The organism is Cytobacillus depressus, from assembly GCF_008923245.1.
Taxonomy (GTDB): Bacteria; Bacillota; Bacilli; order Bacillales; family Cytobacillaceae; genus Cytobacillus; species Cytobacillus depressus.
In genome coordinates this window covers 460,527-575,869 of record NZ_WBOS01000001.1, presented here as the reverse complement: position 1 = coordinate 575,869, position 115,343 = coordinate 460,527, and the positions used below count along the sequence as shown (strand labels likewise).

General features: G+C 38.7%; 113 protein-coding genes, 1 other RNA gene, 1 pseudogene, 1 riboswitch and 1 other annotated feature (2 of these 117 cut by a window edge). Of the genes and pseudogenes, 88 read left to right on the top strand and 27 right to left on the bottom strand.

Annotated features, from left to right (window positions below; translation table 11 throughout):
* From F7731_RS02830 to F7731_RS02820, 3 genes are all read left to right on the top strand, one after another.
* Positions 1 to 1,633, top strand: partial view of an LTA synthase family protein gene (locus tag F7731_RS02830; RefSeq protein WP_151533253.1) — the 3' portion only. It extends 266 nt beyond the left edge of the window; 1,633 of the gene's 1,899 nt are visible here — the last part of the coding sequence; its start codon lies beyond the left edge, outside the window; it ends in the stop codon at positions 1,631 to 1,633.
* A gap of 154 nt (positions 1,634 to 1,787) precedes the next feature.
* The gene (locus tag F7731_RS02825) at positions 1,788 to 2,975 is read left to right on the top strand and encodes a M14 family zinc carboxypeptidase (protein WP_151533252.1); all 1,188 of its coding nucleotides are present in this window, start codon (positions 1,788 to 1,790) and stop codon (positions 2,973 to 2,975) included.
* Between the two features lie 198 nt (positions 2,976 to 3,173).
* Complete coding sequence (locus tag F7731_RS02820) at positions 3,174 to 4,238, top strand: YqgU-like beta propeller domain-containing protein (protein WP_151533251.1); 1,065 nt, start codon at positions 3,174 to 3,176, stop codon at positions 4,236 to 4,238.
* 175 nt (positions 4,239 to 4,413) lie between these two features.
* On the opposite strand, the gene F7731_RS02815 is transcribed toward F7731_RS02820, so the two are convergent.
* Entirely contained in the window at positions 4,414 to 4,587 is a 174-nt protein-coding gene (locus F7731_RS02815; protein ID WP_151533250.1) for a DUF2759 domain-containing protein, read from the bottom strand.
* A 106-nt stretch (positions 4,588 to 4,693) separates the two neighbouring features.
* Entirely contained in the window at positions 4,694 to 5,185 is a 492-nt protein-coding gene (locus F7731_RS02810) for a hypothetical protein (RefSeq protein WP_151533249.1), read from the bottom strand.
* Positions 5,186 to 5,305: 120 nt separating this feature from the next.
* On the opposite strand from F7731_RS02810, the gene F7731_RS02805 reads away from it, so the two are divergent.
* A complete protein-coding gene (locus tag F7731_RS02805) occupies positions 5,306 to 5,941 on the top strand; it encodes an MBL fold metallo-hydrolase (RefSeq protein ID WP_151533248.1) in 636 nt (211 codons plus the stop codon).
* A gap of 174 nt (positions 5,942 to 6,115) precedes the next feature.
* Positions 6,116 to 7,177, top strand: a complete 1,062-nt coding sequence (locus F7731_RS02800) for a class I SAM-dependent methyltransferase (protein WP_151533247.1) — start codon at positions 6,116 to 6,118, stop codon at positions 7,175 to 7,177.
* A gap of 65 nt (positions 7,178 to 7,242) precedes the next feature.
* Here F7731_RS02800 and F7731_RS02795 read toward each other — a convergent pair whose 3' ends face one another.
* The gene (locus F7731_RS02795; protein WP_151533246.1) at positions 7,243 to 7,488 is read right to left on the bottom strand and encodes a DUF2626 domain-containing protein; all 246 of its coding nucleotides are present in this window, start codon (positions 7,486 to 7,488) and stop codon (positions 7,243 to 7,245) included.
* A 387-nt stretch (positions 7,489 to 7,875) separates the two neighbouring features.
* On the bottom strand, positions 7,876 to 8,577 hold the full coding sequence (locus tag F7731_RS02790; RefSeq protein WP_151533245.1) for a helix-turn-helix transcriptional regulator: 702 nt from the start codon (positions 8,575 to 8,577) through the stop codon (positions 7,876 to 7,878).
* A 281-nt stretch (positions 8,578 to 8,858) separates the two neighbouring features.
* Here F7731_RS02790 and comGA point away from each other — a divergent pair, with 281 nt between their 5' ends.
* The 8 genes from comGA to F7731_RS02750 all read left to right on the top strand — a co-directional run bounded on the left by comGA (position 8,859) and on the right by F7731_RS02750 (position 13,173).
* A complete protein-coding gene (comGA, locus tag F7731_RS02785; RefSeq protein ID WP_151533244.1) occupies positions 8,859 to 9,929 on the top strand; it encodes a competence type IV pilus ATPase ComGA in 1,071 nt (356 codons plus the stop codon).
* Positions 9,916 to 10,947 (top strand): competence type IV pilus assembly protein ComGB, encoded by a 1,032-nt coding sequence (gene comGB / locus F7731_RS02780; protein WP_151533243.1) that lies wholly within the window; start codon positions 9,916 to 9,918, stop codon positions 10,945 to 10,947. The genes comGA and comGB overlap by 14 nt, the downstream gene beginning before the upstream one ends.
* Before the next feature lies 1 nt (position 10,948).
* The gene (gene comGC, locus F7731_RS02775; RefSeq protein ID WP_151533242.1) at positions 10,949 to 11,281 is read left to right on the top strand and encodes a competence type IV pilus major pilin ComGC; all 333 of its coding nucleotides are present in this window, start codon (positions 10,949 to 10,951) and stop codon (positions 11,279 to 11,281) included.
* Positions 11,278 to 11,718: a competence type IV pilus minor pilin ComGD gene (comGD, locus tag F7731_RS02770; RefSeq protein WP_151533241.1), complete on the top strand. Its 441-nt coding sequence runs from the start codon at positions 11,278 to 11,280 to the stop codon at positions 11,716 to 11,718. Before comGC ends, comGD begins: the two co-directional genes overlap by 4 nt.
* Entirely contained in the window at positions 11,702 to 12,040 is a 339-nt protein-coding gene (locus F7731_RS02765) for a type II secretion system protein (RefSeq protein WP_151533240.1), read from the top strand. Before comGD ends, F7731_RS02765 begins: the two co-directional genes overlap by 17 nt.
* A complete protein-coding gene (gene comGF / locus F7731_RS02760; RefSeq protein ID WP_246197119.1) occupies positions 12,006 to 12,470 on the top strand; it encodes a competence type IV pilus minor pilin ComGF in 465 nt (154 codons plus the stop codon). The genes F7731_RS02765 and comGF overlap by 35 nt, the downstream gene beginning before the upstream one ends.
* Positions 12,471 to 12,480: 10 nt before the next feature.
* Positions 12,481 to 12,840: a competence type IV pilus minor pilin ComGG gene (comGG, locus tag F7731_RS02755; protein ID WP_170289629.1), complete on the top strand. Its 360-nt coding sequence runs from the start codon at positions 12,481 to 12,483 to the stop codon at positions 12,838 to 12,840.
* 123 nt (positions 12,841 to 12,963) lie between these two features.
* Positions 12,964 to 13,173, top strand: a complete 210-nt coding sequence (locus F7731_RS02750; protein ID WP_151533238.1) for a YqzE family protein — start codon at positions 12,964 to 12,966, stop codon at positions 13,171 to 13,173.
* 14 nt (positions 13,174 to 13,187) lie between these two features.
* Here F7731_RS02750 and F7731_RS02745 read toward each other — a convergent pair whose 3' ends face one another.
* Together F7731_RS02745 and F7731_RS02740 are read right to left on the bottom strand one after the other, a co-directional pair.
* Positions 13,188 to 13,982, bottom strand: coding sequence for a YqhG family protein (locus F7731_RS02745; RefSeq protein WP_151533237.1), 795 nt, complete (start codon positions 13,980 to 13,982; stop codon positions 13,188 to 13,190).
* Entirely contained in the window at positions 13,960 to 15,648 is a 1,689-nt protein-coding gene (locus tag F7731_RS02740) for a DEAD/DEAH box helicase (RefSeq protein ID WP_151533236.1), read from the bottom strand. The genes F7731_RS02745 and F7731_RS02740 overlap by 23 nt, the downstream gene beginning before the upstream one ends.
* Before the next feature lie 377 nt (positions 15,649 to 16,025).
* Positions 16,026 to 16,118: riboswitch (glycine riboswitch) on the top strand.
* A 315-nt stretch (positions 16,119 to 16,433) separates the two neighbouring features.
* On the opposite strand from F7731_RS02740, the gene gcvT reads away from it, so the two are divergent.
* From gcvT to gcvPB, 3 genes are read left to right on the top strand one after another with little or no spacing between them, the layout of a single operon-like run.
* Positions 16,434 to 17,540 carry a glycine cleavage system aminomethyltransferase GcvT gene (gene gcvT / locus F7731_RS02735; protein WP_151533235.1) on the top strand — a complete coding sequence of 369 codons (1,107 nt, stop codon included), beginning with the start codon at positions 16,434 to 16,436 and terminating at the stop codon, positions 17,538 to 17,540.
* Between the two features lie 16 nt (positions 17,541 to 17,556).
* Complete coding sequence (gcvPA, locus tag F7731_RS02730) at positions 17,557 to 18,903, top strand: aminomethyl-transferring glycine dehydrogenase subunit GcvPA (RefSeq protein ID WP_151533712.1); 1,347 nt, start codon at positions 17,557 to 17,559, stop codon at positions 18,901 to 18,903.
* Positions 18,896 to 20,356 (top strand): aminomethyl-transferring glycine dehydrogenase subunit GcvPB, encoded by a 1,461-nt coding sequence (gene gcvPB, locus F7731_RS02725; protein WP_151533234.1) that lies wholly within the window; start codon positions 18,896 to 18,898, stop codon positions 20,354 to 20,356. Before gcvPA ends, gcvPB begins: the two co-directional genes overlap by 8 nt.
* A gap of 237 nt (positions 20,357 to 20,593) precedes the next feature.
* Here the strand turns inward: gcvPB and F7731_RS02720 are convergent, their stop codons facing one another.
* On the bottom strand, positions 20,594 to 20,974 hold the full coding sequence (locus tag F7731_RS02720; RefSeq protein WP_151533233.1) for a rhodanese-like domain-containing protein: 381 nt from the start codon (positions 20,972 to 20,974) through the stop codon (positions 20,594 to 20,596).
* Positions 20,975 to 21,151: 177 nt separating this feature from the next.
* Here F7731_RS02720 and F7731_RS02715 point away from each other — a divergent pair, with 177 nt between their 5' ends.
* Positions 21,152 to 21,988: a lipoate--protein ligase family protein gene (locus F7731_RS02715; RefSeq protein WP_151533232.1), complete on the top strand. Its 837-nt coding sequence runs from the start codon at positions 21,152 to 21,154 to the stop codon at positions 21,986 to 21,988.
* Between the two features lie 60 nt (positions 21,989 to 22,048).
* On the opposite strand, the gene F7731_RS02710 is transcribed toward F7731_RS02715, so the two are convergent.
* The 3 genes from F7731_RS02710 to proV are packed head-to-tail and all read right to left on the bottom strand — an operon-like array spanning position 22,049 to position 25,064.
* Entirely contained in the window at positions 22,049 to 22,954 is a 906-nt protein-coding gene (locus F7731_RS02710) for a glycine betaine ABC transporter substrate-binding protein (RefSeq protein ID WP_151533231.1), read from the bottom strand.
* Positions 22,954 to 23,802 carry an ABC transporter permease gene (locus F7731_RS02705; RefSeq protein ID WP_151533230.1) on the bottom strand — a complete coding sequence of 283 codons (849 nt, stop codon included), beginning with the start codon at positions 23,800 to 23,802 and terminating at the stop codon, positions 22,954 to 22,956. Before F7731_RS02705 ends, F7731_RS02710 begins: the two co-directional genes overlap by 1 nt.
* Positions 23,790 to 25,064, bottom strand: a complete 1,275-nt coding sequence (proV, locus tag F7731_RS02700) for a glycine betaine/L-proline ABC transporter ATP-binding protein ProV (RefSeq protein WP_151533229.1) — start codon at positions 25,062 to 25,064, stop codon at positions 23,790 to 23,792. The genes F7731_RS02705 and proV overlap by 13 nt, the downstream gene beginning before the upstream one ends.
* Positions 25,065 to 25,348: 284 nt before the next feature.
* On the opposite strand from proV, the gene F7731_RS02695 reads away from it, so the two are divergent.
* From F7731_RS02695 to F7731_RS02685, 3 genes are all read left to right on the top strand, one after another.
* Positions 25,349 to 25,891 (top strand): GbsR/MarR family transcriptional regulator, encoded by a 543-nt coding sequence (locus F7731_RS02695; protein WP_151533228.1) that lies wholly within the window; start codon positions 25,349 to 25,351, stop codon positions 25,889 to 25,891.
* Positions 25,892 to 26,249: 358 nt separating this feature from the next.
* A complete protein-coding gene (locus F7731_RS02690) occupies positions 26,250 to 28,805 on the top strand; it encodes a vitamin B12-dependent ribonucleotide reductase (protein WP_151533227.1) in 2,556 nt (851 codons plus the stop codon).
* A 155-nt stretch (positions 28,806 to 28,960) separates the two neighbouring features.
* On the top strand, positions 28,961 to 29,845 hold the full coding sequence (locus F7731_RS02685; RefSeq protein ID WP_151533226.1) for a patatin-like phospholipase family protein: 885 nt from the start codon (positions 28,961 to 28,963) through the stop codon (positions 29,843 to 29,845).
* A 27-nt stretch (positions 29,846 to 29,872) separates the two neighbouring features.
* Here the strand turns inward: F7731_RS02685 and F7731_RS02680 are convergent, their stop codons facing one another.
* Both F7731_RS02680 and F7731_RS02675 read right to left on the bottom strand, forming a co-directional pair.
* Positions 29,873 to 30,262, bottom strand: coding sequence for an SA1362 family protein (locus tag F7731_RS02680; RefSeq protein WP_246197118.1), 390 nt, complete (start codon positions 30,260 to 30,262; stop codon positions 29,873 to 29,875).
* A gap of 56 nt (positions 30,263 to 30,318) precedes the next feature.
* Complete coding sequence (locus F7731_RS02675) at positions 30,319 to 31,263, bottom strand: DUF1385 domain-containing protein (protein ID WP_151533224.1); 945 nt, start codon at positions 31,261 to 31,263, stop codon at positions 30,319 to 30,321.
* Positions 31,264 to 31,567: 304 nt separating this feature from the next.
* Between F7731_RS02675 and F7731_RS02670 the strand changes: the two genes are divergently transcribed.
* The 4 genes from F7731_RS02670 (at position 31,568) to ssrS (ending at position 34,163) form a co-directional block, all read left to right on the top strand.
* Positions 31,568 to 32,080 (top strand): YqhR family membrane protein, encoded by a 513-nt coding sequence (locus F7731_RS02670; RefSeq protein WP_151533223.1) that lies wholly within the window; start codon positions 31,568 to 31,570, stop codon positions 32,078 to 32,080.
* A 132-nt stretch (positions 32,081 to 32,212) separates the two neighbouring features.
* A complete protein-coding gene (locus F7731_RS02665) occupies positions 32,213 to 33,274 on the top strand; it encodes a M24 family metallopeptidase (protein ID WP_151533222.1) in 1,062 nt (353 codons plus the stop codon).
* Positions 33,275 to 33,310: 36 nt separating this feature from the next.
* The gene (efp, locus tag F7731_RS02660) at positions 33,311 to 33,868 is read left to right on the top strand and encodes an elongation factor P (protein ID WP_151533221.1); all 558 of its coding nucleotides are present in this window, start codon (positions 33,311 to 33,313) and stop codon (positions 33,866 to 33,868) included.
* Between the two features lie 113 nt (positions 33,869 to 33,981).
* A non-coding RNA gene (gene ssrS, locus F7731_RS02655) (6S RNA) lies at positions 33,982 to 34,163 on the top strand.
* Positions 34,164 to 34,215: 52 nt separating this feature from the next.
* Here ssrS and F7731_RS02650 read toward each other — a convergent pair.
* Entirely contained in the window at positions 34,216 to 34,884 is a 669-nt protein-coding gene (locus F7731_RS02650) for an SIMPL domain-containing protein (RefSeq protein ID WP_151533220.1), read from the bottom strand.
* A 69-nt stretch (positions 34,885 to 34,953) separates the two neighbouring features.
* Positions 34,954 to 36,351, bottom strand: coding sequence for an alkaline phosphatase (locus F7731_RS02645; protein WP_151533219.1), 1,398 nt, complete (start codon positions 36,349 to 36,351; stop codon positions 34,954 to 34,956).
* A 167-nt stretch (positions 36,352 to 36,518) separates the two neighbouring features.
* Here F7731_RS02645 and spoIIIAA point away from each other — a divergent pair, with 167 nt between their 5' ends.
* The 23 genes from spoIIIAA to F7731_RS02525 all read left to right on the top strand — a co-directional run bounded on the left by spoIIIAA (position 36,519) and on the right by F7731_RS02525 (position 57,851).
* Positions 36,519 to 37,445, top strand: a complete 927-nt coding sequence (spoIIIAA, locus tag F7731_RS02640; protein ID WP_151533218.1) for a stage III sporulation protein AA — start codon at positions 36,519 to 36,521, stop codon at positions 37,443 to 37,445.
* Complete coding sequence (gene spoIIIAB / locus F7731_RS02635) at positions 37,446 to 37,961, top strand: stage III sporulation protein SpoIIIAB (RefSeq protein WP_151533217.1); 516 nt, start codon at positions 37,446 to 37,448, stop codon at positions 37,959 to 37,961.
* 82 nt (positions 37,962 to 38,043) lie between these two features.
* Positions 38,044 to 38,250: a stage III sporulation protein AC gene (spoIIIAC, locus tag F7731_RS02630; protein WP_009794945.1), complete on the top strand. Its 207-nt coding sequence runs from the start codon at positions 38,044 to 38,046 to the stop codon at positions 38,248 to 38,250.
* Positions 38,251 to 38,258: 8 nt separating this feature from the next.
* Entirely contained in the window at positions 38,259 to 38,654 is a 396-nt protein-coding gene (gene spoIIIAD, locus F7731_RS02625) for a stage III sporulation protein AD (protein WP_151533216.1), read from the top strand.
* Between the two features lie 65 nt (positions 38,655 to 38,719).
* Positions 38,720 to 39,919 (top strand): stage III sporulation protein AE, encoded by a 1,200-nt coding sequence (gene spoIIIAE / locus F7731_RS02620; RefSeq protein ID WP_151533215.1) that lies wholly within the window; start codon positions 38,720 to 38,722, stop codon positions 39,917 to 39,919.
* Between the two features lie 12 nt (positions 39,920 to 39,931).
* Complete coding sequence (spoIIIAF, locus tag F7731_RS02615; protein WP_151533214.1) at positions 39,932 to 40,561, top strand: stage III sporulation protein AF; 630 nt, start codon at positions 39,932 to 39,934, stop codon at positions 40,559 to 40,561.
* Positions 40,554 to 41,222: a stage III sporulation protein AG gene (spoIIIAG, locus tag F7731_RS02610; RefSeq protein ID WP_151533213.1), complete on the top strand. Its 669-nt coding sequence runs from the start codon at positions 40,554 to 40,556 to the stop codon at positions 41,220 to 41,222. The genes spoIIIAF and spoIIIAG overlap by 8 nt, the downstream gene beginning before the upstream one ends.
* A 3-nt stretch (positions 41,223 to 41,225) precedes the next feature.
* Entirely contained in the window at positions 41,226 to 41,768 is a 543-nt protein-coding gene (locus F7731_RS02605) for a SpoIIIAH-like family protein (protein ID WP_151533212.1), read from the top strand.
* A 536-nt stretch (positions 41,769 to 42,304) separates the two neighbouring features.
* On the top strand, positions 42,305 to 42,805 hold the full coding sequence (gene accB / locus F7731_RS02600; RefSeq protein WP_151533211.1) for an acetyl-CoA carboxylase biotin carboxyl carrier protein: 501 nt from the start codon (positions 42,305 to 42,307) through the stop codon (positions 42,803 to 42,805).
* Between the two features lie 13 nt (positions 42,806 to 42,818).
* Positions 42,819 to 44,177 (top strand): acetyl-CoA carboxylase biotin carboxylase subunit, encoded by a 1,359-nt coding sequence (accC, locus tag F7731_RS02595; RefSeq protein ID WP_151533210.1) that lies wholly within the window; start codon positions 42,819 to 42,821, stop codon positions 44,175 to 44,177.
* Between the two features lie 36 nt (positions 44,178 to 44,213).
* Positions 44,214 to 44,597, top strand: coding sequence for an Asp23/Gls24 family envelope stress response protein (locus F7731_RS02590; RefSeq protein WP_151533711.1), 384 nt, complete (start codon positions 44,214 to 44,216; stop codon positions 44,595 to 44,597).
* 249 nt (positions 44,598 to 44,846) lie between these two features.
* Entirely contained in the window at positions 44,847 to 45,233 is a 387-nt protein-coding gene (gene nusB, locus F7731_RS02585; RefSeq protein WP_151533209.1) for a transcription antitermination factor NusB, read from the top strand.
* A 43-nt stretch (positions 45,234 to 45,276) separates the two neighbouring features.
* Positions 45,277 to 46,146 carry a bifunctional methylenetetrahydrofolate dehydrogenase/methenyltetrahydrofolate cyclohydrolase FolD gene (gene folD / locus F7731_RS02580; protein ID WP_151533208.1) on the top strand — a complete coding sequence of 290 codons (870 nt, stop codon included), beginning with the start codon at positions 45,277 to 45,279 and terminating at the stop codon, positions 46,144 to 46,146.
* A 417-nt stretch (positions 46,147 to 46,563) separates the two neighbouring features.
* The gene (xseA, locus tag F7731_RS02575; RefSeq protein ID WP_151533207.1) at positions 46,564 to 47,904 is read left to right on the top strand and encodes an exodeoxyribonuclease VII large subunit; all 1,341 of its coding nucleotides are present in this window, start codon (positions 46,564 to 46,566) and stop codon (positions 47,902 to 47,904) included.
* A gap of 5 nt (positions 47,905 to 47,909) precedes the next feature.
* Positions 47,910 to 48,143 (top strand): exodeoxyribonuclease VII small subunit, encoded by a 234-nt coding sequence (gene xseB, locus F7731_RS02570; RefSeq protein ID WP_151533206.1) that lies wholly within the window; start codon positions 47,910 to 47,912, stop codon positions 48,141 to 48,143.
* Positions 48,144 to 48,145: 2 nt separating this feature from the next.
* Complete coding sequence (locus F7731_RS02565) at positions 48,146 to 49,039, top strand: polyprenyl synthetase family protein (protein WP_246197117.1); 894 nt, start codon at positions 48,146 to 48,148, stop codon at positions 49,037 to 49,039.
* 146 nt (positions 49,040 to 49,185) lie between these two features.
* Entirely contained in the window at positions 49,186 to 51,078 is a 1,893-nt protein-coding gene (dxs, locus tag F7731_RS02560) for a 1-deoxy-D-xylulose-5-phosphate synthase (RefSeq protein WP_151533205.1), read from the top strand.
* A gap of 3 nt (positions 51,079 to 51,081) precedes the next feature.
* Complete coding sequence (locus F7731_RS02555) at positions 51,082 to 51,921, top strand: TlyA family RNA methyltransferase (RefSeq protein WP_151533204.1); 840 nt, start codon at positions 51,082 to 51,084, stop codon at positions 51,919 to 51,921.
* A 165-nt stretch (positions 51,922 to 52,086) separates the two neighbouring features.
* Positions 52,087 to 52,536 carry a transcriptional regulator AhrC/ArgR gene (ahrC, locus tag F7731_RS02550; protein WP_151533203.1) on the top strand — a complete coding sequence of 150 codons (450 nt, stop codon included), beginning with the start codon at positions 52,087 to 52,089 and terminating at the stop codon, positions 52,534 to 52,536.
* Positions 52,537 to 52,765: 229 nt separating this feature from the next.
* Positions 52,766 to 54,457: a DNA repair protein RecN gene (recN, locus tag F7731_RS02540; protein WP_151533201.1), complete on the top strand. Its 1,692-nt coding sequence runs from the start codon at positions 52,766 to 52,768 to the stop codon at positions 54,455 to 54,457.
* A gap of 148 nt (positions 54,458 to 54,605) precedes the next feature.
* Complete coding sequence (gene spoIVB / locus F7731_RS02535; protein ID WP_151533200.1) at positions 54,606 to 55,892, top strand: SpoIVB peptidase; 1,287 nt, start codon at positions 54,606 to 54,608, stop codon at positions 55,890 to 55,892.
* A 326-nt stretch (positions 55,893 to 56,218) separates the two neighbouring features.
* On the top strand, positions 56,219 to 57,010 hold the full coding sequence (spo0A, locus tag F7731_RS02530) for a sporulation transcription factor Spo0A (RefSeq protein ID WP_151533199.1): 792 nt from the start codon (positions 56,219 to 56,221) through the stop codon (positions 57,008 to 57,010).
* A 109-nt stretch (positions 57,011 to 57,119) separates the two neighbouring features.
* Positions 57,120 to 57,851: a glycerophosphodiester phosphodiesterase gene (locus F7731_RS02525; RefSeq protein ID WP_151533198.1), complete on the top strand. Its 732-nt coding sequence runs from the start codon at positions 57,120 to 57,122 to the stop codon at positions 57,849 to 57,851.
* A 21-nt stretch (positions 57,852 to 57,872) separates the two neighbouring features.
* Here the strand turns inward: F7731_RS02525 and F7731_RS02520 are convergent, their stop codons facing one another.
* Positions 57,873 to 58,127 carry a DUF2627 domain-containing protein gene (locus F7731_RS02520; RefSeq protein WP_151533197.1) on the bottom strand — a complete coding sequence of 85 codons (255 nt, stop codon included), beginning with the start codon at positions 58,125 to 58,127 and terminating at the stop codon, positions 57,873 to 57,875.
* A 224-nt stretch (positions 58,128 to 58,351) separates the two neighbouring features.
* Between F7731_RS02520 and F7731_RS02515 the strand changes: the two genes are divergently transcribed.
* From F7731_RS02515 to F7731_RS02435, 17 genes are all read left to right on the top strand, one after another.
* Positions 58,352 to 60,418, top strand: coding sequence for a sigma 54-interacting transcriptional regulator (locus F7731_RS02515; RefSeq protein ID WP_151533196.1), 2,067 nt, complete (start codon positions 58,352 to 58,354; stop codon positions 60,416 to 60,418).
* A 186-nt stretch (positions 60,419 to 60,604) separates the two neighbouring features.
* Positions 60,605 to 61,504: a phosphate butyryltransferase gene (yqiS, locus tag F7731_RS02510; protein ID WP_151533195.1), complete on the top strand. Its 900-nt coding sequence runs from the start codon at positions 60,605 to 60,607 to the stop codon at positions 61,502 to 61,504.
* Between the two features lie 61 nt (positions 61,505 to 61,565).
* A complete protein-coding gene (gene bcd, locus F7731_RS02505) occupies positions 61,566 to 62,663 on the top strand; it encodes a branched-chain amino acid dehydrogenase (protein ID WP_151533194.1) in 1,098 nt (365 codons plus the stop codon).
* A gap of 109 nt (positions 62,664 to 62,772) precedes the next feature.
* Positions 62,773 to 63,879, top strand: a complete 1,107-nt coding sequence (gene buk / locus F7731_RS02500; protein ID WP_151533193.1) for a butyrate kinase — start codon at positions 62,773 to 62,775, stop codon at positions 63,877 to 63,879.
* Between the two features lie 338 nt (positions 63,880 to 64,217).
* Entirely contained in the window at positions 64,218 to 65,639 is a 1,422-nt protein-coding gene (gene lpdA / locus F7731_RS02495) for a dihydrolipoyl dehydrogenase (RefSeq protein ID WP_151533192.1), read from the top strand.
* A gap of 219 nt (positions 65,640 to 65,858) precedes the next feature.
* The gene (locus F7731_RS02490; RefSeq protein ID WP_151533191.1) at positions 65,859 to 66,851 is read left to right on the top strand and encodes a thiamine pyrophosphate-dependent dehydrogenase E1 component subunit alpha; all 993 of its coding nucleotides are present in this window, start codon (positions 65,859 to 65,861) and stop codon (positions 66,849 to 66,851) included.
* 16 nt (positions 66,852 to 66,867) lie between these two features.
* Complete coding sequence (locus F7731_RS02485) at positions 66,868 to 67,851, top strand: alpha-ketoacid dehydrogenase subunit beta (protein WP_151533190.1); 984 nt, start codon at positions 66,868 to 66,870, stop codon at positions 67,849 to 67,851.
* Positions 67,852 to 67,993: 142 nt separating this feature from the next.
* Complete coding sequence (locus tag F7731_RS02480) at positions 67,994 to 69,304, top strand: dihydrolipoamide acetyltransferase family protein (RefSeq protein WP_151533189.1); 1,311 nt, start codon at positions 67,994 to 67,996, stop codon at positions 69,302 to 69,304.
* Between the two features lie 189 nt (positions 69,305 to 69,493).
* Positions 69,494 to 71,326, top strand: coding sequence for a methylmalonyl-CoA mutase subunit beta (locus F7731_RS02475; protein WP_151533188.1), 1,833 nt, complete (start codon positions 69,494 to 69,496; stop codon positions 71,324 to 71,326).
* Positions 71,319 to 73,514 (top strand): methylmalonyl-CoA mutase, encoded by a 2,196-nt coding sequence (gene scpA, locus F7731_RS02470; RefSeq protein ID WP_151533187.1) that lies wholly within the window; start codon positions 71,319 to 71,321, stop codon positions 73,512 to 73,514. Before F7731_RS02475 ends, scpA begins: the two co-directional genes overlap by 8 nt.
* A complete protein-coding gene (gene meaB / locus F7731_RS02465) occupies positions 73,507 to 74,631 on the top strand; it encodes a methylmalonyl Co-A mutase-associated GTPase MeaB (RefSeq protein WP_151533186.1) in 1,125 nt (374 codons plus the stop codon). Before scpA ends, meaB begins: the two co-directional genes overlap by 8 nt.
* A gap of 74 nt (positions 74,632 to 74,705) precedes the next feature.
* A complete protein-coding gene (locus tag F7731_RS02460; RefSeq protein ID WP_151533185.1) occupies positions 74,706 to 75,143 on the top strand; it encodes a BrxA/BrxB family bacilliredoxin in 438 nt (145 codons plus the stop codon).
* Positions 75,144 to 75,606: 463 nt separating this feature from the next.
* Positions 75,607 to 76,395, top strand: coding sequence for a transporter substrate-binding domain-containing protein (locus F7731_RS02455; RefSeq protein WP_151533184.1), 789 nt, complete (start codon positions 75,607 to 75,609; stop codon positions 76,393 to 76,395).
* 226 nt (positions 76,396 to 76,621) lie between these two features.
* Positions 76,622 to 77,281 carry an amino acid ABC transporter permease gene (locus F7731_RS02450; protein WP_151533183.1) on the top strand — a complete coding sequence of 220 codons (660 nt, stop codon included), beginning with the start codon at positions 76,622 to 76,624 and terminating at the stop codon, positions 77,279 to 77,281.
* Positions 77,274 to 77,996, top strand: coding sequence for an amino acid ABC transporter ATP-binding protein (locus F7731_RS02445; RefSeq protein ID WP_151533182.1), 723 nt, complete (start codon positions 77,274 to 77,276; stop codon positions 77,994 to 77,996). The genes F7731_RS02450 and F7731_RS02445 overlap by 8 nt, the downstream gene beginning before the upstream one ends.
* Positions 77,997 to 78,132: 136 nt before the next feature.
* The gene (locus tag F7731_RS02440; protein WP_151533181.1) at positions 78,133 to 79,128 is read left to right on the top strand and encodes an aromatic acid exporter family protein; all 996 of its coding nucleotides are present in this window, start codon (positions 78,133 to 78,135) and stop codon (positions 79,126 to 79,128) included.
* A gap of 209 nt (positions 79,129 to 79,337) precedes the next feature.
* Positions 79,338 to 79,850, top strand: a complete 513-nt coding sequence (locus F7731_RS02435; RefSeq protein ID WP_151533180.1) for a L,D-transpeptidase — start codon at positions 79,338 to 79,340, stop codon at positions 79,848 to 79,850.
* Between the two features lie 55 nt (positions 79,851 to 79,905).
* Here the strand turns inward: F7731_RS02435 and prli42 are convergent, their stop codons facing one another.
* Positions 79,906 to 80,001: a stressosome-associated protein Prli42 gene (gene prli42, locus F7731_RS02430; RefSeq protein ID WP_212031138.1), complete on the bottom strand. Its 96-nt coding sequence runs from the start codon at positions 79,999 to 80,001 to the stop codon at positions 79,906 to 79,908.
* A gap of 162 nt (positions 80,002 to 80,163) precedes the next feature.
* Here prli42 and mce point away from each other — a divergent pair, with 162 nt between their 5' ends.
* The 3 genes from mce to F7731_RS02415 all read left to right on the top strand — a co-directional run bounded on the left by mce (position 80,164) and on the right by F7731_RS02415 (position 83,330).
* Entirely contained in the window at positions 80,164 to 80,568 is a 405-nt protein-coding gene (gene mce, locus F7731_RS02425; RefSeq protein ID WP_151533178.1) for a methylmalonyl-CoA epimerase, read from the top strand.
* Between the two features lie 10 nt (positions 80,569 to 80,578).
* On the top strand, positions 80,579 to 82,129 hold the full coding sequence (locus F7731_RS02420; protein ID WP_151533177.1) for an acyl-CoA carboxylase subunit beta: 1,551 nt from the start codon (positions 80,579 to 80,581) through the stop codon (positions 82,127 to 82,129).
* Positions 82,130 to 82,208: 79 nt separating this feature from the next.
* A complete protein-coding gene (locus F7731_RS02415; protein ID WP_151533176.1) occupies positions 82,209 to 83,330 on the top strand; it encodes a tripeptidase T in 1,122 nt (373 codons plus the stop codon).
* A 77-nt stretch (positions 83,331 to 83,407) separates the two neighbouring features.
* Here the strand turns inward: F7731_RS02415 and F7731_RS02410 are convergent, their stop codons facing one another.
* On the bottom strand, positions 83,408 to 84,631 hold the full coding sequence (locus F7731_RS02410; RefSeq protein ID WP_151533175.1) for an MFS transporter: 1,224 nt from the start codon (positions 84,629 to 84,631) through the stop codon (positions 83,408 to 83,410).
* 211 nt (positions 84,632 to 84,842) lie between these two features.
* Between F7731_RS02410 and F7731_RS02405 the strand changes: the two genes are divergently transcribed.
* The 5 genes from F7731_RS02405 to F7731_RS02385 all read left to right on the top strand — a co-directional run bounded on the left by F7731_RS02405 (position 84,843) and on the right by F7731_RS02385 (position 90,317).
* The gene (locus F7731_RS02405; protein WP_151533174.1) at positions 84,843 to 85,274 is read left to right on the top strand and encodes a MarR family transcriptional regulator; all 432 of its coding nucleotides are present in this window, start codon (positions 84,843 to 84,845) and stop codon (positions 85,272 to 85,274) included.
* A gap of 218 nt (positions 85,275 to 85,492) precedes the next feature.
* Positions 85,493 to 85,966 carry a chemotaxis protein CheW gene (locus F7731_RS02400; protein WP_151533173.1) on the top strand — a complete coding sequence of 158 codons (474 nt, stop codon included), beginning with the start codon at positions 85,493 to 85,495 and terminating at the stop codon, positions 85,964 to 85,966.
* A 231-nt stretch (positions 85,967 to 86,197) separates the two neighbouring features.
* Positions 86,198 to 87,496 carry a DNA polymerase IV gene (locus F7731_RS02395; RefSeq protein ID WP_151533172.1) on the top strand — a complete coding sequence of 433 codons (1,299 nt, stop codon included), beginning with the start codon at positions 86,198 to 86,200 and terminating at the stop codon, positions 87,494 to 87,496.
* 142 nt (positions 87,497 to 87,638) lie between these two features.
* Positions 87,639 to 88,565, top strand: coding sequence for a ribonuclease Z (gene rnz / locus F7731_RS02390; protein WP_151533171.1), 927 nt, complete (start codon positions 87,639 to 87,641; stop codon positions 88,563 to 88,565).
* A gap of 64 nt (positions 88,566 to 88,629) precedes the next feature.
* Positions 88,630 to 88,843, top strand: a binding site (T-box leader).
* 130 nt (positions 88,844 to 88,973) lie between these two features.
* Positions 88,974 to 90,317 carry a sodium-dependent transporter gene (locus tag F7731_RS02385; protein WP_151533170.1) on the top strand — a complete coding sequence of 448 codons (1,344 nt, stop codon included), beginning with the start codon at positions 88,974 to 88,976 and terminating at the stop codon, positions 90,315 to 90,317.
* Between the two features lie 68 nt (positions 90,318 to 90,385).
* On the opposite strand, the gene namA is transcribed toward F7731_RS02385, so the two are convergent.
* Together namA and proC are read right to left on the bottom strand one after the other, a co-directional pair.
* The gene (gene namA, locus F7731_RS02380) at positions 90,386 to 91,405 is read right to left on the bottom strand and encodes an NADPH dehydrogenase NamA (RefSeq protein WP_151533169.1); all 1,020 of its coding nucleotides are present in this window, start codon (positions 91,403 to 91,405) and stop codon (positions 90,386 to 90,388) included.
* A 146-nt stretch (positions 91,406 to 91,551) separates the two neighbouring features.
* Complete coding sequence (gene proC / locus F7731_RS02375; protein ID WP_151533168.1) at positions 91,552 to 92,382, bottom strand: pyrroline-5-carboxylate reductase; 831 nt, start codon at positions 92,380 to 92,382, stop codon at positions 91,552 to 91,554.
* 544 nt (positions 92,383 to 92,926) lie between these two features.
* Between proC and F7731_RS02370 the strand changes: the two genes are divergently transcribed.
* The 3 genes from F7731_RS02370 to F7731_RS02360 all read left to right on the top strand — a co-directional run bounded on the left by F7731_RS02370 (position 92,927) and on the right by F7731_RS02360 (position 98,550).
* Positions 92,927 to 94,528 (top strand): amidohydrolase, encoded by a 1,602-nt coding sequence (locus F7731_RS02370; protein ID WP_425481973.1) that lies wholly within the window; start codon positions 92,927 to 92,929, stop codon positions 94,526 to 94,528.
* Positions 94,529 to 94,781: 253 nt separating this feature from the next.
* Positions 94,782 to 97,592, top strand: coding sequence for a DUF6359 domain-containing protein (locus F7731_RS02365; protein WP_151533166.1), 2,811 nt, complete (start codon positions 94,782 to 94,784; stop codon positions 97,590 to 97,592).
* Positions 97,593 to 97,749: 157 nt separating this feature from the next.
* A complete protein-coding gene (locus F7731_RS02360; RefSeq protein WP_151533165.1) occupies positions 97,750 to 98,550 on the top strand; it encodes an ABC transporter ATP-binding protein in 801 nt (266 codons plus the stop codon).
* Between the two features lie 83 nt (positions 98,551 to 98,633).
* Here the strand turns inward: F7731_RS02360 and cuyB are convergent, their stop codons facing one another.
* The 3 genes from cuyB to cuyA all read right to left on the bottom strand — a co-directional run bounded on the left by cuyB (position 98,634) and on the right by cuyA (position 101,784).
* Positions 98,634 to 99,368, bottom strand: a complete 735-nt coding sequence (cuyB, locus tag F7731_RS02355; protein WP_151533164.1) for a cysteate racemase — start codon at positions 99,366 to 99,368, stop codon at positions 98,634 to 98,636.
* A 78-nt stretch (positions 99,369 to 99,446) separates the two neighbouring features.
* Positions 99,447 to 100,694, bottom strand: coding sequence for a dicarboxylate/amino acid:cation symporter (locus tag F7731_RS02350; RefSeq protein WP_151533163.1), 1,248 nt, complete (start codon positions 100,692 to 100,694; stop codon positions 99,447 to 99,449).
* Between the two features lie 82 nt (positions 100,695 to 100,776).
* Positions 100,777 to 101,784 carry a D-cysteate sulfo-lyase gene (gene cuyA, locus F7731_RS02345; protein WP_151533162.1) on the bottom strand — a complete coding sequence of 336 codons (1,008 nt, stop codon included), beginning with the start codon at positions 101,782 to 101,784 and terminating at the stop codon, positions 100,777 to 100,779.
* Between the two features lie 130 nt (positions 101,785 to 101,914).
* On the opposite strand from cuyA, the gene F7731_RS02340 reads away from it, so the two are divergent.
* From F7731_RS02340 to F7731_RS02310, 7 genes are all read left to right on the top strand, one after another.
* Positions 101,915 to 102,802, top strand: coding sequence for a LysR family transcriptional regulator (locus tag F7731_RS02340; protein WP_151533161.1), 888 nt, complete (start codon positions 101,915 to 101,917; stop codon positions 102,800 to 102,802).
* A gap of 74 nt (positions 102,803 to 102,876) precedes the next feature.
* A complete protein-coding gene (locus F7731_RS02335) occupies positions 102,877 to 103,251 on the top strand; it encodes a RidA family protein (protein WP_151533160.1) in 375 nt (124 codons plus the stop codon).
* Between the two features lie 59 nt (positions 103,252 to 103,310).
* Positions 103,311 to 104,414: a threonine synthase gene (locus F7731_RS02330; protein ID WP_343032849.1), complete on the top strand. Its 1,104-nt coding sequence runs from the start codon at positions 103,311 to 103,313 to the stop codon at positions 104,412 to 104,414.
* Between the two features lie 94 nt (positions 104,415 to 104,508).
* Positions 104,509 to 105,615 (top strand): D-TA family PLP-dependent enzyme, encoded by a 1,107-nt coding sequence (locus F7731_RS02325; protein WP_151533158.1) that lies wholly within the window; start codon positions 104,509 to 104,511, stop codon positions 105,613 to 105,615.
* Between the two features lie 195 nt (positions 105,616 to 105,810).
* Positions 105,811 to 106,488 (top strand): SOS response-associated peptidase, encoded by a 678-nt coding sequence (locus tag F7731_RS02320; protein ID WP_151533157.1) that lies wholly within the window; start codon positions 105,811 to 105,813, stop codon positions 106,486 to 106,488.
* Positions 106,489 to 106,647: 159 nt separating this feature from the next.
* On the top strand, positions 106,648 to 107,607 hold the full coding sequence (locus F7731_RS02315; protein ID WP_151533156.1) for an MBL fold metallo-hydrolase: 960 nt from the start codon (positions 106,648 to 106,650) through the stop codon (positions 107,605 to 107,607).
* Positions 107,608 to 107,652: 45 nt separating this feature from the next.
* The gene (locus F7731_RS02310; protein ID WP_151533155.1) at positions 107,653 to 108,447 is read left to right on the top strand and encodes an SDR family NAD(P)-dependent oxidoreductase; all 795 of its coding nucleotides are present in this window, start codon (positions 107,653 to 107,655) and stop codon (positions 108,445 to 108,447) included.
* Between the two features lie 231 nt (positions 108,448 to 108,678).
* Here the strand turns inward: F7731_RS02310 and F7731_RS02305 are convergent, their stop codons facing one another.
* Together F7731_RS02305 and F7731_RS02300 are read right to left on the bottom strand one after the other, a co-directional pair.
* Positions 108,679 to 108,876 carry a YqzH family protein gene (locus tag F7731_RS02305; RefSeq protein WP_151533154.1) on the bottom strand — a complete coding sequence of 66 codons (198 nt, stop codon included), beginning with the start codon at positions 108,874 to 108,876 and terminating at the stop codon, positions 108,679 to 108,681.
* 286 nt (positions 108,877 to 109,162) lie between these two features.
* Positions 109,163 to 109,351 (bottom strand): annotated as a pseudogene (locus tag F7731_RS02300) (maltose acetyltransferase domain-containing protein); the annotation flags it as partial.
* A gap of 469 nt (positions 109,352 to 109,820) precedes the next feature.
* Here F7731_RS02300 and F7731_RS02295 point away from each other — a divergent pair.
* From F7731_RS02295 to F7731_RS26320, 3 genes are all read left to right on the top strand, one after another.
* Positions 109,821 to 111,080, top strand: coding sequence for a Y-family DNA polymerase (locus tag F7731_RS02295; protein ID WP_151533709.1), 1,260 nt, complete (start codon positions 109,821 to 109,823; stop codon positions 111,078 to 111,080).
* Between the two features lie 16 nt (positions 111,081 to 111,096).
* Complete coding sequence (locus F7731_RS02290) at positions 111,097 to 111,429, top strand: YolD-like family protein (protein WP_151533153.1); 333 nt, start codon at positions 111,097 to 111,099, stop codon at positions 111,427 to 111,429.
* Positions 111,430 to 111,498: 69 nt separating this feature from the next.
* A complete protein-coding gene (locus tag F7731_RS26320; protein WP_170289628.1) occupies positions 111,499 to 111,666 on the top strand; it encodes a hypothetical protein in 168 nt (55 codons plus the stop codon).
* A gap of 121 nt (positions 111,667 to 111,787) precedes the next feature.
* Here F7731_RS26320 and F7731_RS02285 read toward each other — a convergent pair whose 3' ends face one another.
* Positions 111,788 to 112,267: a hypothetical protein gene (locus F7731_RS02285; RefSeq protein ID WP_151533152.1), complete on the bottom strand. Its 480-nt coding sequence runs from the start codon at positions 112,265 to 112,267 to the stop codon at positions 111,788 to 111,790.
* Between the two features lie 42 nt (positions 112,268 to 112,309).
* The gene (locus tag F7731_RS02280) at positions 112,310 to 113,491 is read right to left on the bottom strand and encodes an MDR family MFS transporter (RefSeq protein WP_170289627.1); all 1,182 of its coding nucleotides are present in this window, start codon (positions 113,489 to 113,491) and stop codon (positions 112,310 to 112,312) included.
* A gap of 119 nt (positions 113,492 to 113,610) precedes the next feature.
* Here F7731_RS02280 and F7731_RS02275 point away from each other — a divergent pair, with 119 nt between their 5' ends.
* Positions 113,611 to 114,468, top strand: a complete 858-nt coding sequence (locus F7731_RS02275; RefSeq protein ID WP_170289626.1) for a LysR family transcriptional regulator — start codon at positions 113,611 to 113,613, stop codon at positions 114,466 to 114,468.
* Positions 114,469 to 114,547: 79 nt separating this feature from the next.
* Positions 114,548 to 114,709, top strand: a complete 162-nt coding sequence (locus tag F7731_RS26315; protein ID WP_170289625.1) for a hypothetical protein — start codon at positions 114,548 to 114,550, stop codon at positions 114,707 to 114,709.
* 19 nt (positions 114,710 to 114,728) lie between these two features.
* On the opposite strand, the gene F7731_RS02270 is transcribed toward F7731_RS26315, so the two are convergent.
* Positions 114,729 to 114,941, bottom strand: a complete 213-nt coding sequence (locus F7731_RS02270) for a CDGSH iron-sulfur domain-containing protein (protein WP_151533149.1) — start codon at positions 114,939 to 114,941, stop codon at positions 114,729 to 114,731.
* A gap of 130 nt (positions 114,942 to 115,071) precedes the next feature.
* On the opposite strand from F7731_RS02270, the gene F7731_RS02265 reads away from it, so the two are divergent.
* Positions 115,072 to 115,343, top strand: the 5' portion of a protein-coding gene (locus F7731_RS02265; RefSeq protein WP_151533148.1) for an iron-sulfur cluster biosynthesis family protein. 58 nt of this gene lie beyond the right edge of the window; only the first 272 of its 330 coding nucleotides appear in the window; it begins with the start codon at positions 115,072 to 115,074; its stop codon lies beyond the right edge, outside the window.

Here is a 115,343-nt window from a genome sequence, read left to right as displayed (position 1 = left end):
CCGATTCTTTAATGATTTCTTAACCATTCCTGTCCTATTCCAAACAAGTAATATGAGTGATTTAGGAAGCAGTGTAAATGAGTTATTAAATTTCAAAGATATTTTTTATTTTGCCGATGTCATTATTTTAGCATTAATTATCATCATTAAGCCGAGGTTTGTTTCAAACAGAAAGCTTACAAAAGTCGATCGGAGAGCATTTTTCCTAATTGCAACGGCGATCGCATTCTTTAATCTCGGATTATCTGAGACGGAGCGTCCTCAGCTTTTGACGCGCACATTTGACCGTGAAATGCTTGTCAAAAATATCGGAACATATAATTATCATATTTACGATATGTTCCTACAATCAAAATCATCAGCTCAAAGAGCATTAGCTGATGGGAGTGAGCTCGCGGATATTCACAACTATATTTATGCTAACTATAAAAAACCAAATGATGACCTATTTGGAATTGCTAAAAATAAAAATGTAATTTTAATTTCCATGGAATCAACTCAAAGCTTCGTTATTAATCGAACAGTGAATGGTCAGGAAATAACGCCGTTTTTAAATGAATTTATTAAAGATAGCTATTACTTTGAGAATTTCTATCATCAGACGGCGCAAGGCAAAACCTCAGACTCAGAGTTTATCGTTGAAAACTCACTGTATCCTTTAAGCCGCGGTGCTGTTTTCTTTACGCATTCAGGAAATGAGTATACGGCTACGCCAGATATTTTGAGAAATAACGGTTATTTTACTGCATCCTTACATGCAAATAATAAGAGCTTTTGGAACAGGGATATCATGTATCAGTCATTAGGCTATGATCGTTTCTATTCCTTGCCGGATTATGATGTAAATGAAGAAAACTCAGTTGGCTGGGGCATGAAAGACATTGATTTCTTTGAACAGTCCATACAGCATTTAAAGGAAATGCCAAAGCCGTTTTATGCAAAGTTTATTACGTTAACAAATCATTTTCCATTTGAACTTGGTGAAGAAGATCGCTTTATTGAACCATATACATCTAATAATAAAACAGTGAATAATTACTTCCCTACCGTCCGTTATACTGATGAAGCTTTAAAGATATTCATCGAGCATTTAAAGGAAGAAGGTTTATACGATGATTCCATAATTGTCCTTTATGGAGATCACTATGGGATTTCGGAAAACCATAATAAAGCAATGGGTGAGTTTCTGGGAGAAGAAGTTACTCCATTCGTAAGCACGCAATTGCAGCGTGTACCGTTAATTATTCATATTCCAGGACATAAAGGAAAAACGATGTCTACCGTATCTGGTCAAATCGATTTAAAACCAACGATCCTTCACCTATTAGGAATTAATACGAAAAATAATATTGATTTTGGCTCTGATTTATTTTCCGAACAGAATATGGAGTTTACCGTATTACGTGACGGAAGCTTTATCACGAAAGATTATATTTATACCCGTGAAACATGCTTTGATAAACAAACAGGTGAGCCAACTGATATTAGTGCATGTGAACCATATATTGAAAAAGCAAAAAATGAGCTTGAATACTCAGATAAAATTATTTATGGTGATTTACTCCGATTTTATGAAGATGAAGAGCAGAGAGGACCATTCTTTGAAAACGAAGCACAATTAAATACACAATAAAGTGAACTCGCCGTTTGGCGAGTTTTCTTTATCTTATCTGAATTTGATTTTAGAGAATAAATTTGTCTATGTTCAGCTCCAAGAACCCTAGTTTGTGCGGCATTTTTCCCTGAGGACATTCATAAAAATGAATGAGTAAGGGAGGAAGATAAAAATGAAAGTAAAGACGCGTTCTGGGGATACGTTATGGCACTATAGCGGTCTTTTTATGGTCCCTATAAACTTAATCATTGACTCGAATCCGACAATAAATCCAAACTCCTTACAAATTGGGCAGGAAATACAGATTCCTGGATTTATTGCTAAAGCCTACAATTTGAAAAAAGGGGATACATTATGGAAACTAAGTGAAGCAAGACATTTATCAGTTGATGCACTTCTTCTCCTTAATCAGCATATAAATTCAAATCAGCTGACAGTCGGGCAGACAATTTTAATCCCATCAAGGGTGATTACTCCTGTCGTAAATGGGAAGAGGAAGTATACTTATGAGGCGTTAACGGATGATGTTAAAAGCTTACAGATAATCTTTCCTTTCATAAAGGTGAACACAATAGGCAACACTGTACTTGGAAAGCCAATTCAAGAAATTCGATTAGGTAAAGGAACAAAAAAGGTACACTTCAATGCCTCCTTCCATGCAAATGAATGGATTACCTCTGGAATACTTATGTCCTTATTGAATTACTTCTTGTTATCATTAACAAATGTAAAACCGATACGAAGGCTCCAAACAATGCCTCTATACCAGTCAGTCGATATTTCCATCGTACCAATGGTAAATCCAGACGGTGTAAATTTAGTGTTGAGTGGGCCACCTGAGAACATTAGAGAACAAGTGATTCGAATTAATCGTGGAAGCACAGACTTTAGCGGCTGGAAAGCAAACATAAGCGGGGTTGATTTAAATGATCAATTTCCGGCTAAATGGGAAGATGAAAAAGAAAGATCGCCTGAAAAATCTCCAGCCCGAAGAGATTATCCTGGCGAGGCACCATTAACAGAGCCAGAGGCGATCGCGATGGCTGATCTTACGAGAAAAAGAAATTTTAATCGTGTGCTTGCCTTCCATACACAAGGAGAGGAATTTTATTGGGGTTTCGAAGGTTTGGAACCGCCGCAATCAAGCGCACTGGCAAAAGAGTTTTCAAGAGTAAGTGGTTATAAATCTGTTCAATATATTGAAAGCTACGCAGGGTATAAAGATTGGTTTATTCAAGATTTTCGTCGGCCGGGCTTTACGATTGAAATGGGCAAAGGGATAAATCCATTGCCATTAACTCAGTTTGATGAGATATTTGAAGAGGTTCTTGGTATTTACCTGGCAGCTTTATACATGTAAAATGAGTTTGATTATAAAAGCCGTTTTTCGGCTTTTCTTTTATTTGCAGTTTCTAGTTTTAATATGAATCATTATCCGATATTCTACGTACAAATCTTAAAGAGTGTAAAAGGGGGGCGGGATTTGTTGTGTAAAAATAATAATCATTTATTGCTTTTTTTAGTTTTTTTTCTCCCTTTTATCATAGCTGGTTGTCAGATGAAAAAGGAAGCCGGGGTACAGCCCATCATAAAGTATAATAAAGCCATTCAAAAAGCGGGTATCCCTCCATCTTTTACAACAAATAATGTCCAAGCCCCTATTCCTATTCAAAAAGGACCATTTAATTCAGTGAATGGCTGGCTTAATAACGAGACGATTATTTATATGGAAAATGTAGAATTAGGATCAAATGTTTATACTTATAATTTATTTTCAGGTGAGAGCCGTTTAATTTTTGAAAGTGAGTTTCCAATTTCCTCTGTTTTGCCAAGTCCCTCTCGCAGTCAATTATTAATTCAATCCTCTCCAAACTCATATGAAGGTATGATTTCAATTTTAGACGCTAACGGCCATGAGATCTTGACTAAACGGATTAGTGCATCTGAGTTTGCTTATGAGTGGAATCCTTACAATGAAGGCAAAATATTGATTTCTGCCTTTACAGAGAATTGGGACTATACGATGTACCTATTAAATTTGGAGGGGAATAAACTTGAGATTATTGAAAATAAGGAGCCATTTGCCTTCTGGTTAAATGAAGAAGAAATTACTTATTTAAATTGGAATGAAAAAGACCTTTCTCTTTTTGCTCCACTTGTTAAAAAATCAATAAAGAAGCAAAATGAAAAACAAATACTTCACGACGTTTATTACATAAAAGCAATCAAAAATGTATTGATGACGATTACAGTGAATTCTGAGAGATCAAATGAAGCTGTATACACATTTTTCTCAAATCAATTGGAAAAGCTATCTTCCATGTCAGTCCCTCACTTAACACGTTATTCAGATTGGCTTGTTCCCTATTTAGATTTTGATGAACATAATCAATTCATTACTTTTCAGCCGCTTTTCAGTACGGCTGCCGATGCTTACAATTACGAGTTCCAGTTGCTTTCCTATAATATCATTAGTGGAGAGAGCAAAGTCTTGATGGATCATCTAAAAAATGAGCCGTTAAGCTGTTCTCCAAACGGCAAGAATTGTTTGTATGGCTATTTTTTTGAAAAACTAATTAATTTAGAAACTCAAAAAATCATTCCGCTCGTTCAAGACTTTTGAAAAAAGAAAAAGACTTGCCCCCTAAAGAGGACAGTCTTTTTTTTTTTTACGTTCAGCTCCAGCGCCTACCCCCTCGAGGTCACAAGTCAATCCTATCAGAAAGGTACAAATCAACCTTTCCGGTAGGCTCGTCTTGTGCTTGTCGGGGGTGATCAAGGCGCTTGTGCATTTGTTCTTAGTGTACCGCTGGATAACCGCTATTAATTAATGTTAGAAGAGCAAATCCGCCGAAAACAACGAATGAACCGGCAGCAAAAATGAATCCAAGGATATTCTTGTTTTTAAGCGAACTTAGTGCACCAACTGCTGCTAATACAGCAACTAATGCAAAAATAATAACTAGTCCCATAATAAAAAGCCCCCTTTATTTCATCATCAGCAGGCAAATGCCTAAAAATAAGTAAAAACTTTCCGGTAAAACAAATATGTAACTATTTTTACATTCGTCTTATATTCTATAGTTTTTTACTCTGTTTGTCGAGTTCAAAAAATGACACTTCTATGTCATAAGCATTGGCAATTCCTTTTACTAAATCCTTTAAATGCCGTTCAATAAAATAAATAGGTTTGTTTTCTAAATAGCTTTCATAAATTAGATGCTCATGAAGCTGTAGATTGGCCATTTCGATTGAAATTTTATCTCCCCCTTTTATTGAAAAGGAACATACAAGATCATGAAGGAGATAAGTACAATGTTCTGTTACGAATCCGAAATCAGCAAAAGTTTCTCCCTTTATCCCGTCTTTTGCAAGAATAAGTTCAAACTGACTTTCAAGCAATCCAGCCTCTTCTAATAAAATTTCAAGTTGTGAGGCAGCTTCTTTTGTTTCGAAAATAAAAATGCCTTCATAGGAATCAAAAATATTTGTTTCACTAAAAATAAGCGCTTTAAACTCAGGTACCTCTTCAATAATAGTATTGGCTTCAACCGCATAATAGATTCTCATTTTAATCTCCTCTTTAAAAAAGTAGTAGCTTTATTAAAATTAAGATTGTTTTCTTTAATTGCTTCATAAAGATAGTGTAAAATAAGAGCTAATATACATTTTTAATTGGAGGTGTTTGCGATGGAATGGTATCAGCTCCCACTAGGTCCATTACAAACGAATTGCTACATATTGTCAAAGGAAAATGGCAAATGCCTTATTTTTGACCCAGGTGAAGAGAGTGAGAAGCTAAGCAATATTATTCAGCAAAAAAGTTTACAGCCGGTTGCTATCATTCTTACTCATGCGCATTTTGACCATATCGGTGCAGTAGATGATATAAGAGAAGAATATGAAATTCCCGTTTATATTCATGAAAAAGAGGCTGATTGGCTTATTGATCCAGCATTAAACGGCTCGGGGCGATATGAAATGATTGAAAATATTAGCGGAAAGCCTGCTGACTTTTTTATCCGAAATGAGCAAGAAATGACGATAGGGGAATTTACTTTTCAAATTTACGAGACACCAGGCCATTCACCTGGAAGTATCTCCATTTACTTTAAGGAAGGGGATTTAGTTGTCGCTGGGGATGCGCTGTTCAATGGAAGCATTGGCCGGACAGATTTGCCAGGAGGGAATCATGATTTGCTATTAAATAGCATTCATCAAAAGTTATTAACCCTGCCTGAAGAAACCACCGTTCTGTCTGGACATGGTCCAGCGACGACAATCGGGCAGGAAATGGATTCTAACCCATTTTTAAATGGGTTTTAATGAGGATCAACGGAATTTGGCAACTGTTAGATAGAAAAGCCCTTCTCGATTAGGAGAAGGGCTTTTCTAGGGGATGTTCTATTCATAATGGGAGGGGATAAGTTTTAGCTACTAAAAATACAATATAATAAAGTATTCACTGTGTCAATGATGTTAACAAAAAAAGGAGCTTTTATGATAAATTTATTAAAGGAATTTATAATGGGCCATCCATTAAAAAGGATCACTTATGCAGAGTATATGGAACTGGTGTTATACCATCCTCAATATGGCTATTATATGAGGGAAAAGGATAAGGTTGGTCGTAAAGGGGATTTTATCACATCAAGCAATATCGGGGATATTTACGGAAAAGCGCTTGCCAAATGGTATTTTAAAGAGAAGAATGAACGAAAGCTTCCTCCAGCTATTTGTGAAATTGGCGGTGGAACAGGTCGTTTCGCAAAAGCGTTTATTGATGAATGGAATAGGATTGGGGAAGAGCCTATTCAGTATGTCTTACTTGAGACAAGCCCTTATCATCGAAAGCTGCAGCAGGAAGAGCTAAAGAGTTATGATTTTGTTAAACAAATTGATGATCTAGAGGAAATTTTTCCGTTTGAAGGCTTGATTTTTTCCAACGAATTGTTTGATGCCTTTCCCGTTCACATTATTGAAAACCATGATGGCCAATTCATGGAGGTCATGATTACCATTCAAAATGATCAGCTTGCTGAGACAATTGTCCCATTAAATAATCGCCAAATTTCAACCTACTTAGCGGAAAGTGGATTGAAATTAAAAAATAAACAAAGAATTGAAATTCCGCTGTCAATGGGAGATATGCTTTATCGAATGTCAAAGGCTCTTTCAAGGGGGCTAGTCCTCACGGTTGATTATGGATATACGAATGAGGAGTGGACGGAATTAGGACGGAGCAAAGGTAGTTTAAGGGGCTATTACAAGCATCAGCAAATGAATAATGTTCTTCTTCACCCAGGAGAAATGGATTTAACAAGTCATGTTCATTTTGATTCCCTTATCCGTATCGGAAAGGAAAACGGGCTAAACTTTGAAAGCAACTGGAGACAGGATGAATTTTTACTGACGACAGGAATTCTAGAGGATTTACAGGACCATTACGATCCGGATCCATTCTCTGAAGTGAGTAAAAGAAACAGAGCAATCCGAAGCCTCATTATGCCTTCAGGTATGAGCGCATCCTTCCATGTTTTTTTACAAAAGAAGGGATGTTAATAAAATAAAAAACGATGGGGCCCCAAGGGATTCCATCGCTTTTTCAAATAAAGGGTATGTATTGCTTAATGACCACTTACACCTGGTGTCATCATAAATGTTGACCAGTAAGTGAAGCCAATAAAGAATACTGTTAAATATGCGCCAAAAACATACATATACATGCGTTCTGAAAGCTTTAAGTAACTTAAAAGCAGGAAAAATCCTGTTTGGCCGAAGAAGATTAAAGATGCTGTATACATGTCACCAACATAGAACATAACAGCAAAAATCCCCGTCCAGAAACCTAACACTCTGTACATGCGTTCCATATGTTTCCCTCCTCCTTTTACCCTTAAGAGATAATAAAATCGAAAAATGTGATTTGCTTTTGTAGATAAATTCACCTACGTTCAGCTTCAACGCCTACCCCCGACGTACAGGACGTACTAGTGTCGACAATGCGACAGGACGTCGCGTTTTTGTCGACCTCGAGGTCACAAGTCAATCCTCCCAGAAAGGTAAAAAACACCTTTCCGTGAGGCTTGTCTTGTGCTTGTCGGGGGTGAACGAGGCGCTTCCGCATTTGGTTTTACAAGTACAATCAGTTCATATTATAGTTATTCCCAGCTTAAAAGTAAACTACTCTTTATGAATATTGTTAAGACATGAGTCTTTCCTGGCGATTGTTATGCTACCTTGATCATATTAGTCATGCTCTAATCAGAAAGAATAGCACGGTAGGAGCATGATTCACAGCCATTTAGTATATTTGATTTTTCTATGAGCCGGGCGGAATCAAATAATGCCTCAAACATCCCTTTTATATATTCGGCGTGCATTTGGCAGACTGACTCTGAAAAACTCTCCGCAACCTCTTTAAATGGGCAATTGAAAATTTGAAAGTAAACTTTTGAGCTATCCTCATTCACTTCAAATTCAGGATGGAAACCTGACATAATAGCCGCATTCTTAATTATTTTCATTTTTTGATCGAATGAAAGGGGCTCATTGAAATGCGGAGAGCGATTTGTTTCCTGTTCAATTAATTCTTGACCAAATCTTTTCCCGATATCATAAAGTGCTTGCTTAGCTGGCTCTCCAAGTGAAAGGAGTGTTTGCATCGCAATTTTGGCTAGCAGCTGGTAGTCTCGATAAGGGAAATGGAGCTGAATCACCTCATCGGATAAGCTATAAAGCCTGCTTGGCCTCCCGCCTTTTCCCGTTTTTTGCGTATCTGACGCTAGCATTTTAACATCTTCTAGTTTTGAAAGATGGAGCCTTGCGACATTTGGATGAATATTAAATTGTTCGGCAACTTCTTGAACAGTAACTTCTTTATGCTTATTTGTAATGTATTGATAAATATAATAACGAGTTGGATCAGATAAAACATTAGTTATCTTTAAAGTTTGTTCCACGTAAATTCACCTCAGAACGATATTGATTCCATTATAATACAGTTAAAATGGGTAAACACTGTATTCACGATAAGTTTATAAAATGTTCACAAATATCATAAGAGGTTATCATACGTTGTCTGGAGTCAAACCAATCCATTTGAATAGTGTTCAGTTTTATTTAGTGAATTTTTTAATTTTTCACTCAAAGGGATTGTCAAAATGAAAAGGAATATATATAATGAGGTCGAATATAGTCTTTACGGACTATTTATAAAATATAAAGGGTGGTGTTAGTTCAATTGAACATGATTGAAAAACTAGCAGAAAAAATTATTAAAGATGCAGTGCGAAACCAAGCCTCAGACATTCATATTGTCCCTCGCAGAAAAGACACACTCATTCAATTGCGCCTCGCTAATAAACTTGTCCCTAGGCTTTATCTCCCAAAAGAAGAATGTGACCGTTTAATTTCTCATTTTAAATTCACTGCCTCAATGGACATTGGCGAAAAACGGCGACCGCAAAGTGGTGCCTACTCCTATTATATTGATGGACAATTAATTGGACTGCGATTTTCCACACTCCCATCCAGTCATAACGAAAGCCTTGTTATTCGAATCCTTCCCCAGCAGGAGCAAATTCCTTTTTTCCAAATTTCCTTATTTCCAGCCATGACTCGAAAAATGCTCGCCTTATTAAAGCATGCTCACGGATTAATCATATTTACCGGGCCGACTGGATCAGGGAAAACCACAACACTATACTCACTGTTAAATGAAACCTCCCATATGTTTAACCGCAATGTAATTACGCTAGAAGACCCGATTGAAAAACAAAATGATCTCGTTTTACAAGTTCAAGTAAATGAAAAAGCTGGGGTTTCTTATGCTGCTGGGCTAAAGGCGATATTAAGGCATGATCCAGATATTATTATGGTTGGGGAAATAAGGGATGCAGAAACAGCGAAAATTGCTGTACGAGCAGCTTTAACCGGGCATTTAGTGCTTTCGACGATGCATACAAGGGATGCAAAGGGGGCGATCTATCGATTAAATGAATTTGGCGTCAATTGGGTTGAAATTGAACAAACGCTTGTTGCAATTACTGCACAGAGGCTTGTTGAGCTTGAATGTCCGTTTTGCCAAGGAGAATGTTCGCCTTTTTGCTATAGTTATGGGCGATGGAAAAGAGCAAGTGTGTTTGAATTACTAGCTGGACGAGCATTAAACGCAGCAATGATGGAAGCGAAGGGGGAGATAACAGATGTAAATTATATGACGTTAAAAGAGGTTATAAAAAAGGGGATCGCACTTGGCTATATAAAAGAATCTGAATATGATCGGTGGGTGTTCGATTATGCGAAGGCATAAATGGAGCCTTCAAGAACAAAGCCATTTCTTAAAAAGGACAGGTGAACTTCTTTCAAGAGGATATTCTTTATCAGAAGCGATTGAATCTCTCCTGTTTCAGCTTCCCCGTGCAAAGAAAATAGAGGTCAGTGAATGCTTAGCTGATTTGAGAGAAGGATTTCCCTTTTTCCAAGTGCTATCAAAGCTGAACTTTAATAAATACTTAATTGGTTATGTATATTTTGCAGAGCAGCATGGGGGGCTTGCCCGTGCATGTCAAGAAGGTAGCGAGATGATGCTAAAGAGAGACAAAGATTTTGAGAAACTCAAAAAGCTCCTTGTTTATCCGACATTATTAATAATTATCACGATTGTTTTATTTGTGTTTGTTGATTTAATTATACTTCCAAGATTCTCATCTTTATTTACAACAATGAATTTGCAGCCAAACTTCTTTATGAACGTTGTTTCTCTTTTTGGTCATGCACTTCCTTATCTGTTTGGAATTTTTTTCATCTTCCTCTTAGCATTCCTCAGTTATTACCGATTAAAATTCCGAGAAAAATCCCAAATCAAGCAGAAGATGCTCCTTTCTTCCCTCCCTATTATTGGTCCGTTTTTAAAATTATTTTACTCACATTATCTCTCAATCCAAATGAGCTATTTGCTTTCAGGAGGATTATCTATTCATGAGGCTTTAAGTATGTTTGAAAAAAATGATAAACAGCCGCTTTATAAGGAACTAGGGGCAGAAATTAAGGATTGCCTACGAAAGGGGGAGAGGCTTGAAGAAATCTTATTAACTTATTCATTTTTAGAAATTGAGCTTCCGCATATTATTAGACATGGCCAGAAAAATGGAAAGCTAGATCAAGAATTATTTTTCTTTAGTAAGCATTGTCTTAACCAAATTGAAGAGCGCTCAGAAAAATGGTTGAAAACCGTTCAGCCATTATTGTATTCAGTTATTGGCTTTATGATTGTTTCGATGTATTTAGCTGTATTATTACCGATGTTTCAATTATTGGAGGGATTTTAACATGAAAATATTTAAGAATAACAATGGTTTCACCTTAATAGAAATGATGATTGTTTTGTTAGTCATTTCTGTCTTATTAATTATTACGATTCCCAATATCACAAAGCATAACTCTAAAATAAACAGCAAAGGGTGTGAGGCTTTTGTAAAAATGGTACAAGCCCAAGTTCAGGCATATGAGATTGAAAAGAAAGAACCCCCAGCAGATATTCAGGCACTAGTTAAAGAAGGATATTTGACAGAAGGAGAAACATCATGTCCCAATGGGGATCTCGTGAGGATTTCAGCAGAAGGGGAAGTTACATCTGCTAAAAAGGAAACTAAATCAGAGTGAATTTCAAGCAAGGAGGCTTCACATTAATTGAATCTCTTTTTGTCTTAAGTGTTTTCCTCATCATTGCCTCCATATCTGCCTTTTTATTAAAGCCTCAGTTCCATTCATTAGAAAAACAGCAATTTATTTCACAATTAAAAGCCGATTTTTTATATGCGCAGCAATATGCCCTGTCGCATCATGTTGAGGTAGTCGTTCATATTCTCCCAGGAGAGAAGCGGTACGTTATTCATGAAGAGCAGTCCGAGAATTTTTTTGTTGAAAGACAGATTCCTGATCGGATAACAGTAAGAGGGGAGACCATGACGCTGTTCTTTCTTTTTAAGGCCGACGGGAATATTAGCCAGTTTGGCTCTTTTGCCATTTATGCTGGGAAGGAAAGATATCGCTTTACCTTTTTAATTGGAAAGGGAAGATTTTATGTGGAAAAAGAATAAAGGTTTTTTCTTGCCGGAAATGCTTTTAACATTAACAGCTTGGCTTCTTATTGCATCGATATTTTTTCCGCTCATTATGAATCTCGTCAATCATTCAATTCGATTACAGCAGGATTACGAAGGAACTAAAGTTTTATATGAGGCATTATTACAAGCAAAAAAGGAAGATCGTGCTCCTTTTTCCGAATTAATAGCCCTCAATCGGACTGTATATGAAATCTCACAAGAAGCATCTGGCAACAGAAATGGAGTGGAGGTTTGCGTTAAATATGTGGATGTGTTCAAAAATGATCAGCAAAAATGTGAAAAATATGAACAATAAGGGCTTTACTATGCTGGAAATGCTTTATGCCTTTTCAATTTTTCTGCTCATCATTTCCTTTTTTCCGTTAACTTTAAAATATTTCTTAGACAATGAACAATTTGAATTGAGAACGAAAAGGATGGAATGGCATGTCTTTGTCAATCAATTGAAAAAAGAGCTTCGATTATCTGAGGAATTGGATGTATACGACCAAAGAATTATTTTGAAGAAGCACGGCCAGAATATCATTTATGAGCGGTATGGCGCAAATTTGCGAAGAAGAGTTGATAGTAAAGGACATGAAATTGTCTTTCAGCAAGTCGATACATTTCAATTTTCACGTATTCCCGATGGGGTAAAATTAACATTGAGAGATTTATATAATCAGACGTACTCCATATCAATATACTCTTATATAAATTTGGAGAACGACTATGCTTCGCAATGAGAAAGGGTTCGTGTATCCTCTTACATTTTCAATTATAATACTTGCTGTTTCTTTGTTAATCATTCATATTGAACTTTATTTATCTGAAGTGCGTTTCTATAAAGAAACAGAGAAAAGCCTAAAACAAGAATATTATTTTTTGAGCTCAGTGAAAGAGATAGAAAGGATTTTTTTAGAGGAAGATACTAAGATTTCTTCAGGAGAATTAAAATTTTCTGATGGAAATGTTCATTATCGAACTTCGGAAATATCCAATAGTGTATATTTGATAACGTTTAGCTTAAGTTTAGAGGATCATCGTGAAATTACTGCGTATGGATATTTTGATTTGGAAGAAGGCAAAATGTTTAAGTGGGTAGAGCGAAATTAATATTTTTGAAAGGGACAAAACCAAGGTTATGATGCCCCCTCTTTTTTAACTATAGTTTAAATACAAGCCAAACGGAACATACTGTAATAAAAATGGCAATTAATGAAGGTCAGGGTGCGGCAAATGAAATCGAATGACTACGTTAAATACATTACGCAAACAGTTGTAAAATATATTGATCAGCCAAAAGATGAACGGAAGAGGCATAAGTTAGAGAAAAAGGATATGAAAGAACCATTTTTATACAGGTGGTTTGGCTTGATTCCATATGTTTTCTACTATAATGTCAAAAGGAAAAGAGACAATAAAACAGACAAGAAACCGCACATTTGAGCGGTTTCTTTCTGTTAAATGGCTTTGTCTGTTAAATAAAATAATCCGCCATTTATAATTGAAATCTTTACACGTGGCTCATATTGCTCTTTCAAGGCAGCTTTTTCGATTTCATAGCTTTCATCTTTTTCTTCTGCTTCCTCGTAAAAATGCTCCAATAAACTTAAATCCTTTTGCCAACGCTCTCTAGCTTTTTCTGCCCAACTATGATCCTCGCGTTCAATTTGCGCTTTTAAGTAATTCTCAACTCTCGTGATTCCGCTTTTTGGCATAATTAGCGGAGAAAGTGTAAATGAAAAGTCAGGAATTTTCGGCGTTAGCCGCAATTGTAGTAGTTTATCATGAAACTCTTCAATCATTTGCCCATTAATTAATTGCAGACCGATTGATTTAAACACATCCCTCTTGCGGTCACATTCATATGAAATACGGACATTCATCCCAAGCCATGGTCTTAAAGAAATTTGCTGACCATGGGGCTGATCGTGTTTTTCAAATAGCCGGATATAACCTGCAAGCCTTTTTGTCGATTGAAAAATTTGATGAAGACGTGGTGAACCAAAGTGAATATTTTCCCCTGTAACTTCTTCGGGGGATAGCTTTGGATTCGTAATAAATGTAAGCCGCATCGGATTTGGAATACCGCCAGTTTTCTCTAAATAATGCCAGTAAAATGGCCTATTCATTAGCTCCTTATCAAGTTCTATCGTTAATTGAACAGTCATATAGCCATGGCCATTTTCGACAATTTCGCAACCGTTCGCATGGAAATATTTTTCAAGAAAATTATGGATTTCCTGCTGCTGCATTTTGTTTGCCCTCCCGTATTTCCTCAGCAAATTGAATCATTGAAGTTAAGTTTTCCATTTTAATTCTCATTTCACCTTCGGAAGATGACTTACCAAAAATATCAATAAGATGGTCTTCTACATTCCCGAAATCAAGCTTAGTAAGAATTTCATCCAAATCGCCAATTACTTTTTCAAAAAGATTAATCTTCTCATACAAAAGTTTTAATATATGCTCCTCAACTGTATTTTTTGTCGCAAAGTTATAAATCATAACATCTTTTTCCTGTCCTAAACGATGGATACGTCCAATTCTTTGCTCAAGCCTCATCGGATTCCATGGCAAGTCAAAATTAATGATATGGTTGCAAAACTGCAGATTAATCCCTTCGCCTCCAGCTTCCGTAGCAATAAGGACTTGCGCATTTTTTTGGAAAAGCTCACGCATCCAATCTTTTTTCCCTCTTTTAAATCCGCCGCGAAATGGGACAGAAGTTATGCCGTGCTGTTTGAGGAACCATTGCAGATACATTTGTGTTGCTCGATACTCGGTGAAAATAATGACTTTATCATTTATTTGCTTAATCAATTCAATTGCTTTTTCCGCTTTTGAATTTTTTTGTACAGCTTCAACCTTCCTAGTTAAAAATTGAATTTGTTCCTGGAAGGCTACGGATGGATTTTCTTGCCTTTCTAGCATGTTTTTTAAAGTGAAAAAAACAGATTCGCGGCTACTGCAAGCTTCTCGCTGAAGTGTCATGACCGAAAATTGGCTAGAGTTTGTCCAATCACCGTCTTTTCGCAAGCTTGTGACTGCATCATAAAGTTCCCTTTCCTCTTTTGAAAAATCAATCACAATCGTTTCAACTTTTCGCTTCGTCCACTCAATTCCAGTGTCGGCCCGCCTGTTTCGAATCATCACTTTATTGACAAGTTCTTTCAAATGTTCATTATCATCTAAATTTCGTGCATCTTTATTATATTTTTGATAGAAAGCTGATTCATTCCCTAAATGGCCTGGCTTTAGTAAAGACACTAAATTGAAGATTTCACTAATCCGATTTTGAATAGGAGTGGCTGTTAAGAGTAAACAAAATTTCTTTTTTAAATTTTGGACAAACTCATAATTCTTCGTTTTATTGTTTTTTAGCTTATGAGCCTCATCAATAATAATAAGGTCATAGTCTTGCTTATAAATAATATCCCTATGTGGGTTGCGCTTAGCCGTATCTATGGACGAAACAACAACATCGCATTGCTCCCATACATAGCTTTTTCGCTGGGTTACCGCAGGGATGAAAAATTTCGTGTTAAGCTCAATTGCCCATTGAGTCACAAGAGAGGCAGGGACGAGGATCAATACTTTTTTCACCAATCCCCTAATCATATACTCTTTCAATATTAATCCTGCTTCAATAGTTTTCCCCAAACCAACCTCGTCAGCAAGAATCGCTTTTCCATTCATATTTTCTACAACTTGCTTGGCCACTTCAAGCTGGTGTGGCAAAGGTGTAAGGCCCGATAAATGCTTGGGAGCCTGTAATCCTTCAAATTCTGTAATAGTGGTATAGTTTTCCACATCAATGGCCAACTTATAAAGCTCCCAAATTCCCCATGGGCCATCTTGCTTAATTCTCGTTAAGAATCCTTCCTGCCATAAAGAATCAAATTCAATATTCACTGTCATAAAAACGACCCCTTTTAAACTGTCTAGCTTCAGCGCCTAGGGGCTCGCCGACGCCACGTCCTGTGGCAAAGTCGACACTAATACGTCCTGTACGGCGGAGGTCATAAGCCAGTCTACCAAGAAGGTCAAAGTACAACCTTCTCATCAGCCTGTCTTATGCTCTTGTCGCCCTTGACCGAGGCACTTACGCATTTCTTACTGAGAAAAATATTACCCATTGCTCAAATAGATTTCTAATGGTAGGATAATAATAGCTTTGAAAGTTTTGAAATTTGCCAAAAACACATTTATTGTTATTTTGACAATAACTTTTTATTTATCTACATTTATAGATTTGCGTTTAGTATGAACCAATTTTGAAAATTTTATAAATGCGGATGAAGATAAGGGGAGAGACTACTTTATGTAGCGCCGAAGGAGCAAGCAATTATGATTGTGAATCTCTCAGGCAAAAGAACCCTTATTGGACGTAGCTCTGGAGAGTGCTCTTTTTCATTGTCTAGCTGCAGCGCCTACCCCCTCGAGGTCACAAGCCAATCCTCCCATAAAGGTAAAGAACACCTTTCCGGGAGGATCGTCTTGTGCTTGTCGGGGGTACCAAGGCGCTTCCGCTTTTCATAGTAAGAGCCACCAAAGGGGAAAACCGTTAAACGGTAAACTTTCAGGTGCAAGGACAGGGATCTTCTCTTTTTATAGGGAGGGCTCTGTCTTTTTTTCGTGCAAAGGGTTTTGCATTTCAATGGCGAATTTCTAAACTTTTAAAAAGATAAAAGGGGGACAAGTGAATGTCACAGTTAAAACGTACACCATTATTCGATGTTTACAAAGACGATGGTGCGAAGACAATTGACTTTGGCGGCTGGGATCTGCCTGTTCAGTTCTCAAGCATTAAAGAGGAGCATGAGGCAGTTCGTACAAAAGCTGGGTTGTTTGACGTATCCCATATGGGTGAAATTGAAGTGAAGGGTCCAGATAGCCTTTCCTATCTTCAAAAAATGATGACAAATGACATCTCAAAACTAAAAACTTTAGGTGCCCAGTATACAGCCATGTGTTATGAAAATGGCGGAACTGTTGATGATTTACTTGTCTATAAATTTGCAGATGATCATTATTTACTAGTTGTAAATGCTTCTAATATTGAAAAAGACTATCAATGGCTCACTGACCATCTTGAAGGAGATGTGACGATTGAAAATCTATCTGACAAAACGGCACAGGTTGCTATTCAAGGTCCAATAGCAGAGTCTGTCCTGCAAAAGCTAGCAAAAGAGACTAGTTTAACAGACATTGGTTTCTTTAAATTTCAAGATCAAGTTGATTTAAACGGCAAAAAAGCGCTTGTTTCTAGAACAGGCTACACGGGAGAAGACGGCTTCGAGATTTATTGCGATGCAAATGATGTTGTCGCTATTTGGAAGGATATTTTAGAAGCTGGTAAAGAAGAAGGAGTTATTCCTTGTGGATTAGGCGCTCGTGATACATTGCGCTTTGAAGCAAACCTTGTTCTTTATGGGCAAGAAATTTCACCGGACATCTCACCACTTGAAGCAGGAATCGGTTTTGCAGTGAAAGTGAATAAAGAAGCTGATTTTAATGGAAAAGAAGTTTTAGCAAAACAAAAAGAAGAAGGTCTAGCTAGAAAAATAGCTGGAATTGAAATGATTGATCGTGGGATTCCACGCCATGGCTATCCAGTTTATATAGGCGAAGAGAAGATTGGGGAAGTAACAACTGGTACTCAGTCTCCAACCTTAAAGAAAAATATTGGCTTAGCTCTTCTAAAAACAGAGCATACAGCTGTTGGAACAGAAGTTGAAGTAGAGATTCGCGGAAAGCGCCTTAAAGCAGTTGTGGCAGCGACGCCTTTCTATAAAAAAGAGAAAAAATAGGAGAGGAGACATAATGATGAAACATCGCTATTTACCGATGACTGAGACAGACAAGAAAGAAATGCTCGCTACAATCGGTGTAAACTCAATTGACGAATTATTTAGTGATATTCCTGAAAACGTTAGATTTAAAGGTGAATATAAAATTAAGCCAGCAGCGACTGAAACAGCATTAATGAAAGAACTATTGTTAATGTCCCAAAAAAATGCTGATTTAAAGAGTAATACTTCTTTTATAGGTGCTGGGGTTTATGATCACTATATGCCTGTAATTGTAGATCATGTTTTATCCCGTTCTGAATTCTATACGGCTTATACACCGTACCAGCCAGAAATTTCTCAAGGAGAGCTGCAAGCAATCTTTGAATTCCAAACAATGATTTGTGAAATTACAGGTATGGATGTTGCGAACTCTTCTATGTATGATGGTGGAACTGCTCTTGCGGAAGCTGCAACATTAAGTGCTGCCCAAACTCGCCGTAAAAAAGTGTTAGTTTCAAGCGCAGTTCATCCTGAATCAAAAGAAGTAGTAAAAATGTATGCGAAAGGCCAATATATCGAGGTCGTTGAAGTACCGCATAAAGATGGCGTAACGGATATTGATGCATTAAAAGATATGATCAATGATGAGGTTGCTGCTGTAATTGTGCAATATCCAAACTTCTTTGGCCAACTCGAGCCAATGAAAGAGCTTGAAGAAATTATTCATGCACAAAAATCATTATTTGTCGTATCAAGCAATCCGCTTGCACTTGGTGCATTAACACCTCCCGGAAAATTCGGTGCAGATATTGTTGCAGGAGATGCACAACCTTTCGGAATTCCGACAGCATTTGGCGGCCCACACTGCGGATATTTTGCTGTGACGAATAAATTAATGAGAAAAGTGCCAGGACGTCTTGTTGGACAAACAGTTGATGAAGAAGGACGCCGCGGCTTTGTATTAACACTGCAAGCACGTGAACAACATATCCGTCGTGAAAAAGCGACTTCTAATATTTGTTCAAACCAAGCCTTAAATGCTCTTGCTGCATCAGTAGCAATGACAGCATTAGGTAAAAAAGGTGTTCAGGAAATGGCTCTAGCCAATATCCAAAAAGCTAACTATGCTAAGAAGGCATTTAAAGAGAATGGCTTTGAGGTTGTCTTCGAAGGTCCATCTTTCAATGAATTTGTCATTAAGTTAAATACACCTGTTAAAGAAGTGAATCAAAAGCTTCTTGAAAAAGGCATCATTGGTGGATACGATTTAGGCCGTGATTATTCTGACTTAGCGAATCATATGCTAGTGGCAGTTACAGAATTAAGAACGAAAGAAGAAATTGATACTTTTGTTAAAGAAATGGGGGAGTACCATGCATAAGGATGATCAAGCACTCATTTTTGAATTAAGCAACCCTGGCCGCATCGGTTATAGTCTCCCGGAAATGGATGTTCCGGAAGCTGATATTAATGAACTGATTCCAGAGGGCTTTCTAAGAGAAGAATTAGCAGAGCTTCCAGAAGTATCAGAGTTAGATATTATGCGCCATTATACGGCTCTTTCTACTCGTAACCATGGGGTGGATTCCGGCTTTTACCCTCTTGGTTCTTGTACAATGAAATACAATCCGAAAATCAATGAAAATGTGGCACGTTATGCTGGCTTTGCTCATTTGCATCCGCTTCAGGACGAGAGCTCTGTCCAAGGTGCTTTAGAGTTGATGTATGACCTTCAAGAGCATTTAATCGAAATTACGGGTATGGATCAAGTTACTCTTCAGCCTGCTGCAGGTGCTCATGGAGAATGGACTGCATTAATGATGGTCCGTGCTTTCCATGAAGCAAATGGTGACTTTAAACGTACGAAAGTAATTGTACCTGACTCTGCACATGGTACAAACCCTGCTTCTGCGACAGTTGCTGGTTTTGAAACAATTACTGTAAAGTCAGATGAAAATGGTTTAGTAGATTTAGAAGATCTAAGACGTGTTGTTGGGGAAGACACAGCTGCTCTAATGCTGACAAACCCTAACACTCTAGGATTATTTGAAGAAAATATTTTAGAAATGGCAGAAATTGTCCATGGCGCAGGCGGAAAGCTTTACTATGATGGAGCAAACTTAAATGCCGTTATGTCTAAAGCTCGTCCTGGGGATATGGGATTTGACTTAGTTCACTTGAATCTGCATAAAACATTCACTGGCCCGCACGGCGGGGGCGGTCCTGGTTCAGGTCCTGTTGGTGTAAAATCAGACTTGATTCCATATTTGCCAAAGCCAGTTTTAGTGAAGCAAGGCGATCAGTATGTTTTAGATTATGACCGTCCACAGTCCATTGGCCGTGTGAAGCCTTATTACGGAAACTTCGGAATCAATGTTCGTGCTTATACGTATATTCGTTCAATGGGTCCAGACGGATTAAAAGCAGTAACTGAATATGCAGTATTAAATGCGAACTATATGATGAGAAGACTGCAAAGTTCATATGATCTTCCATTTGATAAGCATTGCAAGCATGAGTTCGTATTAAGCGGAAAGCGTCAAAAGAAACTCGGCGTACGTACGCTTGATATTGCGAAGCGTCTACTAGACTTCGGGTATCATCCACCGACTATTTACTTCCCGCTTAACGTGGAAGAATGTATTATGATTGAACCAACTGAAACAGAATCAAAGGAAACTCTTGATGCATTCTGTGACGCAATGATTCAAATTGCGAAAGAGGCAGAAGAGAATCCAGAAATCGTACAAGAAGCACCTCATAGTACAGTTATTGGCCGTTTAGACGAAACAATGGCTGCCCGTAAGCCAATTCTTCGTTATCAAAAACAATAATAGTGAGTGTTCAAAAAGGAGGACAAAAAAAGCCGAGAAGTTCAAGGAAGCGAAGTCTTCGAGTACCGGAACGTATGTTTTTAATACGTGAGGAGCGGAGAAGCAAGCTGACGCCGAAATTCGACAGCTATTTTTCCCGGACTTTTTGAACAACCTCTAATATGAATAAAAAATACCTCTGCAGAATTAGCAGAGGTATTTTTGTACAGTTAAACTCCATTGCAGGAGCATTTCGTATTATTTAGTTTTAATTTTGCCTTCCCACTTTTTAAAACCGCCTTGAAGATGGGAAAGGTCTTTATAGCCTTTACGGGATAGAAATTGAGCAGCTCTGCCACTTCTCAATCCGCTTTGGCAATATAAGTATACCGGCTTGTCTGGACGCAATTCCTTTATTCTCGTTTTCATTTGTGAAAGAGGAATATTACGAGCGCCAAGAATATGCCCGTTTTCAAATTCATTTGGTTCACGGACATCGATCAATTGGGCCTTCCTGTATCCTTCTTTGAATTGCTCCTCCTTCAACGTTTTGACAATCCTCTTCTGATACAACCAAGTTATGATGGAATAAGTAATGAATCCGCCTAACATGATTAAAAGGAAATAAAGTGTTTCCAAATTGTCTTTCTCCTTTCGCACTAAAGCTTGCCTCTTCTATTATATAAGCGTACTATGAGACGAGTAAAGGAAATCAGACAAATTCCCTAATAAAAATCATCTAGCTTTGTTTTTTTGCAATTTTTTGATAGACTTGAAATCGCATAAGATTAACAAATGTAAATGGGGTTTTATAAAATGGGAAAAGAAACTTGGCGTTTTATTGATACGGGGTTACAGTCTCCTACTTTTAATATGGCGCTAGATGAAGCGTTACTTGATTGGCATAGTGAGGGAAAGATCCCTCCAACTATTCGATTTTATGGCTGGAATCCGGCAACGCTATCAATTGGCTATTTTCAAAAGGTTGATAGAGAGATTAATATGGAAGCGGTTAAACAATATGGTTTAGGATTTGTTCGAAGGCCAACAGGAGGTAGGGGAGTACTTCATGATCATGAACTGACATATAGTGTCATCGTCTCCGAAGAGCATCCAGAAATGCCGAAATCGGTGACTGAAGCGTATCGGGTTATTTCCGAAGGAATATTAAAAGGCTTTCACCATTTAGGAATGGATGCCTATTTCGCTGTTCCTAGAACAAATGAGGAAAAAGAGTCGCTGAAAAACCCGCGTTCCGCTGTATGCTTTGATGCACCGAGCTGGTATGAGCTTGTTGTGGAGGGAAGAAAAGTTGCAGGAAGTGCCCAAACAAGACAAAAAGGGGTCATTCTTCAGCACGGCTCTATTTTACTCGACATTGAAGAAGATAAGCTCTTTAGCTTATTTAAATACCCAAGTGAGCGGGTAAAGGAAAGGATGCAAAAGGCTTTTAAAAATAAAGCTGTCGCCATCAATGAAATCAGTAAGGAAAGAATTACGCTTGACCAAGCAAAAGAGGCATTTCGTAAAGGGTTTGCGGAAGGGCTTAATATTGAACTTGAGCCACAAGAGCTCACTCCAGCTGAATTGGATTACGTTAATAAAATTGCTAAAGAACGATATGAACAAGACGAGTGGAATTTTAAAAGATAAATTAGGCTCGGCTTGCTAATAAAGAAAAGACAATGCCAATGAGACATTGTCTTTTCTTTATTATTTTTTTAAGTCTTCTATAGAGTCAATCTCCATATAAGATGGCACTACTAGCCCAATTTTTGTCCCTTCCATATTTGGACCTAAATCTTCGAATTTACCATCGAATTTTTCATAATAATCAGCATGTGTGACAGGCAGCCATGCAGCGACACTTGCGTCAAGGCTTCCATCAGCAACACCAGCCCATAGTGGGCCAGCTTCAATCTGGCGAAGTGTAACTTTATATCCAAGGTCAGATAACACAGTCGCGATTACATTTGTACTAGCAATTTCACTATCCCAAGCAACATAGCCAAGTGTTATTTTCTCCCCATTAGCTTTTTCTACGCCTTCCGTCCATTTGGCTACTTTGTCAGCATTTGCCTCAACCCAGGCTTTAGCAGCCTTTTCTGGATCTTCGCCATCTGTTATTTTTACCATAACATCTGCCATTTCATCAGCAGTCCAATGGAATTGATTAAGAAACTTGTAGGCTGATGGGTGATCTTCAGCAAGCCCTAAGCGGGCAATTGTATTAATATTCTCTTCTCCACCGTATACCCCTTTAGGATCTTCTAAATATTTTAAATCAAATTTAGAGAATTTCCAATGTGGCGTCCAGCCAGTGATAATGATTGGCTCTTTCTTGGCATAGGCTTTTTTTAATGTAGCAGTCATCGCGGCACCTGACCCTTCGACGACATCCCAATCATTTAACTCATATTCTTTAACAGCGGCTTCTGTCGCTTTCATTATTCCTGCACCTGGATCAATCCCGATGATCTTGTAATCAACGCTTTCACCTACAGATTGATTTCCTTTTTCTGTTTTATCTTCGTTACTACCCGCTTTGTCCGAGCTACAAGCAGCCAGTCCTAATGCAAGGACTGGAATCATTAGTGTAGACATCCATTTTTTCTTCATTACATATTTCCCCCTTGTTTTTTAATTCCTATATTTTGGGTAATCCGGTCAAGGATAATAGCGATAACCACGATCGCTAGACCTGCCTCAAAACCTTTACCAATTTGAATTTGTGTAACCGCACGATAGACGTCAGCCCCAAGTCCAGGTGCCCCTACCATAGACGCTATTACAACCATGGACAGTGCAAGCATGATACTTTGGTTAATCCCAGCCATGATCGTAGGCATAGCAAGAGGAAGCTGCACTTTTAAAAGCCTTTGACTAGTTGTCGATCCGAAGCTTTCAGTTGCTTCGATAATATCTGCGGGAACTTGTTGTATTCCAAGTATCGTCAGTCTAATGGTTGGAGGCATAGCGAAAATGACAGATGCAACAACACCAGGCACGACACCAATATTAAAGAAAAAGATAGCTGGAATTAAATAGACAAAAGCTGGCATTGTTTGCATGAAATCCAAAATAGGGGTGATAACCTGTTTCGCCTTTTTATTTTGAGATGCCCATATGCCCGCAGGCACACCGATGAGAACTGAGAGGATGACAGCTGTTAAAACTAAAGCGAGTGTTTCAAGCATTTGTTCCCAATAGCCTAAATTGTTTATTAAGAACAGACCGATAACAGTAAATAGTGCCATTCCTTTTGATACCAATTTCCAAGCTAATAAACCTAATAGAATAATAAAAATATAGAATGGAATAATATTTAAAACAGAAACTAGCCCTTCGACAACCCCTTCAAGTCCATTAGTTATCCCATCGAAAGCTGCTTCAAAAGTGATTGTTAGCCAATCAACAAAGTGATCGACCCATATTGCAATCGGAAGTTTTGGTATTAAGCCTTCCATTTGATCACCATCCCTTTATCTGTTTTACCTACTGCGGCTTCTTTTTTTGCCGCTTCAAAATCATTTATTACGTCGTTATTTCCTGCCAAAGCACCAATAACAGCCCCTCTAACAAGAATGCCTAGAAGGCGATCATTTTCATCTACAACGGCAACAGGAATCGTTGCGGTGGAAACTTTGTCAAATAGGTTGGATAAAAATGTATCCCCGTTCACTTTTTGAACCTTCGAATCTAGTATATTTTCTAAGGAAAGACCTCGATCTGCAGCCATTTTTGCATCTGCGGCATGAATAACCCCCAGCAGGGATTTTTTCTTATCTACTGCATAAATGCTTGAAATTCCGAGTTCTCTCATCATCTGTAAAGCAACACGCGGGCCTTTGTCGATTTGTACGGTTTCAGCTCTTTTCATGACATGGCTTGCCGTTAAGACTTTCGATAAATCCACATCTTCGACAAAGCGTTCTACATACTTGTTTGAAGGATTCATTAAAATTTCTTCTGGAGTACCAATTTGAACAATTTCCCCATCCTTCATTAAAGCGATACGATCACCAATTCTAAGGGCTTCATCCAAATCATGAGTGATAAAGACAATTGTTTTTTCCATCTTTGTTTGAAGCTCTAATAATTCATCTTGCATATCTTTCCTTATTAATGGATCAAGTGCACTGAAGGCTTCATCCATTAATAAAATATCAGGATTGTTTGCAAGCGCTCTCGCTAACCCTACTCGCTGCTGCATTCCTCCGCTTAGCTGGTCAGGAAATTGATTCTCATATCCTTCTAAATCGACGAGCTTGAGAGCATTTAAGGCCTTTTGTTTTCTTTCTTCCTTATTCACACCTTGAATTTCTAACCCATATTCCGTATTTTCAAGGACTGTTCGATGAGGGAGGAGCGCAAACTTTTGGAAAACCATACTAATTTTTTTTCGTCGAACTTCTCTTAACTCATCTTTTTTCATTTTTGTGATATCTTTTCCGTCTATCAATACTTCGCCTTCAGATGGGTCTATAAGTCGGTTAAGAGTACGGACTAATGTGGATTTACCACTTCCCGATAGACCCATTATAACGAAGATTTCTCCAGCACAAACATTAAAAGATGCTTGATTCACACCAATTGTTGAACCGGTTTTTTTAAGAATTTCGCTTTTGCTGTTTCCTTCTTGAAGAAGCTGTAAAGCTTTTTTCGTATTCCTTCCGAAAATTTTTGTTACATTTTTTACGCTTAATTTTGCGTTTTCATCATTCAAAATAAGTCACCTCGTTTATTTTCACGCCGAACAGAAAGACCTTTTAATTGTATAGGTTTTCAAAACTAAAGAGCAAAGCCGATATTGCTCCATAATTATCCGTAAAGTTTATACAGTAAAAACTGAACGTACTGTACTTACCGTTTACTTAGAAATGCTTTCGTTTCCTTCCATTTCCTTATTTAAAAGCTGCTTTACTTTCAAAAAAAAAATGTTACTCTAATAATTGGTCGCTAATTATGGGGACAATAATAACAAATTTACATTTATGGAAGTGAACTGTTTACATGAATGGAAAAGAACAGCTTGAGCATGTTCGTGAACGAGTGATTGAAACGATTGCGATGAATATGAACTTGTATGGTGTCACTGATTCTGTCGGCAGATTGTATGGAATGCTGTATTTTCACGATCAGCCAATGACTCTTGATGAAATGAAAGAAGAGCTTGGGATGAGTAAGACGAGCATGAGTACTTCTGTACGCACTTTACTAGAGCTTAAAATGGTCGAAAAGATCTGGAAAAAGGGAATAAGGAAGGATTTGTATCAAGCAGAAGAAGACTGGTACCAAACCTTTGTTGATTTTTTTACAATTAAATGGCGAGCTGGAATATCAATGAATGTCGGAGCAATGACAAAATCAATTAAAGAGCTGCAAGATATAGTAAACAGTGAAGAAACAGAAGAGGAAGTTCGAAAGGCTGCTGTCGTTGATATGGAGAAAATGAAGGATGCACTTAGCTATTATAAATGGCTGAATCGCTTAGTCGACAGTTTTGAGACGGGAGAAATATTTGCCTATATTCCGAAAGAAAACGATAAAAAATGAGGATGACTTAATAAAGTCATCCTCATTTTTTTGTGGGACGAAATGGAAAATAAATCAAACTGTGTTTCATGATTGTGCAAGTCGCAAATTATATTAAAATTTGTCTAAATCTGTCTTAATCCTGTGTTTATCTATTATTTTCTCCGCATTATAGTTTTTTTTGATTTTGACAAAAAAGAAAATCCGTGAGTGAAACACAATATGTAGTGGTTTTAAAAAACTTTAATTACTATATATTGATTTTGGTAATTTGGTGTGATAACGTTGATATTACAAAACATTTAATAGAGGTTAATGGTTATTAATAGTCTATTAAATGATTAAAAATTGAATACTTTCTTTTGAAGGAGTTGTGAAAATGTCTGTAGCATTAGGACAAAAGATGAGTGTTAATATTGATCGTTTAAACGAAGACATCCGATTATTTCCTCAAGTTCACCCTATCACCTCTGATATGAAAATGACCCACAAAGGGGTTTCCCGTTTAGTTATGCTTGATAGGTACACATTTAAGGATACGGAAAAAATTACATTAACTAATGGGGACTTTGTCGTACTTACCATCAAAGAAGATCCTAAATTCCCTGCCCGAGGGCTTGGTTACATTTTAGAAATGGATTGGGAAAACAAAGCAGCATCCGTTCTAGTCGAAGAAGATTACAGAGGAGTGCTTGATGATCCAGAAGAAGCAAAAACGGGCATCATTAAGAGATCTCTAGATGTGATTGAAAAACCATTAGAGCTATTTTATGAGCAAATTGCGAAACGTAACGCAACTGGCTTAGCAGCAGTTGAAGAAACAGAGAAAAGGCAAGTTTGGTTCGAGAAGTTTTATCAAGAGCTTTCTAGCTTAAACTTCATTCCAGCGGGACGCGTTCTTTACGGAGCTGGTGCTGATACGGATGTAACGTATTTTAACTGTTACGTAATGCCATTTGTTGCTGACTCACGTGAAGGTATTTCCGAGCACCGTAAGCAAGTCATGGAAATCATGAGCCGCGGCGGCGGAGTCGGAACGAACGGTTCAACCTTAAGACCGCGCAACACATTGGCAAAAGGTGTTAACGGCAAATCATCAGGATCTGTATCCTGGCTGGATGATATTGCGAAGCTGACACATCTTGTCGAGCAAGGAGGTTCCAGACGGGGCGCACAAATGATTATGCTGGCGGACTGGCATCCTGACATTATTGAATTCATCATTTCAAAAATGCAAAATCCTAGAATATTACGTTTCCTTCTTGAAACGACAAATGATGAAATGATTAAGAAATATGCGAAAGAAAAACTGAAATTTACTCCTTTCACTGAACAAGAAATAGCGATGTACCAAGGAATTATTAACTATAAAAACATTCCTGGCTACGGTGGCTTTAGTGAAAAGATTATTCTTGATGCGGAAGATAAGCTTGAAGTGGGCGGCACATACTCTGTTCATAATTCTGAATTCCTTACAGGCGCAAACATTTCTGTATGCTTAACAAAAGAATTTATGGATGCAGCTGAAAATGATGCTGAATATGAGCTGCGCTTCCCAGATGTAGAAGCCTATGATAAAGAAGAGATGCACATTTATAATGAGGAATGGCATAAAGTTGGAGATGTTCGCGAATGGGAGAAGCTTGGACATAAAGTGCGTGTTTATCGCAAAATCAAAGCGAAAGAGCTTTGGAATTTAATCAACATTTGCGCTACTTACTCAGCAGAGCCAGGTATATTCTTTATTGACAATGCCAATGACATGACGAATGCAAAAGCATATGGTCAAAAGGTAGTAGCAACAAACCCATGTGGGGAGCAACCTCTTGCACCATATAGTGTTTGTAATTTAGCTGCTGTCAACTTAGCTGAAATGGCAGATAAAGAGAATAAAACGGTTAACTTTGACAAGTTAAAGCGAACAGTCGAAGTAGGAGTTAGAATGCAGGATAATGTCATTAATGCTACTCCGTACTTCCTTGAAGAAAATAAAAAGCAAGCTCTTGGCGAACGCCGTGTGGGCCTTGGGGTAATGGGTCTTCACGACTTATTAATCTACTGCGAAACTGAATATGGCTCTGAAAAAGGCAATGAGCTTGTCGATAAAGTATTCGAAACAATTGCTACAACAGCTTATCGTGCTTCGGTAGAGCTTGCGAAAGAAAAGGGTAGCTTCCCATTCTTAACTGCAGAAACAGTTGAAGAAACAAACAGACTGCGAAAAGCCTTTACAGAAACAGGCTTCATGCAGAAAATGCCAGAGGATATCCGTGAAGCTATTCTTGAAAATGGTATTCGTAATTCGCATTTGCTAACCGTTGCTCCGACTGGATCCACAGGAACCATGGTCGGGGTATCGACCGGACTTGAGCCTTACTTCTCATTCTCCTACTTTAGAAGCGGTCGTCTAGGCAAATTCATTGAAGTAAAGGCTGATATCGTTCAAGAGTATTTAGATAAAAATCCAGAAGCAGATCCAAATAATCTTCCGGATTGGTTTATTGCAGCAATGGATTTATCACCTGAAGCGCATGCTGATGTGCAATGCATTATCCAGCGCTGGATCGACAGCTCAATTAGTAAAACGGTCAATGCGCCGAAAGGCTACAGCGTAGAACAAGTTGAAAAAGTGTATGAGCGCCTCTATCGCGGTGGTGCAAAAGGCGGAACTGTTTATGTGGACGGCTCCCGAGATTCACAAGTTTTAACCTTAAAAGCAGAAGAAAACAGCTTTGAAGAAACAAACTTTGGCAAAAAAGAGAAAACAAAACAGCATGTCGTGCTTGTTGACACAATTAATGATCTCCGTTCAACAAATGTAATCGGATCAGAAGTTGGCAACACATGCCCAGTCTGCCGAAAAGGAAGCGTTGAGGAAATCGGCGGATGCAATACTTGTACGAACTGTAATGCCCAATTAAAATGCGGCTTATAATGATAAGTTAGTGGAAAAGAAGATGAGGATTCACCTTGTCTTCTTTTTCTTTTTTGGAACTAAAATTATAATTTTTAAAAAATATAGCCTTGTCCCGTACTAATTTTTAATTTCCCTGATTAAAGATGTATTAATACATCAATAGGGGTGCTGCCATGGATATTGATGGTGTTTTTTCCGGGGGAGGTATTAAAGGCTTTGCGCTTATCGGAGCGTATGAAGAACTCGAAAAGCGAGGGTTCCGTTTTAAGCGAGTTGCCGGTACAAGCGCTGGATCTATTATCGCTGCCTTGATTGCGGCGAATTACTCAAGTAAAGAAATTTATCAAATTATGGACGAATTAGAGCTCAAGCAATTACTTGATCCACGAAATACTATTTTTCCCTTTTCTGTAATGAAATGGATTTTGTTATATTGGCGACTAGGGTTGTATAAAGGTGATGCATTAGAAAAATGGCTTGCTGAAAAGTTAGCGGCGAGGGGAGTAAGGAAATTTTCAGATTTACAGCCACAGGCTTTACGTGTCATCGCTTCAGATTTAACAAACGATCAATTAATTGTTCTCCCAGACGACCTCGTAAAATATGGGATCGATCCGACATCCTTTCCTGTTGCCAAAGCAATACGTATGAGCTGTAGCATGCCATATTTTTTTGAACCTGTTAAACTTTATACAAAGCGAAATACGAGTATTGTTGTTGATGGCGGCGTATTAAGTAATTTTCCGATGTGGCTATTTGATAAAGATAATATCCAGAAGGAACGTCCGGTTTTGGGCGTGCAGCTCAGTTCGCATATTTCTGATCGTCCGCCAAATAAAATTAATAATGCGATTCAAATGTTTGGAGCCTTATTTGAAACAATGAAGGAAGCTCATGATTCTCGTTATATCTCTAAAAGGCATGCCCACAACATTATTTTCATCCCAACTGAAGGACTACTTACGACTGAATTTCAATTAACTCCTGAGAAAAAAGAGGAAATCGTTAATTTAGGTAGAGATTGTACGAAGAAATTCTTCTCAAAATGGAGCTATTAAATTAAGGAAACAAAAAGACCGAGCTATTTAAAGCGAAGCTCGGTCTTTCTTTTTGCCTTTTTTTCCATCGATGACAGTTAAGTGTGAAGACGAGGATTTTTTTCTCGGCTTATTAATGGAAGTAAGAGATTTAAGGTTTGCCTTCCGGCTATTATTTTTTCCGGCATCATTATGAACAAAACGCCTTTTGGATTTTTTGGCTGCACGAATAAATGCTCGTTGCTCTTGTTTTCTAGGGCCAGCGCTATTAAAACGTTGAAAGATGAAGTAAACTACAGCACCAACGAGTAAAATGACAGCTATGCTCCGCAAAAAACCGGCGGGATTTGAAATCATACTGCTGGACACTCCTAAAACAGCAAGTAGGATGAGACCAGAAATAACAAATAGTGAAATCCGATTTTTCAAGAAAGCCACCTCCCTATGAGCATGATGAGCATTTTTCCAATCTTTTAAACTTATAGTGAAAAATATTAAACGATTTCTTCTGTTTTTAGGTTTTCTTCAGTTTCTTTTTCTTTAGCCAATAATTTTTCAAAAGATAAAATCGCCACTTCCACTTGGTCGTCCTTCGGCTCCTTTGTTGTTAGCAGCTGCAGCCATAAACCAGGAAAGCCTAAAAACTTTAGCACAGGAACATTTCTTACCTTATTTGTTAATTGCAGAACTTCGAAGGATATGCCTAGCACAACAGGAATAAGTGCAAGGCGATTTAAAACACGTACATATAATGGTTCAGTAGGTACGAGTAAATATACAAATACACCAATGATTACGGTGAATAGGATGAAGCTGCTGCCGCAGCGGTAATGAAGCCGTGATTGGGCTTGAACATTTTCCACTGTTAACTCTTTCCCGTTTTCGAACGCGTTAATCACTTTATGCTCTGCCCCGTGATATTGGAACACTCTTTTTATTATAGGAGTTAGCGAGACGAAATAAATATAACCGAGCAATAATAGCAGTTTAAAAAAGCCTTCAATTAATATTTGGGCAATATGTCCAGGGAAAATTGGCTTCATTAAGGCAGCCAAAAAAACAGGGATAAGTGTAAAAATAAATTTGCCGAATAGGAAGGAAATGACACCAACAGCAGCAATGCCGAGCCACATCGTTAATTTAGAGCCTTCTTGTTCATTCAATTTTTCATCTTCGCTAGGATCCAAGTCATATCTTTCCGTTGAAAAATTTAAATGCTTAGAGCCGTTTGCGCTGGCTTCAATAATGGCAATGATCCCGCGAATAAAGGGAATTTTTTTTAATAACTGTAATGATGGATGTGATTTACGCGGCAGCTCAAAATATTCTATGGTGCTATCCTTTCGGCGTACAGCTGTCACATAATGATGCTTTCCGCCGAACATAACACCTTCCACAACCGCTTGCCCCCCATATACAGGCTTTTGAATTTTTGACATCTCTATTTGCACCAACCTCATATAAACTCGGAATGTAACAGCTATAAACATGGGTGTATTTTAATCACTTCACTGATTCCGAAAAACTGGTTATCTGGGAAATCAGCCTTTTCAAAGTATAAATCCACCAAAGCTGTATGTACCTATCCTTATTCTACTAAAAACTCAAAAAAACCTCTAGGAATGACGACACTTTGCAAAAATAAATTTATTTTGAAAAGAGACATTGAAAAAAGGAGGTAAAAAATTTTTATATGCAAGGGAATAAATGCATAAGGACATAATATGAGTGGAGGTGGATTTAATGTCGGAAGAAAAGCATAAAGATCAGCAACAAGATGAAAAGCCGATGTCGTTTGTATCAATGGTTATTGTAACGGGACTAATTGGGGGATTATTTTGGAGCCTCCTTGGTTATTTAGCACATCTCATTAATTTAACTGAAATACATCCGAATGTAATTTTGGAACCATGGGCTGCTGGAAATTGGAAAAATAGCGGGCCTGGTACGTTTATTGCTATTTTGCTTATAGGAGCTGTTTCCATCGTAGTGGCTCTTATTTATTATGCATTATTACGGAGGTTTCCTAGTATTTGGGTTGGAATACTCTATGGAATTGGTCTTTTCTGTATAGTGTTTTTTGTTTTAAATCCAATTTTTCCAGGGATTAGTCCCATTAAAGAGCTAAGTAGAGATACACTTATTACATCTATATGTTTATATGTGTTATATGGTGTATTTGTCGGATACTCAATTTCTTATGAGGAAGGGGAAATTCAATACAGAGAAAAGCGGGCAAATGACGCTAAATCTTAAATCTACACGTAAGGAAACTATTTTTATTAGAATTTCATTTATGATAGAATGTTCTTGTTGTTTGACTTTTTGGAAATTCAGGTGACCTTGTGAGATCCTGCATATATTTAGATGAAAAAGGGAGAGAGAAACATGGAAAAATTACAAAAGCTTCGCACTGCTTTTGGGCGTTTAGACATTGATGGCATGCTGATAACAAGTGAATTTAACCGCCGTTATATGACAAATTTCACTGGATCAGCTGGAGTTGTCTTAATCAGCGGAGAAAGTGCCCAGTTTATTACTGATTTCCGTTATATTGAGCAAGCTAGTGCAGAATGCCAAGGATATGAAATTGTAAAACATACAGGCTCTATCCCTAATGAAGTAGCAGAGCAGGCAAAAAAACTAGGTATCAAGAAGCTTGGATTTGAACAAGACCATCTAACTTATTCAAGCTTTAAAGCGTATGAAGAAGCTGTTCAGGGCGAAATGGTTCCTGTATCTAGTGAAATTGAAAAATTACGCTTGATTAAGAGTGATGCAGAGCTTAAGATATTAAAGTCAGCCGCTGAGATTGCAGATGCAGCATTTACACATATACTTACTTTCATTCGACCTGGAATCACTGAACTTGATGTGTCAAATGAATTAGAGTTCTTTATGCGAAAAGCTGGTGCGGCTTCATCATCTTTTGATATTATCGTTGCTTCTGGCTACCGCTCAGCACTTCCCCATGGAAGAGCAAGTGACAAAGTAATTGAGAAAGGCGACTTTGTTACTTTAGATTATGGTGCTTATTATAACGGGTACATATCTGATATCACTCGTACTCTTGCAGTGGGAGAACCTGACGAGAAGCTGAAAGAAATTTATGATATAGTTCTAGAAGCACAATTACGCGGGATGAATGGTCTTAAGCCTGGATTGAGCTGTAAAGAAGCAGATGCTCTGACACGCGACTACATCACTGAAAAAGGTTACGGAGAATATTTCGGCCACTCAACTGGTCATGGAATTGGCCTTGAAGTTCATGAAGGACCGTCCCTTTCTTATAAATCTGATGTAATTCTTGAAACTGGAATGGTTGTAACGGTTGAGCCAGGCATTTACATACCTGGTCTTGGCGGAGTTCGAATTGAGGATGACACGGTCATTACAAAAGATCATAATCAATCGCTGACTCACTCAACAAAGGAACTAATCATTCTTTAAGAAAACAAGTAGGACAGAACATAGGAGGATTTTTTGATGATTTCTGTAAATGATTTTCGTACAGGTTTAACAATTGAAGTAGATAATGGCATTTGGCGGGTAATGGACTTCCAACATGTTAAGCCAGGAAAAGGGGCAGCATTCGTACGTTCAAAACTGCGTAATCTTCGCAGTGGGAATGTTCAGGAAAAAACATTCCGTGCTGGAGAAAAAGTAGCAAAAGCACAAATTGATAATCGTAAAATGCAATACCTTTATGCTAATGGGGACCAGCATGTATTTATGGATAATGAGTCATATGAACAAATTGAGCTACCAGCGACTTCTATCGAGCATGAATTAAAATTCCTTAAAGAAAACATGGAAGTTCATATTATGATGTATAATCATGAAACACTTGGCGTTGAGCTACCTAATACAGTTGAATTAGAAGTAGTTGAGACAGAACCAGGTATTAAAGGTGATACCGCTTCTGGTGGCTCGAAGCCGGCGAAGGTTGAGACAGGACTAATCGTTCAAGTGCCATTCTTCGTGAATGAAGGGGATAAATTAATTATCAACACAGATGAAGGTTCTTACGTATCTCGTGCATAATAGCAAAAGGTTCTGAAGTGATCTCGCTTCAGAGCCATTTGTATTAACCTTTTTTAAAAATGTGAATATTTTCCTCTTGAGAAATGTAATCATTTCGTATAATATTAAGGATACAAATGCTGCGTTGTACGCTTGGATATGAAGTTTCAACCTTTATTTTTGATTAGGGAGTTCAATACCATTACTAAAACAACAAGCCTTCTCTGAAAGGACGTTTGTGCAGGTAATTGCGGACACCCACCTGTAGGAGCAGGTATGAAACTCCATATAAATCGGCGGCAAAGGCGGCTGTACATGCGACAAAAAAGCAATGACCAACTGGTTATTGCTTTTTTACTATTTTTTAATTAAAAAAAGTGATATTCTGCTGAAATTTGACTGCGAATCTCCATCACTCCTGGCTGAATAGAAGTGGTGGCTTCGCTTTTTACGAATGCTGTCGTGTGAAGTGGAATGGGTTCCCCGCGCTGAGGGTTTATTTCATTCACGGCAATTGGCGTATGATTTAAGCGAACGCCTAGAGTTTTCGCAATCGCTTCAGCTTTCTGGAAAGAATCGATGACCGCATAAGATAATGCTTGCTGTTCATATTGGCTTGGGTGTTCGACAGAGAAATGAATCCCTGTAACAATATTGGCCCCATTTTTTACAGCTGTATCGACGACTAGTCCTGCTCTTTCCAAGTCCCTAATTGTTATGAGCAGTGTATGCTCAGCTTTATACCCTCTGAATGTTTGCTTCCCATCAATATAATCATATTGTGGATAAATAGAATAATTTATTGTTCGAATTTGATCATCAGATATCCCTATTGAATTTATTCCGTTTTTAATTTTTTCGATTGCTTCTGCGATCTCTCTCTGAGCTTTCTCTAATTGAGAGTCTTCCGTGGAGATACCTAATGTGATCTCAGCTTGATTTGGCTGCACAAACACTTTTCCAATGCCAGAAACCCGGATAATATTTGACCTAATCGACGCTTTTGGGCTTCGGAAATCTTGCTGTTGAAAATACATTCATCTTCCCCACTTCCTGTATATTGGCTTTGTAAAATATATACGAGAAGCTGAAATAGAACATTCGTATTAAAAATCATACCCCATTAATTCTGCAATCTTTTTAGGAACATCTGTATTATCTAGTACTCCATGAAATGTATTTGCTCCCTTTCCAAACGCAAACAATGGAATCGGATTGGCGGTATGGCCTCCTGTAGAGCTAATCGAGCGAATTCTTTTGTCGACGATTCCTGCATAATGATGCTTAGCAATCAAGCTGCCTAATTCCCAAGCAGCATGATGCTCCTTATAGACAACCTCTTGAACATTCATTACTCTTTCATTAAATCGCTTAATTTCCTTATCAGTTAGATCAATATTTGTATATTGTTTAACGATTGCTTTCACACTTTTGGGTTCAAACATTGACGATTCTGGCATTTTTTTAAATTTACTCACCATGAATGAAGGGGTCGCCTTTACCTCTTTAAGACCAGCGATATTTAAGGGCTCTGTCGCGGAAATGCCCATTGTTTCATGATCGGCAACGACGATAACTAGTGTATTTCCATCTTTTTTTGCCCATTCAACCGCATATTTTACGGCATGATCAAACTCGATGACTTCCTTCCATATACTTGTTAAATCTGCAGCATGTGCAGCATGATCAATCCGCGCGCCTTCAGCCATTAAAAAAAATCCTTTTTCATCTTCCGCTAAAAACTCTATCGCTTTTTCTGTCATTTCTTTTAGACTTGGTTCCTGACTTTTTAGTAAATGACGATCCAATTTAAAGTTCATATAGGAAGGATGAAATAGGCCAAGAAGTTTTTTGCCTTTTGCAGATAATAACTCGTTGCGATTTGAAACGAAAGTATAGCCATTATGCATCGCTTCTTTAATGAGATCCTTTCCGTGTTGGTGGTGTGGACGGAAGAAATCTGCGCCCCCACCTAATAAGACGTCCACTTTATTTTTTAGCTGCTGGCGGGCAATATCATTTTGGCCAGTCCAACGATTATTAACACTTGCCGTAAATGCAGCTGGAGTAGCATCTGTTACGGTATTCGTCGATATGACGCCTGTTTTTTTGCCATTCTTTTTAAAAACATCAAGAATACTATCCGCTTCTTGTCCATCTGGTGTAACGCCGATCATGCCATTATTCGTCTTCTTTCCAATAGCTAAAGCGGTTCCCCCGGCAGCTGAATCAGTTACAGCATGATCAGCTGAGTAAGTATGAACAAAAGAAACATATGGAAGGGACTCAAGAAAGAGACGTCCCTCTTTCCCGTATTCCATTTGCCTTGCTAGTTCAATTTGTCCAACCCCCATCCCATCGCCAATCATAACGATGACATTTTTAGGGGTCGATTCATTACCTACGGTGTGCCGATGTTCAATTTCTTCTGCATATGTCATTGAGAAAAAACCGATCCCTAATAAAAAAATAATAAGAAAAAGGTAAATTTTAATCTTTTTCATTTCTCTCAATCCTCCTTCTTGTCTATTTCTATATTTTTTGTGAACCTGCCAATAAATACTCAAAAATTTGAAATAAAGCAAAACGCAATAAATCAAAGTCATAATGTCACAACGCAGGCATACATTTTAATTAGTAAGATGCTAGTCCCATAAGGAGGAATCATTCAGTGGAACCGATTCTAGCTTTTTTGCCAAAAAATATCTCAGAAAAAATGATGCATATTCCACCTCCTCAAATGAATGAATTAGAAGAAATTCGTGTACGAATTAATAGACCGCTAGAGTTAGCGATAAAAGGACACCCGCATTTTTTGTCCTATATTGTTAAACAAGAGGATGCATTGCATTTATTAAATAAGATCAGTCATTTTTCAATCTATACGCTTGAAGAAGAATTACGGAGAGGGTATGTCACGATTGAGGGTGGACATCGGGTTGGCTTAGCAGGGAAGGTCATTTTAGAAGATGGAAAAGTGAAGGCGATAAGAGATATTTCATCTTTTAATATTCGGATTGCTAGAGAACAAATTGGTATAGCTGATCAGTTAACTACGTTTATAAATAACAATGGATCATGGCTTCACACAATGATTATCGGACCACCGCAAACCGGAAAAACGACACTGCTCCGTGATATCGCAAGAATTATCTCGGGCGGTGACAAGCAAAATCGTTTTCCAGCTCGTAAAGTAGGAATTGTTGATGAACGCTCTGAAATTGCCGGCAGTGTGAAGGGGATCCCACAAATGACATTTGGGCCGCGGCTTGACGTTCTTGATGCCTGTCCAAAAGTAGAGGGCATGATGATGATGATTCGATCCATGAGCCCTGACGTCTTGATTGTTGATGAAATCGGCAGGAAAGAGGATGCTGATGCGATCATGGAGGCGGTGAATGCAGGTATCAAGCTCATCATGACGACACATGGAAACTCCTTAGAAGAGATACAAAAGAGACCTACATTAAAGCCGGTGCTTGAAATGGGGATCTTCGAGCGGTTTATTGAATTAAATCGCAAAAGTGGGCCAGGGTCTATAGCTGCCATTAAGGACCGTTACGGAAAAGAGATCCTTCATGAAGCGAGAGTGATTTAAATGATTAAATTGATTGGTGCGGTTTTTATCATAATTGCCACAACATGGGCGGGTTTTGAAGCGGCTAGACATTTGAGTGAGAGACCCCGCCAACTAAGACAGCTGAAAGCGGCACTACAGTCATTAGAAGCTGAAATTATGTATGGACATACCCCACTCCATGAAGCGGCAAGAAGATTATCAGTTCAAGTAACAAAACCGCTATCAACGTTTTTTGATATATTTGCCAAAAAATTAACGAATTCGGAAACAACGGTTAAAGATGCTTGGGAAGAAAGTTTAAAGGCAATTTGGAAAGCGACAGCCCTAAAACAAGGTGAGTTTGAAATAATGAAACAGTTTGGGGAGACATTAGGCCGACATGATCGCGGGTCACAACAAAAGCAAATTATGCTGACATTAACACATCTTGAGCGAGAAGAAAATGATGCTCACGACAAACAAGCCAAATATGAAAAGATGGTAAAAAGTCTAGGGTTTCTATCAGGGTTACTACTAATCATTTTATTAATGTAAATGGCGGAAACGCCTTCTAATTAAATTCTTTGTTATAAAAAGGGTGGTAGCATGATCCTTGATTTTCATAGGAGGGAAAAGGATGGGCCTAGAAGTTGATATTATATTCAAAATTGCTGGAGTGGGGATTGTTGTTGCCTTTCTTCATACAATTCTTGATCAAGTTGGAAAAAAAGAATATGCCCAGTGGGTGACCTTGTTTGGTTTCATCTACATATTATTTATGGTTGCCTCCATTGTAGATGATTTATTTCAAAAAATTAAATCGGTGTTTTTATTTCAAGGCTAAGGGAGGTCATTCCCATTGAAATTATTCAAATAGTCGGAGTTGCATTAGTCGCTACCTTTCTAGCTCTGATTGTAAAGGAACAAAAACCAAACTTTGCTTTTTTGCTTATTGTATTTGTCGGATGTGCGATTTTTCTATTTTTAGTCGATCAAATTTATGCGATTATCCACATGATTGAAAGAATCGCGATCAATGCCAAAGTAAACATGATTTATATTGAAACAATCCTAAAAATTGTCGGAATTGCCTATATTGCTGAATTTGCTGCACAAATTACAAAAGATGCAGGTCAAGGAGCCATCGCTTCAAAAATTGAACTTGGGGGGAAAATCCTTATTCTTGCGATGGCTATTCCGATCCTGACCGTGATGATTGAAACGATCATTCAAATGATACCTAGCTAATTACAAGTGAAAAATGATATTACAGTGCTGACGGTGCGGCATTTTTCTAAAATGAGGTGTAATGGATGGAGCAACGGCTGCAGAAAATCATATTACTCAATCTACTATTCTTTTTTTTACTAGTCCCAAATGTACAAGCCTCTCCGCAAACAGAAGAAGCAAGTAAAGCGGTTCATTCGCAAGCAATTGTAAATGCGCAACTTGACTCACTTAATATTGATGAATTAAAAAGCTTCTGGGAAAAAATTAGCAGTGAATATGGCGGTTTTTTACCTGAAAGTCAGAAAGGCAGTCTTTATGAGTTTTTAAAAGGAGAAAAAAAATTCTCCTTCAAAGATTGGGCTTCTGGATTCATGAAATTTATTTTTCACGAATTTATCGTGAATGGGAAACTATTAAGCTCCTTAATTTTACTCACTATTTTCAGCATGTTCCTGCAATCATTGCAAAACTCCTTTGAGAAAAGCACAGTAAGCAAAGCGGCATATGCCATTGTGTTTATGGTCTTGATTATTCTGGCCCTTAACAGCTTCCATGTAGCTATCAGCTACACACAGGAGGCCATTGATACGATGATTTCCTTTATACTTGCGCTTATTCCTTTACTGCTAGCGTTAATCGCATCTTCTGGAGGTCTCGTGTCAGCAGCATTCTTTCACCCGGTCATTCTATTTTTAATGAATATTAGCGGGATATTAATCCAGTATATCGTCCTGCCTTTATTGTTCTTGTCAGCCTTACTCAGTATTGTCAGTGTCATGTCCGATCAATACAAAGTAACACAGCTTGCCAATTTATTAAGAAATTGGAGTATTGCTTTACTTGGAGCTTTCTTAACTGTATTTCTAGGGGTAATTTCCGTTCAAGGCGCCTCAGCGGCGATTACAGATGGAGTGGCAATAAGGACGGCAAAGTTTATTACTGGAAACTTTATACCGGTTATTGGAAGAATGTTCACTGATGCAACGGATACAGTCATCAGCGCCTCTATTTTGCTGAAAAACACTGTTGGTATTGCTGGTGTTGCCATATTAATTCTCATTGCTGCCTTCCCTGCAATCAAAATTCTTATGATTGCATTTATATATAAATTTGCAGCAGCCATTTTACAGCCATTAGGGGGCGGACCGATCATCACCTGCCTTGACATCATTAGTAAAAGCGTGATCTATGTTTTTGCTGCATTGGCTGTTGTGTCACTAATGTTCTTCTTAAGTATTACCGTTATCATAGCAGCCGGTAATTTGACGATGATGGTCAGGTAGGGGGGATGCTAAATGGATTTTATTAAAGAATGGATTACCAATATTATTTTATTTATCCTTTTAGCAACTGTCATTGACATGCTTCTACCAAATTCAAATTTGCAAAAATATACAAAAATGGTGACAGGATTATTACTTATTGCCGTTATTTTAACACCGATTTTTAAACTCATTTCAAAAGATTTCGAAGAAGTGATAGCAACTGTTCCGGCTTATGAGGGATCAGGAGAAAAAAATCTTGAAAATTCAATTGAAATGAAGAAAAAAGAAATACAAGCCTGGCAAGGTGCATATATTTTAGAAGAAATGGCTGTCCTATTAACAAAGCAAGCTGAAGAGGAGCTGATGTTGCAATATCAATTAGAAATTACAAATATCAAACTTGAGGTAGATAAAAAAGCCCAAAGTACCTTCCCGGAAAATTTAAAAGTGGTAATGGTGCAGCTTACATCTAAAGACGAAAAAGAGGATGCAGTTGAAGTCGTTAAAAGTGTAGAAATCAATACCCGGGAATCTCTTCCTTCGAACATACCAAACAATGAAACTAAAAAAATAGCTTCTCTGTTAGCTGAAAAATGGAATGTGAATGAAGAAAAAATTGTCGTTCGGGTAGAAGGAGGGAGGTTGAATAACGATGGATAAAGAAAAAGGACCTTTCACTCAATTGAAAAAATGGCTATCAAAAGATGATCAGCCAGATAAAAAACCGGGAAAATATCAATATTTGCTTCTCGTCCTCCTATTCGGAGCAGCCATTATGCTAATTAGCAACACTCTTTTTAAAGATGAAAAATCCAATACGGCGTTACCAGTAATGAAAAATCAGGAAGAAGCAAATGGGGAAGAAGACATCCCGGCTTTTGGCCAAAAGCAAAAGGCCGGAAATGATATGATCGCCGATTATGAGCGGGCTTATGAAGCTCAGTTAAAGGAAGCACTCGATGCAATCATTGGTGTAGAAGATGTGACAGTCGTTGTGAATGTTGATGCAACGGAAACAAAGGTTCTCGAGAAAAACAGATCAAGCAAAAAACAAACGACTGATGAAACTGATCGTGAAGGCGGAAAAAGAAATGTCGAGGATTATTCAACTGAAGAACAGCTAGTCATAATTAGAAATAATGAAAAAGAGGTTCCGATTGTACTAGAAACGAAGAAACCAAAAATTCGTGGAGTTCTAGTCGTTGCAAAAGGGGCCGATAATATACAAGTCAAGAAGTGGATCATTGAAGCGGTAACAAGGGCACTAGATGTTCCTAGCCATAGGGTAGCTGTTATGCCTAAAAAAACTAAGGGGGAATAATAGATGTTATTAAAAAAACAAACAGTCTGGTTATTAACAATGTTGAGCTTAGTTGTTGTGTTGACGGTGTATTATATCACGTCTCCTGAGCAAAAAGGACAGAACTTAGCTGATGTGTCTGATAAGTCAGAACAGCCAAAAGGGTCAGCAACAGAAAATTCAGATGATAGTGCCGTGATTACAAATGCATCTGGAGATGAAATGTTTGAAGCATTGCGCATACAACTTAAGGATGAGCGCAGTAAAAAAATTGAAGAATTAGACACAAAAATCGGATCTACGGACCTTCCAGCAGAGGAAATCAGTGCTGCTATGGACGAACTAGATGAAATCAATGCCATTGAGCAAAAGGAATACATGTTAGAAACATTAATTAGAGCAATGAACTATGAAGATGTGCTTGTTCGTGCCAATGGAAAGAATGTCCTTGTCACAGTGAAAGCAGATGAACTTTCCAGATCTGCCGCAAACGACATTATCCGCGAAGTTAATAATGAAATTGGCGGTTTGCAAGCAGTTACTGTAGAATTCAAGCCATCTAAATAAAAAAACTGGTTTCGTAAAGTTTATTGCTTCATAAGTGTGATTTTAATTTAACTATCTGAGTTGATTGGAGCGGAGGGCACTTGACTCCTCCAAAATGCATATGCATTTTGTCGTGCGGTGTCCATTCACAGATGTTTATTCAATGTCCTGCGGGAATAGAGGGAAGCGGGAGACCCCGCAGGCGGTAGCTCCGAGGAGGCTTCCGTCCCTCCCGCGGAAAGCAAGTGCCCGCAGCGGAAATCAACGGGCAAACTTCGAAGGTTTAAAACAAAATTTCAAAAAAATAGAAATGATAAAAATAGCGGAACCCCTATACAAGGATCCGCTATTTTTACGTAAAAATTGGTAAATAACTGTAGCTTAAATATGTATTTGGGCATAATTATTATTCAAAGCTAGACTCCATTATTGAATTACAGTAAGATTTTATCGTATGATATTAGTATCTAGTCTTAAATTAAACTAAGTGTTCTTAATATGACAGGTGATTTTCGCCGTTAGTGAAGGAACGCAATGAAAATAAGGGGTGCCCGAATATGTTAAAAGTACAAGAAATTCGCGAGCTAATTAAGCTTGTTGATCAATCAAATATTGATGAATTTGTTTATGAGCATGATGGCTCAAAAATACAAATGAAAAAGAAACAAGCAGAAGCTGTCGTTGTTCAATCAGCTCCAACGTTTGTTCAAGAAGTTCCAGCTACGAAGACTGTCCAGGCTGCAGTTGTAAAGCAAGAGCCAGTTATTGAATCCAATGTACATGAGCCTGTTAAAGAAGTTGAGGCAAACACGAAGGATTTACATAAAATTGTATCTCCAATGGTTGGTACGTTCTACCAGTCATCATCTCCTAATGCCGATGCATATGTAAAAGTAGGATCAAAGGTTTCCAATGATTCAATCGTTTGTATCGTAGAAGCTATGAAGCTTTTCAATGAAATTGAAGCGGAAGTAAATGGTGAAATCGTGGAAGTCTTGGTAAAAGACGGTCAACTAGTTGAATACGGTCAACCATTATTTTTAGTAAAAGCAGAATAGGAGCGTTAACTGGATGATTAAAAAACTGTTAATTGCAAACAGAGGAGAAATTGCTGTTCGAATCATTCGTGCATGCCGAGAAATGGGGATTGAAACGGTCGCTGTTCATTCGGAGGCTGACAAAGAAGCGCTTCACGTTCAGCTTGCGGATGAAGCATATTGTATTGGACCAACAGCATCAAAAGATAGTTATTTAAATTTCACTAATATTATTAGTGTTGCAAAGTTAACAGATTGTGATGCAATCCACCCAGGCTATGGATTCCTGGCAGAAAATGCTGATTTTGCAGAGCTTTGCCGTGAATGCAATATCATTTTTGTTGGACCTACACCAGAAGCAATAACGAAAATGGGAACGAAGGACATTGCTAGGGTAACGATGAAGGATGCAGGAGTACCAATTGTGCCGGGCTCAAATGGAATCATTAAAGATATCGATGAAGCTATTGAACTTGCTAACAAAATTGAATATCCGGTAATCATTAAAGCGACTGCAGGCGGGGGCGGAAAAGGTATTCGAGTTGCCCGCAATGAGCAGGAGCTTGTTAAAGGAATTAATATTACCCAGCAAGAAGCTTTAACTGCATTTGGGAATCCTGGCGTTTATATTGAGAAATATATTGAGGACTTCCGTCATGTGGAAATTCAAGTTCTTGCCGATTCATTTGGTAATACGATTCATCTAGGTGAAAGGGACTGCTCAATTCAGCGACGTCTGCAAAAGCTGCTAGAAGAAACTCCTTCACCAGCTTTAGATGGAGAAACTCGTGAAGAAATGGGAAATGCTGCAGTTAAAGCTGCGAAGGCAGTGGGCTATTCGAATGCCGGCACAATTGAGTTTATTTATGATTACCATAATCGCAAGTTTTATTTCATGGAAATGAATACAAGAATTCAAGTTGAGCATCCCGTTACTGAAATGGTAACAGGAGTGGACTTGATTAAAGAGCAAATTAAAGTCGCATCAGGTGAAAAACTGACGATCACTCAGGAAGATGTAACTTTTAACGGCTGGTCAATTGAATGCCGGATTAATGCTGAAAACCCTGAGAAAAACTTCATGCCATCAGCTGGAAGAATTGACATGTATCTTCCTCCGGGCGGCTATGGTGTCCGTGTCGATTCTGCTGCATACCCTGGATACATGATTCCACCATTTTATGATTCCATGATTGCGAAAGTAATCACATATGGAGCAACACGGGATGAAGCAATCGCCAGAATGAAGAGAGCGTTAAGTGAATTTGTGATCGAAGGTGTACACACGACTATTCCATTCCATCTGAAGCTTCTTAGCCATGAGAAATTTGTGGAAGGTCAATTTAACACCAAATTTTTAGATATGTATAATGTTATGCAGAAGGAAGACTAATTGGAGGTGCTAAAAGTGAACGAGAATGTTCTGGAAATGAGTCATGAGAACAGTGGATTAGGGAAAATTGAAATCGCTCCTGAAGTGATTGAAGTAATTGCTGGGATCGCTGCCTCGGAAGTAGAAGGTGTAGCGCAAATGCGTGGCAACTTCGCTACAGGTGTTGTTGAGCGACTAGGCAAGAAAAATCACGGCAAAGGTGTAAAGGTCGAGCTTTCCGAGGACGGAATCAAAGTAGACGTTTATTGCTCGATGTTATTCGGCATTTCCATTCCAAATGTAGCACAGAAAATTCAAGACAATATCCGACAAGCATTATTGAATATGACCGCACTAGAAGCACAGGAAGTAAATATTCACGTGGTCGGAATTATTTTTGAAAATCAAAAGCACACAGTTGAATATGAAGAAGAAATGTAATAATTAACAGATTACCAAAGACAAATTTTGTCTTTGGTTTTTTTAAGTTTTAATTTGAATAATTTTCTGCTAAAGTTATCATTGGAAATAGTTAACGGGGAAAATAATATTCTTTAATACATAGAAGCTTTCTTATGCTATTATTTATAATGTATTTTTGGACCAAGATGTGGAATAAATGATACTAAACCGTTTGCACTAGATAGAAATTAGCAACTGAACTTTCCCTGTTAAAGGAGTTAAATAAGTATGAAAAGAAGAACAGCAAGAGAAAAGGCATTACAAGCATTATTTCAAATTGACGTAAGCGAGGCAGAACCAAACTCAGCCATTGAACATGTATTAGAAGACGCGCCAAGCAATGAATTTTTAACGCAGCTTGTTCATGGAGCTATGGAAAACAAAAGCAGCATTGATGAAATGATTAAGAAAAACTTGGAAAATTGGACATTAGAAAGATTAGCAACTGTAGACAGAAATTTATTAAGACTTTCTGTTTATGAACTCCTATTCTGTAAAGATACCCCTCCAAATGTAGTTATTGATGAAGGAATAGAAATTGCAAAAATGTATGGAGATGACCAATCTAGCAAGTTTATTAATGGTATTCTTTCTAAAATCAAACAGCAACTTTAATCATTGAAGGTTCCTTTCACTAATTAATGGGAGAGAAGATGACATGACTGTAAAAATCATTGATGGTAAAGAAATAGCTAGGCAAAAGAAGGCTTTCATAGCTGAAGAAGTATATAATTTGAAGCAAGAAGGAATTGTTCCAGGCCTTTCGGTCATTTTAGTTGGAAATAACCAAGCTTCTAGAACTTATGTCACAAGCAAACAAAAAACATGCAAAGAGCTAGGAATGCACTCAGAATTAATTGAGCTTCCAGAAACAATCAGTGAAGAAGAGCTTCTAAATAAGGTGATTGAATTAAACGAAGATGATAGCATCCATGGAATTCTCGTGCAATTGCCATTGCCAGACCATATTAATGAAACGAAAGTGATTGAAACGATTTCCCCAGAAAAAGATGTGGATGGTTTCCATCCGATCAATATTGGCAGAATGATGACAGGGCAAGATGCGTTTTTACCGTGTACACCATATGGAGTAATGGAAATGCTTGATTATATCAATGTAGATATTACTGGCAAGCATGTCGTCATTGTTGGCCGCAGCAATATCGTCGGAAAGCCGGCAGGGCAGTTATTTTTAAATAAACATGCAACGGTTACATATTGTCATTCTAAAACACCAGATTTGAAAGAATTTACGAGACAAGCAGATATTCTTGTGGCAGCTGTTGGAAAAGTGAACATCATTACAAAGGATCACATTAAAGAAGGTGCCATTGTAATTGATGTTGGTATTAACAGAAATAACGAAGGCAAGCTTTGTGGGGATGTAGACTTTGAAAGCGTGAAGGAAGCAGCGAGCTATATTACTCCTGTTCCGGGCGGAGTAGGTCCAATGACAATTACGATGCTCATGTTTAATACGTTAAAAGCCGCAAAGTCCATTCAACAAAAAGTACAATGTAAAAATTAATATTTAGTTTTGCTTCTGCCCTTTTCAAATGATGCTTTAGTGATTCTTTTGCCTGAACGGTTTTTCGTGACGGCAAAAGGAACTAAATCTATAATGAAAGGGCAGTTTTCATGTGACGTCCAGCTCCACAAGGAACGCTTCGGCAGCGTAATCATCGCACGAGTAAAAGCGCTAGCTTTTAGGAGGAGCGCCTACCCCCTACGTACAGGTTGTACTAGTGTCGACAATGCGACAGAACAAGGAAGACTTCGACAGCGACACATCGCACGACCAAAAGTGTAGCTTTTGGGAGGACGTCGCGTTCTTGTCGACCTCGAGGTCAGAAGCCAATCCTCCCACTCACCTTTCCGAGAGGCTCGTCTTACGCTTGTCGGGGGTGACCAAGGCTTGTGTGAATAACTCTAAAAGGAGATTACCATGAAAGATCAGCGCTATTTAACGGTAAATGCTCTGACCAAGTATATTAAAAGAAAATTCGATGTCGATCCGCATTTACAAGACGTTTTCGTAAAAGGTGAAATTTCGAATTTTAAGCAACATTCAAGCGGACATATGTATTTTACTTTAAAGGATGAAAAAGCACGCATCCTTGCTGTTATGTTTTCAAGTAATAATCGCTCAATGAAATTTATTCCCGAGAATGGCATGAAGATCTTAATTCGAGGAGATCTTACCGTTTACGAACCAAGCGGACAGTATCAAATATATGTAAAAGAAATGCAACCAGACGGAATTGGCGATTTATATTTAGCTTATGAACAGCTTAAAGAAAAACTTGAAAAACAAGGACTTTTTTCTCTGCAGCATAAAAAACCAATCCCTAAATTCCCAAAAACTGTTGGCATCATTACTTCGCCTACTGGAGCTGCCATACGTGATATTTTAATTACAATTAAAAGGCGATATCCTGTTGCTAATATCATCATCTTCCCTGCACTTGTGCAAGGGTTGCAGGCTGCTCCGTCCATTGTGAAGTCGATCAATATGGCGAATGAATTAAATGAAGCAGATGTCCTAATCATTGGACGTGGCGGCGGCTCGATTGAAGAGCTGTGGGCTTTTAATGAAGAGGCCGTGGCAAATGCTATTTTTCAATCAAAAATCCCGATCATATCGGCTGTTGGCCATGAAACTGACTTTACCATTGCCGATTTTGTGGCCGATTTACGGGCGCCAACACCAACAGGGGCTGCTGAATTGGCTGTTCCTCATATTGAAGAATTGACGGAGAGGGTTCTTACTAGACAAACACGCTTACTAAGGGCACTTAAAGAGCAGCTAACACTAAAAAATGAAAGACTTTCTCGAATTCAAAAATCATATGCCTTCCGTTATCCTCAAAAATTATATGAACAAAAGCTCGAACAAATTGATCGATTAACTGAGCGATTAGAAAAAGGATCGAAAAAGTTTTTTGATCAAAAAATCGATTTATGGGAGCAAATTCAAAAACGAATACAGAGAAAGCCATTGAATGAATTGCTTTATGCGGCAAAGGAACAGCAAAATAAATTGGACAAACAGCTAAATAAAGCAATGACCGGAATTTTAATGGCGAAGAAAAAGGATTTTTCCCATAAGATTGCTACGCTAGAGGCATTAAGTCCATTAAAGATCATGGATAGAGGCTACAGTCTTGTGTATTCGGAGCATGATAACTTAATCAAATCAGTAAAACAAATAAGCGATAATGATCAAGTGAAAATAAAGGTATCAGATGGAACCATTCATTGCGTAGTAACGGATATAGAGGAGTGATTACGATGTCTTCAGAAAAAACATTAACCTTTGAAGAAGCGATGGAAAAATTGGAAGTAATCGTTGAAAGACTTGAAGAAGGGGATGTCCCGCTCGAGGAAGCAATCAATATTTATAAGCAAGGAATGGAGCTATCCAAGCTCTGTCATGATAAGTTGAAAAGTGTAGAATCTCAGCTGACTCAAATTTTGACAGAGGACGGCCGTAAAGAAAATTTCGTCATTTCTGAGGAGGAGTAGTTTTGCAGCAATCATCCTTTCCGGCATTTGCAAAAACTTATAAAGGATCATTAGAGAAGGTATTAAAGGATAGCATTAGCAAACTATCTGCTCCTTCAATCATAAAAGAATCAATGCTTTATTCATTAGAAGCCGGAGGAAAGAGAATTAGACCTCTTCTTCTATTAGCAACACTTGAAGCCTTTGGCGAAGATGTAAACAAAGGAATGCTGACCGCCGCAGCCATTGAAATGATTCATACGTATTCACTTATTCATGATGATCTTCCAAGCATGGATAATGATGATTTGCGCCGTGGAAAGCCGACCAATCATAAAGTATTTGGTGATGCTTTCGCCATTTTGGCAGGAGATGCAATGCTTACGTATAGCTTTCAATTAATCGCCGAAACCCCGTCAGAATATACAAACGCTAATACATTGCTCAGATTGATTAAAGAATTATCAAAAGCAGCTGGAGCAGAAGGTATGGTTGGCGGCCAAGTTGCCGATATTAACGGGGAAAATAATGAATTGTCTTTAAAGGACTTAGAATATATTCATATTCATAAAACTGGAAAGCTGCTGCAATACAGTGTTGTAGCGGGGGCCATTCTCGCAGAGGCGAATGAGAGTACAATAAAGACATTAGAAGAATTTGCTTATCATCTTGGACTTGCCTTTCAAATACGTGATGACATTCTTGATTTAGAAGGAACAGAAGCAATGATCGGAAAGCCAGTTGGAAGTGATACGTCCAAACATAAAAGTACTTATCCATCGATTCTCACATTAGACGGTGCAAAGGAAGTTTTGCATAGTCATATCCAGCAAGCAAAGGAAAAGCTTAGAGAAACAGGCTTAAATACAGAGCTTCTTGAGGAAATTACCGATTTAATTGAAACGAGAAATCATTAAAAGCTCCCTTTTTATCAATATTTTTAATTTCTTTCAATTGGTAATATCCTGCACTAGCTTGAGGATTTCATTCAGACTGTTATAATAACCATAAGTGAACATGAAACTAACGCATGATAAAGATATGAAAGTGAGTGATCCACTGAATGGATCTAATGAAAATTAAAGACCCATCTTTTTTAAAAGGATTATCGAATAAACAGTTAGAACACTTAAGTCAAGATATTCGTCAATTCTTGATAGAAAAGTTATCGTTTACAGGAGGCCATATCGGTCCCAATTTAGGTGTAGTGGAACTAACGATTGCATTGCATAAATGCTTCGATAGCCCAAAGGATAAAATTCTTTGGGATGTTGGCCATCAATCGTATGTTCATAAAATCTTAACAGGCCGTGCCGATCAATTTGATACATTACGCCAATATAAGGGGCTGTGCGGCTTTCCAAAAATGGTCGAAAGTGAACATGATGTATGGGAGACTGGGCATAGTTCAACTTCCCTATCTGCTGCTATGGGTATGGCTATTGCACGAGATTTAAAGAAGGAAAAGTCCCATGTCATTCCTGTAATCGGAGACGGTGCATTAACAGGTGGTATGGCTTTAGAAGCGTTAAACCATATTGGACATGAACAAAAGAATATGATTGTTATATTAAATGACAATGAAATGTCGATTGCTCCAAATGTTGGCGCATTACACAATGTCCTTGGGAAATTGCGAACGGCAGGCAAGTACCAATGGGCAAAGGATGAACTTGAACTTCTTCTGAAGAAAATCCCGGCAGTTGGAGGAAAGCTTGCTTCAACGGCTGAAAGGTTAAAGGATAGTTTAAAGTATTTATTCGTATCCGGAATGTTTTTTGAGGAAATGGGCTTTACTTATCTTGGCCCAGTTGATGGTCATAACTTTGAAAGCTTATTTGAAAATTTAAGCTATGCGAAGAAAACTGAAGGTCCAGTTCTTCTTCATGTAATAACCAAAAAAGGAAAAGGCTATCGTCCAGCTGAAAACGATACGACAGGAACATGGCATGGAACAGGTCCATACAAAATTGAAACAGGTGACTTTGTCAAGCCGGTAAGTACGGCTCCAGCTTGGAGTCAATTAGTAAGTGAAACAGTTCGCAAACTTGCAAGAGAAGATGACCGAATTGTCGCTATTACACCAGCTATGCCTGTAGGTTCTAAGCTTGAAGGCTTCGCCAGCGAATTTCCGGAGCGGATGTATGATGTCGGAATTGCTGAACAGCATGCGGCTACAATGGCTGCCGGTTTAGCTACACAGAATATGAAGCCGTTTCTTGCCATTTACTCTACTTTTCTTCAGCGAGCTTACGACCAAGTTGTACACGATATTTGCCGTCAAAACTTGAATGTATTTATCGGTATTGACCGTGCTGGTTTAGTAGGCGCTGATGGGGAAACACACCAAGGTGTATTCGACATTGCCTTCTTAAGACATGTGCCTAATCTCGTTCTAATGATGCCGAAGGATGAGAATGAAGGCCAGCATATGGTCAATACTGCAATAAAATATAATGATGGCCCAATCGCTTTGAGATTCCCGCGTGGGAATGGGATCGGCGTCCCGATGGATGAGAAGCTGCATGAAATTCCAATCGGAACTTGGGAAGTGCTGAAAAACGGTAAAGATGCGGCAATCTTAACATTTGGAACGACCATTCCAATGGCATTAAAGGCTGCTGCCATCCTTGAAAAGCAAGGCTATTCGATTAAGGTTATTAATGCAAGATTTATTAAACCATTAGATGAAAAAATGCTTCTAACATTATTAAACGAAAACATGCCAATTTTAACGATAGAAGAAGCAGTTCTTCAAGGTGGGTTTGGCAGCTCCGTTCTTGAATTTACCCATCAAAGTGGTTTCCACCATGTAGAAATCGATATGATGGGTATACCTGACCATTTCATCGAGCATGGAAGCGTTGATAAGCTATTAGAAGAAATCGGCATGACAACTGGTCATGTTGTCGATCGCTTAAATAATTTTGTCAGAAAGAAACAGAAAAGGGCTTAAAGAATGAAAGCAAAGAAAGAGCGTTTAGATGTCTTATTAGTAGAAAGGGGCTTAGCTGAGACGAGGGAGAAGGCCAAAAGGACAATAATGGCTGGAGTCGTATTCAGCAATGAAACTCGTCTTGATAAGCCTGGAGAAAAGGTTAACAGTGATATTCCGCTGCGGGTAAAAGGAAAAGTGATGCCCTATGTTAGCAGGGGCGGACTAAAGCTTGAAAAAGCTTTGAAAATATTTGATCTTGACATTAAAGATAAAATCCTGCTTGATATCGGTGCATCGACAGGGGGATTCACTGATTGTGCCTTACAAAATGGCGCCAAAATGTCATATGCTCTAGATGTCGGCTATAATCAGCTCGCTTGGAAATTAAGACAGGACGAGCGTGTAGTCGTCATGGAAAGAACGAATTTCCGCTACGTCACACCTGCTGACCTTCAAGAAGGGATGCCAGATTTTGCATCTATTGATGTATCCTTTATTTCATTAAAGTTGATTCTCCCTGTATTAAAAACTTTACTCGTTTCGGGCAGCGATGTGATCGCACTCGTTAAGCCACAATTTGAAGCGGGCCGGGAACAGGTTGGAAAAAAGGGCATCGTAAGAGAACAAAAAGTGCATGAACAGGTGTTGGATACAATTATATCCTTTTCACAAAGCCTCGGCTTTGATGTAAAGAACCTATCATTTTCGCCAATTACGGGAGGAGATGGCAATATTGAATTTTTGCTTCATCTTTTTTGGAGTGGCGAGAAGGAAAATGGGGAACTATCGAATATTGCTCCAAGTTCAGTAGTGAAGGAAGCTCATACAGAACTGAAAACAAAGCAAAAAGAAGAGGAATAGGCTGCGGCTTGTTCCTGTTTCTTTTTTTATCGCGAAAGATAAGATTAATTGTCATTATAGGGAAAATCAGCTAACATATAATTAGCATTTGCACTTATTTTGCAGATTTTTAGAAAAAATATATTACAATGCACATAGTGTTTCTATAAAAATAGAGGTGATTATATGACTAAAGGCCAACGTCATATTAAAATTAGAGAAATTATTGCAAATAATGAAATTGAAACACAGGATGATCTTGTCGATGAATTAAAAAATGCTGGGTATAACGTAACTCAAGCAACGATATCACGTGATATTAAAGAACTTCATCTTGTTAAAGTTCCGCTTTTAGATGGCAGATATAAATATAGCCTCCCAGCTGATCAGCGCTTTAATCCGTTGCAAAAATTAAAACGAAATTTAATGGATGCGTTTGTCCGAATAGATTCTGCAGGTAATCTGCTCGTAATGAAGACCCTTCCAGGTAATGCGCATGCAATTGGGGTACTTATTGATAACTTGGACTGGCAAGAAATACTTGGGACCATTTGTGGGGATGATACATGCCTTATCATTTGCCGGACGCCTGAGCAATCAGAAGAAATTACGAATCGCTTTCTGGAAATGCTGTAAAGTGAAACTTCATTCAGTGGGGTGCTTTTCCCAACTGAATGTTAGTTGCGGCCCACAGGATGTGGGTCACGCAGACGTTGCCACAGGACGTGGCGCTCTTAGTCTGCGTACCTTAAATCGGGCCTTTACGGGCTGTTGGATCTCCCGATCTGGTAGTTTTTGTTTACCCATCTTATTGAAGAGGGAGTCTTACAGCCCGTTAATCTGCGATAAATGGGGATGATGTTATTTGTTAACTGAATTATCAATTAGAAACTTTGCAATCATTGAAGCCCTTTCAATTTCTTTTGAGAAGGGCTTAACTGTATTAAGTGGTGAAACAGGAGCAGGTAAATCGATTATCATCGATGCCATTCATTTACTCGTTGGCGGGAGAGGATCGGCGGAATTTGTACGCCATGGCGAGGAAAAGGCTGAAATAGAAGGTTTATTTCAATTTGAAGGCGCTAATCATCCGATATATAAAAGAGCTGTGGAATTTGGCATTGAGCTTGAAGATGGAATGGTTGTTCTTAGAAGAGATATTTCGAAGTCAGGAAAAAGTGTGTGTAGAATAAATGGCAAGCTCGTCACCATTTCTGTTTTAAGAGAAATTGGCAGTACGCTCATTGATATTCATGGTCAACATGAGCATCAGGAGCTAATGGATGAAATGATGCATATTAATCTCCTTGATCAATTTGGCGGCTCGGAAATTCAAACTGCGCTTTTAGAATATCAGAAAGTTTATCATTCCTTTGACCAAAAATTAAAGTATTTAAAAACTTTAAGTGAAAATGATCAGCAGATGGCACATCGTCTTGATTTAATTCAATTTCAATTTGAAGAAATTCAGAATGCGAATTTGAAGCTAAATGAAGATGATGAACTATTTGAAGAGAAAAAGAAGCTTAGTAATTTTGAACGAATTTACGAGTCCATTCAGGCAAGTTATTCTGGTCTTCAAGGTGAACAGAGAGGTCTTGATTGGATTGGTCTAGTAATGGGGCATTTAGAGGATGCAGCAGAGCTTGACCCTTCATACAAAGATTTAGCGGAAACGGTTTCGAATAGCTATTACCAGCTTGAAGATGTAACGAGAACTTTAAGGAATGAGCTAGACTTTCTCGAATTTGACCCAGGAAGACTTACGGTCATTGAAGATCGGTTAAATGAGATTCAACAATTAAAACGGAAATACGGCAAATCGATTGTCGAGATTCAAGAATATGCTTCAAAAATAGAAGAAGAAATAGAAACTTTGCAAAATAAAGACACACATATAGGAAATTTAGAAAAAGAGGTAGCCTCTTTGAAAAAAGACCTTCAGCTTGAAGGTGAAGAACTAAGTAAATTAAGAAAAACAACGGCAAAAACCTTAACAAAATTAATACATAAAGAATTAAAAGAGCTTTATATGGAAAAGACTGTATTTGAAGTTCATTTTCATACAGACTTTGAAAGCTTTTCAAAAAATGGCGCAGATCGGGTAGAGTTTTATCTGTCAACGAATCCGGGAGAACCGTTAAAGCCTCTTTCAAAAATTGCTTCAGGCGGGGAATTATCGAGGATTATGCTTGCGTTGAAAAGTATATTTTCAAAGCATCAAGGTGTTACTTCTATTATATTTGATGAAGTGGATACAGGAGTAAGCGGCAGAGTGGCGCAAGCGATTGCGGAGAAAATCCATCATGTTGCCCTTAATTCTCAAGTATTATGTATTTCACATTTGCCACAAGTCGCTGCCATGGCAGATACACATCTCTATATTGCGAAAAATATTAAAGATGGACGAACGAAAACAACTGTGAAATCATTAAATGAAGCAGAAAAAGTGAAAGAAATTGGCCGGATGATTTCGGGAGTAGAGATTACAGATTTAACGAAGGAACATGCGAAAGAGCTCATCCAGCTTGCAAACAAAATGAAAGTTCATTTATAGATAATTTTTTGAAATAAATACAATGAAAAGCTATCCAAAGCAGGATAGCTTTTTTTATCCTGAAACAGTTATAAATGCAGGCTTTGAAGGCAAAATTATAGATGTAGCCATTTGACGTTGTGGATTAGAAGCGAGGAGAGTGAAAGTTTTGACAAAAGATGTTTTAAGAAAAATAATTGGTGGAATTCTCCTTGTTTCATTAATAGCAATAGGATTTTCAAAACCTTTTCAAGAGTATAAAAATATTCCAACATCCATCACTCTTTTTGAAGGCCAGCAGCTCCAGTTGGCTAAAGCAGAAATGGTAACAGCAACGATGTCTACAAAAGAAAGTATTGCACTTAATCAAGACCGTCATACAGTTTCCCTCAATGCAAAAAAGCGCGGGGAAAATGAAATGTTATTGGAATTAGCTGGTTTTCCAATTAAAAAGGTCGATGTAAATGTATTAAAGGATTTTAAAGTGATTCCTGGGGGCCAATCGATTGGAGTCAAACTAAATACAGTAGGGGTTTTAGTTGTTGGCCACCATCAAGTGAATACAATTGATGGAAAATCGTCTCCAGGAGAACTTGCCGGCATTAAAGTCGGTGATATAATAACTGAAATTAATGGGAAAAAGATAGAGAAAATGTCAGACGTAGCTCCTTTTGTACAAGAAGCGGGAAAAACAGGCAATCCGCTAAATATCGTTGTAAATCGCGAAAATGAACATTTTTCAACTAAGTTATCACCATTAAAGGATAAAGGGGAAGGCTCCTACAAACTCGGTTTATATATTCGTGATTCGGCTGCTGGGATTGGAACAATGACTTTTTATCATCCCGAATCTAAAAAATATGGAGCATTAGGTCATGTCATCTCAGACATGGATACGAAAAAGCCAATAGTCGTTGATGATGGTCAAATTGTTCGCTCAACTGTTACTTCAATTGAAAAAGGCAGTAACGGGAATCCTGGTGAAAAACTGGCACGTTTTTCCGAAGATAAAGAAGTGATCGGTAACATTGACAGAAATAGCCCATTTGGGATTTTTGGAAAGCTAAATCAAGAATTGAAAAATGGTGTGCTTGATAAGCCGTTGCCAATCGCATTATCACATCAAGTAAAAGAAGGGCCGGCCAAAATTTTAACTGTCGTTGATAGTGATGAGGTAAGGCTTTTTGATATCGAAATTGTTAGTACGATCCCCCAAAAATTCCCGGCTACAAAGGGAATGGTTATTAAAGTCACAGATCCAAAGCTTTTAGCAAAAACAGGCGGAATTGTTCAAGGAATGAGCGGCAGCCCCATCATTCAGAATGAGAAAGTGATTGGTGCTGTAACCCATGTATTTGTCAATGATCCTACTTCTGGTTATGGCGTGCATATCGAATGGATGCTCCAAGAAGCAGGTATAGATATATACGAAAAGCAAACAGAGAAAGCATCATAGCGACAACTAATTTGGAGAAAAAAAATAAGGCGGAAATCGGCAATTTGCTGATTTCCTATTTTTTTTCAGAACGAAGAGATTAAATTCGTGTTATATGATATGCTTTTATTAAGAAATAAAGATTTTTCGACAAATAAGCAAGAGTTATAATAATAAATAGCGAAAACGGTCGAATAACAAAGGAAATTAAAGAAAAATAAAGATTTTCTACTATTTTTGAGATTTTTTTAAAAAACTAAAGGATTTTAAGTTGCATTGTCGAATTTCTCATTTAGAATAAAATATAGATATAAAGAGACCAAAATGGATCGAGGAGGAAAGAGTTAGTGAAAAAAATCAAAGTTTGTGTTGTCGACGACAATAGGGAGCTTGTCGGACTTTTAGAAGAATATATTTCTTCACAGGATGATATGGAAGTTGTAGGCGTCGGTCATAATGGACAGGAATGCTTAGATATATTAGAGCAAGAAGATCCAGATGTTCTCGTTCTAGATATTATCATGCCTCATTTAGACGGATTGGCGGTCCTTAGTAAAATGCGGGAATTAAAAAAGAGTAATTTGCCAAATGTTATTATGTTAACGGCATTTGGACAGGAAGATGTGACGAAAAAGGCTGTTGATCTAGGGGCATCCTACTTCATTCTTAAACCGTTTGATATGGAGAATCTTGCTAGTCATATTCGACAGGTTAGTGGAAAGACCAATCCAGTTATTAGAAAGTCTTCTAATGCCGCTTATCGTTCTGCAGTTGAATCAAAGCCAAAAAATCTTGATGCTAGCATTACGAGTATCATCCATGAAATTGGTGTTCCTGCTCATATTAAAGGATATATGTATCTTCGTGAAGCTATATCGATGGTTTATAATGACATCGAGCTGCTCGGTTCAATTACGAAAGTTCTATATCCAGATATTGCTAAGAAGTACAATACAACGGCTAGCCGTGTGGAACGTGCGATTAGGCATGCGATTGAAGTCGCTTGGAGCAGAGGAAATATTGATTCAATCTCCTCGTTATTTGGATACACAGTCAGCATGTCTAAAGCAAAACCAACAAATTCGGAATTTATCGCAATGGTGGCAGATAAACTTCGCTTGGAACATAAAGCTTCTTGAAGGGGTAAGGAATAAAATCGGCGTTCTCAATGTGGGAGCGCTTTTTTATCTTTATTCAGAAAAATTCGATTACGACAGAGATGAATTAAATTATGGGAGGTCTCATTTAATGACACTAATTTTTGCCCATAGAGGTTACTCTGCAGTGTATCCTGAAAACACAATGAAAGCATTTAGAGAGGCGGAAAAAGCTGGAGCAGATGGAATTGAACTGGACGTTCAATTAACTAAGGATGGCGAGATTGTTGTCATTCATGATGAAAAGGTGGACCGGACAACGAATGGCAGGGGCCATGTGAAAGACTTAACCTTGAAAGAATTAAGAAAGCTTGATGCAGGGTTTCATAAAAAGAAGATATTTTCTAATCATGAGCCTATTCCATCTCTAGTTGAAGTATTAGAATGGATGAGGACGAATGAAATGATCTGCAATATCGAATTGAAGAATGGCGTCTATCCCTATGAAGGGATGGAGGATAAGGTGATAAATCTCATACGGGAATATGAGATGAAAGAGCGGATTATCTTATCTTCATTCAATCATTATAGTATTGTTTACTGCTACCGGGTTGCCCCTGAAATTGAGACCGCACCATTATTCTCTGAAGGCTTATATATGCCGTGGATTTATGCCCAATCTATTGGTGCTAAAAGCATTCATCCTAAATATACAATCGCAAAAAACGAATTAATTCAGATGTCAGAAGATTACGGAATTGCTGTGAGGCCGTATACGGTAAATAAAGAGAAAGAAATGCACCGTTTAATTTCTACGGGATGCGCGGGCCTAATAACAGATAACCCTGTTATAGCAAAGAAAATAAGAGAAGTTTATGAATAAAAAAGAGGATGACAATCAAAGTCATCCTCTTTTACTTGCTGATTGTTTTTGAAATCGTGGCTGAACCTTATTCCTTTTTCGATCTCGGTGAAGGATAAATCCAGCGATAAATCCGAGGCCAATTAGGAAGAATAACAGACCAGAAAGAAATTGCAGCCATAAATAAGGAAACGGGCTTTGCAATATACCAAAAACCATATCTCTCATTAATTTTATTCCGTATGCTGCAAACATACCAGGTATGAGCATTATTAATAAAGCAATAATTCTAATCATAGAAAAATCCCTTCATTTCATCAATCCAAAGATTAGTCATTCATAAAAAATAATAAATCAATCAGGAAATTTGTCAAGCGTTTTAGGTCCAAAGCTGGACATGATCAACTTTAAAGTTGGCTTGTTTCTATCTTTTACGATAAAATAATAACGTATGAAAAATATTGCAGAAAAGGTTGTAAGGTTATGAAGAAAATTTCAAACTAAGGGATGGTCATACACCTATGCAAACTGTAATGATTGTCGGTGCAGGAAAAGGCGGAACAGCCATATTAAAAATCATGAAAGAAACAGCGATGTTAAAAGTAATCGCTGTTGTTGATCATAATCCAAATGCACCTGGGCTCTTAATTGCTAAAAAAGAAGGGATTCCAACAGATACGGACTGGAGGAAATTCATTCATCTGGATATTGATATTATCGTTGAGGTTACAGGAGACAATGATGTATTTATAAGTATCCGAGAAGCAAAAAATAAAAACTCAGTGCTCATTCCTGGTAGTGTAGCTGCTCTAATTTCCAATCTTATCGAGGAAAAAGAAGATTTAATTACAAGAATCCAAAAAGAAAAATATAAACACGATCTTATTTTTAATTCAACGGGCGATGGAATGATCGTCATTAATCAACACTCAGAGATCACTCACTTCAATAGCAGTGCAGAAAGAATGACGGGAACAAAAAGAAAAGATGCGGTAGGAAGGCATATTCTTGAAGTCATCTCAAACAGTGAATTACCTCAAGTATTACAGACGAGAAGAGTATATGCAAACCAAGAGCTGATTTTAAATAACGGTGTAAAGATCATTACGACGAGAATACCGATGCTCGGGGAAAATGATGAACTAATCGGTGCTTTTGCTGTATTTAAAGATATTACAGAGGTTATGGATCTTGCTGAAGAGATTACAAACTTAAAAGAAATTCAAACGATGCTTCAAGCGATTATTCAATCAAGTGATGAAGCAATTTCCGTAGTAGATGAAAACGGAAAAGGATTACTAATCAATCCAGCATATACAAGAATTACTGGACTCTCAGAAGACGAGGTAATTGGCAAGCCGGCAACCGCAGACATTTCTGAGGGTGAAAGTGTACATATGAAGGTGCTGCACACAAGAAGGGCTGTAAGAGGAGTAGCCATGCGAGTTGGCCCGAACAAAAAAGAGGTCATTGTAAATGTAGCTCCAGTGATTGTAGATGGAAAAATTAAAGGTAGTGTTGGGGTCATTCATGATGTATCAGAAATTGAAACATTGAATCGGGAATTATATCGTGCTAGGCAAATTATCCGCAATCTCGAAGCAAAATACTCATTTGATGACATCATTGGCCAATCCGAAGAAATGACAATTGCGATCGAGCAAGCCCGCCTTGGAGCCAAAACACCTGCGACGGTCCTTTTAAGAGGAGAATCAGGAACAGGGAAAGAATTGTTCGCTCATGCCATCCATAATGGCAGTGATCGTAAATATAGTAAATTCATTCGGGTAAATTGTGCAGCCTTATCGGAGAGTTTATTAGAAAGTGAACTTTTTGGCTATGAAGAGGGTGCCTTTTCAGGAGCAAAAAGAGGGGGAAAACGCGGTCTTTTTGAAGAGGCCAATAATGGAAGTATCTTTTTAGATGAAATTGGTGAGTTATCGGCGAATACTCAGGCAAAGCTATTGCGAGTATTGCAGGAAAAAGAGATTACACGTGTTGGCGGCACAAAGCCGATTCAGATTAATGTCAGAGTGATTGCGGCGACGAATGTAAACTTAGAAAAGGGAATTGCAGGTGGTACCTTTAGGGAAGACTTATATTATCGTCTAAATAGGATGCCAATTCATATTCCTTCTCTTCGAAAAAGAAAAGAAGATATTCCTCTATTATGTAGTCGTCTCATTCAAAAAATAAATCAAGAATATGGCCGAAATGTAGAAAAAATTTCTCAGCCCGCACTGAAAAAGCTTATGATGTATGATTGGCCAGGGAATGTGAGGGAGCTTGATAATATTCTAGGGCGTGCTATTATTTTCATGAATTACAATGAGAGCATTTTGGACCAACATCATGTTCCAGAATTGATAAAGATCGATCATGCTCAAAAAGAACCCGAAAATAAGGTGATGGACAGTAACAAAACATTGGCTAAGCATGTCGAACAGTTTGAAAGAGAGCTAATCATCCATACCTTAAAGAAATTCGCTGGTAATAAAACCGAAACAGCCAAAACTCTCGGTCTATCTGTAAGAAATTTGTACTATAAGCTTGAGAAATATGAAATTGCAAATAATAGCGTGCAATAACTTTCATAGCGTGCAATTTTTTTCATGTACAAAAATAATAATTAAAGCGTTTTCATGGCGTTTTTTATTTGGCACAAATCTTGCAATATAAATAGCTGTAGTGTTTTTTTTTGAAGTGTAGGAACTTTCCTTGCTCAAGATCCCGATATTTCAGGCACCATGTGTTTATTGAGAGGTTGTGACTAAATGAAGTTAGATTCGCTTATATTGAGAGCAACTCAATATGAAAGAAAGACAGTAGCTGTTGCTGCTGCAGAAGACCCTGAAGTGATTGAAGCTGTCTCAGAGGCCGTAAAACGTAACCTTGCAAAATTTATATTGTTCGGGGACAAAGAAAAAATACTGGATAATATGAGCCAGTATGAAAATCTTGCGTCAAACGACAATATCCGAATTGTTCATACTCTTTCCAGTTCATTAGCAGCGGAGAATGCGGTTCAAGCGGTTAAGTTAAACGAAGCAAATGTTTTAATGAAAGGGAATATTTCAACAGCGATAATTTTAAAAGCTGTTTTAAATAAAGACTATGGATTGAGAACTGGGAATGTTTTATCCCATGTCGCAGTCTTTGAAGTTCCAGGTTTTGATAAGTTTACGATTATAACAGATGCTGCCATGAATATTGCCCCTGATTTAGAACAGAAAGCACAAATCCTCAAAAACGCTGTAGGAATTGCTAATAGCATTGGAATTGAGCTGCCGCTTGTAGCTCCAATTGCAGCTGTTGAGGTTGTCAATCCAGCAATGCAGTCTACATTAGATGCTGCTGCATTAACTTTAATGAATAAACGCGGCCAAATAACAGATTGTGTCGTAGATGGACCGCTTGCACTTGATAATGCTGTGTCCCAAACCGCAGCACGATATAAAGGGATTAAAAGCGAAGTAGCTGGGAAAGCCGATATACTACTCGTTCCAACTATTGAGGTTGGAAATGCACTATATAAATCATTAATCTATTTTGCCAACGCCAAAGTTGGAGCTGTTATTGCAGGCGCAAAAGCACCTATTGTTTTAACATCAAGAGCAGATACTGCTGAAAGCAAGCTTTATTCTTTAGCATTGGCTATTTGTTCTGCATCTTAAATTTAATATATGGTATTATTTTCTTTGTTTAAAAAACATTTACCCTTGGGAGGAATTTCAAATGGAAATTTTCAAATATCTAGAAAAATATGATTACGAGCAAGTTGTTTTTTGCCAAGACAAAACTTCAGGTTTAAAAGCAATTATTGCTATTCACGACACAACTTTAGGACCGGCATTAGGCGGTACTCGCATGTGGACATATGCATCAGAAGAAGCAGCTATCGAGGATGCGTTACGACTTGCAAAAGGGATGACATATAAAAACGCTGCAGCTGGGCTTAACTTAGGCGGAGGAAAGACAGTTATTATCGGAGATCCTAAAAAGGATAAGAATGAGGAGATGTTCCGTGCGTTTGGCCGATACATCCAGGGGCTAAACGGCCGTTACATTACTGCGGAGGATGTAGGTACAACTGTTGCAGATATGGATCTTATTCATGAAGAAACAGATTATGTAACGGGCATTTCTCCTGCCTTCGGTTCTTCTGGCAACCCATCACCTGTTACAGCTTATGGTGTTTACGTTGGAATGAAAGCTGCAGCAAAGGAAGCCTTTGGATCTGATTCACTAGAAGGAAAAGTAGTTGCTGTACAAGGTGTCGGAAATGTTGCTTATACTCTTTGCAAACACTTGCATGAAGAAGGGGCTCAATTAATTGTTACAGACATTAATAAAGAGGCAGTTCAGCGTGCTGTGAATGACTTTGGTGCAAAAGCGGTTGAACCTAATGAGATTTATGGAGTTGAATGTGATATTTATGCTCCGTGTGCTCTTGGAGCAACAATAAATGATGAAACTATTCCACAGTTAAAAGCGAAGGTTGTTGCTGGTTCGGCTAATAATCAGCTAAAAGAAGAGCGCCATGGCGATATTCTTCATGAGATGGGAATTGTTTACGCGCCAGACTATGTTATTAATGCTGGTGGAGTAATCAACGTTGCTGATGAATTATATGGCTATAATGCAGAACGTGCCCTTAAGAAAGTTGAAGGACTATACCAAACAATCGAAAAGGTCATTGAGATTTCTAAACGAGATGGAATTCCAACATATAAAGCGGCAGACCGAATGGCGGAAGAAAGAATTGAAAGAATGCGTAATTCAAGAAGCCAGTTTTTGCAAAATGGTCACCATATTTTAAGCCGCAGAAAATAATCCAATAAATTTTATAATTAAAGTCCATAAAGCTTATCAGCAATGACTTTGCTCACCGGACGAAAAATTTTTCGGTGAGCAAATCACTTTTCATAACGGAGGTTTCATTGTGCAAGAACAAGGACATCGGATTCTCGTCATCAATCCAGGATCTACTTCTACGAAAATTGGAGTTTTCGATAATGAATTATCTATTTTAGAAAAAACGATACGCCACGATGCTGATATCATAAATTCATTTGAACATATTATTGACCAATATGAATTTCGCAAAGATGTCATCCTCAAGACATTAGATAAAGAAGGATTTAATATTTCCAAGCTCAGTACTGTATGTGGACGGGGAGGCTTATTAAAGCCGATTGAGGGAGGAACCTATTCTGTAAACGAAGAAATGCTAGAGGATCTTCGAGAAAGCTCTTCAGGACAACATGCTTCCAATCTTGGCGGTATGATCGCTTATGAAATTGCCGCTGGACTAAACATCCCAGCATATATTGTTGATCCTGTTGTTGTTGATGAACTAGCACCCATTGCACGTATTTCCGGTTTTTCACTCATTGAAAGAAAAAGTATCTTCCATGCTTTAAACCAAAAAGCAGTTGCGCGAAGGGTAGCAAAGGAATTAGGGAAGAGATATGAAGATTTAAATTTAATTGTCACACATATGGGCGGGGGAATAACGGTAGGTGCCCACCATAAAGGAAAAGTAATTGATGTAAATAATGGTTTACATGGGGAAGGTCCTTTCAGTCCAGAACGTGCGGGAACGGTTCCAGTCGGTGATTTAGTTTCATTATGTTATTCCGGTTCTTACTATCGGGAAGAAGTAATGAAGAAAGTCGTCGGCCAAGGAGGACTTGTCGGCTATTTAGGAACAAATGATGCCGTGAAAGTTGAAAAGATGATTGAAGACGGTGATGAATACGCAAGACTTATTTATTCTGCGATGGCCTATCAAGTGGCAAAAGAAATAGGTGCAGCAAGTGCTGTTTTAAGTGGAAAGGTTGACGCAATTGTTATTACAGGAGGGCTTGCTTACGGAAAAGATTTCGTAAAGGAGATCAGTGAGCGGGTAAATTGGATTGCAGATGTAATCGTCCAACCGGGAGAGAATGAACTGCAGGCACTAGCGGAAGGAGCACTAAGGGTTCTACGCGGTGAAGAAGCGCAAAAGGTCTACCCAGGAAATCCAAAAACAGTGGCGGTTAAATAGACAGAATAAATGCTCCGAGTATAGAAGGAAAAGCGAAAGCGCCTTCGGAACAATCAAAGTTCAGATTGTTCCTGCGAGGATTATTCAAGGAAGCTTTCCTTAGTGATCACCCCTGACAAGCACAAGTCAAGCCTCTCGGAAAGGTGGGGTTTACCTTTCTGGGAAGATTGGCTTGTGACCTCGAGGTCGACAAAAACGCGACGTCCTCCCAAAAGCTACTCTTTTGGTCGTGCGATGTATCGCTGTCGAAGCTTTCCTTGTCCTGTCGCATTGTCGACACTAGTACGTCCTGTACGTCGGGGGTAGGCGCTGGAGCTAGACAAATAGGAGGAATCATTGTGGCAGAAGAATACGATTTAATTATATTAGGCGGAGGAACCGGTGGTTATGTAGCTGCAATCCGCGCTTCACAATTAGGCTTGAAAACCGCTCTTGTTGAAAAAGGAAAACTCGGCGGTACATGCTTGCATAAAGGATGTATTCCAAGTAAGGCACTCCTTAGAAGTGCAGAAGTATATGCAACAACGAAACGCAGTGAAGAATTTGGTATTTCAGTAAGTGATGTAGCTGTAAACTTTACAAAAGTTCAAGAGCGAAAAAACAAAATCGTTGAACAGCTGCATAAAGGTGTCCAGCATTTAATGAAACAAGGAAAAATTGACGTATTTGAAGGGACAGGCCGAATTTTAGGACCATCAATTTTCTCTCCTATGCCAGGGACCATCTCTGTAGAAATGAATAATGGCGATGAAAATGCCATGCTTATTCCTAAAAATGTAATTGTGGCAACTGGATCACGTCCGAGAACATTACCTGGTCTAGAAATTGGCGGGAATGTCATGACTTCTGATGAAGCACTAGTAATGGAAGAGATTCCGAACTCAATTATTATTGTCGGTGGCGGCGTAATTGGTATTGAATGGGCTTCCATGCTGTCTGACTTTGGAGCAGATGTGACCGTCATTGAATATGCAGACCGGATTATCCCAACAGAAGATAAAGAAATTTCAAGAGAAATGCAGCGCCTCATGAAGAAAAGAGGAGTAAAGGTAGTTACCAGTGCAAAAGTATTGCCTGAAACTCTTACCCAAGCTGATGGAAGTGTAACTATTTCTGCAGAGGTAAAAGGTGAGCAAAGGGAATTCACTGCCGCAAAGCTTCTCGTTTCCGTTGGCCGCCAAGCAAATATTGAAGGAATCGGTCTTGAAAATACAGATATACAAGTGGAAAAAGGTTATATTGCCACAAATGAATTTTTCCAAACGAAAGAATCACATATATATGCAATCGGTGATGTAATTGGCGGACTGCAGCTTGCCCACGTGGCATCCCACGAAGGAATCGTTGCTGTCGAACATATTGCCGGTCAAAATCCTGCACCTATTGATTATAGTCTTGTATCGAAATGTATTTATAGCTCGCCTGAAGCTGCAAGTGTTGGCTATACAGAAGAGGAAGCAAAGGAAATGGGCTTTAAAGTAAAAACTGGGAAGTTCTCGTTCCGTGCAATTGGGAAAGCTTTAGTTTTCGGTGAGGCAGATGGCTTTGTCAAAATTGTTGCTGATGAAGAGACGAACGATATTCTCGGAGTTCACATGATTGGCCCTCATGTTACTGACATGATTTCAGAAGCTGGCCTTGCACGTGTTCTTGACGCGACTCCTTGGGAGATTGCAAATACAATCCACCCTCATCCAACACTATCTGAGGCAATTGGAGAAGCAGCACTAGCTGTAGAAGGTAAAGCGATACACGGATAAACAGAAATGCGGAAGCGCCGAAAGGAACGTCGATTAAAGACCGCCACGTCCTGTGGCGAACATCGACGTCAGCACATCCTGTGCAAGTCCGAAAAGCATAAGACGAACCGGCATGAAGGTTGTTCTTTAACCTTCTTGACGGATTGGCTTATGACCTCGAGGGGCTAGGCGCTGGAGCTTAGACAGGAATTATTACATATTTAATTAGGAGGTCTTGAAATGGTTGAAAATCGTCATAAGGAACTAGGTTTAAGTGATGAAGCGGTATTAGATATGTATGAAACAATGCTATTGGCCCGCCGTATTGATGAGCGGATGTGGCTCTTAAACCGAGCAGGGAAAATTCCATTCGTTATTTCTTGTCAAGGTCAGGAGGCTGCGCAAGTCGGGGCAGCATTCGCTCTTGATAAGGATAAAGATTACGTACTTCCTTACTATCGCGATATGGGTGTTGTTTTAAGGTTTGGTATGACGCCGAGAGATTTAATGCTCTCCGCATTTGCTAAGCAAGAGGATCCTAACTCTGGCGGCCGACAAATGCCTGGGCACTTTGGCCAAAAGAAAAATCGTATTGTGACAGGCTCTTCTCCGGTAACAACTCAAGTTCCTCATGCTGTCGGTGTCGCATTAGCCGGCAGAATGGAAGGGGAAGATTTAGTTACATTCGTAACATTTGGTGAAGGCTCATCTAACCAAGGAGATTTTCATGAAGGGGCAAACTTTGCCGGTGTCCATAAGTTGCCAGTTATCTTCATGTGTGAAAATAATAAATATGCAATCTCTGTTCCAATCGAAAAGCAATTAGCATGTGAAAATGTTTCTGACCGTGCGATTGGCTACGGAATGCCGGGAATTACAGTTGATGGAAATGATCCGCTTGCAGTGTATAAAGCGGTTAAAGGGGCAGCAGATCGCGGGCGTAGAGGAGAAGGGCCATCATTAGTAGAGACAATTTCTTATCGTTTAACACCACACTCTTCCGATGATGATGACCGCAGCTATCGTTCTCCTGATGAAGTTGCTGAAGCGAAAACAAAAGATCCTATCATTACATTTGGTGCGTACTTGAAAGAATTAGGAGTCATGGATGACGCAAAAGAGAAAGAAATTAATGACCGGATAATGAGTCAAGTAAATGAAGCAACTGACTATGCTGAAAATGCTCCATATGCAGATCCGGAACATGCATTGAAATATGTTTATGCTGAATAAGTAAGGGGGAACAAAAATGGCTGTAATTTCTTATATTGATGCGGTAACAATGGCAATCCGTGAAGAGATGGAAAGAGATCCAAAAGTCTTTGTATTAGGGGAAGACGTAGGTAGAAAAGGCGGCGTTTTTAAAGCGACTCAAGGATTATATGATCAATTCGGTGAAGACCGTGTAATTGATGCTCCACTTGCAGAATCTGCAATAGCTGGAGTTGGAATTGGTGCTGCAATGTATGGCATGCGTCCGATTGCAGAAATGCAATTTGCTGATTTTATTATGCCCGCAGTAAACCAAATTATCTCTGAAGCAGCAAGAATCCGTTACCGTTCGAATAATGATTGGAGCTGTCCAATAGTTATCCGTGCACCTTATGGCGGAGGAGTCCATGGTGCTTTATATCATTCACAGTCGGTTGAAGCAGTTTTTGCCAATCAGCCTGGACTAAAAATTGTCATGCCATCAACACCTTATGATGTGAAGGGATTATTAAAAGCAGCAATCCGTGATGAAGATCCAGTTCTTTTCTTCGAGCATAAGCGTGCTTACCGTTTAATTAAAGGGGAAGTACCAGATGATGATTATGTGCTGCCAATCGGCAAAGCGGATGTAAAGCGCGAAGGTGAAGACATTACTGTTATTACATACGGTTTATGTGTTCATTTTGCCCTGCAAGCAGCAGAAAGATTAGCTGGTGACGGCATTTCTGCTCATATTCTTGATTTAAGAACGGTTTATCCGTTAGATAAAGAAGCCATTATTGAAGCAGCAAGAAAAACTGGGAAGGTTTTATTATTAACGGAAGATAATAAGGAAGGCAGCATTATGAGTGAAGTATCGGCTATTATCGCTGAAAACTGTCTATTTGAACTAGATGCACCGATTAAACGTCTGGCGGGTCCAGATGTTCCTGCGATGCCTTATGCGCCAACTATGGAAAAATTCTTCATGGTCAACCCAGATAAAGTAGAAAAAGCAATGAGAGAACTCGCTGAATTTTAAACAGAAAAGCGGAAGCGCCTTGTAAAGGAACATCGACTAAAAAACCGCCACGTCCTGTCGTATTGTCGACACTAGTACGTCCTGTAAGTCGGGGCTAGGCGCTGGAGCTAGACATAAGCTACACATAAAGGAGGGCATTCCATTGGCAATTGAACAAATTAAAATGCCGCAATTAGGTGAGAGTGTGACAGAAGGTACGATCAGTAAATGGTTAGTATCGGTCGGCGATAAAGTAAATAAATATGATCCACTTGCAGAAGTGATGACAGATAAAGTAAATGCGGAAATTCCATCTTCTTTTTCAGGGACAATTAAAGAAATAATTGCCGAAGAAGGGGCAACATATGCGGTTGGTGAAGTTATTTTAACAGTTGAAACAGAAGGCGGCAGTACTTCCGATGCAGCTTCTTTAGCTCCACAAGAAGAAGCTTCAGCACCTTCTCAGCAGACAGCAACATCAACAACTACTGCTAAATCAGCTCCTGCAGCAGCTGAAAGCAAAGTCCGTTATTCGCCAGCTGTTTTAAAGCTATCACAAGAGCATGGTATTGATTTAACTCAAGTAACTGGTACAGGAGCCGGTGGCCGAATCACCAGAAAAGACTTAACGAAAATTATCGAGTCAGGTAATATTCCAAAAGCCGGGGAAGTTGCACCCGTTCAAACTGCTGCTCCGCAAGTAGAAGCGGCTGCACCTGTATCGGTACCAACAACACAAGCTCCGGCTCCAGCAGCGAATGTTCCAGTTATGCCTGGTGACATTGAAATTCCAGTAACAGGTGTGCGCAAGGCTATTGCCGCGAATATGCTTCGCAGCAAGCACGAAGCACCTCATGCTTGGACAATGATTGAAGTAGATGTCACAAACCTAGTTGAATATCGTAATTCAATTAAAAATGAATTTAAGCAAAAAGAAGGCTTTAATTTAACTTTCTTTGCTTTCTTCGTGAAAGCAGTCGCCCAAGCGCTGAAAGAATTCCCACAAATTAACTCGATGTGGGCAGGCGACAAAATTATTCAAAAGAAGGATATTAATCTTTCGATCGCAGTTGCTACTGAAGATGCATTATTTGTTCCAGTCATTAAGCATGCGGATGAAAAAACAATTAAAGGCATTGCGCGAGAAATTAATGAACTTGCCGCGAAAGTACGTGCAGGAAAATTAACGTCAGCAGAAATGTCAGGCGGGACATTCACTGTTAATAATACAGGTTCATTCGGCTCTATTCAGTCCAATGGAATTATTAACTACCCGCAGGCAGCCATATTACAGGTTGAATCAATCGTTAAGCGCCCAGTTGTATTAAACGGCATGATTGCTGTGCGTGATATGGTCAACTTATGTATGTCACTTGACCACCGTGTACTAGACGGTCTAGTATGTGGACGCTTCCTGCAACGAGTAAAAGAAATTCTTGAAAATACATCAAAAGAGAATACATCTGTGTATTAATAATTATTTTAAAAGGCTGCCAAATGAGGCAGCCTTTTTTGAAAAGGAAATGGACGCCCTACTGCATTAAGGAACTATAATTGCTAGATTGAAATTTATGTAATAAAATAAATTTATGATAATATTGAATTTTTAATATAATTCCGTTCCAACGGAGGGAGGGGAACCTGTCTGCTAAGGACAGCAATCATGACAATAAACAAAATGGTCAATGAAACATTTCAGGCATATACACGAGAAGATTGGGTGCAAAAGGTAGAAGAAGCGCTAAAAGGGAAATCTGTTGAGTCACTTGACACAAATACGTATGAAAATATTAAATTGAAAGCGCTTTATACGAAAGAAGATGTAAAAGATCAATTTGCTTCTCAATACCCAGGTCAATCAGATTTTAGAAGAGGACATCATTCACTTGGGTTTTTAACCGAAGAATGGAGAATTGCCCAAAGGATTAGCGGAGAAGATGATAGAGTTTTCCGTGAAAACCTTCTTTCCGCTATAGAAAAAGGTCAATCTGCCTTATCCTTTGACATGGAAAAATTAAATATTAATGAGTTGGAATCTGTAGTTGGCGATTTATACACAAAGTTGCCATTTAGTATTGAAGTATATGAGAATCAAAGAAATATAATTTCGCAGCTATCAAAGCTAAGCGATTGTAAAAAGATATCCGGTTATATAGCCGCAGACCCGCTTGCACAGGGGGCTCTTAAGGGCGAGACTGTTCAGCTTGAAACGTTTGACGAATTCGCTGAAATTATTCAAGTGGCAGATCAGAACATGCCTAAACTCCGAACATTGCTTATTAATACGAGTGTGTACCATAACGCTGGTACCCATGATGTCCAAGAACTTGCCATTGCCATTTCTGCAGGGGTTCACAATATTGAGGAGCTTGTAAATCGGAAGTTAAACGTAGAAACTATTTTCGAAAAAATGGTTTTCAAATTTTCAATTGGTGCGAACTTTTTTATGGAAATTTCTAAGCTCCGTGCGGCAAGAATCCTATGGGCTAAAATAGCTGAAGCATACGGCGTAAAGAATCATCAGATGGTCATTGCTGCTGAAACTTCTTTATTTACGAAAACGGCCTATGATCCTTATGTTAATTTACTAAGAGCAGGCAATGAAGCATTCGCAGCGGTGCTTGGCGGAATACAATATCTTCATGTCGGTCCTTTTAATGAGGTAGAAGGAAAAACGACTGCCTTTTCCGAAAGAATTGCACGAAATACTCAATTTATTTTAAAAAATGAATCACATTTAGAGAAAGTAATCGATCCCGCTGGTGGGTCATGGTATATTGAAAGCTTAACAAATGAGCTTGCTCAAAAAGCGTGGTCATTATTTTTAGAGATGGAAGAGCTGGGCGGTATTGCGGAAACCATTCAAACTGGCTGGCTGCAAGCGCAAATTTCGGATGTTTTAAATAAAAGAAGTCAAGATATTTTCACTAGAAAGAAAAGTATAATCGGCACAAATGTTTATGCCAATCTAGATGAAAAACCGCTTGAGTTCCTTGATAGCATTTCCAATCAAACTAGAGGGATCCCTCAAGTGCGCTTATCTGAACCGTTCGAAAAGCTTCGAAAACTAGCAGAAAAAATTACGGCAACAGGCAATAAGTCAGCAATTGGACTAATTTGTTTAGGGAAGCTAAAGGATCATAAAACAAGAAAGGATTTTATAACAGGATTTTTTGCTCCTGGCGGCATTCATACTTATAATAGTCAGAGTATATTTAACGTAGAGATGGCTTTTGAATTTTTGCAAGAGTCAAATTTGAGTGACTATGTTATTTGTGGAAATGATCAGCAATATGATGAAACTGCGTTTGAGATCATTCGTTTTATAAAAGAAAGAAAGCCACATATTAGGCTGTTTCTTGCTGGCCTCCCTGATAAGGATAAACGAGAGGCGTTTGAACAAGCAGGCATTGATCAATTTATCCATCTTCGCAGTAATTGTTATGATGTACTCTCTTCCTTATTAAGTAAAATGGAGGTGGCAAGCAATGCATAAAAAACCTGATTTTAAAAGTATATCCCTTTTTGATGGCTTAAATCCCTCCAAAGAAGAATGGCTTAAAAAAGCGGAATCAGAAATACAGGGCTCCTATGAGGATCTCCTTTTTGAAACGAATGAGCAAATTTTCATTAAGCCCCTCTATACAGAGGACGATGTAAAAGATTTACAGCATATGGACGGAAAGCCAGGTCTTCCTCCTTATACTCGCGGGCCATATCCGACGATGTATGTGAACCGCCCATGGACAGTTCGCCAATATGCCGGATTTTCAACGGCTGAAGAAAGTAATGCTTTTTATCGCCGGAACCTTGCGATGGGACAAAAAGGACTGTCGGTGGCATTCGACCTTGCTACACATCGTGGCTATGATTCTGATCATCCACGAGTTGTCGGTGATGTTGGAAAAGCAGGTGTTGCCATTGACTCCATATTAGATATGAAAACACTTTTCGATGGCATCCCTTTAGATCAAATGTCAGTTTCAATGACGATGAATGGTGCCGTACTGCCAATTATGGCTTTCTTTATTGTGACTGCCGAGGAGCAAGGTGTCAGTCAGGAAAAACTATCAGGGACAATCCAAAATGATATTTTAAAAGAATACATGGTAAGGAATACGTATATATATCCTCCTGAAATGTCGATAAAAATAATTGCAGATATATTCGAATATACGTCGAAATACATGCCGAAGTTTAACAGTATCAGTATTTCTGGCTATCATATGCAAGAGGCAGGAGCCCATGCAGATATTGAGCTGGCCTATACGCTAGCTGATGGTTTAGAGTATGTCAGAACAGGTTTAAAGGCGGGAATAGATATTGACTCCTTTGCGCCAAGACTATCTTTTTTCTGGGCGATTGGGATGAACTATTTCATGGAAGTGGCCAAAATGAGAGCTGCCCGTTTTATATGGGCAAAAATGATGAAAACGTTTGAGCCGAAGAATTATAAATCAATGGCACTTAGAACGCATTCACAAACGTCCGGCTGGAGTTTAACAGAGCAGGATCCATTTAACAATGTGACGAGAACATTAATTGAAGCCCATGCGGCGGCCATGGGCCACACACAGTCTCTTCATACAAATGCCCTTGATGAAGCAATTGCATTGCCGACTGACTTCTCAGCCCGCATTGCAAGGAATACACAGCTTTACCTTCAGGAGGAGACGGGAATAACGAATGTCATAGACCCTTGGGCAGGCTCTTATTATGTTGAGGCTCTGACAGATCAATTAATCAACAGGGCTTGGGAGCATATTGAGGAAATTGAAAATCTTGGTGGAATGGCAAAGGCGATTGAAACGGGACTTCCAAAAATGAAGATTGAAGAAGCGGCAGCACGAAGACAAGCACAAATTGATTCCGGCAAGGAAACGATTATTGGAGTTAATAAATTTCGTCTAGAGCAAGAGGAACCTATTGAAATTTTAGATATCGATAATACAGCAGTCCGCTTAAAACAAATTGAGAAACTGGATGCTCTTAAGGCTTCTCGTGATGAAGGAAAAGTGAAAAAGTCGCTTGAAGCAATTACGAAAGCAGCAGAAACAAGTGAAGGCAATTTGCTTGAGCTTGCCGTACAAGCGGCACGAGTAAGGGCTACATTGGGAGAAATATCATATGCGATCGAAAAAGTAGCTAATCGTCATAAAGCGATTATCCGCTCTATTAGCGGGGTCTATAGCTCTGCCTTTTCGAATGAAGAGGAAATAACTGAAGTGAAAAAGATGACCGATGATTTCTTAGAAAACGAGGGGAGAAGACCGCGTATTCTCATCGCAAAAATGGGACAGGATGGGCATGATCGTGGCGCGAAAGTCATTGCAACAGCCTTTGCAGATTTAGGTTTTGATGTGGATATTGGTCCATTATTCCAAACGCCTGAAGAGTCAGCCAGACAAGCTGTGGAAAATGATGTTCACGTCATCGGAATGAGTTCGCTAGCTGCTGGCCATAAAACGCTTCTCCCTCAGTTGATAGGGGAGCTTAAAAAGTTCGGTCGAGAAGAAATTCTGGTAGTGATTGGCGGGGTTATACCAGCTCAAGATTATCAATATTTATATGAGCATGGAGCTGCTGCTATTTTTGGGCCCGGAACAGTCATTCCAGTTGCAGCACAAAAAGTCATTCGCGAGATTTATAGACGCCTTGGTTACGAGGAAGTTTCAAATGAATAAAGAAAAAAAGCCCGAATGGTTTGATGAGGCAAATCCCGAACAATTTGCAACTGTTGTGAAAAAAGGGGTGGAATTGCCTCAAGACAGCCATCAGTTTGTTAAAAAGCAAACTTTTCAAAAGAGAAATTTTCACGAGCCTAATCTTGAGGAGTTAGCATCGGGAATTCTTGCAGGGAATCGAACTTTGCTTGCCCGCGCCATTACATTAATTGAAAGTAATGCAGAGCAACATTTTCAAAAGGCTCAAGAGCTATTACAAATGCTTCTGCCTCATTCAGGCAAAGCTATTCGGATTGGCATTACGGGTGTCCCTGGGGCTGGAAAGAGTACATTTATCGAGGCTTTTGGAACGTATTTATGTGATCTAGGACTGAGGGTGGCTGTTCTTGCCATCGATCCGAGTTCAAGCATAAGCGGGGGAAGTATTCTTGGGGATAAAACGAGAATGGAGCAGCTTTCCCGCAATCCCCGGGCCTATATTCGTCCGTCACCATCTGCAGGCAAGCTCGGCGGTGTTCATAGAAAAACGAGAGAAACGATGCTTCTCTGTGAAGCAGCAGGCTTTGATGTCATTTTGATTGAAACAGTCGGTGTCGGGCAAAGTGAGGTCATTGTTAGAGAGATGGTCGACTTTTTTATGCTTCTCGTTTTAACAGGAGCCGGGGATGAGCTGCAAGGAATGAAAAAAGGGATAATGGAGCTAGCCGATGCCATTATCGTCAATAAAGCGGACGGACCGAATAAAAAACTTGCCTTAAAAACGAAAGCTGAATACAGCCGTATTCTTCACTTCCTGCAGCCAGCAACAAAGGGCTGGGAAACAAAGGCCTTTACTTGCTCTGCACTCTATGAGGAGGGCATGAATGATATTTGGAGCACAATTAAAGAGTTTGAGAATAATACGAAAAAATCTGGCGTATTTGCTGAACGGAGAAGAATGCAAACGAAGGAATGGATTTACTCGATGATTGTCGATCAGCTACAATTCAGCTTTTTCTACCATCAAGGCGTAAAACCTCTTCTCCCCAAAATAGAGAATGAAGTCATTTCCGGAAGCCGAACCGCCACTTCAGCAGTCGAGGAATTATTTCGCGTCTTTCATGACAATAAGCATTGAAATTGAAATAAAGGCTGAATTACTGGTATGATAGTTTAAAGGTATTTTTTTCTTTTAAGGGAGGAACATTTTAAATGAATATGGATTTTAATTTCTTCATGAATGATGTCGTTAATCAGGCACGAAAAGAAATCGTGGCTGCTGGCTATACAGAACTTAAAACATCTGATGAAGTAGAGGAATCGCTGAACCAAAAAGGAACAACTCTCGTTATGGTCAACTCTGTTTGTGGATGTGCTGGCGGAATCGCTCGTCCTGCTGCCGCTCATTCTCTTCACTTTGATAAACGTCCTGACCATCTTGTAACGGTGTTTGCCGGACAGGATAAAGAAGCGACTGCTACAGCACGAGAATTTTTTACCGGCTACCCGCCATCATCCCCATCCTTCGCTTTATTAAAGGACGGAAAGGTATGCACAATGATCGAGCGTCATGAAATTGAAGGCCATGAACCAATGGCTGTCGTGCAAAAACTGCAAGATGCATTTGAACAATATTGTGAAGAACTATAATTCGAAGCCCTAATGCTAGGGCTTTTTTTTATTTAGTTATGTTAAATGAAATTGTTGATAATACTATTTTGTGGTTGATTGGAGCGGAAATCAACAGAAACGTATAACATTTAAGAGAACCCCCCTGCCTCTTAAAGCCCCTAACTCTATTCGTACGGAAAAATTATTCTTTACTAGATAATTGGGTAGAATAAGAATATCGTTCTTTATAATAAAAATTCAGACTTATTAATATTTATTCACATTTACATTTTGAATCCCGCTAAATCTACACTATCTAAATTTATCAGAATAGTAAAATATATAATATTTAATAAGCCTATTGCATAATTATAATGATGTGTTAAAATCCATTTTAGTGAATAAATATTTATTTTAAAAGAGCACTTGGAAATTTATAAGTAATCATAGAAAATATTTTAAAATAATATTAATTTTCAGAATCACTTAGGAGGAAATGTATATGAAAAGAATAGTTTCTTATATTTTTGTCAGTATTCTATTAATAGGCATGCTTGCTGCCTGTGGCACAAGTGAAGAGCCCTCTAAAACCGGGTCAAACAAAAATGGATCAGATAAAAAGACGTTAGTTATGGGAACTTCAGCCGACTATGCGCCGTTTGAATTTATTGATACAGCCAAAGGTGATGATATTATCGGGGTTGATATTGATATTGCTAAAGCAGTGACAGAAAAATTAGGCTATAATTTTGAAGTTCGTGACATGGACTTTGGTGGCTTAATTCAAGCTCTGCAATCTGGGCAAGTAGATTTCGTCCTTTCTGCTATGTCTGCGACAGATGAAAGAAGAAAGAGTATAGATTTTAGTGACATTTACTATACTTCCAAACATATGATTGTTTCTAAAAAAGGTAGTGGATTGACTAAAGTAGAGGATCTAAAAGGCAAAAAGATTGGTGCTCAGTTAGGAACTATTCAAGAGGAAAAGGCAAAAGAATTAGCAAAAACTGTTGATATGAGTGTAGAAAATCGCAATCGTATTCCAGAATTAATTCAAGAAATTAAAGCTGGACGATTAGATGCAGCAATTATTGAAGATACAGTCGCTAAAGGATATTTAGACAACAATCCAGATATTGAAGGTTTTACAGTTGAAGATGCGGATGGCGGGTATGCAATCGCTTTACCGAAGAATAGTGAGCTAACTCCAGAATTCAATAAAGCATTAAAAGAAATGCTGGATAATGGTGAGTTAGACGCGATTATTAAAAAATGGTTTGAAAAGAAATAATACAATCTAGGGGCGAGAAACGTTCTTGCCCTTATAGTGCGTGTTCAAAAAGGAGGACAAAAAGAGCCGAGAAGCAAGCTGACGTCGAAATTCGACAGCTCTTTGAATGATCTTCTCGAATAAACATCGCACGAGGAAAAGTGCTTTTCTTTTTCGAGGAATTTTTCCCGGACTTTTTGAACAACCTCTTATAGTTTTATTCGATTGCGAGAGGACTGATTTCCGAATGAATTTTGATTTTTCTTCCATTCTCCCTTCCCTGCCATATATTTTAAGGGGAATTACCGTAACACTTCAAATTGTTGGTTTGGCTGCCTTACTAGGTTTTGCACTTGGAATTATTTTATCTCTCTTCAAAATTAGCTCTATTAAACCGCTATTATGGTTTGCGGATGCTTATACATCCATTTTCCGCGGAACACCTTTAGTGCTGCAGCTAATGATTATTTATTTCGGATCGCCACAAATTTTTGGCTATCAAATTGAACCATATGTCGCGGCCGTTTTGGCATTTGGAATGAACTCAGCAGCTTATATCTCTGAAATTATTCGTGCTGGAATTCTAGCAGTAGATAAGGGACAAAGTGAAGCCGCAAAAGCTCTCGGTGTTCCTTACAGCAAGATGATGCTAAACATCATTTTGCCGCAAGCTTTAAAAAACATTTTGCCAGCTCTTATGAATGAATTTATTACTTTGACAAAGGAATCTGCTATCGTTACGACCATTGGGGTTATGGACATTATGCGAAGAGCCTATCAAGTTGGGGCAGATAAATTCCGCTTTATTGAGCCAATGTTATTAGCTGGTCTCATTTACTATTTAATGGTTATTACTTTAACAATCCTCGGCAAAGCCATTGAAAGGAGGATGAGACGCAGTGATTAAAATTGAAAGCTTATATAAACAATATGGCAACCTCGAAGTATTAAAAGGAATTTCAACGACGATAAAGGATGGAGAAGTTGTTGCAATCATTGGTCCATCTGGTTCCGGAAAATCGACTTTTCTCCGTTGCATTAATTTACTTGAGGTGCCATCATCTGGGCAAATTTGGATTGGGGAACAAGATATTACTAATAAAAAGACGAATATTATGAAAGTTCGCCAAAATGTTGGAATGGTTTTTCAGCATTTTCATCTGTTTCCGCATAAAACGGTCTTACAAAACTTAACATATGCACCAATGACGGTGAAAGGTCATTCAAAACAAGAAGCGGAGAAAATTGGCTTAGAGCTATTAGACAAGGTTGGATTATCACAAAAGGCTATGGAGTATCCGAACCGTTTGTCAGGAGGGCAGAAGCAGCGTGTGGCGATTGCCCGTGCACTGGCCATGGAGCCGGAAGTGATGCTTTTTGATGAACCGACATCAGCGCTCGATCCCGAAATGGTTAAAGAGGTACTTGATGTTATGAAGTCATTAGCTGATACGGGCATGACGATGGCAATTGTTACGCATGAAATGGGCTTTGCCAAAGAAGTAGCTGATCGTGTTCTTTTTTTAGATGGCGGGGTGCTTGTAGAGGATGCGCCTCCAAATGAATTCTTTAGCAACCCGAAATCTGCACGCGCACAGGATTTCTTGCAAAAGGTTTTATAAAAAACAATGTTTATAAAAGAATATTAAAAAAGAAGGTGATTTATATTGATCATCTTCTTTTTTTTGGACATAATTTGATATGATATGATGTTTATATAGCTTTTCTTATTAAGGTATGACTAGGAGTATAAAAAATATGAAGTTTCGCATAGGTTATCGAACGATTAAAACAGCCATTGGAACGTCAGCGGCGATTATTTTTTCTCAAATATTAGGTTTTCAAAATTTTGCCTCAGCGGGGATTATTACAATCCTTTGTATAAAGCCAACAAAAAAGAAATCTTTACAAACGTCCATCGAACGGTTCATTGCTGCTATTTTGGCCATTATTCTCTCAGGCGTCGTGTTTGAAGGCATTGCCTATCATCCGTTAATGATTGGGCTTTTGCTACTATTCTTTATCCCGATGACCGTTATGCTCAAGGTGAGTGATGGAATTGTCACGAGCAGTGTGACTATTTTACATATTTATTCTGCAGGGCAATTCACTTTTGATCTCGTTCTCAATGAAATTGGTATTACTACTATAGGAATCGGAGTTGCCCTTATTGCCAATATTTTCATGCCTAGCCTCGATCAAAAGCTGGGAGAATATCAAATGCAAATTGAGGAAAATTTCAAACGGATATTAGATGAGATTGTTATCTATCTTCGTGTGAATGAGAGTAATTGGGATGGATTGGAGATCCCTGAAACAGCGAGGCTGATTGAAGAGGCTGAAGCACTTTCCTATCGAGATGTAGAAAATCATTTTCTTCGGGATGATAATGTTTATTATCATTATTTTAAAATGAGGGAAAGACAATTTGAAATTATAGAACGGGTGCTGCCAATTGTTACCTCGATTTCACATACAGTCGAACAAGGAGAAATGGTTGCTGATTTCATAGAGGACTTGTCAACAAATATCGGATCGAAAGCTACAGCACAAGAATTTTTGGACAGGCTTCATGAAATGAAGATTTCCTTTAAGAGCATGGAATTGCCGAAAACGAGAATTGAATTCGAGGCACGAGCAGCACTTGTTCAATTTACCCGTGAAATTGAAGAGTATTTATGGATTCAGCGCTCGACAAAAGATTTGCCAATTGAAAAAAAGGTGCATGTTCCTTTTAAAAAAAGTGAAAACTAACCTATCAAATACACCTTGGCGTATTTGCGCCTAGATTTTTATCGAGCTCGCTCGATAAGTTCCTCTAAAAAATCTTAGGCATACGCCGGAGGCTTTAACTTTATTCAGCATTGGAACAAATACTGATTCATTTGGATACTTTCGCATTCATTTTGCCAAAATAACTTTAGAGACCTTTTGCTGAATAAAGTTAAAAAGTTGGTGATTTCATGCTTAAACTTATTTCTTCATTCGTCTTTGCCTTTATCATCTCGCCAATTTGGCCATTAGGGCAAAATCCGCTGCCCGGCGATCCATTTCTAATTGTTAACAAAAATACGAATGAAGTCGCACTGATTAATGATAATAGAGTGCAAACGGTAATTGCGGCTGCGACTGGAAAAACAGAAGATCTAACACCAGAAGGCTTTTTTACGGTCACTGTGAAGGCGAAGGAGCCTTTTTATCGAAAGAGCAATATTAAAGGCGGGGACCCAAATAATCCGTTAGGAACGAGATGGATCGGATTTGATGCGGCCGAAACGGATGGAAGAATATATGGGATTCACGGAACAAATAATCCATCGTCAATTGGGAAATACGTTTCACAAGGCTGTATCCGTCTACAAAATGAAGCGGTTGAATCCCTATTTGATTTAATTCCGATTGGGACAAAAATAGTAATCGTTAGTTCTCCAGAAGACTTTGAGCAGATTGGGCGAAATTATGGGGCAATTCAATAAAAAATGAGTGGATTTTAAATCCACTCATTTTTATTGGAAAATTATAAGGAGTTGATTAAAAAAACATCGATGCTCCAACGATCAATGTTGATGCAAGCATAGCAAAAATCATTAAATATACAATTAGCTTCCGGACTCTTTTATTAGACAAATACTTTCCCTCCCTAATGATCATATCCCTTGACTATATTTTACTAAGAAAAATCAAAATGAACAACCGATCGATTCTTGAAGGAATTTTCGACATATTTAGAGAATATAAAGGCTATAGAAATAAATTAATAGTAGCTTTTAGTAGCTTGGAGGGGAACAAATGATTAAAAAAGTGGATCATATTGGAATTGCAGTCCGCTCACTTGATGAAGCGCTGCCTTTTTATACAGATATATTAAAGCTTCCTCTTCTAGGCGTTGAAGAGGTAGAAAGTGAACAGCTAAAAGTCGCCTTTCTTCAGATAGGCGAGACGAAGCTTGAGTTGCTTGAACCGATAAGTTCTGAAAGCGCTGTCGCGAAATTTATTGAAAAGCGCGGCGAAGGTCTTCATCACGTCGCTTTAGGTGTAAGTTCTATTCAAGATCGGATTAATGAAATGAAGGAAAAAGGCATTACGATGCTAAACGATGTTCCAAAAAGAGGAGCAGGTGGAGCAGAGGTTGCGTTTATGCATCCGAAATCAACAGGGAAAGTACTTTATGAATTTTGCGAGAGGAAAGGATGAAACATAAGTTATGGCAGACATCTATGAAAAAATAAATGAATTGTATGACAGACGGAGAGAGATTGAACTTGGCGGCGGGGATGATCGAATTGCCAAACAGCATGAAAAAGGAAAGCTGACAGCTAGGGAGCGGATTGAGCTTCTAGTGGATCCAGGAACATTTGTTGAATTGAATCCGTTCATCGAGCATCGTTGTACAGATTTTGGGCTTAGTGAACAAAAGGGACCTGGGGATGGGGTTGTTACCGGCTATGGGAAAGTAAATGACCGGCCGATTTTTCTTTTTTCCCAGGACTTTACGGTTTTTGGTGGAGCCCTTGGCGAAATGCATGCAAAGAAAATTGCTAATGTCATGGATTTAGCTGCTAAAAATGGAGCCCCGTTCGTTGGGTTAAATGATTCAGGCGGTGCAAGAATTCAAGAGGGTGTAGTTTCATTAGATGGCTATGGTCACATATTTTACCGAAATTCCATTTATTCTGGTGTCATTCCGCAAATCTCCGTCATTATGGGGCCATGTGCGGGCGGAGCTGTGTACTCACCTGCGATTACTGATTTTGTTTTTATGGTAGAGAAAACGAGTCAAATGTTTATCACTGGCCCGAAGGTGATTGAAACAGTGACAGGAGAGCAAATTTCATCAGAAGATTTAGGTGGGGCAAATGTACATAATACGATTAGTGGGAATGCGCATTTTAAAGGTAAAAACGAGCAAGAAATCATTGAGCAAGTTCGTCATTTATTAAGCTATTTGCCGCAAAATAACAGTGAGAAGCCGCCGATGATAAATACAGCGGATGAGGAGGATTACCGTCCTGATTTAACAGATGTGATTCCGTTTGATACGGTCCGTCCGTATGATGTGCGCAATGTCATTGAACAAGTTGTTGATCAAGGTTCCTTCATGGAGATCCATCAAGATTTTGCGAAAAATATCGTTGTCGGATTAGCTCGGATTAAAGGGGAAGTTGTCGGTCTTGTTTGCAATCAGCCAAAGTTTATGGCGGGCGGTCTTGATATTGATTCTTCTGATAAAGCGGCTAGATTTATTCGTTTCTGTGATTCCTTTAATATTCCTCTTATTACGTTCGAGGATGTAACCGGGTTCTTCCCTGGTGTAAAACAGGAGCATGGGGGCATTATTCGTCACGGTGCAAAAATCCTGTATGCTTATTCGGAAGCAACCGTTCCTAAGCTTACAGTTATTTTAAGAAAAGCTTTCGGCGGTGCCTATGTTGCTTTAAATAGTAAAGCGATCGGGGCTGATCTAGTTTTTGCTTGGCCGAATGCGGAAGTTGCCGTTATGGGGGCACAAGGTGCTGCTAATATTATTTTTGCTAAAGACATTCAAAATAGTGATGATCCCGAAGCAACAAGAGCCCAGAAAATCGAAGAATATAGAGAAAAGTTTGCCAATCCATATGTAGCGGCAAGCAGGGGTATGGTCGATGATGTCATTGATCCGCGCGAAACAAGAATAAAACTTATTCAGGCGCTGGAAATGCTGCGAAATAAACAAGAATCTAGACCAAAAAAGAAGCATGGAAACATTCCCCTATAATTTGCGCAAATTACTTTTGCAAATAAGTTTTTAAAGGTATATTAGAATAGTAAACGTAAATTATTGGAGGCAATAGGCTATGATTAATCAGGAACGATTATTAAATGAATTTTTAGAGCTTGTGCAAATTGATTCAGAAACGAAATTTGAGGCGGAAATTGCTAAAGTGTTAAAACAGAAATTTTCCGATTTAGGTGTAGAAGTTTTTGAAGATGATACGACAGCTCAAACCGGCCATGGAGCTGGCAATTTGATTTGTACACTTCCTGGGACGAAGGATGGTGTCGATACCATTTATTTTACTTCTCATATGGATACAGTTGTGCCAGCTAAAGGTGTGAAACCTTCAATTAAGGATGGCTATGTTGTTTCAGATGGGACAACAATTTTAGGGGCCGATGATAAAACAGGATTAGCAGTCATGCTGGAAACGATTAAAGTTCTGAAGGAACAAAGCGTAGCTCATGGTTCGATTCAATTTATCATTACAGTCGGAGAAGAATCTGGTCTTGTTGGAGCAAAAGCTCTTGATCCATCTTTAATGAAAGCAAAATATGGATACGCTCTTGATAGTGATGGCAAGGTTGGAAACATCATTGTCGCAGCACCAACACAAGCGAAGGTAAAAGCAACTATTTACGGCAAAACAGCGCACGCTGGTGTGGCTCCGGAAAAAGGAGTTTCAGCTATTACGATCGCCGCAAAGGCAGTTTCAAGAATGCCATTAGGCCGAATTGACGAGGAAACAACTGCTAATATTGGCCGCTTTGAAGGTGGAACGCAAACGAATATTGTGTGTGACCGGGTAGATGTGTTAGCAGAAGCGCGTTCTTTAGTGAATGAGAAAATGGAAGCTCAAGTTCGTAAAATGAAGGAAGCATTTGAAGGGGCCGCTGAAGAAATTGGCGGAAAAGCAGAGGTCGACGTTCAAGTTATGTATCCGGGCTTTAAGTTTGGCGAAGGCGATCACGTTGTTGAAGTGGCACGCAAGGCTGCAGAAAAAATCGGCCGCAGCTGTGAATTATTAAAGAGCGGTGGCGGAAGTGACGCAAACGTCATTGCTGGCTTCGGGATTCCGACTGTTAATCTAGCTGTCGGTTATGAAGAAATTCATACGACGAATGAGCGTATGCCAATCGAAGAATTAAATAAATTAGCTGAAATGGTCATTGCCATCATTGAGGAAGTGGCGGGTCAGTAATCTTTTGCAATAAAAAAATGCAGTTGAATTTCGCTTGGAAATTCAACTGCATTTTTTATTTGTAAAATTGTCGCCAATTAGTGCCCTGATTCAATTAAATCGACATGGCTGACGTGTTTATTATTAGCCCAAATAAATAGAACAGAGATAAGAACAAATGCTGCCCCCACGATAAACGGGATATGTGGATTAAACCATTCAGCTAATTTTCCGGCTAGGAAAGGAGCAATTGCACCGCCAATAAATCGCAGGAAGCTATAGGCTGCTGATGCCGTCGAGCGTTCAATCGGTGCAGAGTTCATAACAGCTGTTGTTATCAATGTGTTGTTATTCCCTAACAATGCCCCAGCAAAAATAACTGCCGCAATGATAACCCATTGTGTAGATGTCCATATCCCCATAATGAATAAGACAAGAGCAAATAAAATTAGCATTACACACATAGATTTAACTGTTCCAAAACGCTTTTGAAGCTTAGGTGCCATAAAAACAGAAGTGAAAGCAAGTAGTATTCCCCAGCCTAGAAAGACAATTCCGAGTCCGTGTGCATCTAGACCCATGACGAACGGAGCGAAAGCAAGAAGCGTAAAAAAACCAAAGTTATAAAGGGCTGCAGTAATACCAAAGACAAATAGGGATCTATGTTGTTTTAAGGCGCGAAATGGATCCGACAAAGAGGTTTTTGGACGCTTAACCGTCGTTTTCGGATTGGGCATTAAAGTGATAAGTCCGATAAAAGCAATGACCATCAATACAGCAACACCAAGGAATGGCCCTCTCCATGACATGCCCCCGAGCCAGCCGCCGAGTAGCGGTCCTACTGAAATACCTAACCCAATGGCTGCTTCATATAATATGATGGCATTTGCTGTCCCACTTTTTGAGAGTGAAACGATAGCGGCTAATGCTGTTGCAACAAAGAGCGCATTCCCTAAGCCCCATCCGCCACGCAGAGCGACTAGCGTCCATATTCCATTCGAAAATCCTCCAAGTGCAGAAAACACGGCAATAATGACAATTCCAACAAGCAAAGTCCACTTTATGCCAAGTCTGGACGAAATCATCCCTGTAATAAGCATCGCTAAAGCCATAACTGCATTATAGCTTGTAAATAGCAGCGACACCTCACTGGGAGTGGCATTTAAGTTCTTGGCAATTGCCGGCAAAATCGGATCAACGAGACCGATGCCCATAAAGGCGATAATACCCGCAAAGAAAACAGCCCAAACGGCTTTTGGCTGTTTAAGTAGACTTGCTTTTTCCCCTGCTTCAGCAGGATTTGCTTGTGTTGTTGATGACATTCACACATCACTCCTTATATTTATGTTTGTATAAAGGCAAGCTTTTAATTCACTTGAATGTAAAGTAAAGTAGTTGTATTATGAAACTACATAATTGTATTATACAACTATTTTTCATTCTGTCAACGGTCCTGGTGTTCTCGTTTTTAGAAATGAATCACGGTTATGATATGATAGATATAGATGATAACAATATTGAGAGGTAGTAAAAATGGATGAACAAGCATTGGAAACGATAGAACTGGAATTGGCAATTCTTATTCGCCGGACGACATCAATTTCTTCTCATAAGAATTTCGGAAATCTTGATCGATCAGCTTATTTATTATTGCATCAAATTAATAACTATAACGGATCAGCGGGAGTAAAATTGTTAGCTGAAGAATTCCAGCTAGATATTTCCACCGTCAGCAGACAAACGGCATCATTGGAAAAGAAAGAGTATGTAAATAGAGTTCCCGATCCGGCCGATGGAAGGGCTTATTTTCTGCAAATTACTGATTTAGGGAAAAAAGAACTTTTGCAATATAAACAGGCTAGACTAGAGCGTGTATCAGAAATTATCGAAAGCTGGTCTGAGGAAGAAAGGCTCTTATTTGGAAAGCTCTTAAAAAAATTTAATCTTAATGCGATAAATAATTAAGGCTTTTTTCGTAAAGTTTGTTGTATTTCATTTGATTTTTATTTAACTATCTGAGTTGATTGGAGGGGAGGGGACTTGACTCCTCCAAAATGCTATTCATTTTGTCGTGCGGTCATATTTAAAAAATATATGATGACCTATCCATAATAAATGTTCAAAAATCTTCTTTCCTTTAGTAATATATAAATAGGAAAAACTAGTACTAGAGGAGGATTGCATTGGTAGAAACGAGTAAAGTAGTCGTATTTCAAGTTGGAAATGAAGAATATGCAATTCCCATTCGATTTGTCATTTCAATTGAGAAAGTGGAAGGCATTACACCGATTCCACACTTACCAGACTACATGAATGGGATTTTTAAAGTTAGAGGAGAGCTTATTCCGGTTATTGATTTTGAAAGGGTTCTTTATCAGCGCCCTTCAAATATTAATGAATTGACGAAGATTATTGTTATTCATACGAACGAGCTTTCACTCGGTGTCATTGTAAAGGATGCAAAGGAAATTATTGATATTCCCCCCGAAAAGATTAAACAGCTGGGACTTATCGCTTACGGAAAAACATCTTATTTTACTGGAGTTGCCAATTTAGATTCACGCATTATTACATTAATTGACCCATTGAAAATGGTCCAATCTTTAGATGGAATTAAGCAAATTCAAGATTTTATGGCAGCGGAAGTTAATACATAGAACAGAAGCAGGGGATGGAGACATCCTCTGTTTTTATTTAACTATCTGAGTTGATTGGAGCGGAGGGCACTTGATCCCTGCGATTGCTGCGTGCCCACAACGGAAATCAACGGGCAAGCTTCGAAGGCTTAAAGCAACGATACATCCTAAAAGCCTTATTTTATCAATTAGATGAAGTATACCTTTCATTTTGTTAAAATAGTAGCATAATACAGTCAGGGAAGTGTCGGCATGAAGCAAATGTATCCAAAAAATGGCCGAGTCATCTTACATGTTGATATGAATAGCTTTTATGCATCTGTTGAAATGGCATTTGATCCGTCGCTGAAAGGAAAGCCGCTAGCAATTGCCGGAAATCCAGAGGAGCGGAGAGGGATCATTGTCACATGCAGCTATGAAGCGCGAAGCTTTGGGATAAAAACGACGATGCCATTATGGGAAGCAAAGAAGCTTTGTCCACAGCTTATTGTTAGAAAGCCGAATTTTGAGAGATACCGGGCCGCTTCAATAGGTATGTTTGAGATTTTAAATGAATATTCTTCTCTAGTTGAACCAGTTTCGATTGATGAAGGGTATGTTGATATTACCGAAAGCTATGAGCATGGGTCGCCACTTGAAATTGCTGAAACCATTCAAAAACAAATTATGCAGCAGCTCGATTTGCCTTGCAGTATTGGAGTTGCTCCGAATAAATTTTTGGCTAAAACTGCCTCAGATATGAAAAAACCAATGGGCATAACCGTCCTCCGAAAAAGAGATGTGCCAACTATTCTTTGGCCCTTAGATGTTGAAGCTATGCATGGAGTTGGCAAGAAAACAGGGGAAAAGCTAAGGAGCTTGGAGATTCAAACAATTGGTAATTTAGCGAAAGCGAATGAACTGCAGCTTAAAACGAAACTTGGCATAAACGGTCTTCGTTTGAAGGAAAGAGCGAATGGCATAGATAGACGACCTGTCGACCCTGATGCAGCAGCTGAATTTAAAAGCATTGGAAATTCAACTACTTTGCCCCGTGATTATTCCAATCAGCATGATCTGCTTCGGGTACTTGAAAAGCTTGCGGGCACTGTTTCGGTTAGGCTCAAAAGGAAAAAAGTTCTTGCGTCATCCCTTAGCATTACCATCCGTTATAAAGATCGCAAAACCATTACGAGAAGCAAAAAGCTCCCGAACCCGATCCAGAATGGCGAGGAAATTTCCACTGAGGCAAGCCAGCTGTTTCTAAAGCATTGGAATGGGGATGCCATTCGTCTGCTCGGTATTACAGGAACCGATTTAGTGGAGCAGCATGAAGCGGTTAAACAGCTTGATCTTTTTAGCTTTGAAAAGGAAGCAAAGAAGGAGCCTCTCTATAAGACAATGGAAAAGCTGCGTGAAAAATATGGCTCACAAATTATTGAGAGAGCCGGGGAAATGACTGAAATAAAGAAACAACAGGAAAACATCGGAACGGAAACAAGTTTTAATAAAGACTTTCTTCGTGATTTCACTATCGATTTAAAACCAGATAAAGATAAAGATTTGGAATAAATGCTAGAAGAGTATAAGAAAATGGGGAAATTGCAATTTGGAGTAATTGGCTTAGCTGTCATAGGTAAGAATTGGCTTTGACTATCGAAAGCAGACGATATTTTGTTTATTACTACACCGACTGCAATAAAGGAGAATTTTTATGGATATTTTTTTCTTAGGTACGGGTGCTGGAATGCCAGCGAAGTTAAGGAATGTGACTTCAATCGCATTAAAGCTTCTCGAGGAAAGAGGAGCTATCTGGCTGTTCGATTGCGGAGAAGCGACCCAGCATCAAATTTTACATACTTCGATTAAACCTCGACGGATCGAAAAAATTTTTATTACCCATCTTCATGGGGATCATATTTACGGGCTTCCGGGTTTATTATCAAGCCGTTCCTTTCAAGGCGGCGAATCTGAAGTGATTTTATATGGCCCAAAGGGCATCAAGGAATATGTAGAGATTTCTTTAACGGTTAGCCAAACATATTTAAAATACCCATTAAAAATTGTCGAGATTAAAGAGGGGACTATTTTTGAAGATGAGGAGTTTATTGTCGAAGCACGCCTTCTTGAACATGGCATTCCATCTTATGGCTATAGGGTAATAGAAAAAGATCGACCAGGCACACTCCTTGCAGATAAATTGCAGGAAGCGGGCATTAAGCCAGGGCCCATTTATAGAAAAATTAAAAATGGTGAAACAGTTAAGCTGGATGATGGCCGGGTCATTGAGCCGAATGAATTTTTAGGAAAAGCACAAAAAGGCAGAGTAGTGACAATACTTGGAGATACACGGAAATGTGAAGCTGCCTTCGAATTGGCAACGGGAGCCGATCTTCTCGTTCATGAAGCTACCTTTTCAGCTGGTGAAGAAAATCTTGCTTTTGAATATTTTCATTCTACAACTTTACAAGCAGCGGAGATTGCTAAACAAGCTAATGTCAAAAAATTATGCTTAACTCATATTAGTTCGAGGTATGATCGGAATGATTGGATTGAACTCGTTCAAGAATCCAAAAAAATTTTTCCTCATACCGAAATAGCAGAGGACTTTAAAGAAGTACATATCCCGCTTGAAAAATAATCAAAATTTTTGTTGACTTCTATAAATGAGCATACTATAATCTCACTTATATCTAAATACTATATATATAGCAATGAAGAGAATCTATTAAGTCTTATTTCCCTGTTATAGAGAGTTAGTGGCTGGTGAAAACTAACACAAAAATAAGATGAATTTCAGCTTGGAGCTTTTTTTACTGTCTTAATTGGCAGTAAAACGGTCATTCCGTTAACATGTCGAGTGGAAAGTCACATGCTTTCAAAAAGGGTGGTACCGCGTGAAATATTCACGTCCCTTTTTAGAAGCTGTGGCTTTTTTGTTTTCTAGGAAAATGTTTGGAATTAATACTCTGAATTTTCTTTTCTTAGTAGCAGCATTTGATTGTTAGCACTTATTTATAAACATAAATGGATTTTAGGAGGAAGCATTATGCAGCAAGAGGAACAGTGGTCTTCGAAAATAGGATTTATTTTAGCTTCTGCTGGCTCGGCGATAGGGCTCGGGGCGATATGGAAGCTACCGTACGTAACAGGGGTGAGCGGTGGCGGTGCATTTATTTTATTATTTTTATTATTTTCCCTGTTAATCGGTTTTCCGCTCCTTTTAGGTGAATTTGTCATTGGGCGCAGTACTGGAAAAGAGGCAATTTCCGCATATAAAGCAATTGCACCGGGGTCAAAATGGCATTGGATAGGCTATTTAGGCGTATTTACTTGTTTTCTGTTACTATCTTTTTATAGTGTGATCGGCGGCTGGATCATTCAGTATTTGTATTATAATGTGAAGGATTTAGTTGGCGCGTCTGGGAGCGTTGATTACAAAGCACTGTATGATGCTACTGTATCTAATCCAGTTCAAGTTGTAATTGCACAAGGAATCTTTCTAATCATTACAATCCTTGTCGTTGCGAGAGGTGTGCAAGCGGGTATTGAGAAAATAAGTAAAATCATGATGCCTGCTCTGTTTATATTATTTATCATCTTAATTTTCCGTTCTCTAACATTGAATCATGCAATGGATGGAGTAAGCTTCTTTTTAAAGCCTGATTTTTCAAGTTTAACGTCAGAGAGTGTTCTTTATGCAATGGGGCAATCGTTTTTCTCATTAAGTGTTGGGGTATCAGTCATGGTTACATACAGCTCATACTTATCCAAAAAGGAAAACTTGCTTCAGCCAGCCTTATCCGTAGTTTTAATGAATCTATTTATTTCTCTTCTTGCTGGATTAGCAATATTTCCAGCAGTGTTTTCGCTAGGATTTGAGCCAACTGCGGGACCTGGGCTATTATTTATCGTTTTGCCTTCTGTTTTTGACAACATTATTTTTGGCGATTGGTTTTTACTGCTTTTCCTTGCATTATTTTTATTTGCAACGTTAACATCAGCCTTTTCGATGCTTGAAATTGTTGTAGCAGCGATCACAAGTAAAAAAGGAAAAGGCAGAAGTGCAATGTCTTGGATTATGGGAGCCGCAATTTTCTTAGTTGGGATCCCGTCAGCCCTTTCGTATAGTACACTTTCTAATTTTACACTTTTCGGGAAAAGCATTTTCGACAGTGCGGATTTCCTTGTGAGTAATATTCTTATGCCAACTGGAGCACTGTTAATTTCCATTTTCGTTTCCTATCGAATGAAAAAGGATTTATTGAAAAGTGAACTCATTCAAGGATCTAAAAGTTTGAATAGTATTTTTACAGTTTGGTACTTCTTGATGAGATATATTGTCCCGTTGGTCATCATTGCTGTATTTTTGGATTCATTGGGATTGATTTAATATGGAATAGATAAAAAACAGGATGGGAACCCCATCCTGTTTTTTATCTTTCCAGATATATCGGCGACTTACATCCAGCCACGCTCGTATTGTTTCGGCGAGTCAATTTTCACACCAAGTTCTTTCGCTGCTGTTCTTGGCCAATACGGATCCCGCAAAAGTTCACGTCCGATCAAGATTAAATCAGCTCGATGATTTTGCAGTATTTCCTCAGCGTGCAGCGGGGAGGTGATCAAGCCAACTGCACCTGTAGAAATGTCAGCCTCTTTTTTAATTTGTTCAGCAAATTGCACTTGATAGCCTGGGTAAGGGTGAATTCTTGCAGGAACGACAGCGCCTGAGCTGCAATCGATGAGGTCTACGCCCTGTTCCTTCATCCAACGTGCCATATTCACATAATCTTCAATTTTCAAGCCTTCCTCATGATAATCATTCGCCGATATGCGCACGAAAAGCGGTCCTTCCCAAACGGATTGAATGGCTTCAATGATTTCACGCAAGAAGCGGTAGCGATTTTCTGCTGAGCCTCCATATTGGTCTGTTCGCTTATTTGTTAAAGGAGAGAGGAACTCGTTAATTAAATAGCCATGTGCACCGTGAATTTCAATCACATCAAAGCCAGCTTTTTTTGCTCGGACAGCTCCTTGTTTAAATGCTTCGATCGTTTCTTGAATATCTTCAACAGACATTTCCTTTGGCGTTTTCATTTTCTCATCGAAAGCAATAGCAGAAGGCGCAAGAATCTCTCCTTCAAGTACGGCCTTTCTTCCGGCATGGGCAAGCTGGATGCCAGTCGCTGCACCATGTTCCTTCATTAATGAAGTTAGCTCCTGTAAGCCTTCAATATGTTCATCGCTCCAGATACCTAAATCATTTGGAGAAATGCGTCCTTGAGGTGTTACAGCAGTTGCTTCGATGATGATTAGCCCAGTCTGTCCAACGGCACGACTTGTATAATGAGTCCGATGCCAATTCTCAACCTTACCATCTTCATTGTGGCAAGAATACATACACATTGGTGACATGACAATCCGGTTTTTAAATGTTGTATTTTTTATCGTAAATGGGGAAAAAAGTTTAGTTTCCATAAAATAGAGCCTCCTTTTTCTTTCATGAATAAGTATATCAATGTAATTGGAAATATAAAAAAAATTGGCTCGGGGTTTCTTATTTTTAGAAAGTGGCGGAGGAAATGCCGCCAACTTCTTCAATAAATTGGCGGCTAAAATATTTATTAAACCTTCATTTCGGCTCCAAACGCTTTCCCAAGCCTCTTCGACTGTGCTGTTGCTTCTTTAATGCAATCAATAAACGCATTTTGCACGCTGTATGATTCCAAAATTTTAATGCCAGCCTCTGTTGTTCCGCCTGGGCTTGTCACTTCCTTTCGAAGCTGCTGAGGCTCTTTTGCTGATTTGGATAGCATTTCCGCTGCACCAAGTAAGGTTTGCACGATTAATTCCTTTGCAACTTCTTTTTCAAGTCCAATGTCCATGGCGCTTTTTTCCATAGCTTCTGCTAAATAATAAATATAAGCCGGTCCGCTTCCAGATAATCCAGTCACAGCATCAAGCTGAACTTCCTGCACAATTGTCGTTAATCCGACTGTTTCGAATATTTTAGTGACTAGCTTCATATGCTCGTTCGACACTCTTTCATTGATTGCTAGAGCTGTAGCAGACTTTCCAACCGCGGCAGAAGTATTCGGCATGGCTCTAACAACAGCCAATGATTTTTCCGCTAGCTTCTCAATGCTGTTAATAGCTACCCCTGCTAAAACAGATATGACAAGAATATCTTTAGTTAAGTAGTTCTTAATCCGCGAAATCGCTTCAGCTGCATCCTTTGGCTTCATTGCTAGAAAAACGATTTCAGCATTTTGAAAAAGTTCATCTAGTTGATACGTTGATTGGACTCCGTATCGGCGTTGCATCTCCATTAGTTTCTCCTGATCTGCTTTATTCGTTATCCAAATATTTTTGCTATCAATTATTTTATTTTCCACAATTCCAGAAATTAAAGCCTCTGCCATGGAACCTGCACCGATAAACGCTATTTTTTTCATGCTAAGACCCTCCTTGATTTAATGTCTATTGTTAAAGTGGATTTTTTTAACGATAAATATGAACGCGGGAAAAATAAAAAAAGCCCTTTCATCCTGTAAAGGACGAAAGGGCTTTGCTTTCGTGGTACCACCTTAATTACCCTTTTCAAGAAAAGATTTTTCTCGAAAAAGGCATCTCTATTCCGTTAACGCCGGAAGCACGTTTAGGTTTGCCTAACTGCTCATAAGGTAGGTTTCAATGGTCAAGTGGACGGAGGAGCCTTTCAGCCGGTGAGCCCCACTCTCTTTCGCCGTTTTCCATTTACTGGCCTTATTCATCGCTTTTTTCACTGGATTGAAAGTATGATTTTAATATTAATAGTGATTATGGACGAGGACAAGTAGGTTTGTCAAGGGGCAATTGTTAGAATAGTGAATCGTTTTCAGACTTTAGTTGTAATTAACACAGTTCGTCATTGCGTTCTACCTAAATTAAAAGTGAGGACTTATTAAATTTCTTACTATATAATCATAATATTATAAAAAATTTAAAAGGGGGGAATACGTGTTGAAGAAAATTTTTAAAAATGGATTATTTTACACGTTTGATCCGATCAAGCCTTTTGTCGAAGCAGTGGTAGTCGAAAATGGAAGATTTTTTGATATGGGTACAACGGAACAAATGTTGCTACATTGGGGAAGAGCGGATTGTTCTATTGTCGATATGCAAGGAAAAGCGGTAACGCCAGGGCTTATTGATAGCCATCTGCACCTTTCGGGGATTGCGAAAAATTTCCTTAGCTTAGATGTTACAGGTGTCACGACTAAGCGAGAATTTCTGGAGAGAATTCGGATTAAGGCAAATTCCCTGCAAAAAGGGGAATGGCTGCTTGGATGGGGATGGGATGAAAATCTATTTACAGATGGCACTTACCCTACAATCCAAGAGCTAGATCACGTCGCACCGAACTGTCCTTTATTTATATCAAGGATTTGTGGACATGCTTCCTTAGTAAATACTCAAGCACTGGAAGGTATTAATTATCATGCTGCGGTCTCTATTCCAGAAGGAGGGGCCATTGTTCTGGATGAAGGAACAAAGCAGCCGACAGGACTTATTTTAGAATCAGCTTCACAGTTGTTTACAGAGCAAATCCCGTACTATTCATACGGAGATTTAAAAAAGTCAATGAGAAGAGCCATACATTTTGCTATGGAAAAGGGGTTAACTGGCGCTCATTCGAATGACCCCGTCTATTTAGGAGGTTTACATCAAACCTATCAAATTTATGACGAGCTATTGAATGATGAGAACCTCGGTTTACGCTGCAATCTCTTAATTGATCATATGTTTATGGATGATTTAAAGGAAAGAGGGATGTATACAGGGTATGGAAATGAAACATTACAAATTGGCGCGGTGAAAATTTTTGCCGATGGGGCGTTTGGAAGAAGAACAGCCCTTTTATCTGAGCCTTATCATGATGCCCCGGATCATTTTGGAGAGGCGATGTTTGATCAGGAAACGTTATATGAAATTGTTCGTAAAGCACGTGATCTATCTATGCCGATCGCAGTTCATACAATAGGGGATCAGGCATTAGAAAACGTATTGGACATATTAGATCAATTCTCAGCTGTTTCGTATCGCGACCGCTTGATCCACGTTCAAGTTCTCCGTAAAGAATTGATTGAGCGTCTTGCACTTCCAAGCAGAATTGCAGATATACAGCCGCGATTTATCGTTGGTGATTTCCCTTGGGTACAGGAAAGACTTGGCAAGGAGAGAATAGAGTTTGCCTATGCATGGAAAACATTAATCGATTCACAAGTCATTTGTGCTGGCGGATCGGATTCACCAATCGAACCGATTGACCCTTTATTAGGAATTCATGCATCCATTACTCGTAAAGCTCCTGGTCAAACCCACAATGGCTGGAATGAAAAAGAAAAATTATCAGTGGAAGAAGCATTTAAATTATTCACGGTTATGGGAGCATACCCAACAAATGAAGAAACGATCAAGGGGACCATTTCGAGAGGAAAGCTTGCCGATATGACTGTCTATTCACAAAACCCGTTTGAGATGGAAGAGGCGGATGAACTATTAACGACTCAAATTGAAAAAACGATTATCGGCGGGGAGATCCGCTTCCAAAAGCAATAAGAAAATATGAAAAACAATTCTTAAAAGAAGGAAGGACCTTACCTTTTCGAAGGGGATGGTTTTTCCTTCTTTTCTTATTTTATTTTATTAGTTTTGAGTCGTTAATCCTATTTTTTGCTAGTCTTAATTACTTATTTTTGGTAGTTCGTATAAAATTTACATAATTTTAATTGTGATGTTACAGAGGCGTGTTTAAACTAGTAATGGGAAATACAAGAAATAAACTTAAATAATAGAATTTGGGGGAGATTGAATGATTGGAAAGCTGCAGAAAAAGACATATAGCTTTGTTCTCATTTTTACTATGATTTTCAGCCTGATTGCTCCATTTCAAGAGCATGTTTCAAAAGCTGCTGAAACGATCACGGTTGCGGAAGCTATCGCAAATAATAGCGGAACAGCAACGGTAGAAGGGTATATTGTCGGTATTACGAATAATGGACCTAAATATCAGCATAGCGGACCATTTTCGGTAGCGACTAATATTGCAATTGCTGATTCTGCAAATGAAACTGATGTAAAGAAAATTTTGCCTGTTCAGCTGCCTAATAATTGGATTAGAACAGAATTAAACCTTGTTGAACACCCGGAGAATCTAGGGAAGAAAATCCAAATCACTGGTAATCTAGAAGCTTATTTTACTGCTCCCGGATTGAAAAGTCCTACAGGTTATTCCTTTGGTGAGGTAACAGAACCTACTAAAGTACAAGCTGTTACCGCCAATCCTGGTGGTGGGACCGTTGTAATAGGGACAAAGGTTGCGCTTCATACTGCTACTGAAGAAGCAGCGATCTATTTCACTGTAGATGGATCTGTACCTACTACATCAAGCACACGCTACACAGAGCCTATAGAAATAAATGATCCTGTAACAATAAAGGCTTTAGCTGTAAAAGCAGGCTTAGAAAATAGTGAAGTGGCTGTATTTAATTATGTGATTCAGCACGGAGTTATTCGTATTCATGATATTCAAGGTGCTGGCCATTTTTCGCCATTTGCGGATCAAAATGTAGCTGATGTTGAAGGAATCGTTACAAAAGTAGTTGATGGAAGCAATTTTTATATGCAGGACTTGCAGCCGGATGATGATCCAAATACTTCTGAAGGCATTCTAGTTTATAAAAAATCTCACGGAGTAAAAGTGGGAGATGTTGTTAAAGTAAGTGGTCAAGTAAAAGAATGGGTATTGGATGGATATGCTGAAAAGCTACAAACAGATCTGCCCGTTACGGAAATAAATGCTACTAGAATCGTTGTGACTGCAAGCAATCAGCCCCTTCCTGAACCAGTCATTATTGGGGTTGACCGCATCATGCCTCTAGAAGTAATTGATAATGACGGATTGACTATATTTGATCCGGAAGAGGATGGCATCGACTTTTTTGAAAGCTTAGAGGGTATGCTTGTACAGGTGAACAACCCTAAGGTTGTTGCGCCGCAGAAATATGGAGAAGTTATTGTCGTTCCTGAAAATATTCCGGTCAATACAACAGCTGGTGGATTGCGCATTTCAGAAACAGATTTTAACCCAGAAAGAATCACGATCGATATTGGTGATAATAAATTCATTGCTAAAATGGGTGATCACTTTCAAGGCTCCATTCAAGGTGTTGTCAGCTATGGCTTTAGCAATTATAAAATATTAAGTGATAGAGCGGCACTGCCTCCTCTTATTGAAGGTGCGAATGAAAGGGAAGTTACTTCGATTATTCCTGACGAAGATCAATTAACCATTGCTTCTTATAACGTAGAAAACTTTTCAACAAAAACCGATGATGGAAAGGTTGCTAGATTAGCTGAGGCCATTGTAACAAATTTGAAGCAGCCTGATATTGTCGGTTTAACAGAAGTTCAGGATAATGATGGGCCTACAGATAGCGGAACAACTGATGCCAGCCAAAGCGCGGCGAAATTAATTGCAAAGATCGAAGCACTCGGTGGTCCAAAATACACGTATACAGATATTGCACCAGAAGATAAGGTGGACGGCGGACAGCCGGGGGGCAATATTCGTGTCGGCTTCCTTTATAATGAGGAACGTGTATCGCTTGTTCCAGGTACGAAAGGAACAGCAACGCAAGCGGTTGGATATGAGAAGGGCAAACTAACACTAAACCCTGGAAGGATTGATCCAAATAATCCAGCGTTTAAATCCAGCCGAAAGCCATTAGCGGCACAGTTTGAATTCAATGGCGAGAGTGTTATCGTTGTCGCGAACCACTTTAACTCAAAAGGCGGAGACCTTCCGCTATTTGGAAAAGTGCAGCCGCCTGTCCTAAACAGTGAAGTTCAGCGCATGCAAATTGCAGCGATTGTCAACAATTTTGTCAAGGATGTTCAAGCAAAAGACCCGAATGCCAACATTGTTTTGCTCGGTGATTTTAATGATTTTGAATTCTCTAATCCTTTAAAGGCTTTAAAGGGACAAGAATTGACAAACATGATTGAAAAAGTTCCAGCAGAAGAGCGTTACTCATATAACTATCAAGGAAATGCGCAAGTACTAGATCATATTTTAGTATCTAATAATCTTGCTGATTTAACTGAAGTGGATATAGTCCATATTAACTCTGGTTTCATGGAAGAGCATGGCCGTGCGAGCGATCATGACCCTGTGTTAATTCAAACAGCTTTGAAAGAGCCAGCAAAACAAGAAGAGCCGAAGTATGATCAAGTGTATGATCTTGTCGGCTATAAAGCTAAAAAACTCGTGATTGGGCCCGGTAATGCCTTAATCATCATGGATAAGACATCGACAATTACAGAGGGAATTTGGCTGAAAAAATCAGCTGTTCTTAAAGGTGAAGGACTAAAGAAAACGAGAGTGGTAATTAGTTCTGCTCAAAAAGGTGCTATAGTCGACCTCACCGGTACAGAGGTTCAAGAAGTGTTCATCGAAAAGGACAAGATCGCGGAAATTAGAGGGGCAGAGAATGTAAAAGCTTGGTCTGTTGATAAAAAGGCAGATACCTCTCACATTAAATTTACTAATTCAAAAGGGGAAGAAATTCCTTCTCCTTTCGCTTCAAAAGTTAATGAAGCAGCCTTTGATCAAGCAAGTTAAATAGTAAATCTTGTGTAAATAAATATTTTTTAGATTAGAAGCTAGCGCTTTAATGCGTTCTAGCTTCTTTTCTGTTTAAATCAATTTAGGATTGTGTTATTGTCAAATTAAAATGATAATTTGGAAATTTTCAAAATAGAAAGAGAGGCTAATATTTGTGGGGGAAATTATATCTTTCAAAGCTGTTTCATGGCGCAGGAACGGGCAGGAAATCTTAAGCAATATACATTGGAGCATGGAGCAAGATGAGCATTGGGCCATTCTTGGTTTAAATGGATCAGGGAAGACATCTCTTCTAAATATTGTAACTGGCTATCAATTCCCGACTGCGGGGGAAGTAGCTGTTCTAGGAAATGTTTTTGGAAAAACCAATTTACCAGAGCTTCGCAGAGAAATAGGGTTTGTCAGCAGCTCATTGGACCGGTTTTCTAATAGCTTGAATCATGAAACAGTCGAAGACATTGTTATAAGCGGGAAGTTTGCCTCGATCGGTTTGTATGAAGAGGTTTCAGTGGAAGATGTGGAAAAGGCAGAGTCATTATTAACTAGTCTTCGCCTCGATTATTTAAAAGGGAAGCACTTCCGCCTTCTATCTCAAGGTGAAAAAAGACGAGTATTAATAGCGAGAGCGTTAATGAGCAATCCTAAGCTACTCATACTTGACGAGCCATGCACAGGTCTAGATGTCCTTTCTCGTGAAGAAGTTCTTTTTCTCATGAAGGAAATTGTCAAAAACAATTGCCATTTAATCTATGTGACTCATCATATTGAAGAGCTAGTCGAAGAAATTACACACGCGCTGCTCCTGCGTGATGGGAGAATCATAGCAGCTGGGCCAAAGCGGGAGGTTTTGACAGATGACATATTATCGGAAACCTTTAAAACTCCGGTTAGTGTTCGCTGGGAAGAAAATAGGCCGTGGCTGGCAGTGAAAAAAGAGAGTATTCTTCGTTTTTAAAAATCGGAATATTAAAAATAGCCCTGAATTTTCTACTGAGCGTAAAAAGTTCAGGGGTTTTACGTGCAAAAAGGATAAAATTATTATGATATGTTACCACTAAATTCATTTAATTTAATCCCTTTTGCCTGTTCAACAGCCATTAAAGCGAGTATTCGTGTGGGGTTTATTTTGACGATATCATTCTTTAAATAAGGAAATAAAAGAGGGATCTCTGTACAACCTCCAATACAAGCTAATATCCCTTTCTCCATTTCATATCGTTTTAATATAGTACTGAGTTGTTTAATATAAACATTGGTTTCAATGCGACCTTCCTTCACTTCTTTAATGGTAAGATCAATAATTTCTTGATCTTGTTCATTGGGCACACACAATTGAATGCCTAAGGAATGAAAATCTTTTTGATACAAATTTGTTTGTATAGTAGCGCTGGAGGCCAGAATTATCATTTTACCAGAAAAATAGGAATAATATCTTTGGATGTATGTTGCTGTATAATTAATCATACTATAGATCGGGATTTTAACAGTCTTTTGTAGTTGATCTAACCAAAAATGAGCTGTGTTACAAGGCATAATAATAAAATCAACTCCAGCCGCTTCCAATAGTTGCGCAGATTCAATCAACATTGGTAATGGGCTTTCAGTTCCTTGCAAAATAGCTGGAACCCTAGGTGGTATTTGAGGATGATTATCTACAATAATGCGGATATGCTCTTGATCAGTTTTAGCAGGAGTATTTCTCACAATTTCAGCAAATAAATCGGCTGTTGCCATTGGACCCATACCACCTAGAATACCAATTTTTTTACTCATTTAAATAGCTCTCCTTGTCTAAATCGTAAGGTATTAACTTTATCAAACTCTTTGAAACGATACTTACTATAAATCTACTTACAAACTAACGACATTTGATTCATCCTCTGCTTCAGCAAGTTTCTTGCCACCCCATTTAAAAAGTAATATAGCGGCAACCGTATTCCCGAAAACATTGACAGCCGTCCGCCCCATATCCATAAATCGGTCAACTCCTGTTATTAAAGCTACTGCTTCTAATGGAAGATTAAGAGATGTTAGAATTACTGACAAAACTACCAATGAAGCTGCAGGTACATTTGCTGTTCCTTTGTTAGCGATTAAGGTTGTTATAAGAATCGTTAAAATAGTAGGCAAGCTCAAATGCATACCATAAGCTTCAGCTATAAAACAAACGGCGAGCGACTGATAAAGAGCAGCACCATCAAGGTTGAAACTGTAACCTAATGGAAGGACGAAAGAAACAACTTTGTTTGGTATCCCCGACTTCTCGAGAATATTCATGTGTACAGGTAAAGTTACTTCAGAAGAGGTAGTAGTAAAACCTAAAAGCAATGGTTCCATTACTTTTTTAGTATACGAGAAAGGATTTATCTTAAGGGAGGCAAGGATAATCCAGAATAAAACCATAATAACTAGCAAGCCAATATACATCACACCAATTAATTTTGCCAATCCTAAAATAACGCTGCCGCCTTGAGTGGCAAACACCCATGCCATGATAGCTGCAACAGCTACCGGAGCCGTTGCTACAACTCCTTGAGTCAGTTTGAACATAGCGCTAAGAATACCTTCTAGAAAATCAATGACAATTTTGGCTTTATCGCCAATAGCAGATAATGATAGACCGAAACAAATAGCAAAAAAGAGCGTTGGAATGATTTTTTGAGCGGCCATTGCATTCAGAACATTGTCGGGAATGAGTTCTGTGATAAATTTAACCCAATCAATTGATGTTGCGAGATTTTCCGGAAGAGGACCCGTTGCCTGTAAGGCCACTCCCGCTGCAGGATGAAAAATAGCGTTTAACGTGATACCTAAAATAATACAAAACCCAGTAGCTATATAAAACCAGACAAAAGCCAGTCCGCCAAGACGCCCTAACTCTTTACGATTTGAGCCCATCTTGTAGATCCCCAAAGTAACAGCTGAAAATACAAGAGGTATGACAATCATTTTAATGGCTTTAATAAATAAAGTCCCAATAGGTTGGAGGTTTGATCCAAAACTTGGCCATAGTAAACCAACTATGGTACCTAAGATTAATCCAATAATAATAAGAGCCCATAAAGGTAGCCTTTTAAATAATGATTTTTTCTTATCCATTAAGAGAGCCTCCTTTACAATTTTTTTTACTTCATTGTTATAATCATCCCAAAAAAGTTCCTATCAAATAGAAAAGATTGCTTTATGATGTTTTAGAGAAAAAAATTGAATCATATGCATATAACGCTGGTGAACCGCCAGTGTGAAGAAAAAGAACTTGATCATCCTTTTTAAAAAATCCATTTCGTATCAGATCAATCAAACCAGAAGCCACTTTACCTGTATATACGGGATCAAGCAAAATGCCTTCATGTTGAGCAAATAATCTTACTGCTTCGATCATTCCAGGTGTAGGAAGCGAATATCCTTCGCCAACATATTGATCAAAACAATTTATGAATTCTTTAGGGACATCACTTGTTATACCGACATACTTAGCAGTTTTATGTGCTAAGCGATAAACAAGTTCTTCTTGCTCGTCCTTTTTTCGACTGACATTAATACCGATAATTTGGGTAGGTGTATTTGTGCCATAAAATCCGGTTACAAGGCCAGCGTGTGTTCCTGAACTGCCACTAGCGGTAATAATATAATCTAAATTTAACCCCATATCGAATGTTTGTGTTAATAACTCCTGTGCACAAGCCACATATCCTGTTGCACCAACCTCGTTAGATCCGCCTCCCGGGATAATATAGGCTTTCCTTCCTTCCTTGGCTAATTTATTTTTAACTTCCTCCATCGCTTCCATCATATTTGTTCCGCCCGAAACTATGCTAATCCCATCAGCACCTAATAATTTAAATAGGAAATTATTACCGTTTGCTTCTGGTGAATAGCTCTCGGGGACTCGTTCTTCAAGTACAAGGTGGCAATGAAGCTGCTCTTTAACAGCCGCACTAAGAGTAAGTCGACAATGATTTGACTGAACAGCCCCACAGGTAATTAACGTGTCAGCCCCCTGCTCAAGTGCATCGGCAACAAGAAACTCCAATTTTCTTGTTTTATTTCCCCCAGCGGCTAATCCAAGTAAATCATCTCTTTTCACATAAATAGTTGGACCATTTAAGGCTTTTGAAAGATTAGACAGCTTTTGAATAGGGGTAGCGTATTCGGTATATCTTCTTCGTGGAAAGCGGGTTAAATCCATTTTTAAAACCCTCCTATTTACATTAGTATTAATATTTATAATATTCATACTAATGTGTTAAGCTTAGTTAGTAAATCGATTTTTTTTAATAGCGATTATAAGTTTTTCTAATGGAAAGGGGGAGATAGAGGTGGACCATCAGCTAAACATCTTTTTAACTGTTGCTGAACAACACAGTTTCTCTAAAACTGCCGATAAATTATACATCACACAATCAGCTGTTAGTCAGGCGATAAAATCCCTAGAAAAAAAGTATGGAATAGAACTTTTGGAGCGTAGCAACAAATATATTGGATTAACTAAAGCAGGTAAAATTTTATTCTATCATGGCAAAGAAATTATGGAGCAATACGCACTTGTAGACAAATTCATACACGATATACATACGACAGCAAGTGGTGCATTATGGATTGGGGCAAGCTACACGTTCGGTGAATACTCACTTCCAAAAATTGTGAATGAGTTTAAAACCAATTATCCAAATATCAAACCAAAAATAACGATTAAGAATACACACCGTATTATTGAACAACTCCTTCGGCGCGATTTAGATATCGGGATCATTAATGGTCGAATTCAACATCCTAACCTAATTATCAAACCCTTTGCCCTTGACGAAATGGTGGTAATTGTCCCGTACAATCATCCTTTGGGAGCTAAGAAAGTAGTTACTACAGAGGAATTAAAAACTGAAACATGGGTGATTCGTGAATCTGGCTCTGGTACCAGGGAAGTAACGGATCATATGTTTCATCATACAGGTATTAAGCCTAAAGATATAATGGAATTTGGAAGCCTACAAATTATTAAGGAGTCTGTGGAAGTTGGTTTAGGGATTTCCTATATTTCTAAAGGGGCGATTAGAAAGGAATTAGCATTAGGAACGCTTTGCGCATTAAACATTAAAGCATTTGATTCAACTCAACACTTCTTTTATGCGACTAGGGACACACAAATTCAAACTAAAGCTGCTGAATTATTTATTAAATTCCTTGAAAAGACACATGGGGAATTTTAAGCATTTTTCAATTTATCAGAGGGAGTTATTAGTGGAATAGAAAATCAAATTCAATAAATTAAGGAGTGTTCTAATTGGAGAGCATTTTTCAGGTAGGGAACTTGAAATCAAACGGCCACTATGCATTAGCAACGATTCATAATGATATAGTTTACGTATCTGGCCAATTTGCCATTGACCCAATAACACAACAGAAGAAATTTGGCACAATTGAAGATGAAACTCTGCAAGCACTTAAAAATATTGAGTATATTTTAAATGAGGTAGGCAGCCAAAAGAATCAAATTTTGCGAATAACACTTTATATTCCAGATATACAATTATGGGATCGTGTTGACCGTATCTATAAAGAATTCTTCGGAGACCATAAACCAGCACGATCAGTTGTACCAACGAATGAGCTGCATTTTGGTTTTAAAATAGAAATTGAAGCTATTGCATATATTTAAGTCATTGTTAATCTATTAATCTTAAAATTGGCATAATGACAAAAAAGGAGTGAGAGAATATTAAGGAACAATATGTATGTTATTCATGTGAAACTAAATATTATGTGACAGAATATATTTGGAAGTGCAAATGTGGAGGAATGTTAGATTTAGTAAAAGAAAAGATAACTATTGATATATCTAGGTTACAAGAAAAACCCGCAACAATGTGGCGGTACATAGATTCTATGCCATTTAAAAATAACTCAACAATTTGGCAAGAAGTTACAATGGGGGAAGGTTATACTCCGTTAATCATATTAGATCATTCGGAGCCGAATACCTTAGTCAAAGTAGACTATATGATGCCTACTTTATCTTTTAAAGATCGTGGTGCAGCGGTATTAATTGCTAAAGCAAAAGAAATAGGCGTTACGAAAGTCATTGCGGATAGTAGTGGGAACGCAGGAACATCGATTGCGGCATATGCCTCACGTGCTGGTATTGCTTGTGATATTTTCCTCAGAGAAGGAACATCACCGAAAAAAATTGCGCAGGTTAAAGCTCATGGTGCAAACGTTCGGGCAATTAATGGTACAAGGGAAGATGTAGCTAAAGCTGCGCAAAAAGCTGTAAATGAAGAGAAAATATTCTATGCAAGTCATGTGTATAACCCCTTTTTTTATGAAGGAACAAAAACATATGCTTATGAAATTTGGGAACAGATGAAATGTGCACCTGATGCCCTTATTATACCTGTTGGAAACGGTACTTTATTGTTAGGCGCCTATTATGGATTTAAGGAATTACTAGAGAATGGGCTAATAACGAAAATGCCGAAGTTAATTGCGGTTCAAGCAGAAAATTGTGCTCCATTAGCAAAAGCGTTTATGAATAATGAAACGTTTGAACCAGTCCAAAATAACGGTACAATAGCGGAAGGGATTGCGATAGCAGCACCAGCACGATCAGTTCAAATTTTAGAAGCAATTCATGCTACGAATGGAGAAATTATCACAACAACCGAAGAAGAAATTATACAAGCACGTATCACACTAGCTGGGAAAGGTTTTTATGTAGAACCGACAACTGCTGCGAACTATGCTGGATACTTAAAATATAATCACTCGCCTTCTGAAAAGATTGTTATTCCTTTATGTGGAGCAGGAATTAAATTGAGTTAACTGAATGTTTCGTTAAAATGAGATGTTTAAGCCTTTTTTACGCTGGATGTATTGTGAAGATTGAAGCTATAGCAGCTATAAAGGAGAGAGACAGATGAAATATTTTGAGTTAGAAACACCCGCACTTTTAATTGATAGAAAAATAATGATGGATAATCTTTATTCAATGCAAAATTATGCTGACAAATATAAAGTGAATTTGCGCCCCCATACCAAAACTCATAAAATACCTAAGCTAGCCCAATTACAAGAGGAGTTAGGTGCTGTAGGTATTACGGTAGCAAAAGTAGGGGAAGCCGAGGTGATGGCTAAAAATGGTTTAAAGAACATTTTTATTGCCAATGAGATTGTCGGTAAATCAAAAATTGAACGAATTAGAAAACTATCTGAGATCATTGATATCTCTTTTGGTATTGATAATATCTATCATGTAACTGAAATAGAAGAAGTTTTCGAAGGAGCAAAGAAAAAAGCTCAAGTGCTTGTGGAAATTGAGGTTGGAGAGGAACGCTCTGGGATTATTGAAGAAAATGATTTTCGTACTTTATTAAATGCTGTGAAGGGGTGTAAAAACGTTGAATTTAAAGGCGTTTTTTCCCATGATGGACATACTTATAAGGCAGAAAATCTAGATGAATGTAGAGAGCTTTATATTGCAAGTGTAAAAAGAACATTGCATTTTGCGGAAATAGCAGAAGAGATGGACCTCAAACCAAAAGTCGTAAGTATCGGTTCTACCCCACCTTTCATGCTAAAATTCGAAATACCAAAAGGTGTAACGGAAATCAGACCAGGAACTTATATTTTTATGGATTCCTCCCAGGCAAATGTAATCGGTACATATGACCGATGTGCAGCATCAGTTCTTACGACAATCATTAGTAAGCCAACTAAGGAACGAGTTATTACAGATGTAGGAGCGAAAGGAATTACAGCTCAAACTAGAAGTAGAGGACTTACAAAAACAAAAGGTCTTGGTCGTATTAAAGAATTTGACGATGTTTATATTTATGGTGTCTTTGATGAACATGCTATCATTTACAATGAGGATTTCAGCAATCAAGTGAATGTAGGAGATAAAGTGCAAATCATCCCCAATCATATTTGTCCAGTTTGTAATTTATATGAAAAAGCCTTTCTAATCTCGGAAGATGAAATCGCGGAAGAGCTATTGATAGAGTGTAGAGGGAAATTGCAATAAATCACACTTCTCCTTAAAAAGATAATAGATTAAAAGTAAGGGTTAGCAATTCATAGTTTATTAGTTGATTGCTACCCCTTTTGTTTTGCTGTACTAAAATGATATTAGATACTTTACGAGGACTCTTTAACCTATTTTGATTGTAACCGTTAATTCCTGATAAAATAAACAAAACAAAATTTTGAGGTGATTCTCATGTGCGGCCGTTTCACATTAACAGCTACTTTCGAACAAATAATTGACCGCTTTGATATCGAGCAATTTATTCAAGAAGATTTATTTTCCCCGAGCTATAATGTGGCTCCTTCTCAATCTGTATTATCGGTGATTAACGACGGCAGCAAAAACAGATTAGGCTTCTTAAGATGGGGACTTATTCCTTCTTGGGCTAAAGACGAGAAAATCGGTTACAAAATGATTAATGCCCGAGCCGAAACATTAAATGAAAAGCCGAGTTTTCGCAATGCCTATAAGAATCGGCGCTGCCTAATTATTGCTGACAGCTTCTATGAATGGAAAAGGCATGACGATCAAATGAAGACTCCGATGCGAATTAAACTAAAGTCAGACGAGCTCTTTGCGATGGCGGGGATCTGGGAGCAATGGAAATCTCCACAAGGGAAATCCATTTTCACCTGTTCTGTCATTACAACAACTCCAAATGAACTTGTAAAAGACGTTCATGATCGTATGCCTGCCATTTTAAAGCCGGAAAATGAAAAAATCTGGCTCGATCGTACAATCACAGATACAGCCCATTTAGATCAATTGTTGAAGCCGCTTGATAAAGACTTGATGGAGACGTATGAAGTATCTTCACTCGTCAATTCACCAAAGAATAATTCTGTGGATTTGATTCAGAGAATATGTTAGAATAGCGGATCTCCCATTGCGGAATTGGGGGATTTTTTTTATGGGGTTTAATTATGTGAAAATAATGACAACTGATAGGATTAAAGGTAAACTTATGTTTATAAACCGAAATGATTTGATATTATTTATTCAGATATAGTATTTTTAGGAGTTGAAGAAATGGCCGAATGGAAAAATGGCATTGCTAAATTAGTCATCCCGACACCTTTTGCTGTTGGGGATGTCAATGTATATGTTATTAAGGGAGATAGGCTTACGCTTGTTGATGTTGGACCGAAAACAGATGAGGCGTGGGAGGCATTAAATGCACAGTTGAAGGATTTAAACTTATCTTCTCATGATATTGAACAGGTTGTCCTTACTCATCATCATCCCGATCATGCTGGTCTTTTAGATTTTTTTCCGCCAAGTTTAGAAGTATATGGTCATCGTTTTAATGAAAGATGGTTATGGCGGACGGATGAATTCTTAAAGGCTCATGATGATTTCTATTTTGACCTTTTTCCAAAATGTGGAGTTCCAGAAAAATATTTACCGTTTATTGGCTCGCTAAAAAAGTCGCTTCGTTTTTCATGCAGCCGTTCTCTTACAGGTGAATTGAAGGAAGGGGATACTCCGCCAGGTCTTGAAGGCTGGACGATTATTGAAACCCCTGGGCATGCCCAAAGCCAAATCGGATTATTTCGGGAAAAGGACGGGATCTTTATTGGCGGAGATCATCTGCTCGCCCATATCTCTCCGAATCCATTAATGGAACCGCCTCTGCCGGGTGATACAAAGCGTCCAAAGCCGCTGCTGCAATATAATGAATCATTGAAGAAACTAAAACGGTTCCCTATCCAGCTTGTTTATTCCGGGCATGGCGATGAGATTTATGAAGTGAATGAACTCATTGAGAAAAGACTAGAGCGCCAGCATGAACGCGCGATGCAAGTGAAAAAGTGGCTGCTAGCTGAGCCCCTTACTGTTTTTGAAATTTGCCAGCGCCTTTTTCCCTCTGTGTATGAGCGGGAGTTCGGTTTGACAATCTCGGAAACAATTGCCCAGCTTGACTATTTGGATGCATTAGGGGAAATTGGTATCAATAAAGCGGGGAAAGCCTTTTACTTTTCCGCATAGGATTAGAATCATAGTTTCCATGTACTGTACTTAATGAGGTGAAAAATGTTAGAACGTTTAAAAAATAAAAATATCATTATTACTGGGGCGTCGGGAGGAATCGGTGCAGAGATGGCCTCTCTTTGTGCGGAGAGAGGGGCAAACCTCGTATTGCTTGCCCGAAACCTTGAAAAATTAAATCAGCAAAAGACTGATCTCGAAGCAAGATTTCAAGTAAAGGTCGATGTACATAAGCTCGATGTTTCCAACACGGATGAGATTCAGGCGGTTTTTGCAAAAATTGTGGAGCAGCTTGGACGAGTGGATGTCCTTGTTAACAACGCCGGATACGGAATTTTCCGCGAGGCGTATGAGGCAAAAATCGATGATGTGAAAGGGATGTTTGCTGTTAATGTCGTTGGTTTAATGGCTTGTACGAGTATGGTTTTACCTATCATGCAGCAGCAAGGGAGCGGCCATATTATTAATATCGCTTCCCAGGCCGGGAAAATCGCTACACCCAAATCAAGTGTCTACTCAGCGACGAAGCATGCTGTACTCGGCTATACAAACAGCCTTCGGATGGAGATGGCTAAACACCATGTGTATGTGACGGCTATCAATCCAGGGCCGATTGAAACGAATTTTTTTACAATCGCTGATGAAAAAGGGACATATGTTAAAAATGTAAAAAGGTTTATGCTGAAGCCGGAATATGTAGCAAAAAAAGTGGTAGATGCTATGCTCACACCTGTACGAGAAATTAATTTGCCGCGCTGGATGAATGCTGGTAGTATCGTTTATGCTCTCTTTCCACGTTTGTTTGAACGACTTGGAAGAAAGATGTTTAATCAAAAATGAACGGTTTGGACCGGGCATCACATTCCTATTCTAATGCCTGTGATCTGTAAAATAAGCTAGGCGCGGTCACCAGTTGCTCCTTCTGGTTACCGCTTAAGTTGATACTTACGCCGGAAGGGCATCACATTCCTATTCTGATGCCTGTGATCTGTAAAATATACTTAACGCGGTAGCCACTTCTATTTTGATAGATATATTTTTCACAAATAAAAGCAACTTTTTATTTCCTCCCTAAAAATAAGGAGAATCCGTTATATACCCATACACGACATCATTCACAATGTCGTGCAAATCACTTTCTTTGTCCTCATGTTTTTGTAAATTTATTTTTTCGTACATTTCTTCAAATTCCACACTATTCATGGACACAGATTCATTATATTGCTTTAAGCATGTTTGAATCATTTTAAAAATAAGTTTTCTATCCATCTTTCGTATGTCACCTCTTGTCGATTATACGACTTCTACAAGTGTTCATGAAGGGAAATAGGAATATTTAATGTGAAAATGCCGTATATGATTGGATGAAAGGAGCAGCTCCGAATTACAACTTTAAGCTTCATACGAATGGAAATGCCAAAACGTCTTAGAAAAAGTTCTATAGAGTTACAGGAACAACCTCCCTGCTTAATCAAGCACCTCTTGTCACCGAAAGATGTGGTTTACATTTCAATTTGTTTAATTACTTTAGCTGGATTACCACCTACTACCACGTAATATATATGTTTTTTCCAGTTGAACCGAGTAATTCCTTTAATAATTTTGTTCGTTTTTCTCCTTCAGCCTCTAAAGTTTGATTATATATTCTAACCTTTCGTCTTGCTTCCTCACGGTCCTTTAATAATACTGGATCAGCAGGATTGTACATTTCTCCGGCCAACATTTTCTCTTTTTCTGTTCTCATACGTACATCTCCCTTGTTGAATTTATATGTTCTAATAATATCCGAATTGCTAAAAACAATGTCCTTTTCTCCAAATTCTCTCTATATAAAGGTTGAGAGCTCTGAGCAAATCGAAGATACCAGATTGGGAAAATTGGAAGGGGAGGCTAAAGCCCTTATTGAGCAGCCGTCTGATCATAATGGGCCAAATAGCACAGCATTTCAGCTTGCGCCGAACATGAAGGCAGGATGACACAAGCAATACCAGAGATTATAACAGAGACTACAACAGAGAAAGATAATATCCCCTCTTTCCAAAGTGATTCAAAACTTGAATGACAAAAACCCCCTATTTTTAGGGATTTAGTCGTAAAATTTCCATTGAATAAGAACGTATATTCGTTTATTATAGTGGATATATATAAGAATGTACGTTCCCTTTTTCTTTTATGCAAGGAGCCTGTGTTTTTCAAGGAGGATGGCCAAAGTTATGATCGATTACAATACGATGCCCAAAAATCAAATATTATGTGTCGATATGAAAAGCTTTTATGCAAGCTGTTCTGCTGTTATAGAGGGGCTTGATCCTCTTGAATGCTATCTTGTTGTCGCTGGGAAAAAGGAGCGGAAGGGGAGTGTTGTCTTAGCGGCATCGCCAAAGATGAAAAAGGAGTTCGGCATTAAGACGGGAAACAGGCTTTATGAAGTTCCGGATGATCCGCGCATCATTATTGCCGAGCCCAAAATGGCGACTTATTTAAGAATATCGACTGAAATTACTCGTGTATTTAATCGTTATGTCCCGAAAGAGGCCATTCATACGTACAGTGTGGATGAAAGCTTCATTAGGGTGGATGGAGTTCTGCATCTTTGGGGCGATGCTTTTGCGATAGCTCGGAAGATAAGGGATGATATTGAGCGCGAATTTCAGCTGCCATGCGCCATTGGAATTGGGCCTAATATGCTGCTTGCAAAGCTTTGTCTTGATTTGGAGGCGAAAAAATTCGGCATTGCTGAGTGGACATATGAGGATGTTCAAACGAAATTGTGGCCGGTCTCTCCGTTAAGGGAGATGTGGGGGATCGGGCGCCGTGTGGAAAAAACGCTGAACGGAATGGGGATTTTCACAGTCGGCCAGCTTGCCCGCTATGATTTAGAGAAGCTCGAAAAGAAATTCGGCATCATGGGAAATCAGCTTTACCATCACGCATGGGGAATTGATCTCTCTGAAATCGGGGCTCCGATCATGGAGGGACAAATTAGCTTCGGAAAAAGCCAAATTTTACTCAGGGATTATAAAGAAGAGCGTGAAATTAGGCACGTCATCCTTGAGATGTGTGAGGAAGTCGCTAGAAGAGCGCGGAATCACCGGAAGGCAGGAAGGACGATTAGCTTTGGGATCGGCTACAGCCAAGATGAATTCGGGGGCGGTTTTTACCGTTCGAAAACGATTGACGCTCCGACAAACGTAACTATGGATATTTATCGTGTATGTATCCAGCTTTTTCAGCAATTTTATGAAGGAAAAACAGTACGACAAATTTCTCTCTCCATTGGAAAGCTTGTCGATGATAAAGAAATGCAGCTAAATCTTTTTGATAGAAATGGCTGGAAGAAGAGGGAGCTTGGTTATACAGTTGACTATATCAGATCTAAGTTCGGCGCAGGCGCCCTTTTAAGAGCAGTATCCTATACAAATGCGGGCACAGCTAAGCACCGGGCAACACTAGTTGGCGGTCATAAAATGTAGTGAAGGAGGGAGTAACGTGATTCGGGATCGGGGCAGAATCAAATGGACATCCATGATGCTCCCAGAACATGTGAAATTATTGAGAGACTGGGCGAAGGAGGATACGTACGAGCAAGTACGGGAAATAGACGAGCAAAATCTGGAGAATATGAACGTAATCATTTCGGAGGCTATGGAATTTAGGAAAAGCGTTGCGATCACTCATTATCGTCATAAAAATTATGAGCTTGTGATTGGGAGTATTCACTTTTGGGATGAAATGAACCAGAAGCTGCATATTGTGGACAGATTTGAGGAGGTACACCGGATTCATATTTCTGATATAGCTGATGTGCGGGTTGCTGAGTAAACAAAAGTAATGCAATGATTAAAGATACTTAAGGAGAAGCACCTTAACATAGAAGGAGGTGTTTTTCGTATGCCAAGAGGAAAAGAGCTCGAACAGCTGCCAATGGCCAATGTTGCTCCAGGTGCAGGGGATGATAGCAGTCGGATGGATCGAGAAATTCTGCGGGGGATAACGGAGGAAGAAGAGGTGACTCCTGCAAAAGTTGGGAAGGAAATGAAAAAACGGGGGGAATATTAATAGCGGGTTCCGTTTTAGGAGGGAAACCATATAACAACGCAAATAACAGTATAAACTAACTGGTAATTAGAAAAGATTTTAATAATAAAAAGAAGCACATCAGTGCTTCTTTTTGGTTATTTTAAAAAACTTCATTTCCAATTTTAGTCGTTCGTTCTTCCCAGTCACGAGTTATTTTTAATCCTTCAATTGTTAATTGTCCTTTTTTCTCAATAACATCATTGGAATGATCATCATAAAACTTCAATTTTAGTGTGTAATTGTAATCAATTGTCCCATCTTCATTTTCTTTTCCCTTTTCAAGTATAACATCATTTAATTCGATACTTTTATTTGTTTTTTTCGCTATATCAGGTGCTATTTGAAAAACTCGATTAGCCATTTGTTTTTCAAACTCTTTTTCTAAGAAGTATTTTTTTACCTTTTCACCTATTTCAACTCCAGTTGGCGAGTTAGAAGGGTCTTTGATGTTGTATTGTTCTGTTTTGTAGTCTTTAACAAGATTCAAAACATCCTCTTCTTTTACGACTTCTTTACTACTACAAGCGATTAAACCTATAATCATAGTGAATAAAAGCGATAGTCTGAAAATACCCTTCATATTAGGCCCTCCTTTATTCGGTGATTTAATATAATTACGTTTTTACATAAAATAGGTTTCATTTTTACTCTCTCTAAATTGGATATTTTTTCTTAATATCCATTGCAACCATTGAATGCCAATCGCTGAAATGAGTCCCGCTAAAGTACAAATGATCCAATTTACATGTGGCATATGCTCATACATCCATCCACCGGCACCTTGACTCAAGCTGCCTCCAATCGCCATTGCAAGCAGCGAAAAGCCAAAATAGCTAGCGGAAAACTGTGGAGGAGCAATTTCCGAAGTATATTCGTATGAGGTTGGTTCCACAAGCATAATGCCAACAGCATATGCACAGAAACCACCCCAAAAGATTAGGAAGCTATCAGACATTCCAATTAGCAATATTCCTGTACCCATGATACCCATCCCTACTTTAATAACCGATAATCGCGAAAACTTTTTCGTCCATTTTTGCAAAGGGTATTGAAGAAAAACGACAATCATCCCATAGACGATAAACAGGCTCGATACAAATGTTGGGCTGTTAAACACCTTGGCAGCATGCAGAGGAATAGTCAAATACAACTGCATAAACATAAACCAAAATCCAATCATACTAATCGTAAAATAAATAAACAGCCGGTCAGACTTGACCTTCTGCCAAGAGTCCTTAAAGGATTGCTTCGGTACATTTACGTTTTCTTTAGGTAAAATTGAAAAAGTAATCAGCCCGCTGAAAACAAAAATCCCGCCGCATACGAAGGAAGAAAAGAAAAAGTCGAGCTGCAATAGTATTCCACCTAATATCCCAGCACATATAATCCCTGAATGGCGAACGATTTTATCTAGCGCAAAAATATCACCGCGTTTGGACGGGGGAGTGAAAATGGACATAGCAGCTTTACTTGTAGGCTCAAACAAGGAACCGCCTATACCAGTAATAACAGCTGCAACAATTAATTCCATCGGAGTCGTACAAAATGAAAATAGCAGAAAGCCTGCTCCGCGTAAAATCATCCCCGTACTAATTAGAATTCGATAATCAAACCGATCCCCAAGCATCCCTGATAAAAATGAGGTGCCTTGCTGTGTCAACTGGCGAATCATTAGAATCACTCCGGCAATTCCTGCAGAAAGCGCTAAACTCCCAGTAATATAGGCAGATAAAAACGGAATAAATGCAAAAAAACTGACATTCATAAGAAATGAATTTACTAGTAACAATCGTATGGCTCTCATCAAGTTCTCACCTTTCATCCAAAACGAATCTATTAAAAGTGTATCAGTACAATTGTCATTTGTATAACGCATAATTATAATGGTATTAATTAAGAAAACTAATTATAAGGATGAATAAAGTGGAAATTCAACAGCTGCGTGCTTTCTTGTCTGTCGCTCAGACGAAAAATTTTACGAAATCTGCAGAATTAATGTTTATATCCCAATCAACCGTTACAATGCGTATCAAAGCATTAGAACAAGCGCTTGGAAAGCAATTATTTGAGCGAGATAATCGACAAGTTCTTCTTACCACTACGGGTAAAGAGTTGCTTGACTATGCAAAGAGAATTATAGAGCTCGTTGATGAAGGATCAAGAAAAGTGGGAATGGAAGAAACCTTTGAAGACTCATTAGTCATAGGAAGCTTGCATTCATTATGGGATTATTTGCTGTTTCCAATAATGAAAGAGTTCCAAGCAAAGCACCCAAGAACAGCGCTTCGATTCATTACAGGACATTCATGGGATATCGTTCAGCACATTCTCGATGGGATGATTGATTTTGGAGTCGTCCTTATTCCACCGACACATTCAGAAATCGAGGTTCTTCCATTTAAGAAAGAAGAAATTAAACTTGTTACAAATGCAGATTCTAATTTTACGAATGAAGTCGATTTGGCTAATTTAAGTGAATCTCCCTATATTCATATGGATTGGGGACCAAGTTATAAACAGTGGTTTGAAGAGAACGTTGGAAAGGAAACGCATTCTTTAATGGTCGATCATGCCTCCTTATATATCCAATATTTACTCAGCGACCACTTTCTGGGACTATTGCCATCCGTAATAGCAGATACATTCATACAAAGAGGTGAACTTGTGTCGCTTCCCTTTCGCTCAAAAACGAAGCCGCCAATTATACAAAGTTATATCATTTATCCAAAGCGTAAATTAGAATCGATTAAACGGTTGCTGGAACATATGCTTCAAGCCTGACTCTAATTCCCTTGTGTAATCGAAAAATGATTAAAGACTCTCGGGAAGAAGCACCTTAACAAGAAGGAGGTGTTTTCGTATGCCAAGAGGAAAAGAACTCGAGCAGCTTCCAATGGCTCATGTTTTACCAGGTGCCGGAGATGACAGCAACCTGATGGATCGGGAAATTCTGCGGGGGATCACGGAGGAAGATGAAGTAGCTCCTGCAAAAGCTGGGAAGGAAATAGAAAAACGGGGATAAGAGTCCCCGTTTAAATTATTTACACTTCTTCAGTTTTCGGCGCACGAACAACAGAGTCAAATTTGCCTTTATGCGATCCGTCGCAGAATGGTGCTTTCGCGGACATGCCACAGCGGCAAAGCGAGAAAGTTTGCTTTGTTTCAAATTGATTTCCCTCTGCATCAATTAACTCCACATCCCCCGTAATACGGTAAGAGCCGTTATCATTCACTTTAATTGTTACCTTAGTCATTCATATCCATCCTTTCACGAAATTTCCACTTTTATCTTTCATCATATAAGGTAAAGCTGCAAAAAGCAAATAAAGATTTTGAAGAGGAGTATGCTACAATAAGGAAAAAGCAGGCAAGGGGATATACAAAATGAATATTACCATAACCGAGCTAGCAGCAAGAAAAATTAAAGAAAAACTTGCTGGCAAAAGCGGCTATTTAAAGCTTAAATACGATACAGACGGCTGTGGATGTGTTGTAAGCGGAGTAACCGCTCTTTGGCTAGTGAGCGAATTAGATAAAGATGATTGGGAAGTTAAAACGGATGTAGGCAGCATCTACATAGAAAAATCAAAAGAAGTGTTTCTCGATGAGAATTTAAAAATAGACTTTTCCGAAAAAGCAAACTGCTTTCAATTGAA

Excerpts from the sequence above, each read along its gene's own strand:
- F7731_RS02645 (WP_151533219.1), bottom strand. The coding sequence starts at position 36,351 with ATGAAAAAGATTAAAATTTACCTTTTTCTTATTATTTTTTTATTAGGG.
- F7731_RS02820 (WP_151533251.1), top strand. The coding sequence starts at position 3,174 with ATGAAAAAGGAAGCCGGGGTACAGCCCATCATAAAGTATAATAAAGCC.
- scpA (WP_151533187.1), top strand. The coding sequence starts at position 71,319 with ATGCATAAAAAACCTGATTTTAAAAGTATATCCCTTTTTGATGGCTTA.
- accC (WP_151533210.1), top strand. The coding sequence starts at position 42,819 with ATGATTAAAAAACTGTTAATTGCAAACAGAGGAGAAATTGCTGTTCGA.
- F7731_RS02460 (WP_151533185.1), top strand. The coding sequence starts at position 74,706 with ATGAATATGGATTTTAATTTCTTCATGAATGATGTCGTTAATCAGGCA.
- F7731_RS02485 (WP_151533190.1), top strand. The coding sequence starts at position 66,868 with ATGGCTGTAATTTCTTATATTGATGCGGTAACAATGGCAATCCGTGAA.
- F7731_RS02385 (WP_151533170.1), top strand. The coding sequence starts at position 88,974 with ATGCAGCAAGAGGAACAGTGGTCTTCGAAAATAGGATTTATTTTAGCT.
- F7731_RS02805 (WP_151533248.1), top strand. The coding sequence starts at position 5,306 with ATGGAATGGTATCAGCTCCCACTAGGTCCATTACAAACGAATTGCTAC.
- rnz (WP_151533171.1), top strand. The coding sequence starts at position 87,639 with ATGGATATTTTTTTCTTAGGTACGGGTGCTGGAATGCCAGCGAAGTTA.
- F7731_RS02815 (WP_151533250.1), bottom strand. The coding sequence starts at position 4,587 with ATGGGACTAGTTATTATTTTTGCATTAGTTGCTGTATTAGCAGCAGTT.
- F7731_RS02750 (WP_151533238.1), top strand. The coding sequence starts at position 12,964 with ATGAAATCGAATGACTACGTTAAATACATTACGCAAACAGTTGTAAAA.
- F7731_RS02740 (WP_151533236.1), bottom strand. The coding sequence starts at position 15,648 with ATGACAGTGAATATTGAATTTGATTCTTTATGGCAGGAAGGATTCTTA.
- F7731_RS02650 (WP_151533220.1), bottom strand. The coding sequence starts at position 34,884 with ATGTATTTTCAACAGCAAGATTTCCGAAGCCCAAAAGCGTCGATTAGG.
- F7731_RS02295 (WP_151533709.1), top strand. The coding sequence starts at position 109,821 with ATGATCGATTACAATACGATGCCCAAAAATCAAATATTATGTGTCGAT.
- F7731_RS02395 (WP_151533172.1), top strand. The coding sequence starts at position 86,198 with ATGAAGCAAATGTATCCAAAAAATGGCCGAGTCATCTTACATGTTGAT.
- F7731_RS02810 (WP_151533249.1), bottom strand. The coding sequence starts at position 5,185 with ATGAGAATCTATTATGCGGTTGAAGCCAATACTATTATTGAAGAGGTA.
- F7731_RS02450 (WP_151533183.1), top strand. The coding sequence starts at position 76,622 with ATGAATTTTGATTTTTCTTCCATTCTCCCTTCCCTGCCATATATTTTA.
- accB (WP_151533211.1), top strand. The coding sequence starts at position 42,305 with ATGTTAAAAGTACAAGAAATTCGCGAGCTAATTAAGCTTGTTGATCAA.
- meaB (WP_151533186.1), top strand. The coding sequence starts at position 73,507 with ATGAATAAAGAAAAAAAGCCCGAATGGTTTGATGAGGCAAATCCCGAA.
- xseB (WP_151533206.1), top strand. The coding sequence starts at position 47,910 with ATGTCTTCAGAAAAAACATTAACCTTTGAAGAAGCGATGGAAAAATTG.
- nusB (WP_151533209.1), top strand. The coding sequence starts at position 44,847 with ATGAAAAGAAGAACAGCAAGAGAAAAGGCATTACAAGCATTATTTCAA.
- F7731_RS02710 (WP_151533231.1), bottom strand. The coding sequence starts at position 22,954 with ATGAAGAAAAAATGGATGTCTACACTAATGATTCCAGTCCTTGCATTA.
- bcd (WP_151533194.1), top strand. The coding sequence starts at position 61,566 with ATGGAAATTTTCAAATATCTAGAAAAATATGATTACGAGCAAGTTGTT.
- mce (WP_151533178.1), top strand. The coding sequence starts at position 80,164 with ATGATTAAAAAAGTGGATCATATTGGAATTGCAGTCCGCTCACTTGAT.
- F7731_RS02800 (WP_151533247.1), top strand. The coding sequence starts at position 6,116 with ATGATAAATTTATTAAAGGAATTTATAATGGGCCATCCATTAAAAAGG.
- proC (WP_151533168.1), bottom strand. The coding sequence starts at position 92,382 with ATGAAAAAAATAGCGTTTATCGGTGCAGGTTCCATGGCAGAGGCTTTA.
- F7731_RS02365 (WP_151533166.1), top strand. The coding sequence starts at position 94,782 with ATGATTGGAAAGCTGCAGAAAAAGACATATAGCTTTGTTCTCATTTTT.
- spoIIIAG (WP_151533213.1), top strand. The coding sequence starts at position 40,554 with ATGGATAAAGAAAAAGGACCTTTCACTCAATTGAAAAAATGGCTATCA.
- F7731_RS02440 (WP_151533181.1), top strand. The coding sequence starts at position 78,133 with ATGAAGTTTCGCATAGGTTATCGAACGATTAAAACAGCCATTGGAACG.
- F7731_RS02475 (WP_151533188.1), top strand. The coding sequence starts at position 69,494 with ATGACAATAAACAAAATGGTCAATGAAACATTTCAGGCATATACACGA.
- comGB (WP_151533243.1), top strand. The coding sequence starts at position 9,916 with ATGCGAAGGCATAAATGGAGCCTTCAAGAACAAAGCCATTTCTTAAAA.
- gcvPA (WP_151533712.1), top strand. The coding sequence starts at position 17,557 with ATGAAACATCGCTATTTACCGATGACTGAGACAGACAAGAAAGAAATG.
- efp (WP_151533221.1), top strand. The coding sequence starts at position 33,311 with ATGATTTCTGTAAATGATTTTCGTACAGGTTTAACAATTGAAGTAGAT.
- F7731_RS02420 (WP_151533177.1), top strand. The coding sequence starts at position 80,579 with ATGGCAGACATCTATGAAAAAATAAATGAATTGTATGACAGACGGAGA.
- yqiS (WP_151533195.1), top strand. The coding sequence starts at position 60,605 with ATGAAGTTAGATTCGCTTATATTGAGAGCAACTCAATATGAAAGAAAG.
- comGF (WP_246197119.1), top strand. The coding sequence starts at position 12,006 with ATGATCAGCAAAAATGTGAAAAATATGAACAATAAGGGCTTTACTATG.
- F7731_RS02315 (WP_151533156.1), top strand. The coding sequence starts at position 106,648 with ATGGCCGAATGGAAAAATGGCATTGCTAAATTAGTCATCCCGACACCT.
- F7731_RS26320 (WP_170289628.1), top strand. The coding sequence starts at position 111,499 with ATGCCAAGAGGAAAAGAGCTCGAACAGCTGCCAATGGCCAATGTTGCT.
- F7731_RS02410 (WP_151533175.1), bottom strand. The coding sequence starts at position 84,631 with ATGTCATCAACAACACAAGCAAATCCTGCTGAAGCAGGGGAAAAAGCA.
- spoIIIAF (WP_151533214.1), top strand. The coding sequence starts at position 39,932 with ATGGATTTTATTAAAGAATGGATTACCAATATTATTTTATTTATCCTT.
- dxs (WP_151533205.1), top strand. The coding sequence starts at position 49,186 with ATGGATCTAATGAAAATTAAAGACCCATCTTTTTTAAAAGGATTATCG.
- F7731_RS02455 (WP_151533184.1), top strand. The coding sequence starts at position 75,607 with ATGAAAAGAATAGTTTCTTATATTTTTGTCAGTATTCTATTAATAGGC.
- F7731_RS02270 (WP_151533149.1), bottom strand. The coding sequence starts at position 114,941 with ATGACTAAGGTAACAATTAAAGTGAATGATAACGGCTCTTACCGTATT.
- F7731_RS02765 (WP_151533240.1), top strand. The coding sequence starts at position 11,702 with ATGTGGAAAAAGAATAAAGGTTTTTTCTTGCCGGAAATGCTTTTAACA.
- F7731_RS26315 (WP_170289625.1), top strand. The coding sequence starts at position 114,548 with ATGCCAAGAGGAAAAGAACTCGAGCAGCTTCCAATGGCTCATGTTTTA.
- gcvT (WP_151533235.1), top strand. The coding sequence starts at position 16,434 with ATGTCACAGTTAAAACGTACACCATTATTCGATGTTTACAAAGACGAT.
- gcvPB (WP_151533234.1), top strand. The coding sequence starts at position 18,896 with ATGCATAAGGATGATCAAGCACTCATTTTTGAATTAAGCAACCCTGGC.
- folD (WP_151533208.1), top strand. The coding sequence starts at position 45,277 with ATGACTGTAAAAATCATTGATGGTAAAGAAATAGCTAGGCAAAAGAAG.
- F7731_RS02670 (WP_151533223.1), top strand. The coding sequence starts at position 31,568 with ATGTCGGAAGAAAAGCATAAAGATCAGCAACAAGATGAAAAGCCGATG.
- F7731_RS02825 (WP_151533252.1), top strand. The coding sequence starts at position 1,788 with ATGAAAGTAAAGACGCGTTCTGGGGATACGTTATGGCACTATAGCGGT.
- F7731_RS02605 (WP_151533212.1), top strand. The coding sequence starts at position 41,226 with ATGTTATTAAAAAAACAAACAGTCTGGTTATTAACAATGTTGAGCTTA.
- F7731_RS02280 (WP_170289627.1), bottom strand. The coding sequence starts at position 113,491 with ATGAGAGCCATACGATTGTTACTAGTAAATTCATTTCTTATGAATGTC.
- F7731_RS02350 (WP_151533163.1), bottom strand. The coding sequence starts at position 100,694 with ATGGATAAGAAAAAATCATTATTTAAAAGGCTACCTTTATGGGCTCTT.
- F7731_RS02405 (WP_151533174.1), top strand. The coding sequence starts at position 84,843 with ATGGATGAACAAGCATTGGAAACGATAGAACTGGAATTGGCAATTCTT.
- cuyB (WP_151533164.1), bottom strand. The coding sequence starts at position 99,368 with ATGAGTAAAAAAATTGGTATTCTAGGTGGTATGGGTCCAATGGCAACA.
- F7731_RS02525 (WP_151533198.1), top strand. The coding sequence starts at position 57,120 with ATGACACTAATTTTTGCCCATAGAGGTTACTCTGCAGTGTATCCTGAA.
- F7731_RS02320 (WP_151533157.1), top strand. The coding sequence starts at position 105,811 with ATGTGCGGCCGTTTCACATTAACAGCTACTTTCGAACAAATAATTGAC.
- F7731_RS02705 (WP_151533230.1), bottom strand. The coding sequence starts at position 23,802 with ATGGAAGGCTTAATACCAAAACTTCCGATTGCAATATGGGTCGATCAC.
- F7731_RS02435 (WP_151533180.1), top strand. The coding sequence starts at position 79,338 with ATGCTTAAACTTATTTCTTCATTCGTCTTTGCCTTTATCATCTCGCCA.
- F7731_RS02590 (WP_151533711.1), top strand. The coding sequence starts at position 44,214 with ATGAGTCATGAGAACAGTGGATTAGGGAAAATTGAAATCGCTCCTGAA.
- cuyA (WP_151533162.1), bottom strand. The coding sequence starts at position 101,784 with ATGGATTTAACCCGCTTTCCACGAAGAAGATATACCGAATACGCTACC.
- spoIIIAE (WP_151533215.1), top strand. The coding sequence starts at position 38,720 with ATGGAGCAACGGCTGCAGAAAATCATATTACTCAATCTACTATTCTTT.
- F7731_RS02490 (WP_151533191.1), top strand. The coding sequence starts at position 65,859 with ATGGTTGAAAATCGTCATAAGGAACTAGGTTTAAGTGATGAAGCGGTA.
- F7731_RS02715 (WP_151533232.1), top strand. The coding sequence starts at position 21,152 with ATGGGAAAAGAAACTTGGCGTTTTATTGATACGGGGTTACAGTCTCCT.
- F7731_RS02675 (WP_151533224.1), bottom strand. The coding sequence starts at position 31,263 with ATGTCAAAAATTCAAAAGCCTGTATATGGGGGGCAAGCGGTTGTGGAA.
- namA (WP_151533169.1), bottom strand. The coding sequence starts at position 91,405 with ATGGAAACTAAACTTTTTTCCCCATTTACGATAAAAAATACAACATTT.
- F7731_RS02515 (WP_151533196.1), top strand. The coding sequence starts at position 58,352 with ATGCAAACTGTAATGATTGTCGGTGCAGGAAAAGGCGGAACAGCCATA.
- ahrC (WP_151533203.1), top strand. The coding sequence starts at position 52,087 with ATGACTAAAGGCCAACGTCATATTAAAATTAGAGAAATTATTGCAAAT.
- F7731_RS02285 (WP_151533152.1), bottom strand. The coding sequence starts at position 112,267 with ATGAAGGGTATTTTCAGACTATCGCTTTTATTCACTATGATTATAGGT.
- F7731_RS02520 (WP_151533197.1), bottom strand. The coding sequence starts at position 58,127 with ATGATTAGAATTATTGCTTTATTAATAATGCTCATACCTGGTATGTTT.
- F7731_RS02310 (WP_151533155.1), top strand. The coding sequence starts at position 107,653 with ATGTTAGAACGTTTAAAAAATAAAAATATCATTATTACTGGGGCGTCG.
- F7731_RS02305 (WP_151533154.1), bottom strand. The coding sequence starts at position 108,876 with ATGGATAGAAAACTTATTTTTAAAATGATTCAAACATGCTTAAAGCAA.
- F7731_RS02415 (WP_151533176.1), top strand. The coding sequence starts at position 82,209 with ATGATTAATCAGGAACGATTATTAAATGAATTTTTAGAGCTTGTGCAA.
- spoIIIAB (WP_151533217.1), top strand. The coding sequence starts at position 37,446 with ATGATTAAATTGATTGGTGCGGTTTTTATCATAATTGCCACAACATGG.
- F7731_RS02795 (WP_151533246.1), bottom strand. The coding sequence starts at position 7,488 with ATGGAACGCATGTACAGAGTGTTAGGTTTCTGGACGGGGATTTTTGCT.
- F7731_RS02325 (WP_151533158.1), top strand. The coding sequence starts at position 104,509 with ATGAAATATTTTGAGTTAGAAACACCCGCACTTTTAATTGATAGAAAA.
- spoIIIAC (WP_009794945.1), top strand. The coding sequence starts at position 38,044 with ATGGGCCTAGAAGTTGATATTATATTCAAAATTGCTGGAGTGGGGATT.
- F7731_RS02695 (WP_151533228.1), top strand. The coding sequence starts at position 25,349 with ATGAATGGAAAAGAACAGCTTGAGCATGTTCGTGAACGAGTGATTGAA.
- F7731_RS02685 (WP_151533226.1), top strand. The coding sequence starts at position 28,961 with ATGGATATTGATGGTGTTTTTTCCGGGGGAGGTATTAAAGGCTTTGCG.
- xseA (WP_151533207.1), top strand. The coding sequence starts at position 46,564 with ATGAAAGATCAGCGCTATTTAACGGTAAATGCTCTGACCAAGTATATT.
- F7731_RS02555 (WP_151533204.1), top strand. The coding sequence starts at position 51,082 with ATGAAAGCAAAGAAAGAGCGTTTAGATGTCTTATTAGTAGAAAGGGGC.
- comGC (WP_151533242.1), top strand. The coding sequence starts at position 10,949 with ATGAAAATATTTAAGAATAACAATGGTTTCACCTTAATAGAAATGATG.
- F7731_RS02665 (WP_151533222.1), top strand. The coding sequence starts at position 32,213 with ATGGAAAAATTACAAAAGCTTCGCACTGCTTTTGGGCGTTTAGACATT.
- F7731_RS02745 (WP_151533237.1), bottom strand. The coding sequence starts at position 13,982 with ATGCAGCAGCAGGAAATCCATAATTTTCTTGAAAAATATTTCCATGCG.
- F7731_RS02690 (WP_151533227.1), top strand. The coding sequence starts at position 26,250 with ATGTCTGTAGCATTAGGACAAAAGATGAGTGTTAATATTGATCGTTTA.